Source organism: Phycisphaerales bacterium, from assembly GCA_016699835.1.
Taxonomy (GTDB): domain Bacteria; phylum Planctomycetota; class Phycisphaerae; order Phycisphaerales; family UBA1924.
Window position 1 is genome coordinate 345,456 of the sequence record CP064987.1, and the last position, 115,343, is coordinate 460,798.

At 65.4% G+C, this 115,343-nt stretch carries 84 protein-coding genes and 1 tRNA gene (2 of these 85 cut by a window edge); 44 read left to right on the forward strand and 41 right to left on the reverse strand.

What is annotated here, in order from left to right; all coding sequences use genetic code 11:
* From fliD to IPK69_01435, 5 genes are all read left to right on the forward strand, one after another.
* Window positions 1-438, forward strand: the 3' end of a protein-coding gene (gene fliD, locus IPK69_01415) for a flagellar filament capping protein FliD (GenBank protein ID QQS09313.1). The gene continues 2,448 nt to the left of window position 1, outside the view; only the last 438 of its 2,886 coding nucleotides appear in the window; its start codon lies off the left edge, out of view; it ends in the stop codon at window positions 436-438.
* A gap of 87 nt (window positions 439-525) precedes the next feature.
* On the forward strand, window positions 526-1,026 hold the full coding sequence (gene fliS / locus IPK69_01420) for a flagellar export chaperone FliS (GenBank protein ID QQS09314.1): 501 nt from the start codon (window positions 526-528) through the stop codon (window positions 1,024-1,026).
* A 100-nt stretch (window positions 1,027-1,126) separates the two neighbouring features.
* Window positions 1,127-2,548 (forward strand): Si-specific NAD(P)(+) transhydrogenase, encoded by a 1,422-nt coding sequence (gene sthA / locus IPK69_01425; GenBank protein QQS10387.1) that lies wholly within the window; start codon window positions 1,127-1,129, stop codon window positions 2,546-2,548.
* 57 nt (window positions 2,549-2,605) lie between these two features.
* Window positions 2,606-3,019, forward strand: coding sequence for a hypothetical protein (locus tag IPK69_01430; protein QQS09315.1), 414 nt, complete (start codon window positions 2,606-2,608; stop codon window positions 3,017-3,019).
* Between the two features lie 42 nt (window positions 3,020-3,061).
* A complete protein-coding gene (locus IPK69_01435; protein QQS09316.1) occupies window positions 3,062-4,324 on the forward strand; it encodes an AAA family ATPase in 1,263 nt (420 codons plus the stop codon).
* Between the two features lie 73 nt (window positions 4,325-4,397).
* On the opposite strand, the gene IPK69_01440 is transcribed toward IPK69_01435, so the two are convergent.
* From IPK69_01440 to IPK69_01515, 16 genes are all read right to left on the reverse strand, one after another.
* A complete protein-coding gene (locus IPK69_01440; protein ID QQS09317.1) occupies window positions 4,398-5,897 on the reverse strand; it encodes a hypothetical protein in 1,500 nt (499 codons plus the stop codon).
* A 154-nt stretch (window positions 5,898-6,051) separates the two neighbouring features.
* Complete coding sequence (locus IPK69_01445) at window positions 6,052-8,250, reverse strand: tetratricopeptide repeat protein (protein QQS09318.1); 2,199 nt, start codon at window positions 8,248-8,250, stop codon at window positions 6,052-6,054.
* Window positions 8,251-8,374: 124 nt separating this feature from the next.
* The gene (locus tag IPK69_01450; protein QQS09319.1) at window positions 8,375-9,283 is read right to left on the reverse strand and encodes an anti-sigma factor; all 909 of its coding nucleotides are present in this window, start codon (window positions 9,281-9,283) and stop codon (window positions 8,375-8,377) included.
* A complete protein-coding gene (locus IPK69_01455; GenBank protein ID QQS10388.1) occupies window positions 9,280-9,837 on the reverse strand; it encodes a sigma-70 family RNA polymerase sigma factor in 558 nt (185 codons plus the stop codon). Before IPK69_01455 ends, IPK69_01450 begins: the two co-directional genes overlap by 4 nt.
* Before the next feature lie 299 nt (window positions 9,838-10,136).
* Complete coding sequence (locus IPK69_01460) at window positions 10,137-10,985, reverse strand: fasciclin domain-containing protein (GenBank protein QQS10389.1); 849 nt, start codon at window positions 10,983-10,985, stop codon at window positions 10,137-10,139.
* A gap of 283 nt (window positions 10,986-11,268) precedes the next feature.
* Complete coding sequence (locus IPK69_01465; GenBank protein QQS09320.1) at window positions 11,269-11,940, reverse strand: OmpA family protein; 672 nt, start codon at window positions 11,938-11,940, stop codon at window positions 11,269-11,271.
* Between the two features lie 189 nt (window positions 11,941-12,129).
* On the reverse strand, window positions 12,130-13,584 hold the full coding sequence (locus IPK69_01470; GenBank protein ID QQS09321.1) for a prepilin peptidase: 1,455 nt from the start codon (window positions 13,582-13,584) through the stop codon (window positions 12,130-12,132).
* Window positions 13,585-13,628: 44 nt separating this feature from the next.
* Window positions 13,629-13,904 (reverse strand): exodeoxyribonuclease VII small subunit, encoded by a 276-nt coding sequence (xseB, locus tag IPK69_01475; GenBank protein ID QQS09322.1) that lies wholly within the window; start codon window positions 13,902-13,904, stop codon window positions 13,629-13,631.
* 128 nt (window positions 13,905-14,032) lie between these two features.
* Window positions 14,033-15,685, reverse strand: a complete 1,653-nt coding sequence (gene xseA / locus IPK69_01480) for an exodeoxyribonuclease VII large subunit (GenBank protein ID QQS09323.1) — start codon at window positions 15,683-15,685, stop codon at window positions 14,033-14,035.
* A 126-nt stretch (window positions 15,686-15,811) separates the two neighbouring features.
* Window positions 15,812-16,417 (reverse strand): hypothetical protein, encoded by a 606-nt coding sequence (locus tag IPK69_01485; protein ID QQS09324.1) that lies wholly within the window; start codon window positions 16,415-16,417, stop codon window positions 15,812-15,814.
* 169 nt (window positions 16,418-16,586) lie between these two features.
* Window positions 16,587-17,750: a glycosyltransferase gene (locus IPK69_01490; protein QQS09325.1), complete on the reverse strand. Its 1,164-nt coding sequence runs from the start codon at window positions 17,748-17,750 to the stop codon at window positions 16,587-16,589.
* Between the two features lie 38 nt (window positions 17,751-17,788).
* A complete protein-coding gene (locus IPK69_01495) occupies window positions 17,789-18,931 on the reverse strand; it encodes an ABC transporter ATP-binding protein (protein ID QQS10390.1) in 1,143 nt (380 codons plus the stop codon).
* Window positions 18,932-18,973: 42 nt separating this feature from the next.
* Entirely contained in the window at window positions 18,974-20,572 is a 1,599-nt protein-coding gene (locus tag IPK69_01500; protein QQS09326.1) for an ABC transporter permease, read from the reverse strand.
* 2 nt (window positions 20,573-20,574) lie between these two features.
* On the reverse strand, window positions 20,575-22,101 hold the full coding sequence (locus tag IPK69_01505) for an ABC transporter permease (protein QQS09327.1): 1,527 nt from the start codon (window positions 22,099-22,101) through the stop codon (window positions 20,575-20,577).
* A 52-nt stretch (window positions 22,102-22,153) separates the two neighbouring features.
* Complete coding sequence (locus IPK69_01510; GenBank protein ID QQS09328.1) at window positions 22,154-24,163, reverse strand: hypothetical protein; 2,010 nt, start codon at window positions 24,161-24,163, stop codon at window positions 22,154-22,156.
* 55 nt (window positions 24,164-24,218) lie between these two features.
* Window positions 24,219-25,412 (reverse strand): ABC transporter permease, encoded by a 1,194-nt coding sequence (locus IPK69_01515; GenBank protein QQS09329.1) that lies wholly within the window; start codon window positions 25,410-25,412, stop codon window positions 24,219-24,221.
* Between the two features lie 156 nt (window positions 25,413-25,568).
* Here IPK69_01515 and IPK69_01520 point away from each other — a divergent pair, with 156 nt between their 5' ends.
* Window positions 25,569-26,180, forward strand: coding sequence for an NUDIX hydrolase (locus tag IPK69_01520; protein QQS09330.1), 612 nt, complete (start codon window positions 25,569-25,571; stop codon window positions 26,178-26,180).
* A gap of 105 nt (window positions 26,181-26,285) precedes the next feature.
* Here IPK69_01520 and IPK69_01525 read toward each other — a convergent pair whose 3' ends face one another.
* The 11 genes from IPK69_01525 to tadA (IPK69_01575) form a co-directional block, all read right to left on the reverse strand.
* On the reverse strand, window positions 26,286-26,693 hold the full coding sequence (locus IPK69_01525; GenBank protein QQS09331.1) for a barstar family protein: 408 nt from the start codon (window positions 26,691-26,693) through the stop codon (window positions 26,286-26,288).
* A 21-nt stretch (window positions 26,694-26,714) separates the two neighbouring features.
* Window positions 26,715-26,788, reverse strand: a tRNA-Pro gene (locus IPK69_01530).
* Window positions 26,789-26,864: 76 nt separating this feature from the next.
* Entirely contained in the window at window positions 26,865-32,075 is a 5,211-nt protein-coding gene (locus IPK69_01535) for a hypothetical protein (GenBank protein QQS09332.1), read from the reverse strand.
* An 87-nt stretch (window positions 32,076-32,162) separates the two neighbouring features.
* The gene (locus tag IPK69_01540; protein QQS09333.1) at window positions 32,163-33,866 is read right to left on the reverse strand and encodes a hypothetical protein; all 1,704 of its coding nucleotides are present in this window, start codon (window positions 33,864-33,866) and stop codon (window positions 32,163-32,165) included.
* A 26-nt stretch (window positions 33,867-33,892) separates the two neighbouring features.
* Complete coding sequence (locus IPK69_01545; protein ID QQS09334.1) at window positions 33,893-35,080, reverse strand: prepilin-type N-terminal cleavage/methylation domain-containing protein; 1,188 nt, start codon at window positions 35,078-35,080, stop codon at window positions 33,893-33,895.
* Window positions 35,077-36,297, reverse strand: coding sequence for a prepilin-type N-terminal cleavage/methylation domain-containing protein (locus IPK69_01550; GenBank protein QQS09335.1), 1,221 nt, complete (start codon window positions 36,295-36,297; stop codon window positions 35,077-35,079). Before IPK69_01550 ends, IPK69_01545 begins: the two co-directional genes overlap by 4 nt.
* Window positions 36,294-37,247 (reverse strand): hypothetical protein, encoded by a 954-nt coding sequence (locus tag IPK69_01555; protein QQS09336.1) that lies wholly within the window; start codon window positions 37,245-37,247, stop codon window positions 36,294-36,296. The genes IPK69_01550 and IPK69_01555 overlap by 4 nt, the downstream gene beginning before the upstream one ends.
* A 141-nt stretch (window positions 37,248-37,388) precedes the next feature.
* A complete protein-coding gene (locus IPK69_01560) occupies window positions 37,389-38,690 on the reverse strand; it encodes a type II secretion system F family protein (protein ID QQS09337.1) in 1,302 nt (433 codons plus the stop codon).
* Between the two features lie 133 nt (window positions 38,691-38,823).
* The gene (gene tadA / locus IPK69_01565; GenBank protein ID QQS10391.1) at window positions 38,824-40,560 is read right to left on the reverse strand and encodes a Flp pilus assembly complex ATPase component TadA; all 1,737 of its coding nucleotides are present in this window, start codon (window positions 40,558-40,560) and stop codon (window positions 38,824-38,826) included.
* A 528-nt stretch (window positions 40,561-41,088) separates the two neighbouring features.
* The gene (locus IPK69_01570; protein ID QQS09338.1) at window positions 41,089-42,207 is read right to left on the reverse strand and encodes a type IV pilus twitching motility protein PilT; all 1,119 of its coding nucleotides are present in this window, start codon (window positions 42,205-42,207) and stop codon (window positions 41,089-41,091) included.
* Between the two features lie 143 nt (window positions 42,208-42,350).
* Complete coding sequence (gene tadA, locus IPK69_01575) at window positions 42,351-44,102, reverse strand: Flp pilus assembly complex ATPase component TadA (GenBank protein QQS09339.1); 1,752 nt, start codon at window positions 44,100-44,102, stop codon at window positions 42,351-42,353.
* A gap of 350 nt (window positions 44,103-44,452) precedes the next feature.
* On the opposite strand from tadA (IPK69_01575), the gene IPK69_01580 reads away from it, so the two are divergent.
* The 9 genes from IPK69_01580 to IPK69_01620 all read left to right on the forward strand — a co-directional run bounded on the left by IPK69_01580 (window position 44,453) and on the right by IPK69_01620 (window position 52,766).
* On the forward strand, window positions 44,453-45,127 hold the full coding sequence (locus IPK69_01580) for a phosphopantothenoylcysteine decarboxylase (GenBank protein ID QQS09340.1): 675 nt from the start codon (window positions 44,453-44,455) through the stop codon (window positions 45,125-45,127).
* A 288-nt stretch (window positions 45,128-45,415) separates the two neighbouring features.
* Window positions 45,416-46,954, forward strand: coding sequence for a methyltransferase domain-containing protein (locus IPK69_01585; protein QQS09341.1), 1,539 nt, complete (start codon window positions 45,416-45,418; stop codon window positions 46,952-46,954).
* 87 nt (window positions 46,955-47,041) lie between these two features.
* Window positions 47,042-47,248 (forward strand): 50S ribosomal protein L32, encoded by a 207-nt coding sequence (rpmF, locus tag IPK69_01590; GenBank protein QQS09342.1) that lies wholly within the window; start codon window positions 47,042-47,044, stop codon window positions 47,246-47,248.
* Window positions 47,249-47,492: 244 nt separating this feature from the next.
* Window positions 47,493-48,614: a phosphate acyltransferase PlsX gene (gene plsX / locus IPK69_01595; GenBank protein ID QQS09343.1), complete on the forward strand. Its 1,122-nt coding sequence runs from the start codon at window positions 47,493-47,495 to the stop codon at window positions 48,612-48,614.
* Window positions 48,611-49,648, forward strand: coding sequence for a ketoacyl-ACP synthase III (locus IPK69_01600; GenBank protein ID QQS09344.1), 1,038 nt, complete (start codon window positions 48,611-48,613; stop codon window positions 49,646-49,648). Before plsX ends, IPK69_01600 begins: the two co-directional genes overlap by 4 nt.
* A 63-nt stretch (window positions 49,649-49,711) precedes the next feature.
* The gene (locus IPK69_01605; GenBank protein ID QQS09345.1) at window positions 49,712-50,698 is read left to right on the forward strand and encodes an ACP S-malonyltransferase; all 987 of its coding nucleotides are present in this window, start codon (window positions 49,712-49,714) and stop codon (window positions 50,696-50,698) included.
* A gap of 96 nt (window positions 50,699-50,794) precedes the next feature.
* Entirely contained in the window at window positions 50,795-51,622 is an 828-nt protein-coding gene (locus tag IPK69_01610; GenBank protein ID QQS09346.1) for a hypothetical protein, read from the forward strand.
* Window positions 51,623-51,661: 39 nt separating this feature from the next.
* Entirely contained in the window at window positions 51,662-52,420 is a 759-nt protein-coding gene (fabG, locus tag IPK69_01615; GenBank protein ID QQS09347.1) for a 3-oxoacyl-[acyl-carrier-protein] reductase, read from the forward strand.
* A 55-nt stretch (window positions 52,421-52,475) separates the two neighbouring features.
* On the forward strand, window positions 52,476-52,766 hold the full coding sequence (locus IPK69_01620) for a hypothetical protein (GenBank protein ID QQS09348.1): 291 nt from the start codon (window positions 52,476-52,478) through the stop codon (window positions 52,764-52,766).
* Window positions 52,767-52,791: 25 nt separating this feature from the next.
* On the opposite strand, the gene IPK69_01625 is transcribed toward IPK69_01620, so the two are convergent.
* On the reverse strand, window positions 52,792-54,006 hold the full coding sequence (locus IPK69_01625; protein ID QQS09349.1) for a thiolase family protein: 1,215 nt from the start codon (window positions 54,004-54,006) through the stop codon (window positions 52,792-52,794).
* A gap of 365 nt (window positions 54,007-54,371) precedes the next feature.
* Here IPK69_01625 and IPK69_01630 point away from each other — a divergent pair, with 365 nt between their 5' ends.
* From IPK69_01630 to IPK69_01655, 6 genes are all read left to right on the forward strand, one after another.
* Complete coding sequence (locus tag IPK69_01630; GenBank protein ID QQS09350.1) at window positions 54,372-55,022, forward strand: CPBP family intramembrane metalloprotease; 651 nt, start codon at window positions 54,372-54,374, stop codon at window positions 55,020-55,022.
* Between the two features lie 38 nt (window positions 55,023-55,060).
* Window positions 55,061-55,540, forward strand: coding sequence for a zinc ribbon domain-containing protein (locus tag IPK69_01635; GenBank protein QQS09351.1), 480 nt, complete (start codon window positions 55,061-55,063; stop codon window positions 55,538-55,540).
* Window positions 55,541-55,702: 162 nt separating this feature from the next.
* Window positions 55,703-57,388, forward strand: a complete 1,686-nt coding sequence (locus IPK69_01640) for an MmgE/PrpD family protein (GenBank protein ID QQS09352.1) — start codon at window positions 55,703-55,705, stop codon at window positions 57,386-57,388.
* 39 nt (window positions 57,389-57,427) lie between these two features.
* Window positions 57,428-58,414 carry a tetratricopeptide repeat protein gene (locus IPK69_01645; GenBank protein ID QQS09353.1) on the forward strand — a complete coding sequence of 329 codons (987 nt, stop codon included), beginning with the start codon at window positions 57,428-57,430 and terminating at the stop codon, window positions 58,412-58,414.
* Window positions 58,415-58,500: 86 nt separating this feature from the next.
* On the forward strand, window positions 58,501-59,835 hold the full coding sequence (locus IPK69_01650; protein ID QQS10392.1) for an MFS transporter: 1,335 nt from the start codon (window positions 58,501-58,503) through the stop codon (window positions 59,833-59,835).
* 146 nt (window positions 59,836-59,981) lie between these two features.
* Entirely contained in the window at window positions 59,982-61,925 is a 1,944-nt protein-coding gene (locus IPK69_01655) for a hypothetical protein (GenBank protein QQS09354.1), read from the forward strand.
* Window positions 61,926-61,955: 30 nt separating this feature from the next.
* Here IPK69_01655 and IPK69_01660 read toward each other — a convergent pair whose 3' ends face one another.
* Window positions 61,956-62,876, reverse strand: a complete 921-nt coding sequence (locus IPK69_01660; protein QQS09355.1) for a hypothetical protein — start codon at window positions 62,874-62,876, stop codon at window positions 61,956-61,958.
* A 248-nt stretch (window positions 62,877-63,124) separates the two neighbouring features.
* Here IPK69_01660 and hppD point away from each other — a divergent pair, with 248 nt between their 5' ends.
* The gene (hppD, locus tag IPK69_01665; GenBank protein QQS09356.1) at window positions 63,125-64,327 is read left to right on the forward strand and encodes a 4-hydroxyphenylpyruvate dioxygenase; all 1,203 of its coding nucleotides are present in this window, start codon (window positions 63,125-63,127) and stop codon (window positions 64,325-64,327) included.
* A 52-nt stretch (window positions 64,328-64,379) separates the two neighbouring features.
* Window positions 64,380-65,006, forward strand: coding sequence for a cyclase family protein (locus IPK69_01670; protein ID QQS09357.1), 627 nt, complete (start codon window positions 64,380-64,382; stop codon window positions 65,004-65,006).
* A gap of 81 nt (window positions 65,007-65,087) precedes the next feature.
* Here the strand turns inward: IPK69_01670 and IPK69_01675 are convergent, their stop codons facing one another.
* From IPK69_01675 to IPK69_01685, 3 genes are all read right to left on the reverse strand, one after another.
* Window positions 65,088-66,245 carry a hypothetical protein gene (locus IPK69_01675; protein QQS09358.1) on the reverse strand — a complete coding sequence of 386 codons (1,158 nt, stop codon included), beginning with the start codon at window positions 66,243-66,245 and terminating at the stop codon, window positions 65,088-65,090.
* A 103-nt stretch (window positions 66,246-66,348) separates the two neighbouring features.
* On the reverse strand, window positions 66,349-67,809 hold the full coding sequence (locus tag IPK69_01680) for an aldehyde dehydrogenase (protein QQS09359.1): 1,461 nt from the start codon (window positions 67,807-67,809) through the stop codon (window positions 66,349-66,351).
* A gap of 45 nt (window positions 67,810-67,854) precedes the next feature.
* The gene (locus tag IPK69_01685) at window positions 67,855-69,642 is read right to left on the reverse strand and encodes a methylmalonyl-CoA mutase (protein ID QQS09360.1); all 1,788 of its coding nucleotides are present in this window, start codon (window positions 69,640-69,642) and stop codon (window positions 67,855-67,857) included.
* Window positions 69,643-69,762: 120 nt separating this feature from the next.
* Here IPK69_01685 and IPK69_01690 point away from each other — a divergent pair, with 120 nt between their 5' ends.
* Window positions 69,763-71,046, forward strand: a complete 1,284-nt coding sequence (locus IPK69_01690; GenBank protein QQS09361.1) for an MgtC/SapB family protein — start codon at window positions 69,763-69,765, stop codon at window positions 71,044-71,046.
* A gap of 50 nt (window positions 71,047-71,096) precedes the next feature.
* On the opposite strand, the gene IPK69_01695 is transcribed toward IPK69_01690, so the two are convergent.
* Both IPK69_01695 and IPK69_01700 read right to left on the reverse strand, forming a co-directional pair.
* Window positions 71,097-72,356, reverse strand: a complete 1,260-nt coding sequence (locus IPK69_01695; GenBank protein ID QQS09362.1) for a hypothetical protein — start codon at window positions 72,354-72,356, stop codon at window positions 71,097-71,099.
* Window positions 72,357-72,407: 51 nt separating this feature from the next.
* The gene (locus tag IPK69_01700) at window positions 72,408-73,232 is read right to left on the reverse strand and encodes a phosphoribosylformylglycinamidine synthase subunit PurQ (GenBank protein ID QQS09363.1); all 825 of its coding nucleotides are present in this window, start codon (window positions 73,230-73,232) and stop codon (window positions 72,408-72,410) included.
* 88 nt (window positions 73,233-73,320) lie between these two features.
* On the opposite strand from IPK69_01700, the gene IPK69_01705 reads away from it, so the two are divergent.
* Window positions 73,321-74,685, forward strand: a complete 1,365-nt coding sequence (locus tag IPK69_01705) for a DUF1015 domain-containing protein (GenBank protein QQS09364.1) — start codon at window positions 73,321-73,323, stop codon at window positions 74,683-74,685.
* Here the strand turns inward: IPK69_01705 and IPK69_01710 are convergent.
* Complete coding sequence (locus IPK69_01710) at window positions 74,669-75,220, reverse strand: thioredoxin family protein (GenBank protein QQS09365.1); 552 nt, start codon at window positions 75,218-75,220, stop codon at window positions 74,669-74,671. The genes IPK69_01705 and IPK69_01710 overlap by 17 nt on opposite strands.
* Before the next feature lie 116 nt (window positions 75,221-75,336).
* Complete coding sequence (locus IPK69_01715; GenBank protein ID QQS09366.1) at window positions 75,337-75,867, reverse strand: hypothetical protein; 531 nt, start codon at window positions 75,865-75,867, stop codon at window positions 75,337-75,339.
* Window positions 75,868-75,996: 129 nt separating this feature from the next.
* Here IPK69_01715 and IPK69_01720 point away from each other — a divergent pair, with 129 nt between their 5' ends.
* On the forward strand, window positions 75,997-76,704 hold the full coding sequence (locus IPK69_01720) for an amino acid racemase (GenBank protein QQS09367.1): 708 nt from the start codon (window positions 75,997-75,999) through the stop codon (window positions 76,702-76,704).
* A 362-nt stretch (window positions 76,705-77,066) separates the two neighbouring features.
* Window positions 77,067-84,917 (forward strand): hypothetical protein, encoded by a 7,851-nt coding sequence (locus IPK69_01725; protein QQS09368.1) that lies wholly within the window; start codon window positions 77,067-77,069, stop codon window positions 84,915-84,917.
* A gap of 86 nt (window positions 84,918-85,003) precedes the next feature.
* Here IPK69_01725 and IPK69_01730 read toward each other — a convergent pair whose 3' ends face one another.
* Window positions 85,004-85,366, reverse strand: coding sequence for a rhodanese-like domain-containing protein (locus tag IPK69_01730; GenBank protein QQS09369.1), 363 nt, complete (start codon window positions 85,364-85,366; stop codon window positions 85,004-85,006).
* A 336-nt stretch (window positions 85,367-85,702) separates the two neighbouring features.
* Here IPK69_01730 and IPK69_01735 point away from each other — a divergent pair, with 336 nt between their 5' ends.
* The 8 genes from IPK69_01735 to IPK69_01770 all read left to right on the forward strand — a co-directional run bounded on the left by IPK69_01735 (window position 85,703) and on the right by IPK69_01770 (window position 94,894).
* Window positions 85,703-86,653 (forward strand): protein-disulfide reductase DsbD N-terminal domain-containing protein, encoded by a 951-nt coding sequence (locus tag IPK69_01735; GenBank protein QQS09370.1) that lies wholly within the window; start codon window positions 85,703-85,705, stop codon window positions 86,651-86,653.
* A gap of 98 nt (window positions 86,654-86,751) precedes the next feature.
* Entirely contained in the window at window positions 86,752-87,435 is a 684-nt protein-coding gene (locus IPK69_01740; protein QQS09371.1) for a thioredoxin family protein, read from the forward strand.
* Between the two features lie 137 nt (window positions 87,436-87,572).
* Window positions 87,573-89,759: a site-2 protease family protein gene (locus IPK69_01745; protein QQS09372.1), complete on the forward strand. Its 2,187-nt coding sequence runs from the start codon at window positions 87,573-87,575 to the stop codon at window positions 89,757-89,759.
* Between the two features lie 56 nt (window positions 89,760-89,815).
* A complete protein-coding gene (locus tag IPK69_01750) occupies window positions 89,816-90,853 on the forward strand; it encodes an alpha/beta hydrolase (GenBank protein ID QQS09373.1) in 1,038 nt (345 codons plus the stop codon).
* Window positions 90,854-90,861: 8 nt separating this feature from the next.
* The gene (gene deoC, locus IPK69_01755) at window positions 90,862-91,860 is read left to right on the forward strand and encodes a deoxyribose-phosphate aldolase (protein ID QQS09374.1); all 999 of its coding nucleotides are present in this window, start codon (window positions 90,862-90,864) and stop codon (window positions 91,858-91,860) included.
* A 37-nt stretch (window positions 91,861-91,897) separates the two neighbouring features.
* Window positions 91,898-92,584, forward strand: coding sequence for a hypothetical protein (locus IPK69_01760; GenBank protein QQS09375.1), 687 nt, complete (start codon window positions 91,898-91,900; stop codon window positions 92,582-92,584).
* 3 nt (window positions 92,585-92,587) lie between these two features.
* Complete coding sequence (locus IPK69_01765) at window positions 92,588-93,295, forward strand: hypothetical protein (GenBank protein ID QQS09376.1); 708 nt, start codon at window positions 92,588-92,590, stop codon at window positions 93,293-93,295.
* A 33-nt stretch (window positions 93,296-93,328) separates the two neighbouring features.
* Window positions 93,329-94,894, forward strand: a complete 1,566-nt coding sequence (locus tag IPK69_01770) for an aldehyde dehydrogenase family protein (GenBank protein ID QQS09377.1) — start codon at window positions 93,329-93,331, stop codon at window positions 94,892-94,894.
* Window positions 94,895-95,004: 110 nt separating this feature from the next.
* Here the strand turns inward: IPK69_01770 and IPK69_01775 are convergent, their stop codons facing one another.
* Window positions 95,005-96,291, reverse strand: a complete 1,287-nt coding sequence (locus IPK69_01775; protein ID QQS09378.1) for a PEP-CTERM sorting domain-containing protein — start codon at window positions 96,289-96,291, stop codon at window positions 95,005-95,007.
* 505 nt (window positions 96,292-96,796) lie between these two features.
* Between IPK69_01775 and IPK69_01780 the strand changes: the two genes are divergently transcribed.
* From IPK69_01780 to IPK69_01800, 5 genes are all read left to right on the forward strand, one after another.
* Complete coding sequence (locus IPK69_01780; GenBank protein ID QQS09379.1) at window positions 96,797-99,109, forward strand: hypothetical protein; 2,313 nt, start codon at window positions 96,797-96,799, stop codon at window positions 99,107-99,109.
* A gap of 129 nt (window positions 99,110-99,238) precedes the next feature.
* Window positions 99,239-102,130, forward strand: coding sequence for a hypothetical protein (locus tag IPK69_01785; GenBank protein ID QQS09380.1), 2,892 nt, complete (start codon window positions 99,239-99,241; stop codon window positions 102,128-102,130).
* A gap of 898 nt (window positions 102,131-103,028) precedes the next feature.
* The gene (locus IPK69_01790) at window positions 103,029-103,727 is read left to right on the forward strand and encodes a hypothetical protein (GenBank protein ID QQS09381.1); all 699 of its coding nucleotides are present in this window, start codon (window positions 103,029-103,031) and stop codon (window positions 103,725-103,727) included.
* A gap of 477 nt (window positions 103,728-104,204) precedes the next feature.
* On the forward strand, window positions 104,205-106,283 hold the full coding sequence (locus IPK69_01795; protein ID QQS09382.1) for a 1-deoxy-D-xylulose-5-phosphate synthase: 2,079 nt from the start codon (window positions 104,205-104,207) through the stop codon (window positions 106,281-106,283).
* 132 nt (window positions 106,284-106,415) lie between these two features.
* On the forward strand, window positions 106,416-107,294 hold the full coding sequence (locus IPK69_01800) for an NAD(+)/NADH kinase (protein QQS09383.1): 879 nt from the start codon (window positions 106,416-106,418) through the stop codon (window positions 107,292-107,294).
* Between the two features lie 65 nt (window positions 107,295-107,359).
* On the opposite strand, the gene IPK69_01805 is transcribed toward IPK69_01800, so the two are convergent.
* Window positions 107,360-109,030 carry a class II fumarate hydratase gene (locus IPK69_01805; protein QQS09384.1) on the reverse strand — a complete coding sequence of 557 codons (1,671 nt, stop codon included), beginning with the start codon at window positions 109,028-109,030 and terminating at the stop codon, window positions 107,360-107,362.
* A gap of 280 nt (window positions 109,031-109,310) precedes the next feature.
* On the opposite strand from IPK69_01805, the gene IPK69_01810 reads away from it, so the two are divergent.
* Window positions 109,311-110,747 (forward strand): transglutaminase domain-containing protein, encoded by a 1,437-nt coding sequence (locus IPK69_01810; protein QQS09385.1) that lies wholly within the window; start codon window positions 109,311-109,313, stop codon window positions 110,745-110,747.
* 89 nt (window positions 110,748-110,836) lie between these two features.
* On the opposite strand, the gene IPK69_01815 is transcribed toward IPK69_01810, so the two are convergent.
* Both IPK69_01815 and IPK69_01820 read right to left on the reverse strand, forming a co-directional pair.
* The gene (locus IPK69_01815; protein ID QQS09386.1) at window positions 110,837-111,670 is read right to left on the reverse strand and encodes an alpha/beta fold hydrolase; all 834 of its coding nucleotides are present in this window, start codon (window positions 111,668-111,670) and stop codon (window positions 110,837-110,839) included.
* Window positions 111,671-111,687: 17 nt separating this feature from the next.
* Window positions 111,688-113,136 carry a UDPGP type 1 family protein gene (locus tag IPK69_01820; protein QQS09387.1) on the reverse strand — a complete coding sequence of 483 codons (1,449 nt, stop codon included), beginning with the start codon at window positions 113,134-113,136 and terminating at the stop codon, window positions 111,688-111,690.
* Between the two features lie 103 nt (window positions 113,137-113,239).
* On the opposite strand from IPK69_01820, the gene rpe reads away from it, so the two are divergent.
* The 3 genes from rpe to IPK69_01835 form a co-directional block, all read left to right on the forward strand.
* Entirely contained in the window at window positions 113,240-113,923 is a 684-nt protein-coding gene (rpe, locus tag IPK69_01825) for a ribulose-phosphate 3-epimerase (GenBank protein ID QQS09388.1), read from the forward strand.
* 147 nt (window positions 113,924-114,070) lie between these two features.
* Entirely contained in the window at window positions 114,071-114,694 is a 624-nt protein-coding gene (locus IPK69_01830) for a histidine phosphatase family protein (GenBank protein QQS09389.1), read from the forward strand.
* A 98-nt stretch (window positions 114,695-114,792) separates the two neighbouring features.
* On the forward strand, window positions 114,793-115,343 hold the 5' portion of the coding sequence (locus tag IPK69_01835; GenBank protein QQS09390.1) for an acetyl-CoA carboxylase carboxyltransferase subunit beta. 319 nt of this gene lie beyond the right edge of the window; 551 of the gene's 870 nt are visible here — the first part of the coding sequence; its start codon is at window positions 114,793-114,795; the stop codon falls past the right edge of the window.

Genomic DNA, 115,343 nt, shown 5'->3' on the forward strand with positions numbered 1-115,343 from the left:
GACATCGGCATCCGCATCGGCACCGGCGGCAAACTCGAGATCAACCAGGACCGCTTCGACGCCGCCATGGCCCAGGACGCCCAGGGTGTCGAATCGCTCTTCACCGCCCGCGAAATCGCCAGCGACCAGACCATCGAGATCTCCCCGGGGATCACGGCCCGCAACCCCAACTTCGGGTCCACCCTGACCACCCAGGGCGTCGCCGTCCAACTCGAGGAACTCGCCAAGAAATACGTCGATTCCACCTCGGGCACGCTGACTCTCCGCGTCCAGGGCGTGGACGCCCAGATCAAGATCCAGAACGACCAGATCGCCAGAGTCGATGCGAAACTCGTCTCACGCCGCCAGGTTCTGGAGGCCAAGTTCCTCGCCATGGAGAAGACCCTGGGCCAACTCCGCAATCAGCAGTCCGCCCTCGGGTCGCTCGGCCGAGGCTGATCAACCGCACCGTAACGTCGAATCCCCCGTTCGTGGCCCGCCCCACCCCTGAACTCTCGCCAACCCCGGCCCGATAGCACCTAGGTCATGAACAACGCCATACCAAAGAACGCTTCCCTCACCGATCAACTCGCCGCCGTTGGCACGCCCGCACGGAACGCCAACGCGTATCTGCGCACGCGCGTGCTCACGGCCTCGCCAGAGGAACTACGACTCATGCTCCTCGACGGCGCGATCAAGTTCGCCCGCCAGGGGCGCGACGGCATGGCCGCCCACAACCACGAGGCGACCTACCTCGGCATCTCCCAGTGCCGCAACATCGTTTTCGAGTTGCTCACCACGATCCGCGAGGATGTCGCGCCGGAACTCGCCCAGAACGTCAAGGCCCTCTACACCTTCCTCTACTCGCAACTCATCGACGCCCACCACGACCGTGACCTCGAGAAACTCGACAAGGTCATCGAACTCCTCGAGTACGAGCGCGAGACCTGGGTCCTTCTCATGCAAAAACTCGCCGAAGAGCGCGGCACGGGGGTCGCCTCATCCCAGGACCAGGCCGCGACCACGCTCGGCGTGACCACCGCCTGATCCATCCCCGCCGCTCTCGGCTACCATGCGTTCCACGCGATCCTTGGGCGAGACGCCTTCCGATCCGTGATTCGAAAGCCCCACGCCGAGGAGTCCCAGAATCGCTACAAAACGCTATGACCTCTGCGTGATCGGCTCCGGCCCCGCGGGCCAGCGTTGTGCCATCCAGGCCGCCAAACTCGGCAAGCGTGTCTGCATCGTCGAGCAGCGCGAGGTCGTCGGCGGCGTCGCCGTCAACACCGGCACCATCCCCTCCAAGGCCCTCCGTGAGGCCATCCTCCGCGCCCTGGGCCGGGGCAGCGTCGCCGTCCGAACCGACGACTTCACCAACGGCAAGGGCGTCACATTCGCGAAACTCCTCGACTCCTCCAACGAGGTCGTCAAGAGTGAGATCGACCTTTGCCGGCGTCACCTCGACAGCAACGGCATCGAGATCATCACCGGCGTCGCCCAGTTCCGCGACGCCAACACCGTCGATGCCGTCGGCGTCCACGCCACCACCACCATCGCCGCCGATCACTTCCTGATCGCCGTCGGCACCACGCCCTCGCGCCCCAAGTCCATCCCCTTCGACAACGTCAACGTCGTCACCTCCGACGAGGTCCTCCACATGCCCCACCTCCCGCGATCCATGATCGTGGTCGGAGGCGGCGTCATCGGCACCGAATACGCCAGCATGCTCCAGTCCCTCGGCGTGCGCGTCACCCTCGTCGAGGGACGCCCCAGACTCCTCGACTTCGTCGACGCCGAAATCACCGAGGCCCTCCAGTACCACCTCCGCCAGTCCGGCATGACCCTTCGTATGGGCGAGAAAGTCGTCTCCATTCGCTACGAAAAAGGCGACAGAAACCCGCTGACCCGAGGCGACGAGTTCGCCGAAGCCTTCCTCGAATCCGGAAAGACCCTTCGTGCCGACAGCCTGCTCTACGCCGTCGGTCGCCAGGGCGCAACCGCCGAACTCAACCTCGGTGCCGCGGGCCTCTCCGCAGACGATCGTGGCCGCGTGCGCGTCGATGAGTCCTTCCGCACAACCGTCAAGCACATCTTCGCCGCAGGCGATGTCATTGGCTTCCCCGCCCTCGCCTCCACCAGCATGGAGCAGGGCCGCCTCGCCGCCTGTGCCATGTTCGGCGAGCGTTGCGACACCAACCCCGCCCCGCTTCCCTATGGCATCTACTCCATCCCCGAGATCTCCATGGTCGGCTGGACCGAGGAACGCCTCACCGCCGAGGGCATCCCCTACGAGGCCGGCATCGCCCAATACAAGGAAATCGCCCGCGGGCAACTCGTTGGCGACGAGATCGGCATCCTCAAACTCCTCATCCATCAGGAGACACGAACCATCCTCGGCGTCCACGCCCTGGGCACCGGCGCCACCGAACTCATCCACATCGGCCAGACCGCCATGGCTTTCAACGCCACCGTCGACTACTTCGTCAACACCGTCTTCAACTACCCAACCCTCGCCGAGTGCTACAAAGTCGCGGCCTTCAACGCGGTCAACAAACTCCGAAACATGTAGATCTCCCCGGAACTCCACGGTCTCGGGGCGTTTCGCACGACCAGCGTACAATCCCCCATGCCGAACGATTCGGACATGCGGCTGGCCGGCATCATCATCTTTGCCGTTCTCGCCCTGGTCTTTCTCGCCGCGTATCTGAGAGAGCGTTCTCGACGCCAGGCGATGGCCCTGCGGGAGATGCGAATGGAATCCACCGCCCCCCCACCCGTCCCCAACGACCGCGACGCCAAGGCCTTCGAGCAGCACCTCCAACTCAACGATCTCGCCGCCCAGAAGATGCGCCAGGAGATCGAGATGCTGGGCCTGCAACTGCAACTCGCCAAGCAGGAGGTCAACGCCCGCCTCGAGCGCCACGACTACCACGACGCCGTCATGGAAAAGACCCGCCTCGAGATCGAGAGCCTGAAACTCCACATCAAGGAGCAGAAGAAGCGCCTCGACGAGTTCGGCGAGTTCCGCGAAGAGTTCTGATCCATCCCCCCTTCCCCACCGCGTACGACGGAGCACGCCGCGATGGCGAAACGACCCGCGACAAAGACCTCGTCCAAATCGGCATCTGCGCCAAAGACCTCTGCCCGCAAGTCCGCGCCCAAGACCATCGATTCGCCCGCTCCGCCCGAGACCAACTCTTCTGGCACACAGCGCGTCGCCGCCGTCACCTTCAGCGAAATCCTCGGCCAGGATCGAGCCCTCGACACTCTCCGAGCCTCCATCCGCTCCAAACGCATCCACCACGCCTGGATCTTCCACGGACCCAACGGCGTCGGAAAACTCACCGCCGCCCTCGCCTTCGCCGCCGCCATCCTCGATCCGACCACCGGCACCTCGCTCACCGGCGACATCGAGCCGGACCCGGACAGCCCCGTCCAGTCGCTCCTCCGCGCCGGCACCCACCCCGACCTCCACGTCATCACCAAAGAACTCGCCCGCTTCTCCGCCGATCGCAAGACCCGCGACGCCAAACTCATCACCATCCCCAAGGACGTGATCGAGACCCACCTCATCACCCCCGCCTACCTCGCGCCCTCGGTCCGCAACGACGCCCCCATCGGCAAGGTCTTCATCGTGGACGAGGCCGAACTCCTCGACCGCTCACCCACCAACGCCCCGACCCAGAACGCCCTCCTCAAGACCATCGAGGAACCCCCCGAGCGCACGGCATTCATCCTTGTCACCAGCGCCGAAGACCTGCTCCTCCCCACCATCCGTAGCCGCTGCCAGCGCGTCGCCTTCCGCCCGCTCGATGCCGACGCCATGCGCACCTGGCTGAAGACCCACGCCGACATCGCCGAGCGCCTCTCCCCCAAGGACCAGCAGTGGGCCTTCGCCTTCGCCGATGGTTCGCCGGGCGTCCTCGACCTCGCCCTCAAGACGGGCATCCTCGGCTCCAGCGGCAGCCCCGGCTGGGTCGCTACCCTCGACCCCTCGCTCTCCGCGCTCGAACGAGGCACCTTCGACCCCGCGCTCGGCCCGGTGATGGCCAAACTCGCCGACGAGTGGGCCGAAGCCTGGGTCAAGTCCCATGACAACGCGAGCAAGGAGGCCGCCAATCGCGCCGCCGCCGACTGGATGCTCCGCCTCCTCGCCACGCGCTTCCGCACGCTCCTGCGAGGCTCGGTGCGTGACCCCATCATCGCCGAGCGGGCCGCCGGTGCGATCGAACTCCTCCGCACCGCCGAGCGTCGCCTCGACGCCAACCTCCAAGGCGTCTTCGTCTTTGATGCCCTCGCCGCCGACCTCGCGGCCCACTTCGCGGGCGCGCTCGTCTCCCCGTAATCGATGCTCCATCAACACAAAGCCCCGAGGCAATCGCCCCGGGGCTCATATTCAATGAGGTTTCCAACCGCGATCAGCAGCCGGCGTTGAAGCGATTGATGAAGTAGAGCAAATCATCGATCGTCACGCCGCCATCGGGCGTGCCCGTCCCGCTCCCGTCGTCGACATCGGCCTGGATCGAGCCGCCGCCGAAGATCCCGATGTAGTAGAGCAGGTCATCGATCGTCACGCCGCCGTCAGGTGTGCCCGTTCCGGTCCCATCGTCCATGTCAGCAACGCACACCGTGCCGGTGCACACGTCGGGCACCTTTGCCGCGATCGTGATGCTCGGCGTCGCGCCAGGCTTAAACAGACCGAGCGTCACGTTTCCATCGACTGGGGCGTGATTCGAGATAAAGCGGAAGTTGTAGAGCGTCCCCCAGCGAATGGCGTTCGCGTTGGCGTTCGTCGCGAACGACTGTGTCGCCCACGTCAGTTCCGTCGCGGTCTTCGTGTCGGTCCAGTCGGACGTGGAATACGCCTCGCCGCTGTGGTGGAACGTGTCGTGGAACCCGATCGACGTCGCCTGGGCGCAGTCGCCCATCGGCACGCTGAACGAGCCGATCGAGCGGTCCGACGTCATATTCTGCAGGGCGTACTCGTACTGCCACTGCCCGCCGCCGAGGTCCGTGACCTTGTAGGCCAGCGCGACGTACCCATCGCCGGGGATCTTCGTGTAGCCGTCGGTCGCGTTCGCCGGAGCGCTGTTCATGTCGCCGGCCGTCGTGAACGGCGAGCCGACCACCGTCACCGTCGGGTCCATCTGACGCCACGCCTCGACCGCCGGCATCCGCCGACGCGTCGTGCTCGAGAGAGCATAGGTGAAGTTGTCCGTGCCGCTCGAAACCGAGTGGGTCACGTTGACCGGGCGATACGAGTTGTTGTTCCACGAGTTGAGCGACGCCGTGTCATCGGCGGCAATGTATTGCCCCTCGACAAAGTACGACGCCCCGACATTCGTCGCCGGAAAGAGGTCCGACTTCTGCACCTGCAGGCGCCGATTGAGCGAGCCGGACGCCGGCCACGACGCCGACGGCAGATTCGCCGCGCTGTTCCAGTCCGTCGGGAAGAATCCTGTCGCCGCGTTCACCTGGCTCCGCGGGCCAAGCCCGGACTGCTGCCCGTTCAACGAGGACGAGTACGGATCTGAACATCCCACGCCCAACGCCGTCCCATCGGTCGGATCGTTGCACGGCAGGCACAACGACTGCGAGAGGGCGAAGAAGCCGTGCTTCACGAAACTCAGGCCCAGTTGTTCGAAGCGACCCGCGCCGCCCACCACCGAATACCGGAACAAGTTCTGCCCAATCGTCGGGTGCCGGTTGTCCGGATCCTGGAACCAGTTCAGGCGCGCGTTCCCGATGTTGCACGACGTCGTGCCCACCGCCAGAGCCGTCAGAGGTTCCGATGTCGCCGTGTTGTACCGTGAGATATTCGGCAGATCACCCACGATCACGTCCGGGCCATCCGTCGCCAGCGCCACGCCGCACATCGCCGACCCTGCCAACAGACACACAAGCCACGCCTTTTTCATGCCATGAACTCCTTCGTGGGCGAATGCCCCAGAGACCCTCGCGGCACCATCCATGTCGACACATACAGCACCACGGCGTGCCGCTCGGTCTTCGATTCGACACCAACGAACCCCCGGATCCGAATTCTCCTCAACATCGACCCCTAACACAATCCTATTTTGGTGCGATTCCAAGGTACTTCCTGACCCGGTCGTGACGTGCCTGCTGCGCACTCTGCAACTCCTCGGCCTTGTCCGCCCAAATCTGGGCATCCGCCGACTTCCCCATCGCCTGAAAGACCTGCGAGGCCTGGAATGCAAAATACGGATTCCGCCTTTCGAGCCGGGCGGCCTCGAGGGTCTCCGCCAGCCCCTCGTCCATCCTGCCCAGAGTCGCGAGGACCATCCCGTAGTTGGCCCGCAAGGCCGCCACCTTGGGCTGGGCCTCCACCGCCGCCTTGGCCGCCGAAAGCGCCTCGTCGCTCTTTCCAAGCGAAAGCAGCATCGGTGCCGCCCGGGTCGCCGTAAGCCCTGCCCCGCCCTTGGGCCCCGTGTCGGTCTCCAGCCCCTTGTCGATCGCGATAATCGCCGCCGCCGCGTCCTGCCGCTGCATCGCGCTCTGCGCCAGATCCATCCACAGCGTCCCCATCCCCGGCTCACGCTCGGCCCACGCCCGCACGAACTCCTCGATCTGCGCCGGCGTGTGCCCCTGCATCACCCGTAACTTCACCGCGTCATAAATGAGCGACGCCAGCAACTGACGCTGCTCGCGGCGCGGCCCCAGCGATGACGCGTCACGCACGCCATCCAGCCTTAACTCGATCGCGCGATCGATCGCCGCCTCGGCCTCCTTGGGCCGACCCGCCACCGCGTGCAGCCACGCCACCCGCTGCTCCGTCGCGACATCAAGCGTCCACCCATACCCGCCACGAGCAAACGACGCCGACCGCAAATAGTGCTTCAACGACCGATCGGCTAACGCCACCTGGTCCGGGTCGGGCGTGTACGACGCCGAGAAGACCTGCGCCTCGTTGGGCTTGATGTCCCACTCAAGGTACCCCGCGAAGTACCGCTCCCAGCGAACCCACGCACCCCAGAACCCAAGCAACGCCAGCCCGATCGCGCATGGCACAAACACCATCCCAGTCGGCGTCAACCTCCCGCGAAGCCGCAACTGCCTCGTCGACAGCCGGACATTCGGCGTCGTCAAGACCCGCCACAACTTCCACACGCCAAACGTCGCGATCGACCCAAGCCCCGCCGACATGAGCAGTGGCACCTGCGCCCAAAGCCCGCGGAACCCGAAGAACGTGAAGATCACAAACACGAACGCAAGCACGGCCTCTTCGCCCAGGGTCGCGTCGTACAGCCCCGAACGATCCGCACGCCGACGCTGTTTCGCCGCCCCCGTTCTCGGCTTCGTGAACACACTCGGCTTGCCAAACTTGAACGACAACGCCTCATTCGGGCACACGCTCACGCAGTCCAGGCACTTCATGCACCCGGGATCGACAACCTGCCCGAAATCCCGAACCTCCTCGTGAACTCGAACATTCGACGTGCACACCGCCGTGCAATGCCCGCACCCCTCGCACCGCTCATTCACCACGATCTTCCCGACCGACACCAGATCCGCCGGCCCGAACAGCCCGCCATACGGACACCCATACGTGCAGAACCCCTTGTTCCCCAGGAAGTACACCACGGCAAAGCCGCAGATCGCCAGAAACGGAATCCCGATATACCACGGCGCGAACGTCGCCCAGAAATCCTCGACCATGAAGTGCGGGATGAACTCGGGCCGCGGAACGGGATAGCCAAGGTATCGAATCGCCCAGGTCACGAGTTTCGTGCCGCCGATCGCATGCAGCAGCGGCCACACCGCCTCTCGCTTCAGCGTCGGCCACACAAACATGTACAACCCCATCGCCAGCGGCATGAACAACAGCAGCCGAGTGCGGAACGGCTTCGGATGAATCCCGATCTTCTTCAGGAACGCCCCAAAGAAGTCCTGCATCGCGATGATGTGGCATCCCCACCCACAGAAGAACCGCCCGAAGAGCAGCGTCGACAGAATCGCCAGCGCAAAGAGCACGAACCCCGCGTTGATGAGCCCCGACTCGAGCGTGAACATCGACTCCGACGGCTCGATCGGGCTGAGCGTCTCGCGGACGTCATCACCCATCCCCGACATCCACCACTGCACCAGGTGCACCACAAAGACCACGTGCACCAGCACGAGCACGAGGAACCGCCACCGCGTCATCTTGGAGCGTGCAACGCGCGGGCGATGCCCATCCGTCTGCACCGGAAGCGAGACCGTGCGACCACCCGTGGCCTCCTTCGATACCTTCGTGCACGCGGCTCGACCCATCGCCAGTGACCACTCCTCGCACGACCGCGGACCGCACCATCGCGATCACTCCGGCCCGCAAGAGCCTAGGCCAATTCCGCGAAGAACCTCACCAACAGGCACAGGCAGCGACTGACACACGGTCTCAACCCGGGTTCGTCGGCCTCGCCGCGATGACCACGCGACGCTTCATGTCCGAGACCCACGTCCCGCCCTTCTTCTCGATGGTGATCGCGAACGCCGCCGCCTTGTTGACCTTCAATCCAGGCTTAATGGGCACAACCTGCGACTTTGACCCGTCCCCAGAGAAGATCGCCCCGCTGATCCGCTGCTCCATCCCACGCTCGGCGTCGATGATCCACAACTGATACTGCTCGTCGGCATTGGACCGCGGAAGACCGCCAAACTCCAGATACCCGCTCTGACGCAGATCCGACCACACCAGGTCGCCCGTCACCCCGGCCACCTCGGGCGCCTGCCCGTCCACCGCCCAATCGCCCCACGACAGGATCGTCGCGTCGGGCTGCGACTCCTCGAACCGCTCCTTCAAGACAGCCAGCGAAGGCCCGGGCTTGGGAGGCAGCAGCATGTACACCCCGACGCCGACAATGAGGGCCACCACCGCCGCCATCGACAGCCGCTTCAATCGCTCCAAATTCGACGTCGTGTCCGCTGGGCCAACACCCCTCGCGATCGGAATGGGCGAGTCCGCGACCGCACCGTGCCCCGCCGCCCGACCGGCACAGAACGACGCTCCCGCACGATCGAGCCGCGCGACCAGCGACGCCGAAGGCCCATCAGCCGCGCCCCCCATCGTGCCGCTCGTCGACTCGTCATTCATCATCGCCAGATACGCCTCCGCGGCGGCGAGTTCCATCGCCTCCCCCGCTGCTTCGGCCTCGTCACGCGATCCGGATTCACGAAGCAGCCGATCGAGTTCCTGCGCCTCCTCGCGCGTGAGATCCCCGGCCGCGCGCCCCGCGAGTAGTTCAAGGAGCCGCTCATCGAGCCCGGAATGGCCTCCATCACGACGATTCGGAGGTTGCACGCTCATGTCGCGACCTCCCTTCGCTCGGAGAGCAAGTCACGCAGCCGAATCAGCCCACGCCGTGCGTGCGTCTTCACTGTGCCCAGGGGCATATCCAATGACCGCGCGATCAACTCGTGCGAGAGCCCGCGGAAGAGCGACAGCCTCAGCACACGCTGCTGATCCGGGCTGAGCCGATCCAACGCCTCGACCGCACGCTCCGTCGTCGCGGGAAACTCGCTCACGCTCGAGCTCTCTCCGCGACCCGCCGCCGAGCCGCGCCATCCTCCCACCCGAGCCTCCGCCTCGATCGCCTCGGAGAGCGCCACACCATCCGCCTGCCTCGACACACGCCGGATCCGATCGATCGCCCGCCGCCTCGCGATCATGGCGACAAACGCGGGCTCCGACGCGATCGACGCGTCGAACCGATCCGCCGAACGCCACAACTCCACGAAAATGTCCTGCACCGCATCCTCGGCTTCCACGCTCGGCACCCCGAGACGCCGCACAATCGACCACACGAGTCCCGCGTATCTCGCATTGAACTCGCGCACGCCGGCCTCTTCGCCACGCGCCACCGCCGGGAGAAGCGGCTCCTGGAGTTGATTCGGTTCGGGGACCACGTTCGAGCCAACGCCCTCCTTCACTCGTGTCCATCGTACCCGTCGGGCGGGGCAAGATCCCACCACCAACTGCACAAGGTCCACGACTCCAACTCGCGCCAACGCCAACACCGCACACCCTCCCCAACACGCTCCATCGCTTCAACGCTTCGACACGCCCCACGTTCCGGATTCAGGCAGCATGGTCCAGAAATGGCGAGGGCCCGGGATTCCGCCCCGGGCCTCGCCGCACAACACAAGGCTCGGCCTTGAACCTACTTCTTCTCGGGCATGATCACCGTGTCGATCACATGGATCACGCCGTTCTTCGCGTCGAGGTCCGCCGCGACGACCTTCGCCTTCCCGACCATCACGCTCCCGCCCTGGCTCTTGGTCGTCACCGTGGAGCCCTCGAGCGTCTTGACCGTCGCCCCCTTCGCCGCCGCATCGCTAAAGACACGACCCGGCACCACGTGGTACTTGAGGATCGAGGCGAGCGTCTCCCGATTCTCGGGCTTCAGCAGGCTCTCCACCGTCTCCTTCGGCAACTTCGCGAAGGCCTCATCCGTCGGCGCAAAGACCGTGAACGGCCCCTCGCCCTCAAGCGCGCCCACCAGGCTCGCCTTCTCCAAGAGCATCGCGAGCGTCTTGAACTGGCCCGCGTCGAGAGCCGTCTGAACGATCGTCTTGGACGACGGCATCACCACCGAGTCGATCACATGGATCACGCCGTTGCTCGCCATCACGTCCGTCGCGATGACCTTCGCCCCGTCCACCATCACACTCCCCGACGCAGCCTTGATATCCAGCCGCTGACCATTCAGCGTCGCAACTCCACCCGTGGCGACGTCCTTCGCCAGCACTCGCCCAGAGACGACGTGATACGTCAGGATGCTCGCGAGCATCGCCTTGTTCTCGGGCTTGAGGAGATTCTCCACGGTCCCCTTGGGGAGTTTGGCGAACGCCTCGTCATTCGGGGCGAAGACCGTCAACGGGCCATCACCCTGCAGCGCCTCCACCAGCCCCGCCGCCTTCGCCGCAGCCAGGAGCGTCGAGAACGTCCCAGCCTTCGAAGCCACCTCGACGATGTTCCCCGTCGCGTGCGGCGATTCGACCTTCGCCATCGCCTTGTGATCGCCCGACGATCCGCTGCATCCGCCGGCCAGCGTCGTTCCCGCGAGAGTTAGCGCACCAACAGCCGTGCCCAAAAGGGTTGTCCACTTCATATCCATCTCCATGTCCAGGTTTCGAGTCTCGTATGGCCGAGTCGCACCGCACACCGCGGTGGGGCCTCACCCAAACGTTCGAGGGTCATCCGCGAGTGGATTCACCCGCATGCACCACAAAAACAAAGCGGCCCGGATCGCTCCGGGCCGCCAGAATGATTTCTCAACCGATCAACCGGCGTCACGCCCCGGCGATCACGATCTCCACGCGACGGCTCGCCGCCTTTGAGCCCTTGGGCTGCGTCGAGCCAAACCCGATCGCCGACATCCGATTGTTCGACAACTTCTGCGAGAGATACGTCCGCACGGCCTCGGCCCTTGCCTGGCTCAACGCGTCATTCGAGGCCCACTTGCTCTTGCGGATCGGATCCGAATCGGTGTGACCCTCGATGCGGATGGTCGAGCCGTTGTACTGCGAGCGAATCTGCCCCGCGATCCGATCCAGCGTGCGCTTTGCCGTGGACTTCAGCGTCGCCGAGCCGGAGTCGAAGAGCACCTCGCCGGCGATCTCGGCGACCATCTCACCATTGGTGTTTCGGTGGAAGTCGCCGCCGTCGTTCGCGTACCCGCCGTTGCTCCAGCCGCCCGAGTTGCCCTGAGGCTGCTGCTGAATCACCACCGGCGCTTGCGCGACGGGTTGGCTCCGCAACTGGTTCTCAAGGTCGGCCAGACGGATATCACGCTCGCGATTCTCGCTCTCGAGTTTCGCGTTGCGCTCCCGCAACTCCGCTGCCTCCTGCAGCGCCAAGTCATACTGCTGCTTCTTGCTCTTCGAGCATCCGGTCAGCGTTGCCGCGACCATGAGCGCCACCAGGAAAAGTCCTCCGACTCGTGTAATGCGACCGCGATCCATCGTCAGCCCCTATCCAAAGGTTGTTCACAAACACGCCGATGGGCGACCCATGCCGCTGCGGCGCACACGCATGATATCGGCCCGCACGCCAATTGTGCCCCAAAACGCAGACCTTGCGCACAATCACGCAACCAACAGACAATCAACACCAACCGACAGACACCCCATCTCCGCCAACTCTCCGCACGCTCAAGGAATCGAATACACCTCCCACGCTCCAAGGTGCGGCACCAACCACCGTATCAGCAAGGGTTTACAGACCACCACCAGCACCGTCGCCACCGCCAGGAACGGTCCGAGCGGCATCGACCGCTTGAGCCGCCCCCCAAGCACCAGCCCGAAGATCGCCCACAAGATTCCCACAAACGCCGACCCGAGGAACCCCAGAGTCGCGTCGATCCACCCCAGGCACGCCCCCACCGCCGCCATCATGTGCACATCGCCTAGCCCCATCGCTTCCTTCCCGAATGCCAGTGAACCCGCGATCCGAACGAACCACACCGCCCCGCCCCCGATCAGCATCCCCAGGAGTGCCCCGGCCAGCGCGTCGAGCCACAAGGGTGCCGAGTGCTCGCACACCAGCCCAAACCCACTCGGCGACGGCCCACACCCCGCCACCTTTAGCGCCACCCAACCGCCAAGAAGCCCAAGCCCGATGACCGGCGCAAGGAAAATCACCTCACGCAAAACCTCACGCCTCGCGTGCGGATATCCACGCCAGACCTCGGGGTTGAACACGAACGCCTCTTCATCCGCCGAGAGTTCGTCTTCCTCGGCCTTTTCGAGTGACAAACCCACGACCGCGGCTGTGGCCGGCTCGATCGTTCCCGCGTCGCCCGGCGTCTCCGTTGTTCCCTCGACGTGCTTCTCGCGATGCAGCGCGCGCAATCTTGCCACCTCGCCCCGCTCCCACTCCTCGGCATCAAGAAAACTCCGCCGAATCAGCCCCGTCGCCATCAGCACGTTCGCCAAGACCAGCCCCGCCGCCCCGCCCAGTGCCAGCCCGATCCACCACACGCCCCACCCCTGCCCCCCGGGCGAAGGGATCACCCACGTCCACCCCGCGGAAGGCACGAACTTCAGTCCCTCCCATGACGAGACCCACGCCGCATACGCCGGATGCACCACCAAGCCCAACACCAACGGCACGGTCGTCAACGGCGCCGGAATCGTGAACGTCTTCGCGTCCACGATCGTCATCGCCACAAGGCACCCCAGCAGGATCAGCCACATCACAAAGATCGGCCACGTCCACTTCACACCGATCCCCGCCCACGCCGGAGCCATCGCGTGCGGCGCCCCCATATGTCCCACGGCATCGGGCAACCCATAACACAGCAGGTACGTCGCGACAAAGAGAAAACCCACGATCGCCTCGACGATCGGATACTCCGCCGAGACCCTCGCCGAGCAGAACCGGCATCGTCCGCGGAGCATGATCCACCCGATCACCGGGATGTTCTCACGCCACGTCAGCCGCGTCCCGCACGACGGACACGCCGACGCCGGCGTCACCACGCCCAGCCCCCTCGGCAGCCGCCACACCAGCACATTGATCAGCGAACCCACGCACGCCCCAAAGGCGAACATGAACCCGAGCATCACCACCCGGTGCATGAACTGAAGAAACTCCAGATCTCCCATGCGTTCCCGCCTCCATGCGGGGAGCCGACGCCAACTCGCGGCCCTTAGTCCGCCTCGGCCTCGTCGTGCTTCGACAGTTCGGCGTTCAACTCCTCAACCCGCTGCTCCACACGCTTCAAAATGTCCTTGCACCGCTTGAGCAGCCGCACCCCGCGCTCATACTCGCTCAGCGATTCCTCCAGCCCGATCTCGCCCGACTCGATTCTTTCGATGATCGACTCAACCCCCTCCAAAGCCGTCTCAAACGGCATGGAGTCGCCCTCGTCCCCACCCTTGCCCTGACGTGATCGCGGTGCTGCCACGCGGGAAGTTAGGTCCATTTTCGCCCAAGGTCCAACGAAGATTGCCGCCAGCCCAGAGCAGCGCAGCCGATTTCCTACCCCAACTCGTGGCACAGGCGTCTCGCCTGTGTCTACTCCCTCTACTCCACTGAGTAAAAACCGCTTTCCTACGCGAACAGCCCAGGCTCCCCATCCTGCGGTCGCTCCGGCTTTTTCGCCGAGGCTCGTCTTGGTGTAGGCCCCTTCGCCGACCCGTCAACCACCGACTCCACCCGCCCATCCGCAACCACCGTCGTCAAACGATCGCCCGGCGTGACCGCGCCCACGCTCCGGATCGCCCGCCCATCCGCCCCCAGCGTCACGCTGAACCCACGCCGGAGCACCTCCGCCGGCCCCACCGCCTCCAGCGTCCGCTCGGCACTCTCCACATCCTTCCGCTGCCCCACGACCCGCGATTGCACGACCTGCCGCAGCCGATCCATCGCGCTCTCCAATCGCGCACGCAACGGCACACCATCCCACGCTCCCTCAAGTCTTAGACGTGACCGCTCGACCGACGACGCCAGCATTGCCAGCCTCGCGCTCGGCCGATTCAACCGAAGCCGAGTCGCCATTCCCTCCGCGTTCCGCCCCGCCTCGGTCATGGCCTCTTGGACCGCATCGCCCAACGAATCCACCGCCGTCAGCATCCGCTCGCGCGCCATCGCCAGGGACGTCTCCGGGCGCGCGATCCCCGGACGCCGCTCCAGCCCGCGCAATCGCTCGGCATAGATCCGCGTCGCGCGCGCACACGCGCCATGCAGCCGTCGACGCATCGAATCGGCCTGACGCGCCAGATCCTCTCGATCGGGCGTCAACCGCATCGCGGCCTGCGTCGGCGTCGCCGCCCGCACGTCCGCCACCAGTTCCGCGATCGTCGTGTCGGTCTCGTGCCCGATCGCCGCGACCACGGGAATGGGCGACCTCACGATCGCCTCGGCCACAACCTTCTCGTTGAAGGCCCAGAGGTCCTCCATCGACCCGCCGCCCCGTGTGACGAGGATCGCGTCCACGCCGAGCGCCCGGTGTCGCGCGCCCAGCGTCGCGATCGCGCGTGCGACCTCACCCGCCGACCCTTCGCCTTGGACGCGCACATCCGCCAACACCACGCCAACAGCCGGGCACCGTCGTCGCATCGTGTCGAGCACGTCCTGGAGCGCCGCCCCCGTCCGGCTCGTCACGACGCCGATCTTCCTCGGAAACGCCGGAAGAGCCCGCTTGCGCTCGTCGGCAAACCACCCGAGCGCCCGGATCTCCTCGCACAACTTCCGAAACGCCAGTTCGAGCGCCCCCACGCCCACCGGCTCGATCGAATCGACGATGAACGACACACGCCCGCTCTTGGCATAGAACTCGACCCGCCCGCGGGCCACAATCGATTGACCGTCGCCGGGGCGTATCTTCGCCTTCCGGGCCGCCGACTGGAACATCACGCACGACACTACAGCATCAGCGTCCTTCAGCCCGAAATACCAATGGGTGCGGTCCGTGAAGTTCGAGACCTCGCCCACGACGCTGATCGTTCCGGGGATGCCCGTTGATAAAGCCGTATCGATCCGTGCCGCGAGTTGCGAGACACTCAGCGGCGAGCCCTTGCCCTCGCGCGACAGAGCACTGCCCACATCCCCCGGCGGCGTCGAGCCCGCACCAGCGCCCCCAGCACCCGCGGCGGTGTCCCGACCCCGCATCCGCACGGGCATCGACCTGGCATCAAAGAGTGATCGCTCCACATCCCAGCATACGCCAACACCGAACCCCGGCTTCATCGGCGAGAGACTCATCCAAAAAGCAAGGACGCCGGCCCAAAGGACCGACGCCGTTGCCGCGCCCGCATGAGAGAGTTACGGGCAGCCACCCACGAGATTGACGCGCGTCTCACACACCCCGTCGACGCGCACCCAAGTCTCTTACTTCCGCGCGTCCGCGACCTTTGTGCCCTCGGTCAGCGGCCCATGGTACACGATCACGCTCGACGCCTTCATCGGCGTGGCGCGGACCTGCATCTTCGACCGATACCCCGTGACCTCCGGATTCAGACGGAAGATCGCCCGCGGCTGGATCGGGCCCTTCTTCTGCACGATCATGTCCCGCTCGACGATCGGCGCCGCGCTCGACTGACGCGACGGCGCATACGCCGGGTTCCGGAACGTCCGCACGCGGTTCACATAGCCACGCTCTTCCAGCCAGCGGTTGCGAGCCGTCTCGAGGTGCCGATCGTCCTGCCGACCCCACGCCGGGATGGAGACCACAACCTGGCCCACGCGGACGTGCACCGACTGGTGAGCGTGCGAGGCACCATACGCCCCAGGACCCTCGCACCCACACGACGTGTTGTCGCGGCGAGAGTGCCACTCGTTCCCCGACCGATTCGTCACCGTGTAGACGCTCGGCTCACAGTGCCGAGTCGCGATCGCACGCCCGAAGTTGTTGTACCCCGCGAGATGCCCCGGATCCTCGCCCCCACACCCGCCGAGCGCCGACATCGCCAGCGCCGCCATCCCTGCCAGAATCATGCTCCGCCTCTCTTTCGATGTTCACACCACGACCATGCCCGCACTCCGGCGAGCGTCACCATTCAATGTGCATCAATTCTGCCGAGTTTGCAACCTTATCCGCCGGCAACGCCCGCACAATCGTGTGATTCGCCCGATCGGGCGGTGCTATCGGACGCTGCGAAGCCAACTACGCCCGAGATCTCGCCGGAAACGGGATGGGGTCCGCCGCCCGGATCGCGTCGTAGGCGTCAAGGACCGCGCGAAGATAGGCGCTCGCGCGTCTCGACGACGCCGCGAAGGATCGGGCCGAGTCCGCCTGCTTTCTCGCGACGCCCGGCTCACGGACAACACGCGTGATCGCGGAGGACCACGCCTCCACTGTCGCCGATTCCACGATCGATGCCGTTTGCCCGTCGATGAGCACCGAGTTCATCGGGTCCTTCGAGGCGATCACCGGGATCCCGGTCGCGAAGGCATCAAGAACCATCGTCCGCTGCTCGCCGTTGGCCTCGGGCAGAAGGATCAGATCGCCCTCAAGAACCAGATCCCGTCGGTTCTCCAGTTCCGCGACCATCGACAGATTCGCGATGAGACCGGCCCGCCTCGCCGCCGCCTGCACGCCCGCGCGCTGCCCCGTGTCGGCGTCGCAGAAGACCATGAACTCCACGCCTGACGCGCGAAGGGCGCCGAGCGCCGCCACCGCCGCCGTGTATCCCCTTGGATCCCTTCCCGCGCCCACGATCATGATCGACGCCAAACGCCCCGGTTCGAAGATCGGCGTGGCAATCGTCGGCGTGATCACGCCCCACAACGCCTCACGCAACTGGATCGGACGCGACGACGCCCCGGCCCTGGAGAACGGATTCACCGACGTCGAGGTCAGCTCGCCCAGCACCTTCGTGATGCACGAGTCAGGCGACAGAAACGTCGTCGAGACGCCCGCCCGCGTCGCGAACGTCCGAACGCGCGGCGCCAGCCCCGATCGCCAAACCTCGATCAGGAGCGTCGAGCCGATCTCCCGCGCGATCGCCTCGCCCAACTGCCACGCATTCCCGCCGAAGACATGCACCGCATCGATCAAGGGCCCCGCAGGGCTCACGGACGGAAGATCCAGGATCTCGTCGATCTCACGCTCCACGCGACGGGCCGCGGCCTCAAGCCCCGCCTGCCACAACCCGACGTGATAGGGAATAGTCCTCGCCACGATCGGCGATGGGGCGTACGACATCGACGTCTCGGGCATCGCGCGAAAGACCCGAACTCCTTCCGCAGCCAGACCGATCTCGAGGCGCGCAAGGAAGCTCTGCTCCCGCACCGCGAAGATCTCATCCGTGAGCGTCAGCACTCGCATCAGGCAATGGTAGTGCCGCCGCAGCAGTCAACCAGAACTCACGCCGTCGCCATCTCGCGACGGAATGCCAGATCGGGGACGTGATCCATGTGCCCCGCCGCCCCCTCGGTCCGCCACACCCCGACCCAGTGCGTCTCGGTGACCTGACGAAGGACATACTCGCCCCCAGGTCCCGAGAGCGGCACGAGGTCCTTCGGCGGCTCGTGCCAGGGCCACCACGGCCTCACGCCCTCACTCGCCCCGGGTAACTTCGTGAACTCCTCGGGATTGTCCACGATCTCGCGGATGGTCACGAGCCTGTCACGACGCGCCCCCAATCGAGGGATCGAGTTCAAGAGCCCCCGCGTGTACGGGTGCATCGGGCGGTCGAAGAGTTCCGTCACCGGCGCATACTCCACCACGCGCCCCGCGTACATCACGCACACGACGTCGGCGTTCTCCGCCACCACGCCCAGGTCGTGCGTGATCAGCATCACCGCCATGTCCCGCGTCCGCTTGAGTTCCGTCAGGAGATCCAGAATCTGCGCCTGGATCGTCACGTCGAGCGCCGTCGTTGGCTCATCAGCCAACAGCAGCCGTGGGCGGCACGCCAGCGCCATCGCGATCATCACGCGCTGACGCATGCCCCCCGAGAACTGGTGCGGATATTGCCCGATGCGACGCTCGGCCTCGGGGATCCCCACCGCCTTCATCGACTCCAGCGCGATCGAGTACGCCTCATCACCCCCCACCGCCTGATGCAGCAGCACGGCCTCAGCGATCTGGTCGCCCACCGTATATACAGGGTTCAGGCTCGTCATCGGTTCCTGGAAGATCATCGCGATCTCGTTCCCACGAATCGCACGGATCTGACGCTGATCCAGCCGCAATAGATCGATCATCCCGTCCTGCCCCGCGACACCCAGCGACGCCAACTGGCGCGAGCGAAACCAGATGCTCCCGCGATCAAACCTGCCCGGCGGCATGGGAATCAGTTGCAGCATGCTCATCGCCGAGACGCTCTTGCCACACCCCGACTCGCCGACCACCGCGACCGTCTGACGCGGATAGATCGTCAGCGAGTTGCCATCCACGGCCTGGATCCTCGGGCCGCCGCGATTGTCGAACGAGACGCCCAGATCACGGATCTTGACGAGCGGCTGCTCGGCGCGGCGCTTGGGCGCGGGCGACCCGGGCCCCATGTTGAACGTCTCGATGATGGTGGGATCGTCCTGCATGGCGCGTCACACCCTCGCCTTCTTGAGTTTCGGGTCGATCGCGTCGCGGAGCGCCTCGCCCATCAGGTTGTACGAGAGCACCGTGAGGAAGATCGCCGCCCCGGGGAAGACGCCCAGCCACCACATGAACGCCCCGACGTTGTTCGTGGTGTCCGTCAGGAGGCGTCCCCAACTCGACTGCTCCTCGGGCCCAAGCCCCAGGAAACTCAGCGTCACCTCCGCTGAGATCGCCACCGCAATCCCGAACGACGCATCGACCAGCACCGGCGTCACGCCATTGGGCAGCATGTGCTTGAACAGGATCGACCGCAGCGGCAATCCCAGCGCTTGCGCCGCCTGCACGAAGTCCTGATGCCGAAGCCGCATGAACTCCGCCCGGATGAACCGCGCCGCCCCCGTCCACGTCACGCACCCGATGAGCGCCATCGTCACGTATAAGTTCCGAGGCAGCACCGCCGCCGCGATGATCAGCAGGAAGAGCACCGGCATCGCCATGAACGCCTCGACGACGCGCAGGAGGACCATGTCCACCCAACCGCCGAAATAGCCCATGAGCGCCCCGATCGTCACTCCGATCGCCACCGCGATCCCCGTGCTCACCAGCCCCAGCGAGATCGCCACCCGGCAGGCGTGCATCAACTGCGACACCACGTCCTGCCCGAACGAGTCTGTCCCGAGCCAGTAGACCGACCGCCCCGGAGTTCGCACCGCGCGCCCCGAGTTCAACTCGTCCAGACTCGCCTGCGTCATGTCGCTGGAAGTCAATGGCGGGAGCAGGTCCGCCGAAATCGAACGCTGATTCGGCGAGAACGGCACGAGCGTAAAGACCGCCTCCGCCCGCCGCGACTCCACCGCCGCCTGATAGGGAAACGTCTGCAAAGGCTTACGCCACCACACCGACCCCAGCAGCACGATCACAACCGCCGCGAGAACCGCCCCCAAGAACTTGCCCTTTCGACGAAACGGCAGCACCAGCCCGAGCACGATCGCCGGAATCAACGCGACTCCCAGCATGACCAGCGGTCGTGCCGCGTTCAACGTCAATCGCCCCCACATCAGCGGACGCGACTCGATCATCTCGCGCTTCGTCCCCCCCATGTCCGCGATAAACCTCAGCACGAACGACCCGGCGATCAGCCCCGCGCCGCACGCCAGGAGGAACCCAGTGAGAACCCCAAGCCGTTCCGATCGTGAGAGACGCTTCGCGAGAAACATCCACGCCCCGCCGGCAAACCCGATGAGCAAGAGCAGCACATCGACCGAACTCATGTTCTCCAGAATCGGCGACGTCCACCCGCCCCACTCCCCCGTAGGCATCTTCACGCGATACAGGATCGGGTGCCCATTGGCAATGATCGGTGAGAAGAGCGCAAAGAAGAGCACGATCCCCAGCCACACGATCGCGAACCGAGCCCCGCCTCGCTTCGCCACGTGGTCCCACGCGTCGGCCCAGAATCCCTTCGCCGGCTGCACGCCAAGGCCCTGCATCAACTGCACGCCCGTCACCGTGGCCATCGGCCCCGGCGCCTGCATCGCCTTGATCTGTGGTCCCTCGCTCGTCATCGACTCGTGTGCGCCTTCCTGTTTCAGAGTGGCTCTCGCCACGACTACTTGTAACTGATCCTCGGGTCCGCGATCGCATACAGCACGTCCGCGATCAGCAGACCCACCATGCTCACGATCGCGATCATCATCGCGTTCCCCAAGAGCAACTCCCGGTCGCGCAACTCGATCGCCTGGATCACCAGCGTCCCCATCCCGGGAATCCCGAAGATCCGCTCGACAACCACACTCCCCGCGAGCATCGCCGGGAAGACATTCGCGAACATCGTGATGAGCGGGAGCAGGCTGTTGCGGAAGACGTGGGCGTACACGATCGTCCTGTTCTCCACGCCCTTCGCCTTCGCCGTCCGCACATAGTCAGAGTTGAAGTTGTCCAGCATCGCCGCCCGAGTTTGCTTGCTCAGCACCGCGAACCCCGTGTACACCAGGCACGCCACCGGCAGGCCCAGATGCCACAGCATGTCGAAGAGATACCCCCTCGTCCACCCGCCCTCGCCCATCGAGGGCAGAAACGTCATCCCCTCGGCGGCCCGATCATGCAGGCCCGTCGACGGAAAGAGCATCAGGTTGTTCTGCGACGCCAGATAGCCGCGGAGCAGAATCCCCCCCAGCACCACCGGGATCGACCACATCGCAATGAACTTCATCCCAAGCAGCACGTCGATCCACCGCCCGCGGTGGTTCGCCGCCAGAATCCCGCTCGGAATCGCGATCGCGTAGATCAGCGGGATCGCCAGCAGATTCAGCCCCAGCGTCACCGGCAAGGCACGAGCGATCTCGCTCGAGACCGTCTGGCCCCGGGAGAATACGGTCCCCAAATCGGGCTTCGCGATCGACACCGACCCCGGCACGATCGACACTCCCGACGCCTCGAACACGGGCACGTCGAACATCCCCAGCAGGGCCGCACGAGCCGAGATCGCCTCACGATAGATCCCGATGATCCGATCGCCCGCAACCTTCACGGGCCTCCACGACTCGCTCGTCCGATCCGGCGTCACACGCCCCAGAACGCTCGACGACAGATCCTCGCCGGGCTCCGTCGTCACCTCGATGTCCAGTCCGCGAAGATACTCCGCGATCGCCACGTTCAATGCCGCCCGAGCGCCGATGAAGTCCGAGCGACCCTTCGCATACGCCTCCTTCGCTCGCGTGAATGCCAGCGTGCGACTCTCGTCCGTCGTCAATACCGATTCATCCGGCTTGATCGGCGAAGGCTCCACGGGGAGAGAATCCACGAACCACTCCCACGCCGGCGGCACAGGAATCTGCCGAGGGCGAGCCTCAACCTCTCCCGAAGGCCGCACCATGTCTCGCGGCCCAAACTTCAGCGGGCTGATCCGCCTCAGCCATCGGACGTACTGCGAATGCACAGGGTCATTCAACCCATATCGATCGTCGAGGTACGCCTTCTGGACCCACGACGCCTCTTGTCCGCCGCTCCCACCCGACTGCCGAAGCGCCGCCCCCACGCCGCCCGGTGCGAGAGCCACGAGCATAAACAGCAGGTACGAGACGCACAGCAGCGTCGGCACCATCAGCAGCACGCGTCGTGTCAGATAACTCAGCACGCTCGCGGTCCCCTGCGCCTCGCGCCCATCGACAAATCAGAGCACACCACAATCACGGCTCGACCGCCGACGCCGAGCCACCGCTCTTCACAAACAACTCTTCATACTGGAAGCCGTTGCGATACTCCGTGAAGTTCCCGATCCGCTTGCTCACGAATCGGTTCCACGGACGCTCCACAAGGAACGTATACGGCTGCTCCTCGTGCAGGATCGTGTGCAACCGGTGCCAGATCTTCAGACGCTTCTCAGGGTCGAGTTCCTGACGCCCCTCCTCGATCAGACGATCCGCCTCGGGGTTATTCCACTGCGCAAAGTTGTCGCCCTGATTCTGGATGTACCGGCTATGCCAGATCTGCTGCGGGTCGCTCTCCGCCCGCGAGGGGGACCAGCCCATCGTGATCGCGTCGAAGTTCCGCCGATCCATCTCCTGCATCAAGACCGACCAGTCCATCGTCCGCAGCGTGCACTCGATCCCCATGATCGCGCACTGGTCCTTGAGATACTTCGCGAGTTTGTCCGTCAACTCGCTCCCCTTGGCGAACGAGAACTCGAACCGGAACGGATCGCCCGCCTCGTTCCGCAGAATCCCCGATCCATCTCGATCCACCCACCCCGCCTCCGCGAGCAGACGGCGCGACGCCTCGAGGTCATACGGCCAAGGCTTGATCTCCGGGTTCGCCTGGGGAGTCGAACTCGGGAACGAACCCGTCGCCGTCCGGGCCAACCCCTCATATAGATCGTGCACCACCACCTTGTCGCGGTCCAGCATCATCGTCATCGCACGACGAACGCGCCGATCCGCGAACGGCGTCGACTTCCCGTCACGCTTGTCGCAGTTCCATCCAATGAAACTGTACCCCGAGCGGATGTTGTACCACGAGTGTGCCTCGCTGCGCTCCAGCCAGGCCTTGTCCTTGATCTTCGTCACGTACTGCAGCGAACTCGGCTGCGTGACGTCGCCGCTCGCGTTGTCGAACGCGATCATCCGACCCTGATCGTCGCTGATCACCACAAACCGCAGCCGCTCATACGCCGGCTTGGGCCCCCAGTACGCCTCGTTCCGCTCGAGCACGATCGGCTCAGGAGGCGCCCACTGCGTCTCCTTCGAAACCGACCGGAAACGAAAAGGCCCCGACCCGACGACGCGACCCGTCGAGCGGTTGTACTCCTCCGCCGTGAAGTCCTTGTACACGTGCTTCGGCAAAATCGGGAACGTGTTCATCGCCGCGTCAAGGTTGGTGAAGATCACCTCCTTGAACGTGAACTCCACAGTCTTGTCGTCCACCCGCGTGATCGAGTCGATGACATCCGTGATCGATCGCGGCCTCTCCGCCTCCACCTGCGGGTTCCGCATCCACTCGAACGTCCACAGCACATCGTCCGACTTCACCGGCTCGCCATCGCTGAACCGCGCCCGCGGGTGGATATGCACGCGGAGCCACGTCCCGTCCGGAGAATACTGCCACGCGTCCGCCAGCACCCCCTCCAGCACCAGTGACTGAGGATTCAACTTCGCGAGATACTCCACCACACGCTCAAAGACCCACGCCCCATACACGTCCTTATAGACGAGGGGCATCACCGTGCTCGGCTGGGCATTGATCAGTTCCGTCACCTCGCCTCCGCGAGAGAACCCGGGCTGCCCGGTCGGATCCGTCACATGCTCGAACGCCGGCTGCCATGAGATGGCCACCCCTGGCCTCGCCCACGCCGGGTGCCCCCGATCCGCGGGATCCGGCTTCGCCTCGTTCGTGTCACCCGAGTTGTTTGCGCTCGTCGTGGGCGCGATCGTGACCACCGGTTTCCACGCCGCCAACTTCTCGTCGATCGACCGTTCAAGGTCGCGGATCTCCCGACCGACCTGGTCGACCTTCACGCTCTGGTCCTCATTCGAGGATTGCAGACGCCCGAGCGTGGACTTCATCTCGCCAATGTCGGCCTTCGTCTGCTGCAGTTCCTTCCACTTCCGGTCGTCCTGCATCATCCCCAGGAAGACCAGAACACCCACGCCCAGAACGAGCAGCACCAGCACGAGGTCCTTGAGTCCAAACTTGCTTTGCATGGCTCTCCAATCGCCAGTTCTCAGCGGGCATTCCCAACCAGGGCCGATGCAGACCTTAGCGCCCACGCCGCTTCGGATCGAACCCCTCCCGCAACGCCTCCCCCACAAAGTTCAACGATAACAGCGTCACCCCCAGCAGCACACACGGCGAGACCAGCAGCCACCAGTGCGACCGATACGGGTTCAACTCGTCCCGACCCTCCGCCGCCAGGTTCCCCCAACTCGGCAGCGGCGGCTTGATCCCGATCCCCAGGAAACTCAGGAACGATTCCTGCAAAATCGCCTGCGGCACCGTCAGCGTCGCGTACACCACGATCGGCCCGATCAGATTCGGTAGCAGATGCCGCACAAACACTCGCGACCGCGACATCCCGATCGCCCGCGCACTCTCCACAAATGGCAGCGCCTTGAGCGACAGCACCTGCCCACGCACCACCCGCGCCAGCGTCAACCAACTCATCGATCCGATCGCCACCAGCAGGATCCCCACATCCAGCATCGATCGCGTGGACCCCGACATCACCCGAGGCGGATACTTCGCCACAGCCTCACTCCGCATCGCCTCCGCACGCTCCGGATTCGCCAGCAGCCACCCTCGCACCGCGCGATCCGAAACGCTTGCCGATGCCGACTCGCGCATCACCTCTCGCACTTCCGCAGACACATACGCCTCCTGCGCCCGCGTTCGCGACTGGTACTCATCCACAACCGCATCCCCCGCGACCGCCAAGAGCACCACCAGCAGCACGTACGGCAATCCATACAACACATCCACCGTCCGCATCAGCGCACTATCCACAACACCCCCGGCATATCCCGCGATCGCCCCCACCATCGTCCCAATCGACACCGACACCAACGCCGCCAAGAGCCCCACCGCCAGCGAGATCCCGCCCCCCGCCAGACACCGGATCAGTACGCTCCGCCCCAGCGCATCGCTCCCCAACCAGAACCGCGACGAGGCTCGCCCATCGTCCTCAGAATCGCCATTCGCAGTACTCGGCGCACGCCCACCCGCCCACCACGGCCCAACCCGAGCCTCCGAAGTCTCCCCGGCGTTGTACCTCGCGACGCCGTCCGCCCCACTCCCAAACGTGAACGGCAGCGTCGCCACGCACGCCACCACCATCACCACCAAGGTCACCACACCAAACCTCCCACCCCCGCCCAATCGCAGACGCGGCCTCACCCGAGGCCGATCCAGCGTCACCTCACCACCACCCGCCGAACCGACACCATCTCGTGGCACAGGCGTCCCGCCTATGCCTACACCCCCTCCAACTCCCATCGGCATGTGGTCAGGCTCCATTCCACCAGCATTCTTCGGTGCATCCGCCATCAACCCACAGCGTAGCGTCGCGCGAACTCATCCCGGCCCACACAACCATCCAATACAATCGCCGCCATGACCCAACCGCCAGAGCCATCACGCCCTACACCCAACCCGCGCGCCGTCCTCCCCTGGACCATCGAGGCCGAGCGCCACCTCGTTACCTCGCGCGTCTTCGACATCAACGAGCGCACCATGCGCTCCCGCCAGGACCCCACTCGCGTCGGCGACTTCGTCGTCATCGATTCTCGCGACTGGGCCAACGTCATCGCCATTACCGACGATCACCACGTCGTCATGATCGAGCAGTTCCGCCACGGCCTCAACGCCATAACCCTCGAACTCCCCGGCGGCATCGTCGACCACGCCGAGGACCCCGCCGAGACCTGCCGCCGCGAACTCCTCGAAGAGACCGGCTACACCCCGACATCAGGCACGCCGATCGAGATCATCTCCCGAGTCTCAGCCAACCCCGCCATCCTCACCAACCATGTCCACACAGGCCTCGTCCGCGGCGTCACCAAGGCCCACGCCCAATCCCTCGACGAGCACGAAGAAATCGCCATCCACCTCGTCCCCCTCGCCAGGATCCCCGAACTCATCAACTCAGGCCGAATCCACCACAGCCTCATCGTCGCGGGCCTCGGCGCGCTCGCATTCCGTCTGGGAGCGAAAATGAATGTGTGAATCGTGTACGAAATGCGATGTGAATCAGGGTGACAGTACGCCAATAGAACTTTTTGTGGCCGGAGTTCGGTCTTGGAATGGGCCTCTCAGGATCGCACTTCGGACTCAATCCAGCAACAACTGCACCCCGTCTTCAGCCTCCTGACCTTCCGGACCATGCTCCCGGATGATCTCCACGAGCCAGTCGAAGACGGTGGACCCGGTGCCCTCCTTGGCGAGCTCCAGTTGTTCAGCAACTGCGGCACAGTTCGAAGGATGGCAACGAATCAATCGACTCTGAAGTTGGCGCACGGTCTCCCGATAGCCCAAATGCTCCCTCGACCGATCGCTTTGCACCCACCGCAGCACAAATCCACCTTCAGGCGTCCCGAAACCGCCGCGGAGAATGTCATTGAACGCATTGAGGTTCCGTCCCCATGCAGCGCCGGGGATCAACACTCGCTCCACCTCGTCGTAGAACCCTTCAAGCGTCGAGAACTTGTCGCCATCAATGACGAACACAGGCTTCTGCACAGCCTCTCCTAAAAGCACGAATCAGGGTGACAGGATTTGAACCTGCGGCCTTCTGGACCCAAACCAGACGCTCTACCAAGCTGAGCTACACCCTGGACCGCACAGTGTATGGCCACGCCGACGGGCGCATGCCGGGACACGCCTGGCCGCCCGCTTTCCTGATCGTGGCGACTACAGCGGCACCTCGCGGAGCATCAGGATCCTCGGCTTGTCGCCGCGCCGGACGACGTTGCTGCGGTCGACGACCATGAAGAACCGCTTCTGGAGGCTGGGGACCATCGGCGCGTCGCTCCCCGACGCCGCGGGCTGGCCGGGCGTGCGGAGGCCGTCGACGTCCTCGCGGGTGTAGCCGTTGATGATGAACCACACGCCGTAGACGTCGCTTCGCGTCGAGAGCGACCCGAGCGCCCCGCCGGCGACGGCGAGTTTCTGCTCGTAGTCGTCGCGGATCGCGTTGGGGATCAGGTTGGAGGAGTTGTTGGGATCTTCGTAGAGGCCGAAGGAAACGCCCTTGCGGCTTGAATCGCCCGGGAGGTACCCGAGGAAGTCGATGTTGTGCGTGGCTCGTGCCGTGTTGGTTGGGTTGGTCAGATCGCGAGCCCTGGCGAGCATGATCTCGCCCGGCGTGCGGAAGCCAGCGTCCTCGCGAATCCCGGGCACGCCCGTGAGAACAGATCGCGCCGTTAGTTGGTTGTACTGATCCAGGGGCACGCCCGCGGCCTCGGCGAACGAGACGAGTTCGGGAACGCCGGTCACCGGCACATTCCCACTCGACACACTCGACTGGCGGAATCGCTCGGTCGTCTTGTCGCGGAAGGCGACAAGCGTCGTGGCGAGATCGGAACTCGACGTGAGTTCGGTCGATCCGGCGCCGCCGGAAGACACCCACCACCACCGCTTCTGCCCCTGCGTTCCACCCATGTCCGGCAGCGACGGGTCGGTCGGCGTGGCCGCGGTATCGAGATCCGGGCTGAGCATCGGCACGGCCCGCGCTACGGGCGTGGGCATCGTGTTCATATTCACCACCCCCGACCGCGACCGCGTCAGCGAGGGCGGACGGACCGTGAACAAGTCGAGCACGTTGAGCGCCAGCGGCGTCGCGGGCGCGCGCTGGGCGTCCGTCCCGGGTGTGTAGTTGGCATCCGCATCCACATCGAGGAAGGGGACGTAATCATCGAGCACCAGCCGCCCGCGATCGAGGGGACGGATCACGTCGGTCTGGGGAACAAGACTCGGATCCACCACCGTCGTCGCGCCGAACATGTCGCACGCCACGGCGCTGGTGTCCGCGCCCAGAGTTCCCAACTCGCGCTCGTATCCATAACTCAGGGCGAGCGCCTCGGAGAGCGTCGTCCACTGCACATCGGTGTCCGTGAGCCCAACACTCGCCCACTCCGCCGGCACCAGCGCGTCGGGCTGGTGCATCGGCCCGATCGCCAGGGGCATGAGCATGTCCACGACGCGCAGTCGTGTGGAGTCCGTGGGCTTCCCCGGAGGCGGGTTTGATTCACCAACACCAGGTGTGCGCGTGAATCGATCCGCCGAGAAGTAGTTGTTGTCGATCGGGATCTCGGTATAGATCGCGTTGAACGGGACACCCGCGACGGACGGTTTGCCGTTGACCGGGTTGGAGGTGTTGCTCTGGTTTCGCGGGGCGTTGGCCACTTCCGGGACGAGGGTGTTACCGATTTGGCTTGCCCGCCAGGCCTGGAACGAGGGAGCGCCCGCCACGCCGGCGAAATCGCTCCGCGGAATCGTTGCTCCCACGTTGTTCTCGCCGCCGTGACTGTTCCACGAGTTCCCCGAGGCCTCGACCTGCTTGCGTTCGAGGCAGTACGCGGGGATGGCGCCGAGGGGGATCGTGCCACCGCCGGTGCCCGCGTTGGGGTCGGACGGGCGACGAACCCACTCGAAGAGCGACATCGCGAACCCAGACTCGCTCCCCGCATCGGTGCCCTGGATCGTGACGTCGCCATCGGCAAAGCGCACGTCCATGTTCGACGCCGTCGGCGCGCGGAGACGATCCACCAGGAGGTCCGTCGATTCGAGATTCACGCCGAGTGGGTCGCCGTCGATCGTGGCCTCGGGCGTACCCGGCACGCGCATGGTGCGCCACAACTGGGCCGTCTTGTTCTCCAACTCCACCGGGGCGGCCTGCGTGTCCTTGTAGATCAGTTGCCCGAAGGTGTTGAACCCCGTGTTGCTCGAGCCGCCCACGCCGCTCTTGAACGTGTTGGCGATCAGGCGGGGCGAGGGGCGACCGGAGTTCTCGGCGATGCCGAGTTCGCCCGGCGCGGTCGTCGTGTCGGGCATCATCTCGGGGATCCAGTAGGCGTTGCTGACACCCTCGCTGGTGCTCGCGATCATCCGGCGGATGATGGTGTTCTCAAACCACAGCGGGTCGTTGTATTGTGCTGGTGTGATGTTCGAGTCGGCCGGATGCAGCCGGTCGCGGAGGATCACGCTGGGGATCTGGCTGAGGGCATAGACCACCACGGTCTCGCCCGCGGGGATCTTGATGGGGTTCATGGTGATCCCGAGGTTGCCGCCGCCGGCCGCGCTCGGTTCTTCCTTCAACCTGACCAGCGGGAACGTCCGCCCGCCGAACTTGATGTAGTGGTAGTCCTTGAAGGTGTCGAAGGTTGGGAACCGTGGATCGGCCACGTCCACGCCGTCGGGCCAACTCCCCACGCCCGTCGTTCGGTCGACCGTGGTATACCCGCCAAGATCGATGTCCACGTTGAACGGGTTCGTCAACTGGAACGCGAGCACGCGGAAGAGAAACTCGTCGTTGGCCTTGGTCACGTCGCCACGGATCTTGACCTCGTTGCCGGGGCCGGGCGTGCCCGTGTCGTCCGTCCCTGAGTCGGCATAGACCGTGATCATGGTCATCGCGGTCAGGAACGGCTCGGCCTCCACACCGATCAGGTCCACGGCCTTGGCCCGGGTCTGATCGCTCCGGCTTCGCTGGGCCAGACGCGACTGCGTCGGATCGCGATACCGACCGGCGTTGTCGACCGCGCTCGACACATAGTCGAGATCCAGATCGTGCCCCGCGTGCCACCACGGATACTCCAACGGATCAAGCCCGTTCTGCCGGGCCGAGCCGTCCAGGAGGAGTGTGTACACGCTCGGCTCGCCGTTCCTGTCGTAGGAGTCGAAGAGGTTGAGCGTCATCCACGCGGCGTGGTAGATCGCCTGCTCGGCGCCGCGCCCGCCATAAGTCAGCGTCGCCTCCGCCGCCCCGCTCCCCGTCGGGTCCTGCCACGACCCGGCCTCGTTCGAATACGGCAGCAGCGCGTTGGCGTAGCCTGTGAAGATCCGGTTGAGCGTGTGGTTCTCCGCGCGCTGGTCCGCGGTGCCGAAGATCGGCTGCCGCGCGGGCTGCTGAGTCACATAGTCCTGCGTGGGCTGCGTGGGATTCTTCGCCTGGCTGAAGCGCAGCAGCGTCGCCGCATCCACGCGAAGATCATCCGACGTCAGCACGTCGGGCGAGGCCCCGGCCGCCGCGCGGATCTCTCGAGCGCCGCTCACCGTCGTGAGCAGGCGGCGGATGTCGCTGTACGCCAACTGCAGCGCCTGCTCCGACGCGTCACCCGTGGGCGAGGCGGTCGTCATCGTGAACTCGGCCCGGTGCGAGCGGTTGTCGCGCAGGGGCGAGTAGTCGGGAAGGGTGTCGAGCCTGCCCGAGACCGCGAGTTCGAGGTCCGACCGGACGTTGTCGTTGTTCACGCCACGCCGCGTCATGAGTTCGAGGAGATCGGTCGAGCCGAACTGCCCCAGCCAGAGCACGTCGACAGGATTCCCCGAGGTGTCGCGCCGATAGACCGCGCCCTGGTTGTCGGCCTCGAGCGCGTTGTAATACGCCTCGCGACGGGCCGCCTGGCTCATCGCCCCGGTTGTGCCCGAGGGCGTGAGGAAATCCCAGAACGGCCATTGGGTGACCGGGTCGTCGATCGTGTGGAAGAGTTTGAAATCGTCGAGCGGGTCGGGAGTCGTGCCGTCGCCGTCGCCGCGATAGATCGGCCTGGTCTCCCAGGGCGACTCGCCGACGAGCGGCGCCGAAACGCCAGCGCGCCGCGACATCGTCAGCACGCGATACGCCTCGCCGCCGATGAGGAGCGCGGCCTGCGGGTCATAGTTCGAGTAATCGTCAAGCGTCGCGGGCAGGCCGAAGATCCCGTCATACCCGCCGCTGGCGCCGTTGAACGCCGTCTCGTCCCAGGTGCTGCCGCCCTGCAGGAGTGTGCGCACGCTGACCTCGGTCGGCGAGGACCCCACCGGGTGCCCAATTTCGGGCGGCGCGACGAAGTCCCCCGCGGTGTTCACGTTCACCAGGCCCGAGAGGTCCACGACCTTGGTCGCGATGAAGAGGCGATACTGCGGATCCTCGCTGATCGCGTTGAGCACACCCAGCGGGTTGCTCGCGTCGCGGAGTTCCTGCCAGATCGCGTCGAGGTACCCATCGCCATCGGCATCGGCGTACATGTTCAACAGGTTCCGCGGGTCCGACGCCGGATAGTTCGCGTCCATCGCCGGGCGGAAGAGCCACCGCTGGCCCGTCGCGACGTCCCATGGCCTGGGCGTCGGCCCGAGCGACACTCGTGCCACGCCCGCCGCGTCGCCGATCTTGTACAGATTCGCACTGATCCGTGGCAACCCGTTCGCGCCCGTGCCAAACCCCGACTCGGCGTCGAAGTTGCCGCGAAGGTTTGCGAGATTCACCGCGCGACCATCGGGCGAGACGAGCGAGAGCGTCGCCCAGTCGCGGTTCCTTCGGTGCGCCGGCTCGTTGTACATCGGATCCGAAGCGTCCCCCAGGAACGACGGCGCGTTCGGCGAGAGGTACGGATCGGTGTCCCGCCAGAGCGTGGGGATCACGACCGTGGCCGACGTCGAATCACGCCAGAACGAACCCGTCGGCGTGAATCGAGCCTGGTTCGCGCCCGTCACGACCGAGACGACCTGCGGATTCACGCTCGGATAATCGAACGCCGCTCGGGTGGTGACAAACGGCGGCGTGCCGCTTGTCGGCGAGATCTCGACGTCCAACGCGTCGTCACCAATCACCCCCGCGATGTAGTTCGCGACATTCTCCGGGATGTTCTCGACCCGATCGGCCTTGGCGATCGCGCCGCCCTTCTGCCGGTCCGAGAGCCCGATCCCCGCATAGATCAGCGTCAGCACGCCGATCACCGCGAGCATCCCCACGACCATGAGCAGGAACGTTCCCCTGCGACGCCCCGGCCACGCGTGCCCGCCCGTCGAGCCCGAGAGCAGGCGCAGCACGCCCGCGCCCTTCGAAGCGAGGCGAACGATCACGCGAGCCGGCAAAGTCCGCGACTCGTTCGAGGTTGCGCCCGTGTTCATGTTCCGGCCCATGTCCGCTCCTTCCGATACACCATCAACCCCACCCAACCATCTCCCAGCACACGCCGACTCTTGGTCCGAGGCTCGACGCGGCTCGAATTATCTCGGATCCGCCGCGGGAACCTCGAGCACGAACTGCAGAGTCTCCTCGACGTTCGGCTTCTTCACGTCGGGGACATATGACAGCGTGATGCGCACCAGTTTCGGCCAGGCCCACGCCGGCGGCGCCTTCGCCAACGGATCGCCCGGAACCTGCGTGTCCACCCAGCCGAAGTGCGACGTCAGAATCCGCGAGGCACGCGGCTCGGCCGTGTGCGAGCCGTTCGCGTCGGTGTAGTCCCGGGCCGTGAAGCCGTAGATCAGCCGGTCGGTCGTGATATAACCAACTCCGTTGTCACCGCGAACGATGTGATACACCGCTTCACCCGCCGTTGTCAGCGGCGGATATGGCCTTGCGACGAACTCGTTCGCCGCCGCGACCCCGTCGCCGTTCACGTCGCCGACACGATCCAGTCCGTGCCACACAATGTTCCCGCCCAGGTCCACGTCGCCGAACGACCACTCCACGATGAACTCCGAGCAGCGAGGCACGAAGTTCGACGAGGTCAGGATCATCTGGTCCGCGCGGGCCAGCGCGTCCTGCATCACGTCCCCCGTGCTCGACGCCCCCAGCAGGTCCGGCGGGAGCGGCTCGTACCGCATCCGCGAGCCCGGCACGTCATCGCCACGAGGCGTGACCTGCGGCATCGTGTCCGATTCGGTCGGGAGCGCGTTGTCCATCCACTCGTGCGTCACGTCCAGCCTCGGCCCAAGGCCCAGCGGCGTCTGCCCGATGGGGATGTAGTTCGACCCGTTGTTGTTCGGGAGGAACGCCGACGGCGCCTCCACGATCGTCATCACCCACGGGCGAACTTCGCCCAGGTCCATCGAGGCGATGTCCACCAGGCCCGAAGCGTAATAGTGCGCCAGCGGGCTAGGGAGTGGCCTGAGATACTCGTCGTTGGGCATCTCAAACGGGAAGAGATTCGAGCAGCGGAAGATCCCGCCGATCGCGGGCTGCCCGCCGACCTGCCCGGACTTGTCCCGCAGGAGAAGCCGCGACGCCGGCGTCGTCGGATCCGCGATCGTCAGGAACGGCCTCGTGACCCTCGACGAGTCCGCCGACTCGGGCGGCACGAGCAGCAACTGATGCCGCAGCAGCATCCAGTCGCTCGCGTACCGATTCGGATTCCCCGCGGCGCGCTCGCCCAACTTGTACCCGGCCGTCGCGTTTCGATCATTCAGTTTCGGCACGCGGTACGCGTCGAGCGTGTTCGGATCGTTCGTGCGATCCGACTGGCGCTGCCCGTGCCCGATGTAGATCCGCGCCGCGTTCGAGGTCACGACCAGTTCATCCGAGAGCGGCAGGCGCGACGAGTGGAACGTCCCGCGATCGAAGAACAGAATCTCATCGACGCGTCGAGCACGCGGCGCCGGATCCGTCGGCGAGAGTTCCACCACGTCCTGGTTGGAGATCGTTCCGTTGGCGTCCACGTCCAGCACCTGCTGGCGGACCAGCATGAACCCCTCGCGCGTGATGTGCGAGAAATCCTCGCGCAGGCGCTGTTCGATCATCGCCGACATACCGACCTTGACGCTCACGCGGCGACCGCCCGAGACCGTCTTCCCGATCGCGCTGAAGATCGCCGCGATCCCCACGGTAAGGAGCGCAACCGCGCCGACCGCCACGAGCACCTCGAGCAGCGTGAACGCGCCCGTTCGGCGCCCCCGGCGTGTCCTCGATTGTCCTCGATTCATCCTCATGACTTTCCCTTCGTCTCTCTCTCGACTCATGGCCGCCACGGCGACACCGTCCGGACCTCCACCGCCGCCGGTACCTGCGGCGTGAAGACCACCGTCCCGCTGTACACCGCCTGCCCGTTGCGGAGTTTCGCCGGCATCGCCGGTGAAACCTGCACCAGCACCGCGTTCGTGGGCACCGCACGCACCCGGGCCGCGATCTCGTCGTCGATCTTCTCGACCGTGTACACGAACCCGTCGTCGTCGACGAGTTTCTGCCCGATCTGGCTCACATAGCGCTGCATCTCAGGCGTCGCCGTCGCGATCGCGAGCAGTCGCCGAGACGGATCGAAGCCCGTCTGCACCGCGTAGGCCGCCAGTTGAGGGACGGAGTAACTCGGGCGACCCTGCGGCGTCGACCGGTCCCCCAGCCCGTCGAACGACGGGATGCCCGTCGCCGGGTCCGCGCCGACCGGCACGGCCGCTCCGGAGAAGATGGTCTGCTTGATCGTCCCCACGCGCGCCCGGATCCCCGAGTCAAGCCGGCGCACAAAGACCGCGATCTGCACGGTATCGTCCGAATAGCGTGGGGCATCGTTCGGATCGAGCGAGGGCGTGACCGGGTTCGAGTATCCGCTCTGCACGCGCCGCGCGACAAAGTCCCACACATACACGGGATCGATCCCGTCCGGTTTCGCTTCGCCACTCACCGCGCCGATGTTGGCCACCCCGGGCCTCGGCCACAACCGCTCGGAGAGCGGCATCGAGAAGAAGCCCGTGTAGGTCAGGTCCGGATTCGCCGAGGGAGACGAGGGCCTCCCGCCGAACATGTTCCCCGTGCGAGGCTCGATCCCCAGCCCGCCGATCCCGTCGAGATCGCGGAACGACGACACGAACTGCGGGATCGTCCACTCGCCTAGAGGCGACCACGTCGCGTCTGCGGTCAGCGTCCGCCACCCGCGACGCTGTGCCGGCTCGGTGAGATCAACGCCGTAATCGGGCGAGGTCATCGACACATTGCCCGTCAACTGATCCGCGGCAGACCGCGCGACCGTCACGCCCTGCACCGAGTCCGTCGCCTTCTGCTGCTGCTTGAGCACGAACGGGAAGATCGCCGCCACGCCCAGGAGGCCCAGCGACAGCACCACGACCGAGATCAAGACCTCGATCAGCGTGAACGCCCGACGCCCGACCCCAAGACGCCCAATCAGGTGTTCATTCATCCTCATCACACTCATGGCGTCACCTCCCGCGGCACCCCCGAGTACGGATCGATCGTGAAGATCCGGGCCGACGACTCGACCCGACGACCACTCCGCACCAGCCGACCCTCCATCCACGCGTTGATGTCGCTCTGCGCCCCCGCCGGCGTGAACCCCACGAACGCCCGGGGATCCAGATTCGGAGCCTTCGGAGCACGCTCCGGCTGACTTCCTATCGGCGGCTCCGCGTACACGCACCCCGTCGCCGCGCTCAGCCGTCCCGTCCCGATCGACGACGCCATCCGACGCTCGTTGTAGAGCGCCAGCATCGGCACCGGGCGAACCAGGATCGTGTCCGTCGAAGTGTTCCCAATCAGCGCCCGCAGCAGCGTCTGATCCTGCGCGTCAATCGTCCCGCTCGCGTCGAGATCACGCGTTGCGATCAAGCGACGCACAAACTGCCGAACATCCTTCGCCTTGTCGATGCGGTACGACGCGAAGGGCGCGACCGCCGGCCGCCAATCCTCGACGCCAACCAACGTCGGATACGCGCTCTTCACCGGATCGATGACAATCGCCAGGCGGGAATCGCCCGTCACGACCTCGCCCGTTCCTGCGCGGAAGCGGACCATGAAACTCTGTCGCTGGTTCCCCTCAGAGGCGTACTTCGCCGCCGAGGCCGCCGCGTCGTTCTCTTTCGTGCTGTAAAACTCCGTCTCGGGGAAGACCCAGTTGGCGACATTCGGATCGAGCACGCGCTGCGCCGTCGCCTCGTACCACCCGTTCGCGAGCGTCCCGCCGCCGTCGATCGTTCCCGCGAAGGCGTGCCCGCGCACCATCCACCCCAGGGGCAACTGTGCCGGCTTCATCTCGCCGTTCACCACAAAGATGGGCCGGGTCTCCGCGTTCGTCGCGCCCACCGGCCGGGCCGGGTCGCGCGTGTCCTCGATCTCACCTACTTGCACACAGGAAAGAATCGTGAGCCGCCCGTTGACCTGATATGTGAACACCGCCGCGGTGTCGCCATCGAGCGAGCGGATCGCCGCGGCCCGCGCCGACGCCAGCCCCGCATTCAACTGCGTCTCGGCGAGAGTCTCCTCCGACCCTTGGATCGCCGAGCGGAACGCCCCGATCCCGATAGCCGCGAGCAGCGCCAACAGCGCCATCACCACAACCAGTTCAAGAAGCGTGAAGCCACGGACGAAGGCCGTGCCGCTGGTTATTCCTTGAAATCGTCCGTGCCGGGTGCTCATGGACCCACCTCCACCACGTTGTCACGTGCGGCCTTGAGCCGCGCCGTCGCCTCGACGCTCGCGTTGTCGCCAAGAGCCGCACGCAGCACCCCGATCGGCTCATCCCCAAAGACCCCGTCGGCCCCCGCGCCCACCATCGCGTACCGCGGCTTGCCACCGATCCCAGAGTTCAGCCGCACATCCACCCGCGGATCCCCCACCATCGCCGGCACGTTCATCTCCCCAGCGTTCCGCGGGTCCGCGAACTGCCGAGGATTCCCCGAGACCGCGCGCCCCGGATTCCAGCGGTAATACCGATACGCCGCGCCCTTCAGGTCGCGATACTCGGGCCACGCCACCACGTTCGTCGCGCTGCCTACGCCCGGCATGACCAGCCGTGGATCCTGCCGCCCCGCATCGAGAAACGACGCGTATGTCCTACCGCTGCGCTTCCACCCCTGACCGTCCCAATCCGCATACGCCGGCAGCGCAAAGCCCGCCAAACCATTCAACTCATCAACCTCGGGCGCGAGATATCCACCGCCTGGCACGCCATCAAACGGCGGCACCCCAGGCCCCACAGGCCGACCCGACGCCACGCTCTCATTCAGCGCCCCGCCGAGGAACACCGCCAGCGACGCCGTGCTGAACCGGTTGTCCAGGTACGGATTCGTCGCAGTAGGCTGCCAGCCCGTCGCCGGAGCCAAAAGTTCCGACTTTGCGTACACCTTCACGCGCGAGAGCCCGTTCACGTTCACCACCTCGATGCCCATCGTCGCCGGCTGGGCCTGCTCGCGGAGCAGCGGCGGCGTGAACCCGAAGTCCTGCTCGAACTGCGACAGTCCCTGCATGAACGTCCCAACCGTCACGCGCTGCTGCACCATCCGACCCGTCTTCCGCACCCGCGTGAAACCCACCAGTAACAGGCCCATGAGCAGCCCGAGGATGATGATGACAAAGAGCAGTTCCACGATCGAGAACCCGCGACGACACCCAAAGCGACTCCGCTCCTGGTGGCACCGCTCTCCAGAGCGGTGTGCAGTCTGGTGGCACCGCTCTCCAGCGAGGTCTCCAGCTCGTTCGTGACTCACGTTCTTCTGGCCGGCTCGCATTTAGCCACCTCCCGCCTGCGCCGTCAGGCTCTCGATCATCGCGACCAGAGGCAGGAACATCGCCACCACGATCGTCCCGATCGTCCCGCCCAGGAACACGATCATCAGAGGCTGGAGCAGGGACACCAAGGACCCCACCGCGACGTCCACCTCCTCGTCGTAGTTGTCCGCGATTTTCAATAGCATCGCGTCCAACTCGCCCGTCTCCTCGCCGACGTCGATCATGTTCACCACGATCGAGTCGCACGTCTTGCTCTCGCGCAAAGGCCCCGCGAACCCCTCGCCCTCGCGGATCGAGTCGTGCACCCGCTGCAGCGCCTTCTCGTACACATAGTTCCCGCTCGTCTCCTTCGCGATCTTCACCGCCTCCAGGATCGGAACGCCCGCCGAAATCAGCGTCCCCAAGGTCCGCGTGAACCGCGCGATCACCGTCTTGCGGATGATCTTCCCGAAGATCGGCGTCCACAGCAGCATCGTGTCCGTCACGGCGCGCCCCGGCTCGAGCATCCGGATCACCTTCCAGAACACCCACGCCAGAATCGGAGCCGGGAGCACGAACAGAACGCCGGGCAGCTTCTGACCCGTCGCCGTCCCCGCGAACCATCGGCTCGTCCCGATCAGCCACCGCGTCAGACCGGGGAGGTTCACGCCGAAGTCCGTGAAGATCTCCTCGAACTTCGGGATGATGAAGAACATGATGAAGCTGAGAATCAGGATCGCGATCACTATGACCACGATCGGGTACACCAGCGCGCCCTTGATCTTCCGCTTCAGTCGCTCGCTCTTCTCCATGAACTCCGCGAGGCGCTGCAGGATCACGTCCAGCACGCCGCCGATCTCCCCCGCGTTGATCATCCTCGTGTAGAGCAGGTCGAACGCCTTGGGGAACTTCGCCATCGCCTCCGACAACGCCGTCCCACCCTCGACCTCGTCGCACACGCCCAGCAGCACGTTCTTCATCTTCCCGGGCTTCTGCTGCTCCTCGAGGATCTGCAGCGAGCGAAGCAACGGCAGCCCGGCGTCCTGCAGCGTTGACAACTGCCTCGTGAACTGCGTCAACACCTTCTGGCTCACGCGCCCGATCGAGATCGTGACCGCGCCCTTTTTCTTCTTCTTCGACGCCGCCGCCCCACCGGCGCCGCCGTCCGCGTCCTTGGGCTTCCCCTTTTGCTCTCGCACCGACGTCGGGAAGTATCCCTGCGCCTTGATGCGCGAGATCGCCTCCTCGGTGCTCCCCGCCTCGATCGTCCCCCGCTGGGGCTTCCCCGCCGCGTTCAGCGCTTCATACGCAAAGGTCGCCATACGTCTTCCCTATTCCCAATGTGAAGCCCGCGCTTCGGTCCCGATTCCCAGATGCCCCAATACCAGATGCCTGATGCCTAATGCCTGATGCCTGATGCCTGATGCCTGATGCCTGATGCCTGATGCCTGATCCCTATTCCTCATTCAACGTCTCACGCACGACCTCGTCGATCGTCGTCAATCCCTCATAGATCGCCAGCAAGCCCGACTCGCGCAGCGTCCGCATCCCGCGCCGACGCGAGTGCGCCCGCAGCACGTTCGTGCTCGCGCTCTTCATCACCAACTCCCGCATCTCGTCGTCCATCGTCATGATCTCGAACAACGCCATCCGACCCTTGTACCCGGAGCCATGGCACTTGTCGCACCCGCGACCCCGCGCAAACTCCCGACCCTTCACGTCCTCCGGAGTCAGAGCCAGTTCCATCAACTCCTCCTCCTTCGGCGTGTAGAACTCCTTGCACCCCGCGCACACCGTCCGTACCAGACGCTGCGCCACCACCCCCTCGATCGTCGCCGTCAGGAGGAACGGCTCCATCCCGAGGTCCACAAGTCGAATGATCGAACTCGGCGCGTCATTCGTGTGCAGCGTGCTCAGCACCAAGTGCCCAGTCAGCGACGCCTGCACCGCGATCTGGGCCGTCTCCAGGTCGCGGATCTCGCCCACCAGGATGATGTCCGGGTCCTGTCGCAAGAAACTCCGGAGCAACTTCCCGAACGTCACGCCCGCGTCCGTGTTCACCTGGCACTGGCACAATCCGTCGATGTCGTACTCGACCGGGTCCTCCGCCGTCAGGATCTTCGTCTCGATGTCGTTCAACTCCGACAACGCGGCATACAGCGTCGTCGTCTTCCCGGAGCCCGTCGGGCCCGTCACGATCACGATCCCGTTGGGCTTCCCCACGATCCGCCGGAACGTGTCCATATCGTCCGGCCGCAACCCCACGCGGTCGATCGACAACTCCACGTTCCCGCGATCCAGGATTCGCATCACGCAACTCTCGCCCCAGATCGTCGGCAGGATTGCCACGCGAAGATCCACCGGGTTCCCGCCCACCGTCAACTCGATGCGGCCGTCCTGAGGCAGGCGACGCTCCGCGATATCCAGATTCGCCATGACCTTCACGCGGCTCGTGATCGCCGGGCCCAACTGCTTCGGCGGCGGCACCATCTCGTACAGCACACCGTCGATCCGGTACCGCATCTTGAACTCGTTCTCGAACGGCTCAAAGTGGATATCGCTCGCCCGATCCTTGATCGCCTGCAAGAGCACGAGGTTCAGAAGTTTGATCACCTCGTTGCTGTTCGCCGCGTCGTTCAGCGAGTCCAGGTCGATCGACTGATCGCTCCGCCCGCTCAGCCCCTCGAACTTACGGTCCGCCGAGATCGACCCCACCACGTCCGAGATCGACTCGGTCTTCGAGAAGTTCTTCTTGATCAGGTGGTCGATCACCTCGGGATCGGACACCACCGCCGTCACGTTGAACCCCATGAGAAGGCGTAGATCGTCCACCGCACGGAAGTTGTCCGGCGACTTCATCGCGATCTTCAGCCGCCTCGCCGTCGGGTTGTACTCGAGCGGCACGACCTCATACTGCTTCACGTTCTCCGACGGGATCGCGTTCTTCGCCTCGTCGGGAATCGAGAAATCCATCCCCAGCGTCTCGTACGACATCCCCGCCTGCCCCGCCAGCCCCTCGGCGATGTCGGTCTTCGAGCAATATCCCAACTCGATCAGCAGCTCGCCGATCCGTGACTTCGAGCGCGTCTTCTGCACCTCGAGCGCCTCGTGCACCTGCTCGCGCGTGACCTTCCCCAACTTGGTGAGCACCCGCCCGAGCTTGCGCCCTTTCAGTTCCGCGGGATCGACCATCGTCTTTGCCATGCCAGATGCCTCTTCCAACGCCCGTCATGGAGCGTTCCAGTTCGAGCAGCCCAGCCGGTCAGCATTCCGCCGACCCCGCTTTGGACAACCCTCTCGGCAACACGTCGTGAGACGCCGCCCTGTTTTCGGACGATCGCCCGCACGACTCCGACCGCACATCCGACCATCCAGCGATAGGCCGATGTGCCCAAGTCGAGCGTTTCATGTGACCCAAAGGTCACACAAACGCCATCCGACCGCCCCGCCCCGAGCACTCCCACCCCGCCCCAAACCCCCACCACCATTCCCCACCCGAAGGACCAACAGGCTCAACCAAGCACACCAACTCGCCGTCCCACCTTGAATCCCCACATCATGCTATTGGGTGGATTCCGGTGGAAAACTCCGGCGTGTCAATGAAATACCGGTCGCTCCATGCCATCCTTGTTCGGGCACGATAACCGACCGGTCGCACAATTCCAATCAGATTTTCGCCTACAGAGACGTTGCGACATGTTGTCCGTGTCGCATTCAGCCTCAGTCCGGCTCCTCCATCTCCTCGTCCCACTCCATCCGGCCCACCGTCCGACCCAGCTTGTGGATCTTGTTGGTCAAGTCTTGCGGGTTCTTCGACACATCGATCATCTCGTCTGCGGCAATCACGCCCTTCATATACAGCGACCACAGATGGTCGTCCAGCAACTGCATCCCGAACTTCTTGCCGGTCTGGATCATCGAGTCGATTCGGAATGTCTTGTTGTCGCGGATCAGGTTCGCGATGGCCGGCGTCATCACCAGGAACTCGTACCCGGCCACCATGCCGGTGGTGTCAATCCGGGAGAGGAGAACTTGGCTCAGGATACAGATCAGGGCGGTCGACAACTGCACTCTGATCTGGTTCTGTTGGGTGACCGGGAAGGCATCCACCACACGGTCAATCGTCTTGGCGGCACCCGTGGTGTGGAGGGTGCCGAAGACCAAGTGGCCTGTCTCGGCTGCTCGAATCGCCGCCTCGATGGTCTCCAGGTCTCGCATTTCGCCGACGAGGATCACGTCGGGGTCCTGGCGGAGCACGCGGCGGAGGGATTCGGAAAAACTGGGCACGTCCGCCCCCACCTCTCGCTGATTCACGATCGATTTCTTGTGGACGTGGTAGTACTCGATCGGGTCTTCCATCGTCACGATGTGGCGGTCCATGTTCGTGTTGATGTAGTCGATCATGGTCGCGAGTGAGGTGGTCTTTCCCGAACCGGTCGGTCCGGTGACGAGGAACATCCCGCGCGGTCGCCGGATGAGATCTCTCACGACCTCGGGCAGACCGATTTGCTCGAACGTGAGCAGGCGACTGGGAATCTGGCGGCAGACGATCGCGAGATCGCCGCGCTGGCGGAAGACCGAGACGCGGAACCGTGCCGCGTCGCCGTACGCGAACCCGAAGTCGCTCCCGCCCTCTTCCTGGAGTTCCTGCTGGTTCCGCTCGGGGGTGATGGCCTTCATGAGCGAGACCATGTCCTCGGAGTCGAGGACCTTGGTGTCAAGGTTTTTGAGGTGCCCGTGGAGGCGGATGGTCGGCTTGCGGCCCACGGTGAGGTGGAGGTCGGAGGCGCCGAAGCGGACCACGGTGTCGAGGAGTCGGTCGATCTGGATGCCGGACATGCTGTGCTCACTCGCTAGAAAAAGGTCAATGGGTCGGGATCGAAAGGCCCGGAAGTCTCTGTCGTGCGCTCACGCCTTGGCGTGCTGAAGACTGTATCTCGTGTGATCGGTCGTGAATCGGCGTGCTCCGTGCACGGTGCGGCTCATCCCGCCACCGCGATGTTGTCGAGATCGATCTGTGTGGACCGGGCGATCTCGTCGGGCGTGGTCACGCCGTTGAGGATCTTGATCTTCCCGTCGCCCACGAGGCTCCGCATGCCGTTCGCGATGGCGGCCTTGCGAATATCCGCGATCGGCGCCAGGTTGAACGCGAGTTCGCGGATCCTCGTGTTCATCACCATCATCTCGAAGATCGCCTTGCGTCCCTTGTACCCCGTGCTGTTGCAGACCGGGCAGCCGACGGCCTTCAACACCTTTCCGCGCGCCTCGTCGGGCGTCACGCCGACCAGCCGCATGATCTTCGGGTCGAACTCCTCGTCGCCCGCGACGGCCTTGCACTCCTTGCAGAGGATCCGGATGAGTCGCTGGGCCATGACGGCCTGGATCGAACTCGCGACGAGGAACGGCTTGACGCCGATGTCGATGAGTCGAGTGATCGCGCTCGGCGCGTCGTTGGTGTGGAGCGTGCTGAAGACCAGGTGCCCTGTCAGCGCGGCCTGGATGGCGATCTCGGCGACTTCCTTGTCACGGATTTCACCGACGAGGATGATGTTCGGCGCCTGACGCAGCATCGATCGCAGGATCGCTGTGAACGTCAGCCCGATGTGCTCGCGCACCTGGCACTGGTTGATCCCCTCGAAGTTGTACTCGACCGGGTCCTCGGCGGTGATGATCTTCTTATCCGGGCGGTTGAGGACGTCGAGCGCCGAGTAGAGCGTTGTGGTCTTGCCCGAGCCGGTCGGGCCGGTGACGAGGAAGATGCCGTTGGGGCGGCGGATAATTCGGTTGAAGATCGCGAGGTTGTCGGCCTCGAAGCCCAGATTTTCAAGGCCGATTCGAACGGAATCCGGCCTCAGAATACGGCAGACCACGCTCTCGCCGTGGTACGCCGGGCACGCCGACACGCGATAGTCGATCATCACGTTGTCGACGTCGAGTTTGATGCGCCCGTCCTGGGGCACGCGCCTCTCGGAGATGTTCACGCCCGCCATCAGTTTGAAGCGAGACAGGAGCGCGTTCTGCATGCGCTTGGGCAGGTTGTCGCGCTCCATGCACACGCCGTCGATGCGATACCGCAGGCGCACGCGGTCGGCCATCGGCTCGACGTGCACGTCGCTCGCCCGCATGCGCACCGCCTCGGTCAGTATTCGGTTGCACAACTTGACGATCGGCGCCTCTTCCGCCGCCACGTCGATCGAGCGGTCCACCGACCGATCGACCGAGCGGTCCACCGACCGATCGACGGACTTGTCGATCGACTCGGTCATGAGCGACTGCTCGGAGGTGAATCGCCGGGCCGTCCCCGCGCTCGCCTGCTCGATGAACTTCTTGATCCCGCTCCTGGACGCGAGCCTCGTGTCGATCTCGGCGTTCAATCGGAACCGCAGCATCCCCTGCAGATCCAGATCCATCGGATCGTGGATGATCAGTTGCAGGCGGCCGTTCGCCTTCGACATCGGGATGATCTGGTGCTTCTTGATCAGATCGTCCGAAACCAACTTCATGTCGATCTTTTCGGCGATCCCCGGGGCCGTCAGATCGACGTACTCCATCCCGAACTGGTTCGCGAGCGCCTTGGTGACTTGCTCCTCGGTGGCGAACCCGGCCTCGACGAGGGCCTCGCCGATGCGCTTGCCGGTCGATTGGGCGTTCCCCATCGCCTTCTCGACCTGGGCGGCGTTCACGACGCCCCAGCCCACCAGGATCTCGCCCAACTTCTTTCGTGATCGAGCCATCGTGCCCCTTACGTCGTCATCACGGCGTTCCTCGCCGCGTCATTGCCTTCCAGTTCGACCTCGTCGGCTGGGCACTCCGATCGCCAGGCGGCCGCGTCGCCACCCAACGTCCGTTCCCCGGACACCAACGGTTCCCAACCGCCAACCCGAGCGATTCCCCCAAGTCGGACCTCGGGGCGGGATTATGCGGCACACTCGCCCTGCTATCAATTGTTCAGCCTTGGTTTGCTCCAAGGTTCATCGAACTCGCCCGCGGCACCCCGCCGCGATCCCGGAAAGGTATCTGTTTGTCTCCACTCTCGCAACCCGCCCCCCCAAAGGCTGCCACGCCAAACGCCCGCGCTCGGGCCATGCTTATCACCGCCGGCCCGACGCACGAGCCGATCGATGCCGTTCGATTCCTGGGGAATCGCTCCTCGGGCCGCCTGGGCGTCCACCTCGCCGATGCCGCCGCGGCCTACGGCTGGGAGGTCACGCTGCTCCTAGGACCCGTCGCCCTGCGGGCCACCCACAAGGGCGTGCGGACCATCGCCTTCCGCACCTGCGCCGACCTCCAGGCCCTGCTCGCCGAGCACGCGAGCAAGGCCGACGTGATCGTGATGGCCGCCGCGGTCGCCGACTATCGCCCCAAGGTCGATCCCAACTTCTTCGGCGGCAAGTTCCGGCGCAAGAACGAGCCGCTCACACTCACGCTCGAACCCACGCCCGACCTGATCGCCGGCGTGAGCGCCACGCGCCGCCCTGGCCAGACCATCATCGGCTTCGCCCTCGAGCCGCGCGATGAACTCCACGCCTCCGCCAAGGCCAAACTCGAGCGCAAGGGCCTCGACATGGTCGTCGGCAACCCCCTCGAGACCATGGACAGCGACGAGATCGAGGCCTTCGTCCTCCATAAGGATGGGACGATCGTCCACTCTCCGGGAGCCGAGCAGGGCCGGCGCATGCCCAAGTCAAAGTTCGTCGATTGGCTCATCACGACGGTCGAGCCGGCGATCACGAGCATTGCCGCCGGGAAGGGGAAGTAACGCGTGCCCAACTCCGACCGTCCCCGCCGGCCCAACTCCAGACCGAACTCGAGACCCAACTCCGGATCTGGCCCGCGAACGAATGGCCCGCCAAACTCGCGAGGCCCGCGAAAACCCTTTGGAAATCGACCCGAATCGGGCGGCCCGCCCTTCGCCCGTCCACGAAAACCCTTCGGGCCGCGCCCCGATGGGCCTCCACCATCGCGAGCCGGACATCCGCCGCGTCCGCCCAAAGGCTCGTACCTCGCGCGCGATGTCCGCGTCATCCATGAGGACGACGACCTCATCGTGCTCGATAAGCCCTCGGGCCTCCTCACCGCCCGTCCGCCCGGCGTGGGCCAACGCGCCGATGCCCTCTTTGAGATGGTGAAGGAACGCATCAAGGCCGCCGCACGATCCGCGTCGAAACGAAAAGTCTGGATCGTCCATCGACTCGATAAAGAAGTGTCGGGCCTCATCGTCTTCGCCCGCAGCGAGCGCGCCTTCGCGTGGCTGAAAGAAGACTTTCGATCCAAGCGCGTCCGTCGCTTTTACACGGCCGTCGTCGAGGGAAAGCTGGGCACGCCCGGCGAGACCAACTCCATCCAGAGTTACCTCGTTGAGGACGCCGAGGGCATCGTGAAGAGCGTGACATCCGCCTCGGAAGCACGCCGCCTCGAGGCCCACCCGCAACGCGGCGAGGACGCCAGCCCACGCCCGCCACGCATGGCCGTCACCCACTACCAGGTGATCGACCAGACGCCTTCGGCCACGATCCTCCGCGTGAAACTCGATACCGGCAAGAAGAATCAGATCCGCGCGCATCTCGCATCGATTGGGCATCCGATCGTCGGTGATCGCCGGTACGGCTCAATGGTGGACCCCGTCGGGCGAGTCTGTCTGCATGCCGCCGAACTCGCTTTCACGCACGCCGGCACGGGAAAGACGCTGGCGTTCAAGGCTCCTGATCCGCCCGAGTTCACCAAGGCCGCACGCGCAACGGCGATCACTCCCGCCGCGCCGCCGGTGACGCCCGCCTCCGCCGAGCCAACCACCGACTGGGACCACGTCGCCGACTGGTACGACGACCTGATCGACGAGCGCAAGAGCGATCACCACGAGAACGTCATCGTCCCGGGCGTGATGCGTCTGATCGCCCCGAGTGCCGGGAGGCGTGTGCTCGATGTCGCGTGCGGGCAGGGCATTCTGGGACGGGCGCTCGCGGTCGCAGGATGCGAGGTTGTGGGCGTCGATGCCTCGCCGCGCCTGATTTCGAGCGCGCAACGCCACGCCACACCACGCGAGTCATATCTTGTCGCCGACGCACGCGCATTGGGCACGCTCGAACATCCGCATTTCGATGCCGCGGCGTGCGTGATGGCCCTGATGAACATCAACCCGTTGGAACCAGTCTTTGCCGGGATCGCCAGTCGCCTCAAACCCGGCGGCACGCTCGTGGGCGTGATCCTGCATCCGGCGTTCCGGGCCCCTGGTCAAACGTCCTGGGCGTGGGATGAATCTCGCGACCGCGCGCGTGGCGTGACTCAATACCGGCGTGTGGACGGCTACCTCTCGCCCGGCGAGCGCGAGATCGTGATGAATCCGGGGAGGGCCGCCCACGGGCAAGCTCCGGTCGCCACGGTCACGTTCCATCGCCCGATTCAGACGTACATCCGGACGCTGGTGGATGCCGGGTTTGTGATCGAGGCGATCGAGGAATGGCCGAGCCTGCGGTCGAGCCAACCCGGGCCCCGGGCGGCCGAGGAGAACCGAGCCAGGCGGGAGATCCCGATGTTCCTGGCTTTTCGGGCGAGGCTGACCGACCAAACGCCTTCCGAATCGCATTGACGCTGGGGTGGTCGGTCGCCTATTGTCCCGACCTGTATTCGCACCATGCGCTGTGGCGTGTAGGCCATCGCGTGAGGAGTCCGCTCCATGCTCCCTCCACAGAGAGTCAGCCACGGCCGCACCCGTCGTCGGCGTTCCCACCACGCGATGACCGAGTTCGCCGTGACCTTGTGCCCGCTCACGGGCATGCCTAAGGCCCACCACCGCGCGTGCAAGGAGTCCGGGTACGTTCGTCCGGGCCTGCGCATCAAGGTCCCCAAGTTGGGGATCGGCGTGGCGAAGGAACAGGCCTGAGTTCACGCGCTCCGATCGGAGTGCCTGCCTGACGACGAGTGAGGCCAAGCGGCTCCTCCTCGTCCACACGGCGCATGGATGCATCTCGCTCAATCTCGTTCCGATGCAGGAGACCGGCCCCCCGCGCGACCCTCGCGCGGTTGGTTCGCGTACACTCGGTGATGCCGACCCGGGGCGGGACGCCGACGATTCGCGTCGCGCACCCCGTCGTGATTGCGGCGACTCGTGAAGAGAGGACCCACTGATGCGTGTCGCGGTTGATGTCATGGGGGGCGATCACGCGCCCGACGCCGTCCTCAAGGGCTGCGTCATGGCTCTGCCGGATCTCGCGAGCGATGACACGCTGGTCCTCGTGGGCGCTCGCGCCATCATCCAGGATTTCCTCGACGAGCGTGGGATCAACGACCCGCGTCTGGAGATCGTTCACGCGGATGAGGTCATCCACATGGACGACTCGCCCGCCAAGGCGGTCCGGTCCAAGCCCGACTCGTCGATCGTGAAGATGGCGCAACTCGGCTCCAAGGGGCACGAGCAGCGTTGCGACGTGGTGCTCTCGGCCGGGAACACCGGCGCGTGCGTGGCGGCGGCGATGCTGCACATGCGGCGCCTCCCCAACGTGATCCGCCCGGGAATCGCCGTCACCGTTCCCTCGTTCCACGGGCCCGTCGTCCTGACTGATGCGGGCGCGAACCCCGAGCCCAAGCCCGAGCACCTCTGGCAGTACGCGGTGATGGCCGATGTCATCGCCCGCCAACTCCTGAAGATCGAGAATCCGCGTCTGGCCCTGATGAACATCGGGGCTGAGGAAGCCAAGGGCACCGATCTCATCAAGGAGACGCGCGACCTGCTCCGCGCGACGCCAGGGATCAACTACATCGGGTACGTCGAGGGGCGCGATTTCTTCGACGGCGTCGCCGACGTCGTCGTCACCGATGGTCTCGTGGGCAACACGATGCTCAAGTCCGCAGAAGGGATGGCCAAGAGCCTCTTCAAGGCGATCGCCCAGGAGATCGTGGCCCAGGACCCCGAACTCCTCCAGCGATTCGAGCCGATCGTTAAGGCGATCTACGCCAAGAACGACTACCACGAGCACGGCGGAGCGCCCCTGATGGGCGTGAACGGCGCGTGCTTCATCGCGCACGGCTCCTCGGAGGCCCGCACCATCCGGGCGGCGATCAAGAACTGCCGGGACTTTGTCCTTTCGGGCGTGAACGACACCGTCGTCCGCCGACTCGCGGAGGTCGCGCCCGTGCTCGAGATCGCGGGGGCGTCCACCACCAACGGCAACAGCAACGGCAACACCAACGGCGGACCGGTTCCGGCGGCCGCGGCCTCTCAACCCACGTCCGTTCGAGGGCCCGCATGAGCGCGAATCGTCCGCTTGCCGCCCCTCCTGCGCCGCCCAAGATCGGGGTGCGCCTCGCCGGCACGGGCTCCGCGGTCCCTCAGCAGGTCCTCTCGAACTCGGACCTCGAAAAGATGATGGAGACGTCGGACGAGTGGATCGTGCAGCGCACGGGGATCCACCAACGGCGGATCATCAGCCGCGAGCGGGGCGAGTCCACCGCGTCGCTCTCCGCCGCTGCACTCTCCATGGCGCTCAAGCAGGCCTCGCTTGCGCCGAGCGATCTCGACCTCATCGTCATCGCCACGATGACCCCGGAGATGGGCGCCCCGCCGACGTCGTGCCTGGTCAGCAAGTTGCTGGGCGTGCACGGCATCGGCGCGTTCGATGTCTCGGCCGCGTGCACAGGGTTTGTCGCCGCGATGAACATCGCCCACGACCTCATTCGCATGGGGAGTTATCGAAACGTCGGCGTCGTCGGTGCCGACACGCTGTCGCAGTTGATCGATTACTCCACGCGTGGCCGTGGCACGGCGATCCTCTTCGGCGATGGTGCCGGGGCGGTAGTTCTCCGTGCGACCGACGACCCCACCAAGGGGATCCTCGCCCAGGCGTTGCACGCCGAGGGCGACGGGTGGAAGGACATCTACATCCCCCACTGCCCCCAGGATTTCCCCGAAGGCGACGAGTTCGACTCGGCGAAACTCGGGAAGGTCCAGATGAACGGGCAGAGCGTCTTCCGCTTTGCCGTGAGCACGTTCCCCGAACTCATCCAGGAGACGCTCGACAAGGCGGGGCTCAAGGCCGACGACGTGTCGCAGTACATCTGCCATCAGTCCAACGGCCGGATCCTGGAGGCGGCCCGTAAGAAGTTCAACCTCAGCCCCGACAAACTCCTCGTCAACATCGATCGCTACGGGAACACCGTGGCGGCGTCGGTCCCGCTCTGCCTCGACGAACTCACCCGCTCGGGCAAGATCAAGGAGGGCGAGAAGATCATGTTCCTCGCCTTCGGCGCCGGGCTGACATGGGCGAGCAGCCTCTGGCAGGTCTGACGACTTCCCCGTGATTGTGCGACGGGCCAAGCCCCGCACGTGATTTCTCGATATCATCCGAGGATGTCCGCCCCCCCCACCATCATCCTTTGTCCCGGACAGGGTGCCCAGGTCGTCGGCATGGCCCGCGCCTGGCACGACGCCTCCCCCGAGGCACGGACCGTCTTCGACCAGGCCGAGAAGGTCCTCGGCAACCGCCTGGGAAGCCCGCTCCGCGCTCTCTGCTTCGAGGGGCCGGCCGAGACGCTCAACCGGACCGACATCTCCCAGCCCGCGATCTTCGTCGCCTCGGTCGCGGCGTGGCGCGGGGTGCTGGCGAAACTCGGCATGGGCAACGGCGAACTCCCCCTCGCCGCCACCGCGGGATTGAGTCTGGGTGAGTACACCGCGCTCCACCTCGCGGGCGCGATGGCGTTCGACGCGGCCCTCGAACTCGTCACCCTTCGCGGGCGCGCCATGCAGGACGCCGCCGAGGCTCCGACGGCGACCTCGGGCGGCGGCGGCGGGATGGTCGCGATCATCGGCGCCGACGAGGGTCAGGCCCAGCGCGTCTGCGACGAGGCCCGCGCGGGCGACGTGCTCGTGTGCGCCAACTTCAACGCCCCGGGACAGATCGTGTTGAGCGGGCATCGTGCCGCGTGCGAGCGTGCGGCGGAAGTCGCCGCCGCGCAAGGGTGCAAGGCCACGGTGCTCCAGGTCGCGGGGGCGTTCCACTCGCCGCTCATGCGTCCCGCCGCGATGCGGCTTGAAGAGGCCCTCGCAAGGACGTCGATCGCTGAGCCGCGCTGCCCGGTGATGTCGAACGTGACGGCCGAACCGCACACCGCGCAGGGCGGCCTGAGCCTCTCCGATTCCATCCGCCGCCGGCTGGTCGAGCAGTTGACGAGCCCGGTGCGCTGGGCGCAGTGCTGCCAGTGGCTCGCCTCGAGGCACGCGTCGGCACAGTGGCGCGAGCCGGCCCCTGGACGCACACTGGCCGGGCTAATGCGGCGCATCGACAAGTCCATCAAGATCCACAGCGACGACGCCCCGCCGGACGCCGCGGCGTGACGACCAAACCACTCGTGTGCCACATCGTGTGCACGCTCTCTTCTTCCGTATGTTCCTGAGTTCTCGATTCACGACACACCCACAGGTCTGACACCGATGCCCACCCACCCGCGTCGCGGCCGAAACCGAACTCTCCACACGCTCCTGGCGTCGAGCACGATGCGCTCGTGCGCCACGCTCGTCACATCGGCATCGCTCCTGGGCGTCCTCGCGCTCGGCGCGGGATTGCCGCTGGTCACGCTGACGGGATGCAAGAAGAAGGCCCCGCCGCCGCCGCCGCCCCCACCACCACCGCCGCCGCCGATTCCCGATCCGGTGAAGATCGAGCCGCTCTCGCAGGAGATGAACGCGGATCGCCGGATCGCCTTCGAGCAACCGCTCGCCCCGCGCGACCCCGCGCTGGCCCGAGGCATCCTGACCCTGAGCGACGCGATCGCCAAGGGCAACTCCGACAAACTCCGCGCCGTGCTCGATCCGTCGGCGAAGGACGACCTCGAACGCCTCCTCTCCGAGGGAGTCTGGGAGACCGCGACCGCGAAGATCGAGAAGGTCCGCGTCGTTTACCTTGAGCAATCGCCTCCGGACACCGACTCGGCGTATACCTGCGTCCTTTTCATCGCGGTCCAGGAGATCGGCACGTCATACCTCACCGGCTGGTCCGGGGCCCGCGTCGGCGACGCGTGGTTCTTCAAGGGCGCGCCGTCGTCCCGCGAGACCAAGCGTCGGGCCGAGGAATGGGACGGCCTCGCGATCGCCGACCTCGAAGGCAAGCCCAAGGAGCGAGCCAAGGGTGCCGCGGGCATCGACACCGGGAACACTCCCACCGACCCCAACGCGCCCTCGAGCACGCCCGAGAGTGAACCAAGCCCGGGCACCGGCGAGGCTCCAATCGCACCCGCGCCGATGGCACCAGGCGGTGGTTGAGCCCCGATTCCCCATTCCTGCAATCGATCTGCGACATCCATGACACCATCAAACACCAACGCTGAGATCCGCGTCGCCTTTGTGTCAGGAGCCTCCCGAGGCATCGGCAAGGCCATCGCCCTCGAACTGGCTTTGAAGGGGCGCCACGTCGTTCTCTGCTCGCGCTCCGCCGCGCCGCTGAACGACCTCAAGGCCCAGATCGAGGCCAACGGCGGGAAGGCCAGCGTCGCCGCGTGCGATGTCGCCGATTCGACGGCCCTCGCCGCCGCCATTGATGGCGCCGCCTCCGCCCACGGGCGACTCGACATCCTCGTGAACAACGCCGGCATCACCAAGGACGGGCTGGCGCTCCGCATGAGCGACGAGGACTGGGACCTCGTCCTCGATACCAACCTCAAATCGGCCTTTGTCGCGATCCGGGCGGCGGCCCGCCACATGATGAAGGGCAAGTTCGGCCGCATCATCAACATCAGTTCCACCTCGGGCGTCGTGGGGAACGCGGGGCAGGCGAACTATGCCGCGGCCAAGTCGGGGATGCTGGGCCTCACCAAGACCATCGCCCGTGAACTGGGCGGGAAGAACATCACCTGCAACGCGATCGCTCCGGGGTTCATCACGACCGACATGACCGACAATCTGCCCCAGCAGGTCAAGGACCACGTCACGAGCCTCATGGCCATCAAACGCCTCGGCACCCCCGAGGACATCGCCCACGCCACCGCCTTCCTCACGAGCGACGACGCCGGATTCATCACCGGCCAGACCCTCTGCGTCGACGGCGGCATGACGATGTGCTGAGCGTTCCGTGGGTGGTGAATCAGCGGAGGTGTGACGCGATCGTGGAGTCCCTCGCATGAGCCGCAAGACACCGCCGCCGCTTCCGAATCAGGAACTGGACAACTACCAGAAAATCGCCGACAAGGTGGGCTTCGTCCCCTCGCTCCGCGTCAAGGACAACGTGATCCAGGGGATCACCGCTGTCATAGGTGCCGGCATCGGCGTCCTCGTTGGCTATCTGATCGCCGCACACATACAAAGCGGTGCCACCGGCATCGCCATGATGGTCGGCGGACTACTCGGGTTCATCACCGGCGCCCTGCTCGTCGGCTTTGTCCTCATGATCCTCGGCTGGTTCCGGAAGTAGTCCGGATTCCGACCGAATCGAGAACTCACACCTCGACGATCATCGCCACGGCGTTCCCGCCACCCAGGCACAGCGCCGCCACGCCGCGCTTCCCGCCCGTGCGCTTGAGTTGGTGGATCAGCGTCGTGAGGACGCGCGCCCCGGAGCAGCCGATCGGGTGCCCCAGCGCGATCGCTCCGCCACAGATGTTCACCTTCTCCTCGGGGATGCCGCCCTCCTTCATGTTCTGGAGGACCTGCGCGGCGAAGGCCTCGTTGAGTTCGAAGAGGTCAACATCCTTGATCGAGAGGTTCGCCTTCTTGAGCACCGCGGGCACGGCCAGCGCGGGGGCACGGAAGATGTCCTTGGGCGCCAGTCCCGATGTTTGGTACGCGACGATCCGCGCGAGCGGCTTGATCCCCAGTTGCTCGGCCTTGCTCATGCTCGCGACCACGACCGCCGCGCCGCCATCGGAGATCTGGCTCGCGTTGCCGGCGGTCACCGTCCCCTCCTTCGCGTCGAAGACGGGGCGGAGTTTGGCGAGCCCATCCGCGGTCGATTCGGCACGGATGCCCTCGTCCGCCGCCACGCCCGACGACTTCTTGTCGAGGCACTGCTCCCCCGTCACCGCGACGATCTCGCTCTTGTACCAGCCGTTCTTGGTCGCCTCGGCCGCCAGTTGGTGCGAGCGGGCGGAGAATCGATCCTGCTCAGCGCGCGAGACCTCGAACTTCTTCGCGATGTGGTCGGCGGCGTTGCCCATCGCCCAGCACTCAAAGGCGCAGCGGAGGCCGTCGTACTGCATGTGGTCCTCGAGCGTCGTGGGCCCGAACTTGGGAGCGCCCGCGCCGTCACGGAGCGAGGCGAAGTACGGCGCCCGCGTCATGCTCTCGAACCCGCCGGCCGCGACGAGTTGGTTGTCCCCCGCCTTGATCGACATGGCCGCCTGCATCACCGCCTGCAGCCCACTCCCGCAGACCTTGTTGATCGTGACGCACGAGGTCGTGTCCGGAAGGCCCGCCTTGAGCGCCGCCTGGCGTGCCGGGTTCTGCCCCAGCCCCGCCTGCAGCACGCACCCGAACATCGCCTCATCGAAGTGCCCGGCCTCGGCTTCCTTCTTGAGCGCGGCATGTTCGGCAAAGATGCCCTGCAGCGCGTAACTCGCCAGCAGCGGGCTGGGCACGCGCGACAGGCCGCCAAAGAACTTGCCGATCGGCGTCCGCTTCGCAGCCAGAATCACCGGGACATTCGCGCTTGACATGCCATGCTCCTTTGCTCGTGCATTGGTCCGTTCTCGCCGGCGGGCCATGATGGTGATGCCCGCCGCGCCGAAATGCCGAACCAGGAAGTTGTTCGGGTGTGGACACGATCACACAGACTCGTGGCCACTCTTGATCCAGAGTAGAGCATAGTTCGCGTCACGAACCGAATCCGTCTGGCCTGCGTCCAAGAACCACACGCATGAGCGAAACTCCCCCCGAAATCCCCGGCCTGGATCCTTCCTCGCGGGGAGGAGGGAGGGCCGGCCCCACGGACCCGCAATCGACTCGACCGATCTCCGAACAACCGGGCGTGCAGGCCGCCTCACTTGCCACCGTCGATCGACCATCCCTTCGTGCTCGCGCCATGGGTCTATGGGATTCCCTGGGGATCTCGTGGCGATTCGTCGAGTATGTTCTGCTCTTCTTCGCGATTCCCGCGGCCGCCGCACTGCGATTCGAGAAGCCGCCGGTTTGGATCCTGATCTGGACGTCGTCGTTGACGTGCCTGGTGCTCCTCCTGCTCGACAAGACGTTTGATCGCGATCGGCTCTTCAACTCAAAGGAAATCGCGCCCGCAGTTCCAAGAATCGTTGGCGTGTGGGTCGTGGCCGCGGCCGCACTCACGTGGCTCGTCTCCGAGTTCCACCGCCAGCACCTCTTCAACTTCCCGACCAGCAAGCCCTGGCTCTGGATGCTCGTGATGGTCGCGTATCCGATCCTCAGCGTTTATCCACAATCGATCGTCTATCGGACATTCATCTTCCACCGGTACCAGTCCGTTTTCCCGTCACGTTGGGGCATGATCTGGGCGAGCGCCATCTCGTTCTCCTTCGCCCACGTCATCTTCCACAACTGGATCGCCCTGGGGCTCACGGCGATCGGCGGCATCCTCTTCGCGCACACCTACACACGAACGCGCTCGACCCTTGCGAGCGCGATCGAGCATGCCCTGTACGGCTGCTGGGTCTTCACTGTCGGCCTCGGCAGCGCGCTCTACCACGGCACGGTCCAATAAACCAATGAAGTATCTAGCCCGACCTCGAAGGATGGCCTGTGAGTCACTCGTGTCCGGAGCTCTCCCTCACGGTCGGGCAGCATGGCGATTCGCTCTGCTTTGGAGGAATCGCCAAACGACGCGTGAACACGCGTGCAAGTTTCGCCGATCTCACAGTCATGTGGCACCCAGACCCCACCGGCCCCACACCCGGCGAGATGAAGAACGCCCGCTCCACCTCGATCGGCGACCTCTCGCGCATCGAGTCCCTCGAGTCCCTCGAGTCCCGAGTCGAACGCCTCCAACTCGCGTGCATGGCCCTCTGGGAGTTCCTCCAGGAGCACCACAAGATCACCAACGAGGAACTCAACCTCCGCATCCGCGAGATCGACGCGCGTGATGGCGAGGAAGATGGCCGCGCTTCGCCCCGCGCCCGCGCGTGCCCATCCTGCCAACGCCCCGTCTCGGTCCGTCACCAGAAATGCCTCTACTGCGGCACCGAAGACCTCGAGGCCTCACCCTTCGGCATGGCGGGGTGATCGAGTGTTCTTGCCATAGGTCCTCGGTGGCACCGCTCTCCAGTGGAGCGGACAATCTAGTCTCTCCGACATCGCGCATCGAGACACAGAATCAACGCGTGTTTTCTCGCCGAAACGCCACCACGGTCGTGACGAAAATCGTGCGGCCTACGCTTTCGCCCTATGCCAATCTCACCCGAAACCCACGTCACCCTCCCCGCCGACACCAACCAGGCTTTGGGCCTTGCCCGATACGCCATCGAGTTCATGGGCGACGCGCCGAAAACGCGTGGCGAGCCATCGAAGAGCGTCCTCGAACGCACCAACCAGTTCTTCACCGACGCCTGCCTCTGCGGCCTCTCGGCCCTCGCCCTCAACACCAACGCCCCGACGATTCTCCGCGAGGAGGCGCAGCAGTATCGCGTCCCCGTCTCCGGGATCGGCACGCTCGCGGGCGTCTCGTGGGCGAAGGGGTGCGTGCGTGGCGGCGTGCCGGCCTTTGGCAGCACGACCGATGTCGCCGTCGAGAAGGCGATCGTCGCGAACTGTGCCGCCGTCCGCGAGTGGGATAGCAATGGCACCAACTTCGGCTTCAACCCGGAACTCGGGCACACCGCGGGCGAGTTCGGGCACAATGACTTTTACTCGGTTGCCCTCGCCGCCGCCCAGATGCGTGGCAAGGGCGGCGCGTACGCCCTCCGCGGCATGGTCCTTCTCGACGAGATCCGCGGGCGCCTCGCCGAGGTCTTCAGCCTCAAGAGTTACAAGATTGACCACGTCGTCCACGGCGCAATCGCCTCCGCCGCGACCTTCGGCGCGATGATGGGCGCCACCGACGAGCAGATCGAGAGCGCTATAGGCATGGTCGTGGCTCACTACATCCCCTTCCGGGCCATCCGCGCGGGGAAGCAACTCTCCGACAGCAAGGGCGCGAGCGCCGCGATCAGCACCGAGGCCGCGATCCTCTCGGTGAAGCGCAGCATGGCCGGGTTCATGGGCCCGCGCGACATCTTCCGCAACCCCGAGGCGATCTTCCGCCTGTTCGAAGGCCCCGGGCAACTCTTCAAGAAGACCCAGTCCGCCGGGACGGGCATCCCCGACGCCACGACCAAAACCGGCTACGCCTCGCCCTTTGATCTCGTCCTGGGGCGAAAGGGCGATGACTTTGCCGTTATGGGTATGCACTTCAAACTGGGGCTGTACGAGCACCAATCCGCCGGCGCACTCCAGGGGCTTATCAACATCATCGCCCGCCGCCCCGAACTCCTCGACGACCAGACCGGCGACTGCATCGCCGCGATCAAGGTCCGCGCGTACGAACCCGCCTTCGGCATCATCGGCGACCCCGCCAAGCGCGATCCCAAGACGAGGCAGTCCGCCGACCACTCCATGCTCTACCTCGTCTGCACCATGCTCAAGAAGGCCCTCGAACTCCGCACGGCCTCGAAGAAGACCCTGGGCTGGAAGGAACTCATGCTCCTCCCCTACGACTTCGACGCCAAGAGCCTGAAGGACCCGCTCACGCGCGAACTCATGGGCAAGATGACCTTCGAGCACGGCGGCACCGACTACGACGCGAAGTATCCCGACGGCATCCCCACCTCCATCATCGTCACCGACGACCAGGGCGCCACACACGACAGCGGCCTGGTCATGTACCCCGGCGGGCACGCCCGAAACCACCTCGGCACCGACCGCGTGGACCTCAACGACGTCCTCAAGCACAAGTTCGAGATGCTCGGGCGACTCGCGAGCGAGAACCCCAAGGAACTCGTGAAGCGATTCAGCGGGCTGGATCGAGCGACCGCCAGGGACGTCGCGGGCATCATGGACTTCCAAATCATGCACGCCCAGGGCAAGTTCGACTGAGGCGGTTCGGCGACGCAGGTCACCTGTGTACAGTCCCGTATGACGCCACGCTCCATCGTGATCGTGCTGGGCCTCTTCGCCGCCGCAACTATCACCGCCTCGTGCCATTCCTCGTCAGCGCCCCGACCTTCATCTCGTTCCGACGCCGCCGCCACCCTCGCCCTCGGCTCCGACGACGAGGCCCTCTCGCTCCTTGGCCAGCCCCTGAAGCGCCCCGGCGTCGACCCGATCAAACGAATCGATCTCGAGAAGTCGCTCGTCGAGGCAAAGAAGGCCCACACCGCCGCGCCCAACGACGAGCGCGCCGCGATCGAGCACGCGCGGTGCCTGTGTGCGCTCGGCCGATATCGCGAGGCCATCGGCGTCTACTCCGTTGCGCTCGAATCCCACCACGACAACCCCTGGCTCCTGCGGTATCGCGGGCATCGATACATCACCACTCGACAACTCGACCTCGCCGAGCGTGATCTCAGAAAGGCCGAGTCGCTCATCAATGGTCAGCCCGATCAACTCGACCCCGAAGACGAGCCAGCCGACGGGGCCCGGAGTTCCCTCCACACCAGCGTCTACTACCACCTCGGCATCGCCCTCTATCTCCGCGGCAAGTTCGACGACGCCGAGCGGGCCTTCGACCAGCGCAACCGTCTCAAGATCACCAACGACGACCTCCGCGTCGCAACGGCGTACTGGCGCTGGCTCTGCCTCAAACGCCTCGCCCGCGATGCCGACGCGAAACACGTGATCGCTCCCATCACGCCCGGACTCGACGTTCGCGAGAACAAGACCTACTACCGCCTCGGCCTTCTCATCAACGGATACATCCCCGAATCCGACCTCGTGAACGAGCAGGACACAACCACACCCCTCAATCAGGGCGCGGCGTACGGCGTCGCGATGCTCCGCAAGTTCAACGGTGACGATCCGGGCTATCACCGCCTGCTCCTGCGGATCGTCGAAGAGCCGTCGTGGATCAACTTCGGGCGCATTGCCGCCGAGGCCGAGATCGCCCGCGAGGAAGCGCCCTAACCACACCACGATTCCCGACTTGTCATTCCGTGGCACACGCGTTCGGTCCCGCCGGTACGATCCGCGGCATGAGCCAGCCCCCCACGATGCCCGCATCCCCACGCCCGACCTTCCCCGGTGCGGGCCGCGCGCTCACGCTCCTGCTCGCGATCAACCTCTTCAACTACATCGATCGCTACATCCTCGCCGCTGCCGAGCCAGAGATCAGCAAGGAGTTCTTCCCCAACCCTTCCGATTCCTCGATCGCCGACGCCAAGATGGGCCTCCTCGCGACGGCGTTCATGGTCTCGTACATGGTCCTCTCCCCAGTCTTCGGCCTGCTCGCCGACAAGACCCGCCGCTGGGTGATCATCGGCGCGGGCGTCATCATCTGGAGCCTTGCCTCGGGTGCCTCTGGATTGGCGGCGACCTTCGCCATCCTCTTTCTCACCCGCATCCTCGTCGGAGTGGGTGAGGCCGCCTATGGCCCCGTCGCCCCCACCATCATCGCCGACATGTACCCGATCGAGAAACGCGGGCGGAAACTCGCGTGGTTCTATCTCGCCCTCCCCGTCGGCAGCGCCATCGGCTATGGACTTGGCGGGATCATGACCAAGCACTTCGGCTGGCGATCCGCGTTCTACAGCGTCGTCATCCCCGGCATCCTCCTGGGCCTCCTCTCCTTCGTCATGAAGGACCCGCCCCGGGGCGCCGGCGCCAAGAAGTTCAAGTGGAGCGACCTCACCCAACTCCGAATGAACCCGTCGTACATCCTCAACACCCTCGGCATGACCGCGATGACCTTCGCCGTGGGAGGGATGTCCTTCTGGATGCCCCGCTACGTCGCGCGGTTCCGCTTCGATGATCCCTCCAAGGAGAAACTCGCCGCCGTCAGCCTGACCTTTGGCGCCATCACCGCCGTCGCCGGCCTCCTCGCCACACTCTCCGGCGGGCTTCTGGGCGATTACCTCCGCCCCAGGCTCAAGGGTGCCTACTTCATCGTCTCCGGCGTCGGCATGCTCATCGCCTTTCCCCTCTTTGTCGCCACGCTCTATGTCCCTTTCCCTGCTGCCTGGTTCCTGATGGCCGGCGCGATCTTCTTTATCTTCCTCAACACGGGTCCCTCGAACACCATCACCGCCAACGTCACCGCCCCGGGGATCCGCGCCTCGGCCTACGCCTTCACCATCTTCACCATCCACGCCCTGGGCGACGCCATCAGCCCGCCCATCATCGGGTTCATTACCGACCTCACCCGCACCGATGCCAGACCCAATGGCAACATGAACACCTCGTTCATGGTCGTCGGCGTCATGATCCTGGTCTCGGGAATCCTCTGGATGCTCGGAGCCCGATACCTTGCTCGAGACGAAGCCAACGCCGAGGCCGTGGCCTCCGATTCCGCGAGATCAGATCTCCCCTCCGAAGCCCCGAATTCGTGACGCCTTTGGTCTCGACCAGGATCCAAGTGTTATGGACGGTGTAGCATGAAGTGCCAACGGGCCTCGTGCCGATACAACCTGTTCACAGCGTCGGACGCGGCACGGTCGGATCAATGGGGAGTGTGCGTGTGCGGATCGGTCGTGGAATGATCGTGATCGTGGTGGCGACCACCCTTGGCATGTCCTGGGGTGGAGCCAAAACCGCGTTTGCGTCTCCCGATTTCCAGCCCCGCATCCCCAGCGAGTCCCGCCTGCCCCAGCGTGCCAAGGAGAGTCTGGCGACCTTGCGTGACGCCTCTGCCGATCGGTCCTTGCGTCTCGCCGCCGCCTCGCAACTGCTGCTCGATGCGCGAGAAGAAGGCGTCGCGAGTGCCCTGGCGAATATTCTCACCGAGCAAGCCTCGACAGATTCCGCGGGCGCGGTCCTGCTCGGCACCCTGGCGTTCTCGTCCAATCCTCCACCGGAGTTGCTCACTCCATTGCAGCAACGACTCAACTCCACCGGCGAGGCCGAACTCCCTCAACTCATCGCCGCCCTCGCTTCCTACCGCCTCCGCTCGGTGGCGGAATCCATTCTTCAGTTCGCGGCCCCGGCGCGCTCCCCCGCCGTGAGATCCGCCACCTATGCCGCCCTCGAGCGTCTCTCGGGTCGCACCGACATGCCCCGCGACGTGCAGGCGTGGACCGAGTGGCTCGATCGCGTGAAGGCGCTCAACGAGACGCGTTGGCTCGCCGAACTCGCCGCCGCCCAGGGCGCCCGCGCCGACGCCCTGTCGAACGAGGCCGCCCAGGCCAAGGACCGCCTCATCACCGTGCTGCGCTCGAACTATCTCGACACACCCCCCGAGGATCGCACGCCCGCGCTTGTGGCGCTCCTGAATGACCCCGAGATCAGCGTCGCGTCCCTGGGCATCGAACTCGCCGTGCGAGAACTCGCCGATGGCACCCCCCTCGACCCGGCCGTCGGCGTCGCCTCGCTTTCCCTTCTCGAAAGCAGGAGTCCCTCGCTTCGCGCCAGGGCGGCCACACTCGCGAACCAGCTCGTCCCCGAGGGCGGCTCCGACGTGCTCATCCGCGCCCTGAGCGCCGAGTCCGATCCCCCCGCCGCCGCCGCGATGCTCGCCCTGGTCGCCCGTTGGCCGAGCGCCGACACCGTCGCCCCCGCGATCCGATGGCTCGCCAAACCCGGCGAGGCCCGCCCCGCCGCCGCCGCCGCCCTCTGGGACCTCGAGCGCGCGGGACGACTCACAAACGCCGAGCGCGATCAGATTCTTTCCATAATCCGCTCCATCCCACTCGACCAACGCGGCGAGTCAATGGCCAATCTCCTTGCCTCCATTGGCAACGACGACGACCGCGCCTCGCTCGTGTCCCTGCTCGACGCCCCAGTTCCGGGCCTTCGTGTCGCCGTGGCCTCCATCCTCGCGCGCGAACCGATGCACGTGGATGCCATCCTCGATGCCACGCGCCGCCACCCTTCGCTCTACCCCATCGCCGCCCGGGCCCTCGTCTGGCACAAGCCCAGCGTCGAGTCCTACACCCTCCTCCGGTCCATCAATCCGCCATCCCCCGAGGTCGGCCGCGACGCCCGACTCCTCCTCGCCCAAGGCCTCAACGTCCCGGGCCTCTTGAGCGCCGCCAAGATGGCCACCACCTCACGCGAACGCATCGATCTCCTCTCCATGCTCACCGCCGAGCCTCGCCTCATGTCCGAAGGCCTCATCCCCGGCAACGCCCGCATTATCGTCGAGGGCGGCCTCATGCTCGCGAGCGAACGCCTCAGCACACACGAGTTCGACGCCGCCCTCCGCGCCCTCGATCGCATCAGCCCCCTCGCCCGCGCGACCGATGTCGACGTGATGGACGACCTCCAGGTCCGGGCCCTTGTCGGCGCGGGACGCCTCGATCTCGCCGCCATGCTCCCCTCAACGCTCAACGCCTGGATCGAGGGCCTCCGCCTCGTCGCGGGCACGCCCCTCGCCGCCGATGTCGCCAGCGAGATCCTCGTCCGGTTTGGCTCCGAACTCAACCAGGAGCAATCCATCGAGGTCGCCGCGGCCCAGAACCAGACGGTAACTCCCGCCGATTGAGCGTCGCAACCCGACAAAGTGGAGTTTGATCTACGCCGCACGCCCACTGCGTCCCGCAGGCAGGCCGCGGAGACCATCGAGCCACTGTCGCAGCACGCTCTTCTTGACGCTCGCCTCGCTCGTCCCCTCGCCGAAGTTCCCGCCATTCTCGGGCGACGACGTGGACGCCGAACGCTCGATCACGCGCCCGCCGCTCCCCCCGCGCTCGCTCGGCAAAGCCGCCATCGCCTCTCCCGCCGACTCAAACCCATGGCCCAGAAGTCCCGCCGCAAACCACGCGTCCCACTCAGGCCGTGTCCGATGCCCCGCCGCCCCGCTGGAGAACGCTCCCCGATCAAACTCGCGCCCGGCCAGCATCGAGTATGCCATCGCCACGGCGTCCCGAACCTCTCGCCGAGCAAACGCCGCCACACTCGATTGCTCGATCCACCCCAACGACGCCGGCAGCCCATGCAACTCCAGCGTCACCTTCCCATACCGATCCAAGAGGCACCGCTCCGCCCGCAACGCCCCCTCAACCAACCCCCCAGCGTGCGCGACCCCAAGCCCGCCAAGCACATGCCGCATCGCCCACGCCACCTCCGAAGGAAGGATCCGACCCAACTTCGCCTCAAGGTGATCCCGGAGCGTCCGCAACCCCGACGAATCACCAAGATACGGAGTGATCACCACCACCGCTCTCCCACCACCCTCACTCGAAAGCGTCAGCCCCTCGATCGCCAGCAGATGCGACTCACGTACACCAGCCATGGATTCCAGCGCCCCCAGCAGCCGACGCATCGAGCCGCGCGTCCCGCACCCATCGAACCGGTACAACGTGTGGCTCGTCTGCCGATCCGCGTGCACGCCCCCAAACCGCCGCGCCACAAGGCCCCTCCCGCCACGCCCCGCCCCCGCGTCCACAACCCACCGCACCTCGCCCAGCCCACGAGTCTGACGGATCAATCCCAACGTCCGCCCCTTGTGCGGGTCGGTGTTCGCATCCCTCGACTCTCTGGAGACACTCGTCCCCTTCTGAGAATCAGTCGCAATCTCGTTTCGAACAGCGTTCATCACTCGGGTTCCCTCCCGGCCCAACTTTATCGGCTCTTCCCGCTCCGCCGCGCCATTCCCCACCACGCCCCACTCCCGACGCCACCGCGTAGGATTCTCAAGCAATCTCGGCGCGACTCGCGCGCCACCCCACCGGAGGACCCACCATGACCACCGCCACCACCAAGCCCACCACCGCCGGCAGCAAACCCGCCGATCCTCTCGCCCTTATCGACGTCGATCACGTCCGCTTCTACGCCGGCAACGCCAAGCAGGCCGCCTTCTTCTACGCCATGGCCTTCGGTTTCAACATCACCGAGGTCAGCGACCTCACCACCGGCAACCGAAACGCCGCCGAATACCTCCTCACCCAGGGGAACATCCGCTTCCTCATCACGACCGGCCTCACCAAGGACCACCCCGCCTCGCGCCACGTCATGCACTATGGCGACGCCGTCAAGGATGTCGCCTTCACCGTGCACGACGCCGTCGCCGCGTATGAGAAGGCCCTCAAGAACGGCGCCACCTCCGCCGCCGCGCCCACCGAGGCGACCGACGCCAACGGCAGCGTCATCTCCGCATCCATCAAAACCTTCGGCGAGGTCATCCACACCTTCGTCGAACGCCGCGGTGCCTACGCCCTCCCCAACGTCAAGCAGGGCGGCCTCTTCGCCCCCACCTTCCGGAAGTTTGACGCGAACAACATCAACGAGCACAACAAGGCCCACCCCTGTGGCCTCAAATACGTCGACCACCTCGTCGGCAACGTCGAACTCGGACGCATGAACCACTGGGTCGCCTTCTACGAGAACGTCCTCGAGTTCTCCATGTTCAAGCACTTCGACGACAAGGACATCTCCACCGAATACTCCGCACTCATGTCCAAGGTCATGGCCAGCGGCAACAACCTCATCAAGATCCCCATCAACGAGCCAGCCCCCGGCAAGAAGAAATCCCAGATCCAGGAATACCTCGACTGGCACGACAACATGCCCGGCGTCCAGCACCTCGCCCTCCGCACCGACGACGAACTCCACTCCATCACCGAACTCCGCCGCCGCGGCGTCGACTTCCTCAGTATCCCCGACGCCTACTACGAGCAGGTCTGGAAGCGCGTCGACGCCATGCTCACCAGCCACGGGCACACGCCCGTGAAGGAAGACCACACCCGCGTCAAGAATCTGGGCATCCTCGTCGATGCCGACGACGAGGGCTACCTCCTCCAACTCTTCACCAAGCCTCTGCAAGACCGCCCGACGCTCTTCTTCGAGATCATCTGCCGCCGAGGCAGCCAGTCCTTCGGCAAGGGCAACTTCAAGGCCCTCTTCGAGAGCCTGGAGATCGAGCAGGGTCGCCGAGGCAACCTCTAGTCTCCATGAGTTTGACATTACCTGAACGCTGACCGACGTGGAGGCTCCGCGGATGTCCAAGATCTACGACGTCAGCCCCCTCATCTCCCCCCGCCTCGCCGTCTGGCCCGGCGACACCGCACCCTCGCGAGATGTCCTCTGCGACCTCGCTAGAGGCGACACCGTCACCCTCTCCACCCTCCGCGCCACCGTCCACCTGGGCACTCACGCCGACGCTCCCAGCCACTACGCCCTCCAAGGCCGAACCATCGAGCACCAGCCCCTCGATCGATACCTCGGCCCCGCCCAACTCATCGACTGCCCCGTCTCGAAAAACTCCCGCGTCACCCCCACCGACCTTCGCGACACGCCCAACCGCCCGCGCGTCATCCTGCGCACTGGCACCTACCCCGATCCCACCAACTTCAATCAGGACTTTGCCGGCCTCAGCGTCGAACTCATCGATTATCTCGCCAGCAGCGGCGTCATCACCATCGCCGTCGACACGCCCAGCATTGATCTCTTCTCGTCCAAGGACCTGCCCGCACACCACGCCTGCTATCGCCACGACCTCGCCATCATCGAGGGCCTCGTGCTCGAGGGCGTCCCCAGCGGTCACTACGAACTCATCGCCCTCCCACTCAAACTCGAGGGCTTCGACGCCAGCCCCGTCCGCGCCATCCTCCGCCGCGAAGATTAATGTCCTTGGTGGCCCGCCTCTCCGAGGCAGGTCTCTTTCTTGGTGGCACCGCTCTCCAGAGCGGTGTCCGAGATCAATATCTCACACCATCCGCCGTGGCGAACTCATATCGCTCGGCCCCACCGTCGCGATCACCTTCACCTCAAACGCGATCGGTGTCGGCAGACAGTTGATCTCCACCGTCGTCCGTGCCGGCGGATTCTCAGAGAAGTAATCCGCCCACAGCCGGTTGAAGATCGCAAAGTCGTTCTTCATGTCCGTCAGGAAGACCGTGACATCGACGATGTTCGCCCAACTGCTCCCGCACTCCTCCAGCACGATCCGCACGTTCTCAAAGCACGAGCGCACCTGCGCCTCGATGTCGTGTCCGATCACGTTCCCGCGATCGTCGAGCATCACGCCGGGGATCACCTTGCTCCCGCGCTTGCGCGGGCCTAGCCCCGAGAGGAACAGCAGATTCCCCACGCGCCTCGCGTGCGGATAGTTCCCCACAGGCTCCGCCGCCGAGTGCGACACCACCGCCGAGGGGTCCGCCTTCGCCGCGGGCTTGGTCACTCCCGACGCGGCCTTCGAGACGGGCCTCGTCGAGCCTTGCGTCGCGCTTGATCGTGGCACACTCGTGACCTTCGCCTCGGGACGCGAGGATCCGGTCCCCGACTCACTCGACGAGCCGCGGTCGCCCGCGCCGCCTTTCCCCTGCCCGGACGCAACGACCGTCACCGTAGCGCTCGGCCCGGCGGGTGCCGATGGCTCGGGCTTCTTCCCTTTTCGCGCCTCGGTGATCCCGCGGTGCACCGCCATCGATGTGATCCCATGCTTCGCGAGCAGCAGCCCGAACGAGCCTTGCCCCTCGTCGGCGAGCGCGAGAAGCAAGTGCTCTGTCCCCACGTGCTCGTCGCCCATGCTCTCGGCGTGCTTCGCCGCCGTCTGCAGCGTCCACTTTCCCGCGCACGCCGAGTCGGCCTCCTTCATCACCGCATCGACCTCGGCCTGCAGCGATTCCAGATCCACCGACATCGACGACAACGCCGCCCCCGCCTCGCTGATCGGCACCCGCGAGATCGCGTGCAGCATCTGAAAATGCGACAGATCCTCGGGCCCGCGCACCCCCGACAACGAGAACGTGTCGGTCGCGATGCTCAGCACCTGCTTCAGACTTCGAGAAAAGTTGTCCTGACCGCGCATCGTCACTCCCCTTGCCGTGGGACCACCCGCCTCGCCTCCATCGACAACCTTCATCGAACGCTCGAATCCATACGGCGTCGAGCGACATTATCAGACTTCCCCACATCACGCGCCCGGCACACGCCCCCCACTCCATCCTGCCGCACGCGTGCAACACTCACACCTTTACACACACGTTCTTCGTCTCGGTAAAGAACCGCAGCGCCTCCTGTCCGCCCTCGCGACCCACACCGCTCTGCCCCATGCCCCCGAACGGCGTGCGAAGATCTCGCACCATCCAACAGTTCACCCACACGATCCCAGCCTCAATCGCCTCCGCCACACGATGCGCGCGCGACACGTCACGCGTCCACAGCGACGCCGCCAACCCGAACGGCGTCCCGTTCGCCAGCCGGATCGCCTCGTCCTCACTCGAAAACGCCGACACGCTCACCACTGGACCAAAGATCTCCTCTTGCTCCACGCGGCACGTCGGTTCCAGCCCCGACACCACCGTCGGCTCGAAGAAGAACCCGTCCGTGCAGCGCTCACCGATCGCGGGGTGCCGCGCGCGCGTCGCGCGCTGCCCGCCGCAGTGGACCGTGCCGCCGAGTTCGCGGGCGAGGGCGACGTACCCCTCGACCTTCTCCAGATGCGCGCGCGACACGAGCGCCCCCTGCTCGGTCTTCGATTCCAGCGGATCACCAATCACGAGCGCCGACGCGCGCGCCACAAGCCGCGACACGAACCGCTCGTACACCGAGTGTTCCACGTGAAACCTCGACGCGCACAGGCAAATTTCGCCCTGATTCCGGAACGCCGCCTGCACGCACGCGTCGGCCGCGGCGTCGACATCGGCGTCGGCGAAGATCACCGCCGGGTTCTTGCCGCCGAGTTCAAGCGAGAGCCGCTTGAACATGGGTCCGGCGGAGCCCTCGATGGCTCGGCCTGTGGCGGTGCCGCCGGTGAATGAGATCGCCGGGACGTTGGGATGGATGACCAGCGGCACGCCCGCGCCGGGGCCTGAGCCGTGCACGATGTTCAGGACGCCCGGCGGGAGACCGGCCTCGATGGCGAGTTCGCTCAGGAGGAATGCGGTCATCGGCGTGAGTTCGGAGGGCTTGGCGACGGTGGTGTTGCCGGTGGCGAGGGCCGGCGCGATCTTCCAGGTGAGGAGGTACAGCGGCAGATTCCAGGGCGAGATGAGGGCGGCGACGCCACGCGGGCGGCGGAGGGTGTAGTTGAGCGTGTGCCCCGGGGTCTCGTGGAGTTGGGATTCGGTGTGGAGGATGGCGGTCGCGAAGAAGCGGAAGTTGGCGGCGGCGCGCGGGATGTCGAGCGACCGGGCGAGAGAGAGCGGCTTGCCGTTGTCTATGGATTCGGCCCGCGCGAGCCGGTCGGCGTCGCGCTCGATCAGATCGGCGAGACGGAGGAGCACGCGTGATCGCTCCTCGGGATGCGTGCGACTCCACGTCGGGAAGGCCGCGGCGGCCGCGTCCACGGCGGCGTCGATGTCCTCGCTGCGTGAGTCGGGCACGCGTGAGTAGACGGTCCCCGTCGAGGGATCGGTGTTGTCGAGATACTTCCCGGCCTTGGGCGGGACGAGTCGGCCGTGGATGAGATTGGCGATGGTCTGCACGAGGGGAGTGTACGCGAAGCCCGACACCTCCCTACGCGTGAGTGCTCACCACTCCGGCCCGCCGCTGTAGCGGCCGTAGATGTCGGCCATCGCCTGGACCATCTCTCCGAGGGTGCAGTTGGCGAGGGCGCCCTCGACGAGCGTGGGCATGACGTTCTCGGCATTCTTGGCGGCGGCGCGGATGGCGTCGAGGGCTCGCTTCACGGCTTCCTTGTCGCGGCGTTTCTTGAAGTCGGCGAGGCGGCTGGCCTGCGTGGTCTCGACGTCGTGGGAGATCTGGAGGATCTCGATGGGGCGCTTCTCGTCGGGGTCGGTGTAGGCGTTCACGCCGACGATGAGGCGGTCGCCGGCCTCGCACTCCTCGCTGAATCGGTACGACGCCTCGGCGATGCTGCGCCGGAAGTAGCCGCGGTTGATGCCGTGGACGACGCTTCGGCCATAGGTCTTGCGCGGGGCGTAGGCGATGTGGTTCTCGAGCGACGGCGGCGCGGGCGGCGGCGTGCTCGGCGACTTCCAGTCTCCGTACTCGCCCATCGAGTCGATCTCGTGGATGAGGTTGAGGGCCTCGCGCTCCATGGTGTCGGTGAGTTGCTCGACGAACCACGAGCCGCCGAGCGGGTCGGTGACGCGGGTGACGCCGGTCTCGTGGGCGAGGATCTGCTGCGTGCGGAGGGCGACGGTGACGGCCTGTTCCGTCGGCAAGCCGAGCGTCTCGTCCATGCTGTCGGTGTGGAGGCTCTGGCACCCGCCGAGGACTGCGGCCATCGCCTGGTAGGCGACGCGGACGATGTTGTTCATGGGCTGCTGCTCGGTGAGTGAGCAACCCGCGGTCTGGACGTGTGTCTTCATGTACCACGAGCGATCGCTCTTGGCGCCGTAGCGTTCTCGCATGACGCGGGCCCAGATGCGTCGGGCGGCGCGGAGTTTGCAGATCTCCTCGAAGAACTCGTTGTGGCTATTGAAGAAGAAGGAGAGCCGCGGGGCGAAGGAGTCGATGTCCAGCCCGCGCTCGAGGCAGGCCTCGACGTATTCCATGCCATCGCGGAGGGTGAAGGCGAGTTCCTGGTGGGCGCTGCTGCCGGCTTCGCGGATGTGGTAGCCCGAGATGGAGACGCTGTTCCACTTGGGGACGTGCTTGCTCTGGAACTCGATGGTGTCGACGACGAGTTTGACGCTGGCCTCGGGGGGATAGATGAACTCGTTCTGGGAGTGGAACTCCTTGAGGATGTCGTTCTGGAGCGTGCCGCCGAGTGTGTCCCAGGAGATACCTCGCTGCTTGGCCATGGCGAGGTACATGGCCCAGATGACGGCGGCGGGGCCGTTGATGGTCTGGCTGACGGTGACCTTGTCGACGGGGATGTCGGCGTAGAGGCGGTGCATGTCCTCGATGGTGTCGATGGCGACGCCGCAGCGACCGACCTCGCCGATGCTGAGTTCGTCGTCGCTGTCGCGCCCCATGAGCGTGGGGAGATCGAAGGCGGTGGAGAGACCGGTGTTGGCGTGGGTGCCTTTGGCTTGTTCCAGGAGATACTTGAATCGGCGGTTGGTGTCGTCGGCGGAGCCGAAGCCTGCGAACTGGCGCATGGTCCAGAGGCGGGTGCGATAGCCGCTGGGGAAGAGCCCGCGCGCGAAGGGGTAGGCGCCCGGCTGGGGGATGTCGCGCTTCCAGTTCTTGAGACCTTCGGCGATGTCGGCGCCGGCGTTGGGCGTGCCGGGGCCATAGGACGGCTCGAGGACGAGTCCGGAGATGGTGACGGCGTGCGGATCGATGGAGGACGGCGCGCCGTGGGGCAGGGCGGTGTGTAAAGTCGGTCGGGAGTGAGACGTGGTCATGCGTATCTCCGGGATCGATCGATGGCGACGAGCGTCTTGAGCACAGACGGGTTGGCGTCCAAAGCGACAGGTTTGTCGCCTGTCCGGATCACATTCTAAGCGAACTCCTACGCTGAATTGATGCAGATGGGATCGGAAAGCGGGATCGGGTCGATGTTCGCGGACCTTGCCGTCTCGGTGGGGCTGGGGCTATTGATCGGGATCCAGCGGGAGCAGGCGGGGAGCCGGATCGCCGGTGTGCGGACGTTTCCTCTTTTGACGATGCTGGGGACGCTGTGCGCGTGGGCGCCCGAGCCTGGGCGATGGTGGATGGTCGGGGCGGGGATGGTGGGCGTGTCGCTTCTGACGCTGGTGGGGAACCTGTCGTCGTCGCCCGACCGGCATGACGGGGCGACGCCTGAATCCAAGGCCGGCGGCGTCACGACCGAGGCGGCGATGGTGCTGATGTATGTCGTCGGCGTGACGGTGGCGCTGGGGCATCGCGAGATCGGCGTGGCTGTGGGCGTGGCGGTGGCGGTGCTGCTGCACGCGCGCGAGTATCTGCACGGGCTGGTGGCGCGGCTGGGCAAGGAGGACCTCTGGGCGATGCTGCAGTTCGGGGTGGTGACGCTGATCGTGCTGCCGGTGGTGCCGGATCGCGTGATGGGGCCGTTCGGCGCGCTCAACCCGCGTCAGGTGTGGCTGATGGTGACGCTGGTGGTCGGGTTGAATCTCGTGGCGTATGTGGCGCACCGACTGGTGGGGAGACGGCACGGGGCGCTCCTGGCGGGGGCGTTGGGCGGGTTGATCTCGAGCACGGCGACGACGGCGAGTTTCTCGAGGCGGGCGCGGGAGTCGGCGGGGCTGGTGCCGGTGGCCGGGGCGGCGATCATGCTGGCGACGACGATCCTGTATGCGCGGATTCTGTTCCTGATCTTGATCGCGTCGAGGCCGCTCTTTGAGTGGGCGTGGAAGCCGTTCGGCGCGATGCTTGGCGTGAGCGTGCTGGCGTCGGTGGTGCTGGCGGTGCGGGCGCGCCGGAGCGAGGCGGTGGTGCCGACGCAGAAGAACCCGGCGGAGTTGGGTTCGGCGCTCCTGTTTGCGGGGTTGTATGCGGTGGTGGTGGTGGCGGTGGGCGCGGCGATGCGATATGTCGGGCATGCCGGGGTGTATCTGGTGTCGGCGCTCTCGGGGGTTGTGGATCTGGACGCGATCACGCTGTCGAACTCGCGGCTGGTGCAAGCGGAGACGCTTAATGCGCGTCACGCGCTCGGCGGGATTATTCTGGCGTCGGGAGTGAACCTGATCTTCAAGGCCGGGCTTTCGGCGGGGCTTGGAGGGTGGCGGTTGGTCCGGACGCTGATCGTGCCGTTTGGGATGGTGCTGGTGGCGTCGGGTGTGGTGCTGTGGTTGTGGGTGCTGTAGTTTGGACGCGGGATGTGTGCGGCGTTGAACAAATCGTTACAAAGGCGTGCTCACTCGGAGATGTCGTTGCCACACTCCGGGCAGCGGGCGGTTCGTCGCAGGCCGATGAGGTTGTAGCCGCAGTTCGTGCAGGGCGCGTCCTTGCTGATCGTGAGCGGGTCGTTCTTGAGGGACTTGCTGGCCTCGTGGGAACGGCGTTCGCGTTCGGCGCGCTCTCGGAGTTGGCGGTCGCGTTCGTTGCGGACGTCCTTGTTCTGGACGGCCCAGGTGGCCATTTTGGCGAACTGGAGCATGGACCAGGCGAAGACGAAGACGCTCGAGAAGAACCCGAGGAGGCAAGCAGAACCGATGAGGGCGAGGAATCCGATGACCTCGGGTGGAGAGACGGGGATAAGAAGCATGGAGAGGATGAAGACGAGGAGGCAACCACCGATGCCGAATGAGGTGAGGCGGAGTTTGTAGCCAAGCCCGGAGTCCTGAGCCCATTCGGCGATCTGGCCGACGACGAGGCCGAGGCTGAAGATGCCGAGGAGGCCGACCATGGAGAGCGCGGCCGAGATCCAGCTTACGACACTGAGATGAACGAAGTCGAGGAGCATCGCGGCGAGGAAGGTCCATTGCGACCAGCGCGCGATCGTTGCGTATGTCTCGTTGATGGGGTCCTTGGCGGAGGTCGCGACCTGTGTCCGTCGCACGCAGACCATCCACGCGCCGAGCCCCCAGCACGCGAAAGCGACGAGTCGCGTGAGGACTCCGGCGGCGACGACCGCGTCTGAGGGGCCGCTGGAGAAGCCTGTTCCTTTGATTGCGTAAAAGACCGCGGTCAGCGGGCCGCCCGCGGAGACGACGGCGCTCACGAGCGGAGCGCCAATGAGGATCGCGTTGAGGACGATGGCCGTCGCCATGAGCAGTCCGCCGAGGCGGAGGCGACGGAGGTAGGAATCGGTCGCGGACATGAGGCTGTCGCGGACGAGGCCACCGGCGGTGCTTGGTGGCGGGGCCCCGCACTCGGGGCAGGGCTTGCCGATGGGGAGTCCGAAGAGGTCGTAGCCGCAGGACGAGCAGCCGCGGTGGTTCTGGTTCGTCGCGCCGTGCTTAGCGGCATGCGATGCGGCGAGGGCGCTGGTGGCGCGGGCGTTCTCGGCCTGGCGTGAAGGCTCGCGACGGGGCGCGTGCGTCGGCGTGTGATGTGCTGGAATTGCGTGGGATGTGGGCGCTGTGTCGCTGTCTTCTTCCAGCCCGATGATGTCCTTGTCGGGCTGGGGATTTGGCGGTTGGCCGTTTGGGGGCGTGTGCGGTTGGTCACCCATGCTGCAGCACTGTACCGGAAACGGGTGGGGTGGTTGCGGGTGAGTCCGGCGTCAGTGACTGGAGGCGAGGGGGGCCGTTTGTGATTCTTTAATCGCGTCCACGGCGTTCAAGAAGAACCGCTGGCCCGGCGTGGGGCCCGAGCGGGCGGACTCGTCGAGGCGCGTCCAGAAGGGGTGGCGGGTCCAATCGAGGAAGCGGTCGGGATGGGGCATCAGGCCGAAGATCCGACCCGTGGCGTCACAGAGGCCGGCGATGGCGCGCTGGGAGCCGTTGAAGTTGTCGATGTATCGAACGGCGACCTGGCGGTTCTTCTCGAGGTCCTCTGTCGTCTGGTCGGTGAGGCCAACGAGGCGGCCTTCGCCGTGGCCCACGGGGAGCATGGACTCGTGCCCGTGGAGGTTGGAGAGGCCGCGGGTCCAGACGCAGGGGGAGTCGTCGACGTATTCGACGCGGACCCATCGGCAGGCGTATCGCGCGTCCTTGTTCCTGGTGAGCGCGACGCGGCGCTCGGGGGCGTGGTCGGCGGGCCAGTCTTGATCCGCCGAGTGCGGGCCGGGGAGGAGGCCGACCTGGACGAGGACCTGGAAGCCGTTGCAGATGCCGATCATGGGGCAGCCGCGCTGGGCGGCCTCTCGGAGCGCGGGGTAGAGGCGCTCGCGGACACGCATGGCGAAGATGCGCCCTGAGGCGATGTCGTCGCCGTAACTAAACCCGCCGGGGAAGGCGATGAGGTCGGCGTCGTGGATCATCGCGGGGGAGCGGATGACCTCGTCGAGATGGACAAGCCTCGGCGTGGCGCCGGCCTGGGAAAACCCCCGGCAGACTTCCTCGTCACAGTTCGTTCCCGCCGCTCGGAGCACCAGCGCTGTGGGCATGGGCGATGGTAGTCGCGGGAAGAATGAATCACGTCGTATACTGATCTCCAATTCGCATAGTTGTCACGGTTTTCAGGAGCATTCGCCCATGCCTCAGGTTTTTCCGTTCCGTGCCGCGCAGTACAAGGGTGGGAAGGGTGACGTGAGCGATCTCGTGGCCCCGCCGTATGACGTGCTCGACGCGTCGGGGAAGGGCAAGTTGCTGGCGAAGGACCCTCACAACATCGTGGCGATCGATCTGCCGCACACGCCGGCGAAGGAACTGGGGCCGCCCGAGGCGTATGAGGGCGCGGCAAAGGTGTATCGCAACTGGCTCGCGTCGGGAACGCTCACGCGACGCGCGACGCCCGCGATGTTCGCGTATCGGCAGACGTTCACGGCCGGGAGCAAGACCTTTCAACGGTCGGGGATGGCGTGCGCGGTGGAGACGGTTCCCTTTGGGCCACGCGAGGGCGGCGGGATTTTGCCGCATGAGGAGACGTTCTCGGGGCCGAAGGAAGATCGCATGGCGCTCATGAAGGCGACCAAGTCCCAGTTGTCGCCGATCTTCGGGCTGCACGCGGACGAGGACGCCAAGGCGACGAAACTGCTCCAGAGCGTGATGGCGTCACGCCCGGCGGACCTGACGGCGAACATGAACTCGAGCCTGGGCGAGAACATTCCGCACGAGATCTGGACGATCGAGGACGAGCAGACGATCGCGGCGTACCAGGACGCGCTGCGCGGCGAGGACGTCTTCATCGCCGACGGGCACCATCGGTACACGACGGGGCTCAACTATTTGAAAGGGCTGGAACAGCAGGGCGGCGTCGCGGCGGATCATCCCGCGCGCCGGTGCATGATCGTGCTGGTGAGCATGTCGGACCCTGGGCTGGTGATCTGGCCGACGCATCGCGTGCTGGGCGGGATGAAGAACTACTCGTTCGACTCGTTCCTGGAGCACTCGCGCGAGACGATCCGATTCGAGCCGGTGGCGGGCGACCTGCACGCGATCGACCGGGCGCTGCAGAGCCTTGGCGGGATGGGGCCGATGCGATTTGCGCTCTATGACGTGAAGACCGGTCGCGGCGGCGTCGCGGCGCCGGCGACGGGCGATCCACTGAACGCGCGATTCCCCGATAAGCCCAAGGCGTGGCGAGAACTCGTCGTCGCGTTCATCCAGTATGGCATCGTGGAGCAAGTCTGCACGCCGAAACTCAACGCGGGCGAGGCGGTGAAGTGGGCCTTCCCGCACACGATCGACGAGGTCCTGCAGATCACACGCGGGCTAGAGACGGGCGCGGGCGGCGGCAAGGTCTTCGGAAGCACGGGCGCGCAACTCGCGGTGATCGTGCGCCCCACGCCGCTCGACGCGGTGAAGGATGTCAGCCGCGCGAACCAGTTGATGCCTCAGAAATCGACGTTCTTCTACCCGAAGATCGCGACGGGGCTGTTCGTCAATCCATTGGAGTAGCGTCGGCGGCGGGCTGGCCGACGGTTCCTTCCGAGCCGCGTTGGAACTCGCGCTCGTCGGGCATGCGTCCGTGGCGATGGACGAAGTCGGCGACGGGGCCGGAGTGCTCACCGAGCCAGGCGAGCATGGCGTCCTTCTTGGCGAATCCCGAGAGTCGCGCGACCTCGCGGAACTCGCCGTCGCGTTCGCGCAGGATCACAAAGGTGGGGACGGACTGGATCTTGAGTGCCGTCGCGTCCTTGTTGGTTTTCGTGGAATCGACGAGGACGGGGTGGGTGTTCTCGCGGATCCACTGGGCGACCTCTTTGTCGGCGAGGGTGTCACGCTTCATCTGCTGGCACGGCTCGCACCAGTCGGCGGTGACGAAGGCCAGGACGGGCTTGTCGGAATCGCGTGCCTCGACGTACGCGGCAAAGAGCGTGGAGAGCCCCTTGAACTCCTCGGGCGTCTCGGCCTTGGAGTTGCCCATGAGCAGGCGCGCGACGACGAGGACGGCGACGAACCCAAGGAGGACCTTGATGCCGGTGCTCTTCATCTTCATCGCTTGAGAGTCCCCCAACGGGCGATCGGTTTCTGGTGGATGGACGCGACTCGTCCCGATCCCCCTTGCACCGCATCCAATCTTCGGTATCGGCTGATAGGAGGGGCAACTCAAGTCCGAAAATCGGCACGATTGGGGTCGTAGGCGGGGTCGAGTTGCTCGAGGAGGCGCTCGATGTACCGCCAGGCGTTGAGTTCCTTGCGCACGCCGGCGAGATCCGGCGGCGATTTCGCGAAGAACTCGGCGACGCGGGCGGCGTGCTCGTGGCGACGTGTCGTCGCCCACGCCCCCCACTTCGCGCGTGCGGCGACGGCGTCATCGGCGAGATCTGCCTCGATCGACTCGCGGATCTCCATCACCTCGATGAGGAATGCCGGTGGAAGCCCCTTGTCGTCTCCCTTGGCCGGGCCACCCATGAGCATGAGGAGCGACTCGGCCCGCGACTCGGGGTTGGCGATTTGGTCCCTGGCAGCGTTGAGTTCGGCGGCAAGTTGTTCGGAATCCGCGCCGGCCACGTCGGGATGGGCGAGCGCGATGGCGCGGAGGTGGGCGCGGGCGATGTCGGCCTCGGCGAGGTCGAATCGACGCGGAAGCCCTAGGGTCGCGAAGGGATCGTGAGAGAGATGCCCGGACTCGGTCATGCCCGACTCTACACCGATCCGCCGGGGCGGGTGTTGAGGCGATAAACTGGTTCGACGGCGATCGGGCGTGTGGCGCGGGCCATGGACTGATCGCCGGGGCGCGGTTGGTCGGAGCGCACAGGAGCACGCATGAGCCGTCACATCGGCATCGTGGGAGTGAGTCCCGAGGGCGCGACGCTCTTTTATCGGGAGATCGCGCGTCAGGCGAGCGACATGCTGTCTCCGACGGAGCAGCCGCGGATCACGCTGCACAACGAGCCGCTGGCGCTGTATATCGACGCGATCCGCAAGAACGACTGGGTCCGTGTGGGGGACCTGCTGCGGCGGAGCGCCGACATCGTGCAGCGTGCGGGTGCGGAGTTGTGCGTGACGCCCGACAATGCCGTGCAGCATGCGATCCCCTTGGCCGAGGCCAACTCGACGATTCCGTGGATTGCCATGACCGACCTCGTCGCGTCGGCGATCGCCCGCGACTCTCGGAAGCAGGTCGGCGTGATCGGGACCAAACTCGTGACACGGTCGTCCACCTACCAGACGCCGCTGGGCCTCAAGGGCATCCAGGTCGTCCTCCCCGAGGACCGCGAGGTGGATCAACTCGAGGAGATCATCTATGGCGAACTCATCTACGGTGACTGCCGCCCCGAGTCTCGGCTGGCGATTTATGGCATCATCGAGAGCCTGGCTCGACGCGGGTGCGACGGCGTGATCCTCGGGTGCAGCGAGGCGCCCATGGTGGTCACGGCGGAGACCTCGATGATTCCGATCTATGACCCTGGAATGATTTTGGCGGCAGCGGCGGTGCGGCGGGCGGCGGGCTTGCCGGCGGTGATCTCATGACCCACGGAAACAAAGACGGGTCTAGCAGAAGGGATCTGTTTGGTTTCGGGTGTTGAAAGTGCCACTGGACACGCCGGGCCGAACTTTGTTATGCTGTGTCGCACGGGAAGTGTTCACCCTCACGGGAGAACGCCCCAGAGCGCTCTGGACGCGACGCGTCCCTGGGCGCTGGATGCCGCTACGCGTCGCGATACGGGAGTTCGGCCATCGATCCCGAGTCTGCGAGAGGCATTGCGTCGTCGCCAGTGCAGATCTCGAGTGGGTGGGACGAAGGCGGGCGCCGCGACGGCGGCGTTTGCCGGAGCACAAGCCGCGAGCGAGCATGACGCTTCTCTCGCGCAGTTGAGTGATTGGAGATCGCTATGAAGTACGTCCATCGCGCCGTTCGTTTCCGCACCGAAGCCGAGCAGTCGATGACCGACCGCGTGACGCCGTGGGGGTTGATGCGGCGTGTGGGTCGAGCGCTGGGCGTATCTCGAACGGGCGCCGGGTCACGCCAGACGCCGCGATTCATGCTGGAAGGACTCGAGCAGAGGACCCTCCTCGAAGGGTCGTTCGCGACGGCGGTGCCTGTGCTCTTGACCAACGGCGAGGGAAGCCAGGGCGGAGCGATCACACCCGCGACGCCGACGACGGACAATGATTTCTTCCAGTTCGTGATGCCCGGGAACCCTGGCGACACGAACTTTGTGAGCATCCTGGCGGACACGGCGAACGAGACGCCGACGAGTTCCCTGAATACGAAGGTTTCGGTCTTCCGCGCCAGCGACCTGACGACGCCACTGGCGACCGGGAACACGAACGGGATCCTCTCCACGGGCACGGCCCGTGACGGATGGGCGGGGTTCATCGGCGAGGCCGGTCAGACGTACTTCGTCGTCGTGTCGAGCGACACGACGGGCGCGCCGGTGGGGACGGGGACGTACACGCTGCGCGTGCGGACGAACTCGACGTTTGTGGAATCGAACCCGGACACGGGGATCTTGCGTGATCCCGCGTTGTTCGATCCGGCGGCCCCGGACTTGACGGCCGCCCCCACCGCGATCATCGACATCCTGCAGGACGAGGCGGTCTTCAAGTGGACCGTGCCGAACGATCCGGAGTTCAATGGGCTGGCCACGTTCAATCTCCAGAGCACGGTCGCGAATCTCGCGCAGCGTTTGGACACGCGATTGGACATCTATCGCCAGACCTCGAGCAACGGCGCGATCACGCGCGTGGCGTTCGACAGCGACGCCGGTCGTTTGAACGACTCGTTCACGACGTTGGTGACGGTCCCGGGTGAGGTGCTGTGGATTCGTGTGCGGAGCGACGAGGTGAGGCCGAATCTCCCGACGTCGCCCAACGGCGTGGGGCGCCTCTTCCTCGTGGCGGATGGTTCGTCGAACGAACTCCCCGACGCCATGAGCCCGATCACGCGTCGGGGGAGCGATCAGGGTGCAGCGTTCTCGGGCTTCGATGATCCAGACCCTGCGCTCGATCCGGCGGCGACCACGCCCGGGTTCCAGAGCAACGTGTATCGATTCGTGGCGCAAGGCTCGGGCCTGACGATCATCACGGCGACGCCCGCGGGCCTGGCCCCGGTGACCGATCCCGCGCTGCGCCTGTATGACTCCGCGGGGAATCTCCTCGCGTTCAACGACAACTTCTCGGGGCTCTCGCCGCAGCTCGAGGTGCAACTCGATGGCGGGAAGACGTACTTTGTCGTGGTCGACGGGTTCCAGGTCAACAACGGCGTCCAGTACAACCTGTTCATCGAGTCGAACCACACGTTCGATCCGTCGCTCGGGATCGACGACCAGATCGACACGCCCGCGGGGAACACCGAGTCGGACCTGCTCCAGGCGAGCCTGGCGACGGCGCTTCGGTTCAACGCGCCGTTCCAGACGTTCGACGCGAACGGGAACCTCGTTCGCGACGTCACCTGGCAGCAGACCGCGTTCGCGACCGGGCGTATTCACGACGCGGGCGACGTGGACCTCTTCCAGTTCGTGCCCCCTGTGGACATGCTGGGCGATTACCAGGGCGACAACGACGACGCGGGCACATCGCTCTTTGTCGGTGGTCGATTGACGCGCGCCGGCGGCAACGCGGCGCTGCCCACGGTCTCACGCGGGCTGACGGTGTGGGACGGCGGCGACTGGTGGTTCACGGGCGATCAGCGATTCGATCCGAACAACGGTCAACTTGGATTTGTGGATAATCCGGCGACGGCGACGACGACGAATCCCGAGTTGTACACCCTCCTCGACTTTGATCCAACACCAGGCGTGGACACTGCGCCCGAGGGGATGACGGACCACATTCTAATTGTCGGCGGCGATTTCAATCTTGTGATTCCGACGCCGCAAGGCCCGGTCACGTTGACCAACATCGCCCTTTGGCTGCAGGACTTCAACACTGGCGAGTTCGGCTGGGCCGGACTGAACCCGGCGATCACGGCCGGAATCACGGGGCCCGTTCGCGCACTCTCGTCGTTTACTCCAAGTGCGGAAACCATCGATCACGACCTGACCCAGCGCCTGGCCATCGGCGGTGGCATCGGAAACCAGGGCTTCCTCGTCATGTTCGGCGACGGGATCGACAACTTCACCTTCAATGGCCCGGTGAACGCCTTGGACGAGTACGACCCGCCGGATCCCGGAGCGGGCGATTCGGGCGGCACGCCCCCGATTCCCGATCCGTCCGACCCGCCCAACATGTTGTTCATCGGGGGTCGGTTCAACACGGTGAGCGCCAACGGCGGCCCGGTGCAGAACACGCTCCCCTTCTTCCAAGAGTTGGACGACGAGGATGCCGTGGCTCCTTTCGGTCCCAACATTCCCTTCCAGAACATCGCGGCGTACGCCAACGAGGGTGACGTGATGCGCCCCGTGAAGTTCGGGCCATTTGCAAACGCAGGCCCTGCCGCCACAGTCAACGGTGGCCCCAATCCCGAGATCTTCTCGCTTACCACATGGGACGATCCGGGCGACGGCGTGCGCCCCGCCGGCGAGGTGCTCGCGATCGGTGGACTCTTCACAACCGCGGGCACGCCCAACTTCGGCGGCACGAACACCTCTCCCAATATCGTGACGTTCGGCTCAGTGACCCCGGAAGGCACGCCACCCAACGAGCAGTATCTCACGTGGAACCCCGTCGGCACCGGCACCAACGGAGCCGTCCGTGCGCTCACCACGTGGAACCCGCCCGAGATCAATGGGGCGCCTGCTGATGCCTTCCGATTCCTTGTCGCCGGTGGCGACTTCACGGACCACGACGGCTTCATCGGGATCTGGAACGGCGGCGCCTGGCAGGACGGCTTCCTTGCGGGCTTGGGAGCGCTCGACGCGCCCGTCCGCACGCTCACGACGTTCGTCGACACGCAGGAGCCGGGCGTCGAGTCCGCTCTCATCAGCGGCAACCCGCAAGAGGCCCTGTGGCTCGGCGGCGACTTTGTCGACATCACGCTTCCCGACGGCAGTGTTCTCCCCGTCAACCATGTCGCCCAAGTCTCCGCGGATACAGGGCCCTTCGGCGACTTCTTCACCTACTCGGCGATGTTCGGTGGCGTGACGAACAGCACGGCGGAGGACTACGGCCCGACGGATCAGGCCGACGTCGGCGATCCCGCCGAGCAAGACGCGACCGTCTTCGTGCTCGCGCCGTTCGACGATGGCAACCCGTTGCGATGGGATAGGCACGATCGTCCGGCGTCTCGCCTCGGCGTAGTCGTCAACCCGACCTTCGGCGGGTTCGAGAACGTGCGTATTCGAATCCTCGACTCGAACCTCGACGAGGTCTTCGCGTTCGATCAGACGGGCTCAAACTCCATCGCGCTGCCCAACCCCGATCCCGCGGGCATGATCAACCCGCTCACCACCGCGGGTGTCCTTCCCGCGGACGGCTTGGGCGGCATCAAACTCTGGGGCGGCGAGGTCTATTACCTCGAGGTGACCGATCTCAACAACTCCGGGACCGGGCGATACAACATCTCGCTCACGGTGGACGCATTCGTGCCTGACATCTCCGTCCCGCCCGATGGCGTGCGCGACGACTCCGCGAGCACCACCCTCGTCGAGGAGCCTAACGAGCGGGCTTTCGACACTTCGCTCCATATCACGACGAATCTCAACACCGGCGACGGCTCGGCCAATCAGGGAACCGATGCCCAGCCCGCGGGCAGCACCATCCGCACTCTCTTCACCAATCCCTTTGACCCGAGCAGCCACACCTACTTCGGCGACCTCGGCAGCATCCAGACCATCGACGACACCGACCTCTGGAACTTCCGTGCCGAGTTCACGGGAACCGTTGAGGTTCGCATCGCCACACGCAATCTGACGGACTTCTTTGGCGAACTCGACGTAGACCTCGCCGAGGGCACCCAAGACTACACCGTCCAGACCAAGACCTACAACAGCCCGCTCGACTCGGCGGTGCGCATCTTCGACAACGACTTCTCGCAGATCGTCTACAACAACGACAACAACGCCGTCTCCACTGCGTATGTCGCGCCCGAGACGGTCGGTGGTGTCGGCCCGGTGACGTTCACGCGTCGTGACGCGCGGGCCGTCTTCCATGTTGTCGCCGGCAACACGTACTTCATCCAGGTCGAGTCGGGGCAGGCGTGGATCGACGGCTCTCCCTCGCCGACCGATGAGAATGCAGCGGCTCGTGAGCGGATCCTCGATCGCGAGATCGACTGGCGCCGCGCTATCGGCTCGTACCAGATCCTGATCCACCAGATGACGGCGATCCCGTCGGACCTGGAGAACGGGCAGACTGTCCAGGACGATCACGTCAACCGAGCCGCCAACAACGCGCTTGCTCGCGCCACCGTGATTCCCATCGACGATGTCTTCGGATCGTCCACCATCGGCACGGGAAGCGTCGACGGCGTCATCAACAACACGCCGAACAACCTCGCCGACACGGACACGTACACCCTCATCGCTCCCGGAAACGGCACGCTCAGCATCACCGCCACCAGGACCAGCGGCACGCTCGTCCCCGACGTCACCATCCAGGACGCCAACGGGAACACCATCGCGAACGGGATCATCGTCGCGCCAGGTTCCACACGGGCCACCGTCCCTGCGACGACCGGACAGCGGTTCTATGTTGTCGTGGGTGGCAACGGCACGGCCGAGGGCGCGTACACGCTCTCCGTCGCCGGTGTTCCGCCTGTTGATGACCACGCCGACGAGGGCAAGTGGTGGCAGGCGACGGATCTCGACGTCCAGGACTTCCAGGGCCTCGGCTCCGGCTCGGGGACGATCGAAGCACCCGGCGATTCCGACGTCTTCCGTTTCACCTCGACCACCTTCGGGTTCCACACCGTCACGGTCTCCGCGACCAGCCCGGGGTTCAACCCGGCCGTGCAGGTCTGGGAGGTCTCGGAGGATCCCGCGGGCAACGCGATCTACCAACTCATCGCCGCCAACAACGACGATATCGCGGGCGGGACGCTCAACGCCCGGGCCCGCTTCTCGGCGACTCCGGATCGCCAGATCCTCCCGCCGCAGGCCGACCCGGCGCGCCTCTATCCGTACTACTACATCGTCGTCACCGACGCCGACCTCGCCGCGGGCATCGGCTCGTACAACGTGAACCTCGTCTTTACGCCCAGCGACGACCACCCCGACGCGCCGCTCAATGGCGCCGATCGCGACACGAGCCAGTTCGCCGTCGCATCGATCGTGCCTCTCGATCCCTTCACCGGCTTGGGCAATCTCGCCGGCAACGTCGAGACCGCGACCGACACCGACCTCTTCACCTTCACGGGGACGGCCACGGGCGATGGCACGGTCACACTCACGCGGAACGCGGGGAGCCTCCTTCGCGCTCGGGTCACGGTCTACTCCGATCCGGCGCTCGGTCCGGTGACGGAGATCGTCTCCGCCACGATGCCCGACGACGCCGGCGCGAACACCATCACATTGGATCTCACGATCGTTCGAGGAAGGAACTACTTCGTCGTGGTCGAGCCGATCGAGGAAGTTGGCGGGAACGTGAACACTGCGGTGACGGGCGCCTACACGCTCGACATCGCCACGCCGCCGATTGATGACCACGCGAACGCGACCGAGTGGAACATCGCCACGCAGATCCCGATCAATCCGACATCAGGGGTCGGGCAGATCGGTGCGGCGGACTTCGGCGATGCGGGCAACCCGCAGATCAACTACGCGGGCGACACCGATCTCTACAGGTTCACGGCGATCCGCGACGGGACGTGGTCGATCACGGTCACGCCGCTCTCCGACACGGCCCAGGGCCTCGCCCCCACCGTCACCATCTTCAACTCTACCTTCACCCAGGTGACCCAGTTCGTCGCCACCAGCGCCCTCCAGCCCGCGTCATTCTCCTTCACGGGATTGACCCAGGGCACGACCTACTACATCCTCGTCGCGGCGACCACCGGCGTCTCTGGTGGCACGACCACCGGGCAGTACAACGTCAACGTCGCCGGGCCCACCACGGGCGGCGGCGGCGGGTCCGACCCGTCGGTCATCGACTTCAACCAGCCCGCTGTTCTCAGCGTCAATCCGCGCAACGGATATGCCGAGGCCTCCGACAGCATCGACGTCGCCAATGACCGTGACCTCTTCCGCTTCACCACCGGGAACTACTCGGGGCTTCAGCAGGTCTTCGTCCAGGTCATTGCCCCCAACGGCTCGCTCCTCGACGCCAACGTTCGCGTCGTGAACGCGGCGACCGAGGCGCCGACGGCCACCGTCGGCTTCGACGACTCGGGCCTCCCCGGCGTCCAGGCCAACCTCGCCTTCCTCGCCCCGGGGAACACAACCTACTGGATCATCGTTGATGGCGTCGGCGACTCGGTCGGGTCGTACACCATCCGCGTCAGCACCCAACCCGCGGTGCACCGCCTCTTTTATCCCGAGGGCTACACCACCGACAGCACGCGAGAGTTCATCGGGATCTCCAATCCCAATGCCGTCGCCTCGACGTACACGATCAACATCTGGTACGAGACGGGCACGCTGCTCACCTCGATCCCGGGCGGCACTGTCGCGGCCAACTCGACCACGCGGGTCACGCTCGCCGACGCGCTCAACGGGCGTGTCGCGGGCCTCCGCACGGACACCCCCTATGCCATCGAGATCGTCTCCGATCAGCCGCTCTCGGCCACGCTCTCTCACTACGACTTCAACGGCTCGGTCGGCGATCCCTTCACCTCCGAACTCGACTCGACCTGGAACTTCGCCCGCGTCGAGCGAAGCCCCGGCGGCAACCTCGACTTCATCGTCTTCTACAACCCCGCCACCTTCCCCATCAACGTCACGCTGACGGCCTACCAGGCCGGGCAGGCGCCCGTCTCCATCTCCCAGGTCTGGGACGCCCAGCGTCGCGGCGGTTGGGCGATCAACGACATCGCCAACTTCCCCGTCGGGACGTTCAGCGTCACGCTCACGGCGACGCCGGTCGATATCGCGAACGCCGCGATTTTCGAGGGCGTCGTGGCCTCGCTCAGTCACTACTCGCTCGCCGGCAACGGCGCGGCGTTCGGCGCTCTGGGCGATCAGTCCGCGACCATCCAGGCGGTCACCAACCTCACGCAGGGCACCGACAGCCAGGCCGAAGTCGTTATCTTCAACCCGACCTCGGTCACGGCCCAGGTCCAGATCACGGGCAACTACATGCTCGCGCCGCTGACACCACTCTCTCGACTTGTCTCGGTTCCGGCCCACTCTCAGGTCGTTCTCACGGGCACGCAACTGGGCCTGGTCAACAACCAGCCGATCGGCCTGCGGTTCGTTTCTTCACAACCCGTCTCGGTGTTGGGAAGCGACTCACGCCGGGGCGATGCCGATGCGGCCGCCGCCCTCATGACTGCCGGCACACGCTTCCTCTTCGCCGACGGCTTCCTCAACGCGGCCAACGCGGGGACCTCCACCTTCGACACCCTCACTTTCCACAACCCCGCGGGTGTCAACGTCACCGTCAACGTGAAACTCCTCTTCTCCGACGGCGGCACGTCGCTCATCCCCATCACCGTGAACGCTCGCGGCTTTGCCCAACTCCGCCTCGACCAGCGCCCGGAACTCGTCAGCTCGGGTCGAACCGGCGCCTTCTCCTACGGCATCGACGCCACAGCCAGCACGCAGTTTGCCATGGCCTTCTCCCACTACGACCTGCTCCTGGGTGGCGGCTGGACCACCACGGGAACCCCCTTCGGCCTCGTCAACACCCTCGCCCAGATCGGGTAATCAGTCTTCGCGAACTCCAACATTTAGACGCCCGCGAGTCACACTCGCGGGCGTTTTTCTTTATTCGAACACTCGCCAAATGTGGATCAGTCGGGCAGCAGCCGCGTCGACGTATCGTCGATCGTGTCGGCGAGCGGGTCGGGCCCGGTCTCCAGTTGCCCGCCGTTCTTGGTCCACTCCTCGACGCCCCCCGCGAAGAGCACGGCCGTCTTCTTCCCCGCGATCAGCCGCTTCACCATGGCCCGCGCCACGGCGTCGCCCGGATTCGTGCCATAGACCAGGATCGAGTTGTACCCGTTGAAGACCGGGTCCACGTCGCGTTCGGGAAGGGCGAGCGTCGTCCGCAGATTGCGGGCCATGGGCAGGTGCCCGGCCTCGTAATCGTCTTTGGTCCGGGGGTCGACGACAAGCACGTTCTGCGCCCGCTCGCGTTCGGTTTGGGGATCCACGACGCTGCGAACCTGATCCACTCGGACGTACCTGATATCCGTGTCTCGGACGCCACTCCCGCGACACCCGCCCCCAGAGATCACCACGGCACCCAGCGTCAGCACAAGGAGTCCGCGAAAAATGAGACGGCGGAGCCCTGTGTGCCCGGCACCAAACAACGATAGAACAAATCGCGGGAATCCGGCAATCATGACGGCATGGGTTCGTTGGATCATCATGAGGAGCGTAGCAATCCTCTCGTTTGGGGTCCGATGAAGTGCATGCCGGACCGGGAGTGTGCCGGGTCGTAGTTGATTGAAACTCCACGGTCCCGTCGACATCGAAACTAGCACGTCATGCAGCATTCACACATCATCGCCCTGGCTCTCGCACCGATCGCCATGATCCATCCCTCGTTCGCCCACGCTGACACCCCCGCGGAGGCTCACGTCTCGGCCCGGCTCATCTCGGAGACGACGGCCCTCCGTGCCGGCTCCGATTCCACCATTGGCGTCTCGCTCACGATTGCCAAGGACTGGCACATCTATGGCGACACCTTCAACGACACTGGCATGACGCCGCGATTCTCGTGGACCGTTCCCCAGGGCGTGAAGGTCGGCGAGCCGATCTTCCCCGCGCCGCATCGCCATGTTTCGCCGGGCGACATCCTCGACCATATCTACGAGGGGACCGTCACGATTCTTTTCCCCGTGCACGTGAACGCGTCGGCGACAATCCCCAAGGACGCAACGCTCGGCGTGAGCGTGGACCTGCTCGTCTGCTCTGATGCGTGCATTCCCGAGACAGCGACCGCGAGCATGCCCCTCGCTGCTTTGCACGACGCGGCGTCCGCCGAGGCCTCCAAGGACGCGCCGCTCATCGTCGCGTCGCGCGAACGCCTTCCCGCGCGAGTGCCCTCTCACAAGGCGGTCACCAAGTCCACTCCCACGACGCTCACGCTCAGTGTTCCACGCGCGACATCCCTCACCTTCTACCCCGCCACCGACATTCCCACGCCGATCAACCTGATTGCTGATGGCATCGCGGCCAAGGACGCCCTGACGATTCGTTTCGAAGCCCCTGAATCTGAAACAGAAATCCGGCGCGTGCGAGGACTCCTCGAGTTCACGCTTCCCGACTCTAAGAAGCCGGTGTTTGTCAGCATTGATGAGGTCCTGCCGCCCGTCAAGGCCGTTCCGGTCTCGCCGTCGACGCCATCTTCATCGAATCCGGCATCGTCAAAATCGACACCCGCCTCTTCCGCTCCTTCCCAGCCTGCCCAGACACCCAAGACCACATCACCCTAATACCATTGCGTGATGGAGTGTGCAGTTCTCCTCGCGTCGACGCGGCCCCGGCTTGTCGCCCAAGGCCCGCACGCGAGAACCTTGAAAGGATGCATCGCATGAATCGCCTGTTCAACTCTCGTCGGATGTTCACCGGCCTCATCGCCGCGGCGTCGCTCGCCGTCGTCGGTGCCTCCGCCTTCGCGCTCGCCGAACCGGGCGACAAGGCTCAGGACAAGTCCGCCGAGAAAGCCAAAGCGAAAGGACTGAGCGTGGGAGACAAGGCCGCCGAGTTCAAACTCACCTCCACCGATGGCAAAGAGGTCACCCTCGCCGACCTCTCCAAGGACGGCAAGGTCGTTGTCATCGAGTGGTTCAACCCCGACTGCCCCTTCGTCAAGAAGCACCACGAGCACGCCAAGACGATGAAGGAGACCTACGACAAGTACAAGGACAAGAAGATCTCGTGGGTCGCGATTAACTCCGGCGCGCCCGGCGAGCAGGGCTATGGCCAGGACCGCAACGTCAAGGCCCGCAAGGACTATGGCATCGACTACCCCGTCCTCCTCGATGAGTCGGGCACCGTCGGGCAGACCTATGGCGCCAAGCGCACGCCCGAGTTCTTCATCATCGGGACCGATGGCGTCATCGCCTACCACGGCGCCATCGACGACAACAACGACGCGAAGACCGTCGGCAAGATGAACTACGTCTCCGCCGCCCTCGATGCGATTCTCGCCGGCAAGAAGGTCGAGAAGGCCGAGACCAAGGCCTATGGCTGCTCGGTGAAGTACGCCAAGTAATCGCCGGTCACGCGGCGGACACGTTACTCGGCACGTCCAACACCTCCGACCCGCGGCCTCAAGCGCCGCGGGTTATTCTTTTCAACAATCCCAACTCCCCGTCACCATTCCCTGCCCACGTGCCGATAATTGATCCGATGCACCACGCGCCCACACTTGCCGTCTTGAGCACGCTCACCAGCCTCGCCCAGATCGTCATCGGGTTTGGGCTGATCATCTTCATTCACGAACTGGGGCACTTCCTCGCCGCTCGCTGGGCGGGGATCCGCGTCCTGGCCTTCGCCATCGGCTTTGGGCCCGCGACGCTCTCGTATCGCAAGGGCATGGGTCTGCGCCGAGGCACCTCCGAGCCTGAATACCTCGCTCGCGCCCGCACGTCCGGCGGCCTGATCCCCGGCGTCAGCCCGACCGAGTATCGACTCAACTTTCTTCCCCTCGGCGGCTACGTGAAGATGCTCGGGCAGGAGGACCTCAACCCCGAGGCGACCAGCAGCGCGCCGGACAGTTACCAGAACGCTCCGGTGTGGAAACGCATGGTCGTGATCTGCGCCGGCGTCGTGATGAACCTGATCAGTGCCGCGGCGTTGTTCGTGGTCATCTTCATGATCGGGTTGCCGGTTGAGCCGGCACGCGTGGGTGTGGTGGACCCTACAGCGCCCGCCGCGATGGCGGTGCCTCTCAACGCCGAGGCGTTGAACATTTCGGAGCGAGGTCTGCAACCGGGAGACGAGATCATTGAGATCAACGGCGTGAAGCCCAACAAGTTCGGCGACATCATGGTCGAGACCGCGATGGCCGAGCCAGGCACACCGGTTGAACTCGTCGTGAAACGCGAGGGCGTGGCGTCGGAGGTGCGGTTCGCTATCAAGCCCGAAACGGGCGTGATTTCTGATCTCCAGGAACTCGGGATCGCGCCACCGCACAGCGTCTCGCTCGCGACGACGACGGATCGGGCACTCCTGGAGCGGCTCAAGGTCGAGTACGACCAGTCGGGGATTCATGATGTGCCGCCGGGGTCGGTGCTTGTTTCCATCGACGGAGTTCCCGCGACTTCGCCCCGAGAACTCGAGGCCTCGGCAAAGGCCCATCCCGAGTCGCCCATCGAGGTCGTCTTTGAGCACCCGGTCACGCACGCCAAGCAGGCGAGGAGCCTCCTGCCCCAGCCCGAACTGGAGTTGGACCGCGTCGGCCCGGGGCTTGACGATTGGAGCGCCAAGTCCGACGCCGAGAAGCGTCTGGCCGAGGGGACCGTCGTGATCGAGCACCTGCTCGGGCTTTCGCCGGTTCTGTGCATCTCGAGCATGGACGAGGAAGGTCAGGCACGCACCGGTCTTCGGCCAGGCGACATCTTCGCTCGCATCGGCCCGATCGAGTATCCGCGCCTGGATCAGGGGATCCGCGAGATCAACGCGAACGCCGGGCGGATGCTCGATGTGGTGGTGCTCCGGGCGAGCACTCCGGCAGTCCCCGGCACGCCATACACGTCGCACGCCTTGGCGGTCAAGGTGTCGTCCGAGGGAAGGATCGGCTTCCACGCCTCGACGACGGCAGAGACCTCCACGCTTCTGGCGCGAACTCCTGCGCAAGCTCTCGATCCACGGGCCAAGAACGCCGAGCCTCGTGCTCTCCCGGCATACGACGTCCTCCCACCTGGCTCGACGATTCTTGCGGTCAACGAGATCTCCGTCATGAACTTCGGCACGCTTCGGAGCGCTCTCATCGAAGCGACGGCATCCGCGACGGGCGACGCGAGCGTGTCGCTCCGGGTTCTTCCCGTGGGCACAGCGATCGATCCGGATCCGGCGCCAACCTCAGTCACGCTCATGATTCCGCAGGCCGACGTGCTACGCCTCCGCGCGTTGTCGTACGCCTCGCCGATCCCCATGCACCTCTTCGCAATGGAGCAGGACCTGCTCAAGGGCAAGACGCCCTTCGAAGCGATCGCCATTGGCATGAAAGAGACACGCTCGGCGATGCGCTCCACCTACCTCACGTTCGTCCGCCTCTTCCAGAACTCGGTGAAGGTGAAGCACCTCAAAGGGCCCATCGGGATCGCCCAGATCGGGACCATCGTCGCCGACCAGGGATTCATGCACCTCCTTCGGTTCCTCGCGCTCATCTCCATCAACCTGGCGGTGATCAACTTCCTCCCTATCCCCATCGTCGATGGGGGGCAGTTCCTCCTCCTCTGTGCCGAGAAGGTGCGTGGCAAGCCCGTGCCCGCGTCGGTGCAGAACGCGCTGACCATGGCCGGACTCGTCCTCATCGGCGCGGTCTTCATCGTCGTGACGTACAACGACGTGCGGAACCTCTTCGGGATGTAGACTTCGCGACGATTTGCACGCCGCGCTCGATCTCGCCGCCCTATTACTCACACGGCATGCACCTCGACGCCCTCGACCTCGCGCTCTTCCTGCTCCTGGGCCTGGTCCTCGTCGTGGGCGCCACGATCCTCGCCACGGCATGGCGTCTCGCGCACCCGCCGCGTCGAACCTACGCCTCGGCCCTCGCCCGCAATCGCCCGGGCACGCCCGACGAGATCACCCTCGCCTCGGGCCGGGCGGTCGTGTTCACCGAGCACACGTTTCGGCACGATTCGCTCGACATGTCCTACTGGGACGTGCCCGGGCACGCCGCGACCACCGAGACCAGCGCGCCCGTCATTATCATGACACACGGCTGGGGCGACTCCCGTGTCGGCGCGCTCGCGAGACTCCCACACCTGGTCGAGCACGCCTCACGCCTCATTCTTTGGGACTCACCCGGGCACGGCGAAGCGCCCGGCGTCTGCACGCAAGGCCTTCGCGAGCCGGCAGCCCTCCACTCTCTTCTTGAGCACCTGCAACTCCCGCCGACGACGCCGATCGTGCTCTATGGCTGGTCGATGGGCGCGGGGGTCTCCATCGTTGTCGCCGCGTCAAAGTTGGTCCCGAATCTGTGTGGCATGATTGCCGAGAGTCCGTACAGGCTCGCCCTCACGCCCGCGCGAAACGTGCTGCGCGCACAGGCTCTGCCTCACGGCGTGACGCTCAGTGCCGCTTTGGCGATGACCAGCTCGCGATACGCCACCAGGTTCAACGCCACATGCCTTACGCTCAACCCAATGTCCTTCGATCGAGCCACCTGGGCGGCACGTGTGGAAGTTCCAATGCTGGTACTGCAGGGCGACGCCGACACCATCACGCCGCCTCAGGAGGCCCGGGAAATCGCGGCCGCCACGCCCAAATCGACGCTCGCCCTCGTTGTGAACGCCGGGCACAACGACCTGTGGACAGAACCCGTCCACGCGGTTGCCGCGGCCCGGGCCGTCGCTCAGTTTCTCGCGTCACTCCAGTGTCACACGACCCCCCGCGGATCGATTTCGACCCCGCTCCCAACCCACGTGCCGCACCCCGGGCCGAAGTCACCGACTCCCTAGCATTCGGCATGCCCCGCCACGCGAGTTCCTCACCGTCCGTTGACGCCGTCATGGTGGCCGAGCGTGCCGCCTCGTTCACCAAACGCTCGATCAAGACGACGACGAAACGCGAGTTGCTGCTCCGCGCGATGTCGATGATGGACCTCACGACGCTGGAGGGGAAGGACTCCCCCGAGAAGGCCCGCGCCCTCTGCCGCAAGGCCGTCACGCCGCACATCGATCCCGCCCACTTCCCCGAAGGCTTCCCGAGCGCCGCCGCCGTGTGCGTGTATCCCTCGCTCGTGAAGACGTGCAAGGACGCCCTGCGTGGCACGCGCGTCAACGTCGCCTCGGTCGCCACGGGGTTTCCCAGCGGGCAGTATCCGCTCGATGTACGCCTCGATGATGTCCGCCGTGCCGTCGCCGATGGGGCCGATGAGATCGACATGGTGATCAACCGCGGCGCGTTCCTTGCCGGGCGATACGACGAGGTTGCTGACGAGATCGTGCAGACCAAGGCCGCCTGTCTCCGTGATGATGGCTCGTCGGCGGGCCTCAAGGTCATCCTCGAGACGGGCGAACTCGAGACCCTCGACCATGTCCGTCGCGCGAGCGACCTCGCGATCGATGCACTGCGCCACGCGCCCGTGCCGACCAAGGATGCTGGCGCCCACGCGGACTTCATCAAGACGAGCACGGGCAAGGTCTCGCCAGCGGCCACTATGCCTGTCACGCTCGTCATGCTCGAGGCGATCCGCGACGCGTACCTCCGCGATGGTGTGCTCATCGGCATGAAACCCGCCGGCGGGATTCGCACGGCGAAGCAGGCCGTCCACTATCTCATCATGGTCCACGAGACGATGGGCCCCTTGCGCGTCCCCGGCTTTGACGATGCGCACGAGAACCCCTGGCTCACGCCCCACTACTTCCGCTTCGGCGCGAGCAGCCTGTGCAACGACCTTCTCCGCCAACTCACGCGCCTCGCCACCGGCAAGTACACCGCGAACTTTGACTTTGCGGAGGCGTGATCGGGACTTCGTCGAGACCCGTATCGAGGATCCCCCGATGCCCACACGACCGCGACGACACCTCGCCCTCCTCGTCGCGTTCTACTTTTCGCTCGGCATCCTCACCACTCTGCTCACCTGCTGGACGCTCGGCCTCACGGGACGGTTTACTGACGGCGAGCTCAACGCTGGGTACGACGAGCCGAATCACAGCATTCCACAGTGCCTCATTCCCAAGGGATGGGAGCCGCGCACCCACCAGAACTGGACCGGATTCGGCATCCGCCACGACCTCGTCAGCGAGGCCGAGTGGCACGGCTCCGCACTCATCATGACCACCGACGACCGCCCGCAGCGCACGCTCCAGACCGCCCGCGTCGGCTGGCCGTTCCTCAGCATGCGCTGGGAGCGCTACAACAGCGAGACCGCCCTCGACACATCCTCGCCACTCCGCCGGCGATACCTCCAAGGCCTTGAGATCCCCGGGATGGCCAATGTCTGGCCGACGCCAACGATTGGCTCGTGGGGTGTCGAGCCGCGACTCCCGCTGCAGCCGGCCTGGCCGCAGTTCTTGTTCTCATCACTCACCTACGCGGCACTCTTCTTCGCGATCCTCAACACGATCGCCTTCACCCGCCGCGCGCGCCGACGCCGACGCAACCTGTGTCTCACCTGCGGCTACTCCCTCAACGCCCTCACCACCTGTCCCGAATGCGGCACAGTCGCGCCTCCACAATGTCCCTGACCCATGCCCCGCACGAGCACACGAATCCTCTTCGTCCTCCTCGCGTTCCTCCTCACGCTCGCGAGCGCCGTCGCCGGCGCGATCTACCACTGCTGGCGTGATCGAGCCGTGACCAACCAGACGTACGTCGAGTCTTGGGATACCCAGATCCGATGGATGTGGCCGGCGCCCCACTGGCCCGAGCCCGCTGCCTCGATGACGTATCGAACCTTTGGCTACGCCCTCGAAAACCGATATGCCGAGTCGATCGTGCGCAGTCGCCTCTCGCACTGGCAGACCCGCTACCGCGCCGGCTGGCCCTTCCACGCGTTCGAGCGCCGCGACTATGAGGGACAACCCTGGTTCAACACGCCCCGACATCTCGGCCCCTTCACGTGGAACGGCTTCCGAGGCGGGCTCCAGATCGACCTCGGCTTCACCACACCCGGCTGGCGCGGCGTCGCCCTCATCCCCGCGCTCCCCGTCTGGCATGGCCTCCTCGCCGACATCATCTTCTACTGGCTCCTGACCGGCGGCGTCTACGAACTCCGCGCCCGCGCCATCCGCCGCCGCCGCCTCGCCCGCAACCAATGCCTCCGCTGCGGCTACACCCTCGACACCCTCACCACATGCCCCGAATGCGGGACGCCATCTTCTCGTCGGGCAGGCGGCTCGTCTGCCCCTCCATCCTCACCGCCGGCCACAGAACCACCATCCCCTACCATTCCCTGATCGCCAGCCGCGTCGAAAGCAGGACCACCGACCATGACCACCTCCTCCAGCACCCACACCAACGGCACCTCCACCGCCAAGAAGCCCTCGCGGATTGCCAGCGAGCCCCTCGACCTCGCCTATGCCCCCGCGCCCGAGACGGCCAAGGTCAAGATCCACGACCGCTACGACCTCTTCATCAACAACACCTGGGTCGCGCCCCGCGGATCCAAATCCGGCTCAAAGTCTGCGGGCAAGTCCTCCGACCACTATTTCCCGACGCTCAACCCCGCAAACGAGGCCACGCTCGCGCAGATCGCCCAGGCCGGCGACGCCGACGTGGACGCCGCGGTCAAGGCCGCCCGGGCCGCGTTCCCCAAGTGGGCCGCCCTCGCGCCGATCGAGCGGGCCAAGTACATCTTCCGCCTCGCTCGGCGCATCCAGGAGCGCTCGCGTGAACTCGCCGTGCTCGAGTCCATCGACTCGGGCAAGCCCATCAAGGAATCGCGCGACGTCGATGTCCCCCTCGTCGCGGCCCACTTCTTCTACCACGCCGGCTGGGCCGACAAACTCGAGTACGCCTTCCCGGGTTCAACGGCCGCGCCCAAACCCCTCGGCGTCTGCGCCCAGATCATCCCGTGGAACTTCCCGCTCCTCATGGCGGCGTGGAAACTCGCGCCGGCCCTCTGCTGCGGCAACACCGTCGTCCTCAAGCCCGCCGAGACGACGCCCCTTACCGCGCTCATGCTCGCCGAACTCATCGAGGAGATCAGCCTCCCACCGGGCGTCGTCAACATCGTCACCGGCGACGGGCGCACCGGCGCCGCGCTCGTGAACCATCCCGACGTGGACAAGATCGCCTTCACCGGCTCGACGGAAGTCGGCAAAAGAATCGCCCTCGCCGCCGCCAAGCCTCGCGCGAGCGGCTCCTTCCCCAGCCTCACCCTCGAACTCGGCGGGAAATCGCCCCATATCATCTTCGAGGACGCCAGCCTCGACCAGGCCATCGAGGGCATCGTACAGGGGATCTACTTCAACCAGGGCGAGGTCTGCTGCGCCGGTTCGCGGCTCTTCGTGCAGGAGCCGATCCTCGACGAGGTCACCCGCAAACTCTCCCTGCGCCTCGCGAGCCTGCGCGTGGGCGATCCGCTCGACAAGAACACCGACGTCGGCGCGATCAACAGCAAGGCGCAACTCACCACGATCCGCAAGTACCTCGACCTCGGCCCCAAGGAGGGCGCCACGCTCGTCGAGCCGAATCGTTCGACCTTGCCGAGCAAGGGCTACTGGTGCCGCCCGTGCTTCTTCACCGGCGTGCAGCCCAGCCACACCGTCGCCCGCGAGGAGATCTTCGGGCCCGTGCTCAGCGTGCTCTCCTTCCGCACGCCCGAGGAGGCGATCACCCGCGCCAACAACACGCCCTATGGCCTCGCCGCGGGGATCTGGACCGACAAGGGGAGCAAGATGTTCGAGATCGCGCGGCAACTCAAGGCCGGCGTGATCTGGTGCAACACGTACAACAAGTTCGACCCGACCAGCCCCTTCGGCGGCTACAAGGAATCCGGCTTCGGCCGCGAGGGCGGCGTGCACGGGCTGCGGGCGTATGTGAAGGCGGAGTGATACTCACTCGCTCGTTTCTGATGGCACCACTCTCGTTGAGCGGTGTCCGGATCACACGCCTCGCACCAAGTGCCTAGTGCCTAGTGCCCAATGCCTAGTGCCTTCTTCCCTCAACACCCCGCGTTGAAGCGGTCGAGGAAGAAGAGCAGGTCGTCGATGGTGACCGCGCCGTCGGGCGTGCCCGTGCCACTGCCGTCATCAAGGTCGGCGGTCGCGTTGCCGGACTGGAAGACGCCAAGGAGGTAGAGCAAGTCGTCGATGGTGATGGCACCGTCGGTAGTGCCGGTGCCGGATCCATCGTCAAGGTCGGCCGCACAGGCGGGTGCTCGAAGGCGGGCGGCCCACGCCTCGGCTTGGCCTTGCGGGTTCGTTCCTTGCCCGACGATTGTCGAACCATCGGCCGAGATGGACTCGGCGTTGAGCAGATTCCATCCGGTCAGGTTGGTGACGCCAAGCGCGATGAGATGGTCCTTCAGATTCACCATGCCCAGTGTCGGCGTCCATAGGAACGCGCGGCCGCCGACGTTCGCGGCGCCCACTCCTACGACGGCGTTCCCATCCGCGCTGACGCCCGTTGCCCCGCTGGAGAAGACTCCTCCCGGCAGATCGCCAAGGCCGACCATGCCCCCCGCAGCGGTCCAGCGGAACGCTTGCAAACCCGAGGCGGAACTGGCGGTCCCGACGATGACCGTGCCGTCGGCGCTCACGCCATACGCGTAACTCGCGAACGACCCTCCCGGTAGATCACCGAGCGCGACCATGCCGGTCGCGGCGGTCCAACGGAAGGCCTCGCGCCCACCATTGCCACCCAGGCTGTCACCGACGATCACCGAGCCGTCGGCATTCACGGCCCACGCCACACTGAAGAAACTGCCGCCGGGGAGATCGCCGAGGCTGACCATCCCTTCCCCGGCGGTCCATCGGTACGCGTTTGAGGCGCCGGAAGAGGATGAACTATCGCCCACAATCACCAATCCATCCGCGCTGACGGCGGTCGCCTGGCTTTGAAACGACCCGCCCGGAAGGTCGCCCAGACCAACCAAGCCTTCCGTGGCTGTCCAACGGAAAGCTTGCAAGCCCGCAGCGGAGGACGCTCGTCCGACAACAATCGAGCCATCGTCGCTCACGCCGAACGCCGTGCTGTCCACCGAGCCTCCGGGCAAGTCTCCCAAACCGACCATGCCTCCCCCCACGGTCCAACGGAACGCCTCAACGGTTGGGTTCAACCCCTGGCCGATCACGACAGAGCCATCCCGGCTGACGGCGAATGCCTGACTGTTGAAACTCCCGCCCGGCAGATCGCCCAGGGGAATGAACGATGCCTGGGCACATGCCGAATCGTGCAATAGAACAGCAACGGCCAGGGCTGCTGTGGCGAGGATCTTGGTTGTTGGCATGCGTTGGCTCCTGTCTTTCGTGCCAGAGTTGACCGAACTGGTTTCGGGCGGGTGGTGTGGGACAGGCGCTTCGCCCGACCCACGTTTGGGCGTTTGATCTCAGGGGTCCGAGGTGATGGCATCGTGCCGCAGTCGTCTCCGGGCACCCGGCGTTTTCCCATTCCCTCGCGCCGAGTGTACCAGCCCCAAAGCCGTCCTCCTTCAACACCCCGCGTTGAATCTCGTGCGATAGTAGAGGAGATCGTCGATGGTGACGGCGCCGTCTGGCGTGCCGGGTGCCCCGAGACGATGACTGCTTTGAGCCATCGCCTCGGGCGGATCGATGCATCGTGGAGCGGGCGGTCCTGCGGACGGCGGACCCGTCCCTCGCCGCCCGTCCAACGCCTGTTTCCCCTGGGGAAGTCCCCAGGCAGACGCAGATTCCCAAGAAAATCTCTCCACTTTGGTTGGCATTCTGGAAAACCTGATGCACATTCTCCGTAGTGGGACGATCGGAGGCGGCCAGATGCGAAGCGATCATCCGAATCGGACGGGCCTGTCTGCGAACCGGGCGAAGACCTCCGCCAGGGTTCGTGCGGCGCTTGGTGGTTTAGGCGGACTGGCTCTGCTCTGTGTCCCCGCCCTCGCCCAGACACCCGCGTTCGAGTTGATCGAGCCGTCGGTAGGGTTCGCGAAGACGCAGGTCTACGACATCGCCGACGATGGCACGATTGTGGCCATGTCGTACAACGGCTCGGCACCAAGCAATAGTCCAATCATCCGGTATTCACCGGGTGGTGTTCGTGATGAGTTCCCTCTCGGTCGAGCGCCTCGCATCTCGGGCGATGGCCTTGTGGTTGGATATCTCCCAGAGTCCAACGGGTTCTCGCCGACGTTGTTCTACCCCGATGGCTCGCAGCACCTTGTGCCCGGCGTGGTCTACCAGGGCCAATCAAGGCTGGGAACGATCACGTACATGAATCGAGACGGCTCGGTTGCGATGCTGAGCACCTCCGCGAGCAACGGTGCGTCTGAGCGAACCGCCTTTCGCTGGACGTCCGAAGGAGACGCGACGAGTCTCCCCCCCTTCCCCGGCGGGAGCACGTGGAACAGCACGACCGGCCTTTCGAGCGACGGGCGCATCGCCGTGGGGAACTGGGCACCGAGTTCCGCATCAACCGACCGACCCTGGGTCTGGGGGGATGGCGCGCCGTCGCTCACACCATTTGCGCTTCCTGATGGCACGACAGCCAATCTTGGCGTGATCTCGACGTTGACTGGCGATGGTCGAACCATGTTCTTTCGTCACGATGTCGCGCCAGGCAACCTCTACACGATCACCGACGGTGTGGCGAACCTGTACTCGATTGAGAGCCCGCTCGGCGGGCAGTTGTATCTGCCGACGGATGCCTCGTTTGATGGAAGTGTCCTGGTCGGCGAACTCTCTGGCGGCTCGTGGATCTGGACGCAAGCGACCGGCGCGATGCGAGCCGAGGACTTTCTTTCGATGCACGGCGTGAACATCGCCGCTCCCTACGGCATCAGCCGACTGATGGTCTCGAACGACGGCCTGCACTTCGCGGGGCTTGCCTCCGCCGCGGGCGTGGACGCGATGGGGTTTGTGGCCACCATTCCTTCGCCCGGGATCGTGTCTTCGCTGATTCTTGTCGGAATCGGTGCAACCGCGCGGCGGCGTCGGTGGCGGCGAAACGCGGCGAGTACGCGTCGATCGGGGTTCTGTTTCGCGGCACTCGCGGGGACGGCACTCCTCGGATGCCCGGCCCTCGCCCAGACGCCCGCGTTCGAGTTGATCGAGCCGTCGGCGGGCTACACCGCGACGTGGGTCTCGGACATCGCCGACAATGGGACGGTCGTCGGTTGGAGTTTCACGGGGACTGTGCCCGGGTTCGGACAGACGTATCGCTATGCGCCGGGGGGCGCGAGGACCGAGTACGGGATCGGCGACTTCCCGAGAATCTCGGGTGACGGCCATGTGGTCAGCGTGGACAGCGTTGGCTCTAACTTCGACGTGGTGCTCTACCGCGACGACGGCACCCAGCACACCATTCCGCCGGTCATCATCAATGGCCAGTCTCGGCGAGGACGCATGACCCATCTCAATCGCGATGGCAGCATCGCGATGTTGTATTACCGTTCGACGGGGAACGAGTTTGAGTCCTTCCGCTGGACACTCGACGGCAACACGGCCACCCTCCCCCCCTTTCCCGGCGGGAGCACGTTCAACAGCGTGACGGGCCTGTCGAGCGACGGGCGCATCGCCGTGGGGAACTGGGCGCCGAACTTCACGCAGACCGATCGTCCGTGGGTCTGGGAGGATGGTGGTCCGGCGATCATACCATTTACGCTGCCAGATGGCACGTCGGCCAATCTTGGTGTGATCTCGACGCTGACTGGCGATGGTCGAACCATGTTCTTTCGTCACGATGTCGCGCCAGGCAACCTCTACACGATCACCGACGGTGTGGCGAACCTGTACTCGATTGAGAGCCCGCTCGGCGGGCAGTTGTATCTGCCGACGGATGCCTCGTTTGATGGAAGTGTCCTGGTCGGCGAACTCTCTGGCGGCTCGTGGATCTGGACGCAAGCGACCGGCGCGATGCGGGCCGAGGACTTTCTTTCGATGCACGGCGTGAGCATCATCGCACCGTATCAGATCAGCCGTCTCATGGTTTCGAATGATGGCCTGCACTTCGCGGGGCTTGCCTCCGCCGCGGGCGTCGACGCGAGGGGGTTTGTGGCCACCATTCCTTCGCCCGGAATCGTGTCTTCGCTGATTCTTGTCGGAATCGGTGCAACCGCGATACGGCGTCGCCGGTAATAGGTATCGACATCCTGAACCGTGCCCGTGTGTTGTCCGGGCGTTGGACTCGTTTCTTTCTTTGAAGGGAGTTGGACGATGGGAGCACACAGATGTTGGCGTGGTCTCCGGGTGTGTAGCCTTGTGGCGATGGCGGGGCTCGTTTCGATGGCCTCCGCCCAGAGCGCGGTCTACCCGCGCGTGAACTTCACAGGATGGCCGCAGAATCCGGGCGCGGGGGGATACCCGTGCAACCCGAACTACTACACGGACTTCTTCCCCAATGAGACGCGCATGGGCGTCGTCGTGCAGTTCAAGGTGTACTACTCCACGCCCACCGACGCGGCGGACAACATCTTCTGCCAGATGAAGGCGTACTCCCAGCACGGCCTCCTCGGCCCCGATCCCGATGGCTCCGGCCCACTCACGGGTGGGTGTACCGTCTGGATCCAGGACTTCCTCGAAGGGACCTCCGCTGTCTTTGTGGATGAGGACATGGTGTCGAACGAAGCACTGGACAATGATGTTCCACCGAACGGACCGGATTGGCCAGATACGTCACCACCCAGTGGGACGAACCTCCCTGACTTTCTCCACTCATTTCAAGTACGCCAGCCGTGGATGACCAAGGGCCGCCAACTAGCGAAGGCGTGGATGGAAGACTTTGCCGAGCGTCTCCGCCAGCAGATCGAGAACAACAATCAGACACTCGGACTCCCCGACCTCCCTTTCCCCGATCGATTCCATTTCGACTGGGAGAACACGATCACGGGGTCCTCGGGATCCACGAACGAGCCCTTCATGCTCCGCGCCATGAGCCGCGAGCCGGCCCGCCTCATGCCCGACGGGCAGACGCGGGTCCGCTGGGACACCGAGCCGGTCCCGGGATACAACGGCCTGACCATGTCGCAGTTGTGGCTCCAGGCCGTCAATGACTACGGCGATGTGAATGACGCAAATAACCCTTTCTTCGGCGCGAAGCCCGATCCTATCGATAACTACAGCAACCTCGGTGATGGAATTGGCGGTGGCTGGCAAACTAGACCACTTGGAAACTCACGAAACCAGGCCCTCGCCGTCTGGTTCTTCGAGGTCTGCCACAACGCCAAGGCGGCGGTCCTCAAGGAGTGCGCCTACGACCCGCTCAAGCAGTGGTTCCCCGAGGCCAAGTGCGACAACTACTTCATGCTCGACGTCTCCGAGGCGCTGCAGTTCTATCCGGGGTGGTGGCACAACAAGGAGACCATCGCCGACAGTTGCCAGTGGGCGAACTATCCGGGCAATCCGCTCTTCTATCAGGACCAGTACAAGCGATACTGGTGGGGCGCGCTCACCGATGTCGGACAGCACGGCTGGCGCCTGCCGAGCGTTGCCGGTCGCGGCTACGCACCCGGGGCGCCCTCGTTCTCGCGCTGGCTGGCCCTCACGAACCTGAAGAGTTCGGCCGACTTCGCGAGCCCCGTCCTCTGGGCCGTGGGTCAAGACAACGAGACCGCTCTCGGCGGCCAGGGGCATTGCCACCCAGGTGATACGAATCCCGAGTGCGATGATGGCGGGTCCGGCGGGAGCCATTGCAACTACACGCAGGGCATTCCCTATTTCAGGCCCGGCATCGAGACTGGAAGTGGACTTCGCTATTACAAGGCATACGAGGATTGGTGGGAGGCCTCCGACCGCGTGCATCGCTCGTGGTTCGAGACCATCATCGGGACCAACATGCAGGACATCAACCGGCGCACCCACCCCCAGGACTTCATCGTGCCATGGACACCCTCGGTGAACCTGAGCCAGATCTATGGCCCGTCGGGCGGCCCGCTGACCACGGGCTTCTATCCCGACCCCGAGTCGCTGCACGCCACGCTCGCCCTGTATCGATCCAAGCAGATCCCGGAGATGACCGTCTTCACCAGCGAGACCAACAACCAACTCCGGGCCGAGCAGGCCGCGGGATGGCGTGACGTCTACCAGCGCGTGTACACGCCCTATATGACCTGGTGGGGAATCGAATGGGGGGCGGACGGCTCACCGGTTCCTAAGAGCACCGCGGATCCCGAGGGCGAGATCGTCAGCCTGGAGCGTCTGACCGACACCAATCCCCGCTTCGTGAGCCCCCTGACCGACCACGTGCGGATCAACGCCGAGCAGGTCGCCGATGATCCCTGTGTGCCGGGCGATCCCTGCCGCGAATGGAAGGCCTCCATCGTGACGGACTGGTTCAACGTGGGTATCGATGATCCCACGAACGGATTCTCTATTCCCGACGACGAGGACCTGCTGCGAATCAACATCGAGGCCGAGGCCCTTCGCCTGGGGATCGACGCCGAGCAATCCCTCGTGACCGAAGTCCCGAACGTAAGCAACGCGGATCCCGTGGACTTCAGCGTCCGCTGCCGCATGGAACTCTTCGACTTCGATCAGGAACTCTGGAGACCAGTGAAGTTCGGCGACTTCTATTATGAATCGGGCAATCCGGCCCAGTACGGCTTCTGGGCGCCGATCTGGCCCGACGTCGGAACCCTCCCCGATCCCGACACGCTGCTCGAAAAGAAGAGCATCATGTCCCGCCGGACCTTCTACCTCCGAACCGAGGACGTGGCGGAGAGCACTCGATGGAGTCCGTTCATCACTTCGAGCGGCATGATGCATGTGAAAATCGTCTTCGAGTCCTCGAAGGTCTTCTCGGTGGATCTCGACCTCGTGCAGGTCCACGCGATGCGTGATCCAAGGCTCCCACCGGCGATTCCCAATGGTGGCTGGGCTCCCCCGCCGCAACTCGACCCCGTGGACGATCCGCACTATGCCTTCATCGGCGAGGAGCCCAAGGCCCTGGCCGACCTCGATTACAACAACGAGGTCAATGTGAACGACTTTGGCGTCTTCATGGAGAAGTACGGCGAGGAGAACGTGCTCGCCGACATCAACATGGACGGCGTCGTCGACATGCAGGACGTGGTCGAGTTCACCAATGGGTACGCGGGGGGTGGGGGGTACGGGGGGGGCGAGCCCGGAGTAGCACCACGGACGGGAGGGGGAGATTTGTGATTCGTGGTTCGTGATTCGTGATTCGTCACTCATGGTTCTGATCTTCGACGGCCGCCACGGGGGATTTCTCCGTGGCGGCTTTTCTTATGGGATGGTGCGGGCGAGGGCGCGTCGGGCCGGGAGAAGGAGTGCGGCCCGATGGCCGAGCGCTCCGCGCTGGTGGAGACATGGTTTCCTGGACGTCCGCAGCGCTCCACGGGGCGTCTAGAGCGGAGCGCCACACGGCTGGAGTGTTCCGCTCCACGGCTGGAATGGAACGCTGGACGGCTGGGACGGAGCGCCACACGGCTGGAATGGAACGCTGGACGGCTGGAGCGGAGCGCTCGACGGCACGAGCGGAGCGCCACACGGCTGGAGCGCTCCGCTCGACAAGGAAAATTGTTTCTTTTTCAGGGTTCTCCGGGCGGTCGGGCCGCCCGTCCGCCGAACACAGGCCGCTCGGAACGCCGTCATGACGCCCTCGGCACCGCCCATGGCCGAGAATCCATGGACGCACGGCCCGTCGAGGCGGGTGGGCCGCCCTTGGAACTTCGTCTCGCCGTCTCTTCGGCGCCTCGTCTCCTTCACCCCCCTTCCATCATCATCCCCCTCCTCTTTCCTTTGTGTCCTCGGCGTTCGCGTTCGGGATCGCCCCGACTGGGTCGTCATGATGGGACTCGTGGCGGGGGGCGGCCCTCCATCCGGCCCCTCTTGCCCGATCCTTGCATTCCGCCCATCCGTCCCGCGCACGATCGACTTCTTTCATTGGCACTGGATCGTCGCGCGGCTCGGCCCGATCGGAAGGTCCGGCGGCACGGACCCTGGGTTCGTCCGGCTCGTTCTTCGAGATCGGCGTCTCGCGTGGGACGCACGACGAGCCGGGCGAGGACGCGCATGGCCGCCGGAAGGATGGGACCTCATGGCCACGTATCCGCTCTCGCCGCGTCTGGACTTCCTCCAGTGGTGCAAGACGCACGCCGACGTCTTTGTGAACAATGCGGCCTCGATCGGGTTATCGCCCGCGACCGCCTCGTCGTTCGCCTCGGCGTACGACGCGGCCCGCGCCGCCGTCGACGACCAGGACGCGGCGAAGGAGGCCGCCAAGGCCGCGACCCAGGAGGCGCTCGAGAAGGTGCGCCTGCTCCAGGAGTCCGCGGCCCTCACCGTCGCGACCATCCGCCTCTTCGCCGAGAGCACCGACAACCCCACCGTCTATAACGTGGCCCAGATCACCCCGCCCCAGCCCCCCACCGCCGTCCCCGCGCCCAACGCGGCGACGGATCTCTCGGCGGCGCTCGACGCCAACACCGGGAACATTACGATCCGGTGGAAGGCCACGCAGCCCGAGGGGGCCAACGGCACGACCTACACCATCTTCCGCCGCGCCGCGGGAGAGGCCGACTTTGCCCCCCTCGGTTCGAGCGGGAGGAAGTCCTTCGTCGATGAGACCTTCTTCGCCGGGCCCGACAGCGTCGAATATAAGGTCCAGGCCGTCCGCAGCGGGATCCTGGGCCCCATGTCCGCGACGCTCCTCGTCTCGTTCGGCCGGACCAACGGTGAGGGCTTCACCATTGAGAGCACAACCAGCCGCGACGAGGAGTTCGGCCTCGCGGCGTGACCCCCCTCCCCGCCATGCGCTCAACGGGCCAAAGGGCCAAACAACCACATGGCCAAACTGAGAACCGAAGGCACGAGGCCCCGGAGGATTCCGGGGCCTCTTCATTTGGTCATTTGGCCATGTGGAAATTTGGCCATTTCCCCCTCGGCTCGTGATTCGTGATTCGGCCGTCGTGTGTGGACGCGGGACCCTCGCGCCCGCAGCGAACCCGGGCGGGCCTTGCGACGTAGTGGAGCGGACGGCCGGTCGGGCCGCGTTCCTGGCTCGTGAGACTCGCCTTGATTGCGGAAAGACCCCCGCCTTGGCCGGCCTCTGGACGGCCGTGGCCCGGTCTACACTTTCAAAGTTTCTTGAAAACTTGAGGATCGCCCTTTCCACGCCCCCCTCGCCACGCCCCCCCTCCCCACGCCCCCCCTCGCCACGCCCCAGGAATCCCCGTGGATCGAATCGCGGGGCACGTTCGCCCAACCAAGCCATATGTCCAAGCACCCAACCGATTCTCCTCCTTCGCACGCCCCCCACGCCTACCCCATCCTCGCCGGGCTTTCTTCGCCCAGGGATCTGCGGGCGATGTCGATGCCGCAACTCGAGGCACTGGCCACGGAGATCCGCCAGGCGATCTGCGACCAGGTGCAGAAGTCCGGCGGGCACCTCGCGCCCAACCTCGGCGTTGTCGAACTCACGATCGCGCTCCACTACGTCTTCGACTTCGCCCACGACCGCCTGCTCTTTGACGTCGGGCACCAGTGCTATCCGCACAAGTTGCTCACGGGGCGATTGCCGCTCCTTGGGAAGTTGCGGACGCGAGAGGGGATGGCCGGGTTCCCCGAGCCGCGCGAGTCGTCGTTCGATCTCTTCGCCGTGGGGCACGCGGGGACGGGGATCTCGACGGCCGTCGGCATGGCGCGCGGCGACACGCTGAACAAAGAGGCCTTCGACGGGAAGGACACGCCCGACGGGCGGCGCGTGGTCACGCTCATCGGCGACGCCTCGGTGGTGAATGGCGTGGCGATGGAGGGGCTCAACAACGCGGGGACGCTCAAGCGGCAGTTCCTCGTCATCCTCAACGACAACGGGATGTCGATCAGCAAGCCCCAGGGCGCCATCGCCGCCCGCTTCGATCGACTGCGCATCAGCCACTTCTACAGCGACCTCAAGCAGTCGGCCAAGAGTGTCCTCAAGCAGATGCCCGGCGGGTCGCTCCTCACCGAGGCCTACCACCGCGCGGGCGAGGCGGCGAAGGCGATGATCAACGAGGACGGGGCGACCGGCGCTGCGGGCGGAGGGAGCGTTGGCAGCGGGTGGTTCGAGCACTTCGGGCTCAAGGCCATCGGGCCGATCGACGGGCACGACCTGCCCACGCTCATCACGTTCCTGAAGGAAGCCCGCGACTTCGAGCGCCCGATGGTCCTGCACGTCAAGACGATCAAGGGCAAGGGCTTCGCGTTCAGCGAGCAGGACAGCAGCACCTTCCACTCGCCGCCGGCCTTCAAGATCGACCAGGAACTCAGCCCCGACTCGGCGAGTCTGGCGGGAGCGGGGGGATGCCGCGTGGAACTCAAGAGCGAGGGGCGGAGTTTCACGACCGCCTTCGCCGACGCGATGCAAAGCGTGATGGAGCGCGACGAGAAGGTCGTCGCGTGCACGGCGGCGATGCCCGATGGCACGGGACTCAACCACGTCATGCCGCGCTTCCCCGATCGCGTGTGGGACACGGGGATCTGCGAGTCGCACGCGCTGGACATGATGGCGGGCTTGGCGAAGACGGGGCACAAGCCGTTCATGGCGGTGTACTCGACGTTCTTCCAGCGGGCGTTCGATCAGGCCTTCCAGGAGGCGGCGCTGCAGGGATTGCCCGTGCGGCTGTGCCTCGATCGCGCGGGGCTCGTCGGCGGCGACGGCGCGGTGCACCATGGCTTCTGCGACGTCGCGCTCCTGCGTGTGCTGCCAAAGGCCGTGGTGATGGCGGCGATCGACGAGCCGAGCCTCATCGCGGCCCTGGAGTTCATGAGGGTGTATGACGCGGGGGTCTCGGCGGTGCGCTACCCGCGCGACAACGTGAGCGAGAAGTTGCTCAAGGCCGAGTGCCCGGCGTTCGTGATGGGGCGGGCGCGAAACCTGACGCCACATGTGACGAACCCGGACCTCGCCGTGCTGGCTTTCGGCACGCCGGCGATCGCGGCGCTCGAGGCGGCCCAATCGCTCTCGGATGATCACGCGGTCGCGGTCTACGACGCACGCTTCGCCAAGCCCGTGGACACGGCCCTCATCGCCGAACTCCTCGAAGCCCGCGTCCCGATCGTCACCATCGAGGACCACTCGACCATCGGCGGCTTCGGGAGCGCGGTCGTTGAGGCGGCGAGCGAGCTGCTCGCGGCAGGCGGGCACACACAGGAAGCCCCGATCATCACGCGTCTGGGCCTTCCGGATCGATTCATCCAGCAGGACTCGAGAGCCAAACAACTCGCGGAGGTCGGGCTGGATCGTGAAGGACTGGCCAAGGCGTTCAAGAGCGCGATCAAGCACACGCAGAGTTCGCCACACGCGGCGTCGTGACAAAGGCCGCTTTTTCTCCATCAAGCCCACCGGTTGGCCTGATTTGTATAAGAAAGTAGATACAGGCGGGCCGCCTGTCCCACGAGATCAGGTAGGCTGACGCCCCGCGTTCAACTGGCCGATAATTGAGACATGGCTCGTTCCGTCCTGCTCCTGGTGAACCCCCACAAGCCGGAGGTCGCCGTCGCGACCGAGGAGATCCGCGCGCTCATCGAGCAGCACGGCACCATCATCGCCGAGTTGCCCGCGGACAACGAGCCGCTCCCCGACAATCTGTCACGACCCGACCTCATCGTCGTGCTCGGCGGCGACGGGACGCTCCTCGCCCAGACGCGCCGATGTGTGGAACTCGATGCGCCGATGCTCGGCGTGAACCTCGGCAAGATCGGGTTCATGGCCGAGTTCGACATGCCCAGCGTGCGCCTCCAGGCTGAGAGCCTCTTTGGCGCCGGCCCGCTCGCGATCCGCAAGTTGGGTCTCATCCACGCCGAGGTCCATCGCGGCGAGCGCAACCCGATCCGCTTCGCCGGCTCGGCCCTCAACGACTGCGTCATCACCGCCGGGCCGCCCTATCGCCTCATCACGCTCGCCCTCACGATCGACGGCACGCTTGGTCCAACGGTCCACGGCGACGGGCTGGTCATCTCCACGCCCACCGGCTCGACCGCGTACAACCTCTCGACGGGCGGGCCCATCGTCGCGCCGACGGTCGAGGCGCTCTCCATCTCACCGATCGCGGCCCAGAGCCTCTCGTTCCGACCCATCGTCGTCGGGAGCAGCAGCATCATCGAGATCACCATGCTCCGTGTGAACCGCGCCAGCGGCGAGCATGGCACAACGCTCGTCCTTGACGGACAGGTCCACACGCCGCTCAACCTGGGAGATCGCGTGCTGGTCACCTCGCACGGGCGCCACGTCCGCTTCGTGCGGAATCCCGCGAGCGACTACTGGTCGCGCCTCATCAACAAACTGCACTGGGCGAGAGCGCCGCGGGGCCGACTCACGGACTGACCAAAGTTGGCCCGCTGCCCTTTCGGTGGCACCACTCTCCAGAGTGGTGTCCTCTGTGACTTTCCTTACCCCCCCGCGCTTCCTTCGCCGCCCGGCAGGGTCATGCTCCACGGGTCGAGGTACCCATCGATCGCGGCCCTGGTGATCGACTTGCCCGCGTTGTCCTTCGTCCCCACGAGTTGCTCGTACGCGAGTTGGCGGACGGTCTTGCCCACCTTGAACGCCTGCTTGGCAAGGGCGGCGGACTTGTCATAGCCGATCACGGGCACAAGGCTCGTGCACATCGCGAGCGACCCCTCGATCAGTTCCTTGCAGCGCTCGATGTTGGGCTCCAACCCCGTGAGGAGGTTGTCGTTGAGTACGGCGCACGCGCGAGAGAGCAGGTGGATCGAGTCGAGCAGGTTCGCCGCCATCATCGGCATGGCGACATTGAGGTCGAGGATGGAGCCAACGCCGCCGAAGTTGCCATAGGTGACCGCGGCGTCGTTGCCGACGACCTGACACGCGACCATGATCACGCTCTCGCAGATCACGGGATTCACCTTGCCGGGCATGATCGACGAGCCGGGCTGGACGGCCGGGACGTTGAGTTCGCCGATGCCGCAGCGCGGGCCGGAGCCGAGCCAGCGGATGTCGTTGGCGATCTTGCTGAGGCTCGTGGCAATGGTCTTGAGATGCCCTGAAGTCTCAACGTACGCGTCCTTGGCGTGCTGGGCCTCGAAGTGGTTCTGCGCCTCGCGGAAGTGGATCCCCGTGACGTGCGAGAGTTCCGCGGCGACCATCGCGCCGAACTTCTCGTGGGCGTTGATCCCCGTGCCGACGGCCGTGCCGCCGAGGGGCAACTCGCTGAGCGTGTGCGTCGCGCGGTGCAGGCGTTCCTGGGCGTGCCTGAGTTGCGCCGCGTAGCCGGAGAACTCCTGCCCGAGTCGGATCGGCGTCGCGTCCTGCAGGTGCGTGCGACCGATCTTCACGATCGTGTCCCAGGCCTTCGCCTGCTTCTCGAGTTGCTTCGCCGTCGTGTCGAGCGAGGGGAGGAGTTCCTCGTGAATAGCGATCGCGGCGGCAAGGTGCATCGCCGTGGGGAAGGTGTCGTTGGACGACTGCCCCATGTTGACGTGGTCGTTGGGGTGCACGCCGCCGGATTTGAGATACTCGGCGTCCTTGGAGAGCCCGATCGGCTTGTGCCTTCGCACGCACACGATGTTGGCGACAACCTCATTCGCGTTCATGTTCGTCGAGGTGCCCGAGCCGGTCTGGAAGATGTCGATGGGGAAGTGCCGCGCCAGCCCGCCAAAGCCGGGCAGCCCGTCGGCGATCTCGCCGCACGCTTCGAGGATCGACTGCGTGCGTTCCTGATCGAGGCGACCGAGTCGGTTGTTGACGAGGGCGCACGCCGCCTTGAGCATCGCGTACGCCTTGATGATCCGCGCCGGCACTGGGCGACCCGAGACCGGAAAGTTCAGGACTGCCCGCTGGGTCGAGGCGCCATAGAGCACGTCGGCCGGAACGACCATCTCGCCCATGGTGTCCTTCTCGACGCGCGTGGCACGAGACTCGTCATGGAATGGCGCGTGATGTGACGCCGAAGGGACCGGCTTGGACTTGGTCGAAGACGTGGATGCCGCTGGCTTCGTACCACCCCGAACCGAACCCGTCTTCTTTGTCGATTTGGGCTTCGATCCCGTTGTTCGAGCGGCTGGGCGGGCGGCAGACTTCGGCTTTGATTTAGGAGGCATGGAACAGTGTACCCGCACCGACGATGGAACCAACGGACTCCGCAGGCGTCCAAATGCGGAACGCCACTCGATGGGGACGGTGCGCGCGACAGGCATCCCTGGCCATACTCGCTGCCTGGGTGAGTAGACCAAGCGAACTAGAGTGTGCCACGCGGAAAGGACGGCGGCCGTCTCGCCATTTCGAGACGAATGACGCCGCGAGACGATGACCACGCGTCATCGACCCTTCGGCACACCCGACCCTGCCTCCCGCTCGCCATCGCAGCCAAGGAGAACACGCATGAGTAACACGAAGACCCGTTCGACCCGCGCCGGTTCACTCCTCGGTCTCGCGGCCATGTCGGCTCTCGTGGGCGTCGCCCTCGCGCCGACGCTCGCGTTCGCCCAGTCCTCGCGCTCGAAGGACAAAGCGCGCACCACGACACCCGCAGATCAAGCGACCACCCCCGACAACACCAACCAGCCCAGCGCCCCCTTGAAGCGTCCCGAGCCAACCTTCGGGCCCTACATCGAGCCGTATGGCGAGCGCGACTGGATCTTGAACGTCACCATCCGTATCAACTCGGAACTCGGCGGCGAGTCGACCGACCTGCAGGACGCCTCGGGCAAGCACGCCCGCGTCCCCAAGATCACGCCCTTCCCAATCAAATCGGTCACGATGGTCTGGCCCATCGTCCCGATGAGCGGCACGTCCATGTGCGACCCCGAATCGGTCACGGGCGAGGTCGCCTTTCAGGACCGTCTCCAGACGCGTGATGTCTCGATCATGAAATCGCTCTTCCACTCGGGCGTGAAACTCGCCCACTGGGATGTCACGCTCAACGAGATCGCCAACGTCCGCGAGGTCGATTTCAACGTCACGATCCCCGCACGCGCCTGGAACACCCGCTTCGATGAGGAGCACGCGCTCCTGGTCCCCTGGCCAAAGGGCGCCTGGCCGACCGACGCCGCCCTCACGTTTGGCTCGCAGGCGTTCGTGGACCTCGCGCCGACGAATGGCAAGCCGGATGAGTACAACAAGGTCGTCCTGCGGAAGTTCCTCGACGCCGCCCTCAAGAACGAGCGCATCGACAATATCAAAGACGTCTCGGTCACCCTCGTCGCGAAGGCGATCACCAAGGCCGTCTGGGAGCAGATCCAGCCCAGCGGCATCTCCACCATCAATCGGCGCGGACAGACGCGCGAACTCTCCGGCGTCTTCATGAACGGTCCCTCGCACACCATCCTCACCGAGCGCGGCACCAACGAGGACATCACCGTCCTCATGGCCGCCCTCTTCCGCGAGGCGGGAATCCCCACCCGCACCGTCATCGGCTGGGAGTTCGGCACGTCGCGCGATCGACGCTATGGCAAGTCCAGTGAGGGCCTGCGGAGTTGGGTCGAGTATTGCCTCTATGACGAGGCCGCCAACACCGTGAACTGGATCCCTGTCGATGTCGTCTCGCTCCGCGGCTCGTCTTCTCGCCCGATGAGCATCGACAAGCCCTGGAAGAAATATTTCGGCTCGCACGACGAACTCCAGGACGTCGTCCCCTTCGCGTTCCAGTTCTATCCGCCCACCGATGTCGTGAGTTACGGCTCCGCGGCGTTCTGGGGGTGGTACGTCCAGCCGAAGTTCCCGGGAACGGCGATCCAGGCCCTCCGCTTCAGCGGCGGGAGGGCGCCCAACTACGGCGATGAACGCGACGATAAGCCCAAGTCCAAGTCGGACAACTAGCCCTTTGCAAAGGTCGTCGCCTTCCATTCTTCTGTGGCCCTGGCGTCTCGCCTGGGTCTTTGACTACTACGCACCTGTCGGAGTTCGAACTAGAACTCCGCGATCGGCCTTGCACGCAGAGTCCGGCTCAGGAACTCCACCTGCACGTCCTTCGCCTCCGCCCCCACGCGCCCGAAGCCCGAGTGCTCCTCGGGCGCGCCGGTTGTCGTCCACGTCTTCATCTCGATCAGTTCCGCGCTCGAACCGCGCGCGGCATAGACCGAGCCGAGCCGCTCCACAAACGCCCGCATCCCCGCGAACGGCACGACGACATCGCTCTCGCTATGCAGCACGAGCAACGGAATTGGCCGGAACGAATCCAGCCGCTCCATGGGATCGACCTCGGCGATCCGCTCGGGCGCGTGCGTGCCACGCCAGCCATCCAAGCCGGCGGCCCGATACATCTCGGCAAGCCACCCCGTCGTCGATTCGACCGCGGCACACGAGAAGGGATGCGGATCGCACAATCGCCGCAGCGTTACCATGCCGCCCGCGGACATGCCGCCGAGCCCCACGCGATCGAGATCGAAGATGCCCGAGAATCGAGGGTCGGCAAGAGCCTCCACGACACGATCGATCTCTCCCACCGCCTGCTCGATGACATCGAGCGTTCGTGTCGGCGACTGCAAGTCTGCATCCGCTCGCTCGCCGTGCCCGGGAAGGTCTATGGCGCACGCCGCGATCCCCGCCCGTATCCATCGCAGGTACCGCCCCGGATCGAGTTCCTTCGAGACCGTCCGCCCATGCAGCCAGAGCATGACGGGCGCGGGCGTCTCCCAGTCGGGGTGCGCCAGAAGCACGGGCACGTCGCCGAATCGGTCGAGCCTCGCCCGCTCGGCCAGGGCGCGTGGGAACCCGCCGAATCGCCCTGAAACACCAGGCACTCGCGGCGTTCGTTCGCTCAAAGCACGAGCCTCGCCCCGCGCTCCAGCGTCGCCGGGAGTATCGCGTTCTTCAGTTCCTCGGCACACGTCGCCGTCGCCGGGGAGATCTCGATATCTCCATCGACGCTCCCGTCGTCCTTCCGCGGCACGCGCACGCCGCACGCCTCAAGCCATCGGGCGGCGCGTGTCGTCTGCATCGCCTTGCTGCTCTCGACGCTGTCCACACCCGTGGCGTTCTTGATCGGCGCGAACTCCTCGTCGCGATCGACCTCCATCACGACGCTCGCCTTGCACATCGGCAGCGCGTCGAAGACGAACCGCTCGAGTTTCACGCCGTTGTTCGTGGTCGGCGTCATCGGCCTCCCCGTCTCCATGTCCACGCACGGGATCTTCTTCTCCGCCCGGTGGTACGGCAGCGAGAACTTGGGATCATGCGCGAGCCGATCGATGAACTCCACGGCGATCATGTGGATCGCGATCGAGCCCGCGATGAAGCGCAGCGATCCGTCTCTCAGCCGCTCCTTCTGCAGCGTCATGGGCAGGTCGGAATACTCCACGACACAGACCTTGCCATCGATGCGGCAGAAGACGCCCATCTTTTCCTCGGGATACGCCTTGGGAATCATCTTCGACGACATCTCGCCTGAGGAAGCGCTCGACAACGTGTGCAAACCGACGAAGACAGGATCGAGCACACGCACGAGCGGGTTGTCCACCTGGAAGTAACTCACGTGCTCCACGCCGCGCTTCTTCATGTCGGCGAGCGCGCCAGACGCCGCGAGCGCCTTGATCGAGCCGCCGTGCCCGTCGGGATTCGTCGCGACGTGGCTCGTCGTCGCGAGGAGCATGCGCCCGGATTCGATATCCAATGACGGCATCACGCCCTGCGCAAAGAACATCACGCTCGATCGTGACAACCCAAAGAACGTGTGCTTCTCGAAGAACTCCAGCGTCTGCTCGTGGTTCTGGGGGCTCGTCATGATGTACCACGGCACATCAACGCCCAGCCGCTCCCGAGCCCCCACGAGATGCTCGGCAAAGACACGAAACAGGCTCTTGTTCGTCACCGGCGTCGCGGGATAGCACCCCTTGGGCCCTTCATACCCCAGTCGGCTTCCTTGCCCCCCCGCGACGACAAACGCCGCGACCTTCCCGCTCGCGATCAAATCCTGACCCTTTCGACGGATCGCGTCGCGATCCCAGGGCCGCGACTTCGAGCGGTGGTCGTGCGGGAAATACGGCGCGGGCTCGACGCTCGCCGGAAGCGTGACGGCGGGTTTGTTCTTCACATACTCATCCACCAGCCGTGGTAACGACTCGACATCCAGAGGCTCGATCTGTTCCAGAAGCCCCCGACGCTCTTCCGGATCGAGCGTCTCATAGAAGCGGAGCACGTGCTCCTGCCCCACGCCCTTGAGGCGTGTCAGCGTCGCGTCGTAACTCGGTCCACTCGAGATGGGATGCATGGACGACCTCCGTTCGTGACGGATGCTACACACCCCCCGATCGCGCGAACACCTGCCGACGGTCGTACCAGCAACACGTGCCGGCTCCCGTACACTGGAGCCGATGCCCTGGAAACTCTCCCATCCGCCGCGCCTGCCCTTGATCGCGCCCTCGGTCCTGTCGGGCGACTTTGCTCGCCTTGCTGATGACTGCAAGGACGTGCTCCGCGCCGGCGCCGACCTCCTGCACCTCGACGTGATGGACGGGCACTTTGTCCCGAACCTGACGATGGGTCCAGATCTCTGCCGAGATCTTCGCAAGGCGATGCCCGAAGTCTTCCTGGACGTCCACCTGATGGTGACCGACCCGGCAATGTTCTTTGCGCCCTTCGCCAAGGCTGGTGCGAACTGCATCACCTTCCACATCGAGGTTGTGGAGGCCTTCGATGTCCCGCGTCATGTTGACCGCCTGCACGCCCTGGGCGTCGAGGCGGGCCTGGCGATCAACCCGCCGACTCCGGTCGAGTGGATCCTGCCTGCCGTCTCCCATCCAGATCTCATCCTGGTCATGTCCGTCAACCCCGGCTTCAGCGGCCAGGCCTTCATCGAGTCCACCGTTGAGAAAACCCGGACGATCCGCCCGCTGCTTCACCCAATCCAGCGCCTGGAGATGGATGGCGGGCTCTCGGCCAAGAACGCAAACCTAGTCCGAGAAGCAGGTTGCGATATTCTCGTCGGCGGCAACTCGGTCATGGGCCAACGCCCCGCCGTCCGGGAAGAAGCCATCCGGGCAATGCGAGGCACCTAACACAATCCACACTCGACTCGAATGTCGCAACCGAATCCCGCCGATGACGGGATGGATATTGAGTACGATCCTCCCTGTCGGTCAGGGCAGGAAGCCCTCGACCCCCCCCACACAACGGAAGCACGCGCCTTCCACGGACGGAAACGCATGGCGGAGCCAATCCCCCTGATCCTGCAACTCATCCGAACCGGCAACTGTCTCTGGGAAACCCAAGGGCGATTTGCCGGCCTGAGCAATATTCCACTCTGTCCCTCGAGCGAACCGAATCTCCGTGAAATCGGAGCCGGATTGCGTGTCGACACCCGCGTGATCCTCTCGGCCGAGGACGACGCGAGCATCTCGGCGACCCGGATCGTGGGCGAATCTTGCCCCAACCGTGTGGACCAGAAGGCTATCGAAGAACTCCACGAGATCGGGCTGGGTCTTTGGGAAGGAATGCTGGAGGCCGATGCGCAGTCCAGGTTCCACTCCATGTATCGCCAGTGGAAGACCGACCCGGCCTCGGTGGCGCTCCCGGAAGCCGAAACACTCTCCGATGCTCGCGAGCGGCTGCTGGCGGCCATTGGGCGAGGCGCGGGTCGTGCGGGCTCAAAGGGCTCGGTCGCCGTGGTTCTTCGCCCCTTGGCCTGGGCAACCGCGGTATGTGCTTTGGGCGACATCCCGACCGTGCAGTTCTGGGACCTCCTCAAGGCTCCGGAATCGAATCTGATGATCTCCATCGATCCCGCGGTGCTCAAGGTCAAGCGGCGGACGGCCCGAACGGTTGCCTAATATACGGGTAAAGATTTGGTTATTGGTCCTGGGACAGATCAATGGCCGAAGACAACAATCCCGACTCGCCGCAACGCGATTCCCGAAGGACTCGACTGATGGCCCAAGCCCCAACTTCCAAACCCCCGGCCTCCGCCCCATCTCGTTCGTGGAACGAGGTCAGGCCGGCGCGGCGGTCGGCGATCCCCGAGGGGTTGTGGCTCCGCTGCCCATCGTGCTCCAAGATGGTCTACCGACGGCACCTGGAGGCCAACCTCCACGTCTGCCCGGAGTGCGACTTCCACTTTCGCATCTCCGCGACCGAGCGTGTCCGCCAACTGGCTGACCCCGATTCGTTCGTCGAACTCTTCGCCGGACTGGCGCCGTGCGACCCGCTGGGGTTCAAGGACCTCAAAGCGTACAAGGACCGACTGACCGCGGAGCAGATCAAGACCGGGACGATCGACGCCGTGAAAGCCGGTCGGCTCTTCATCAAGGGCCGCGAGGCTCTGGTCTGCTGCCTCGATCTCACGTTCATGATGGGCTCGATGGGCTCGGTCGTGGGCGAGACGGTCACACGCTCGATCGAGGAAGCGACGAAGACGGGCCTGCCCCTGATCGTCGTGTCGTGCTCGGGTGGCGCACGCATGCAGGAATCCGGCTTGTCGCT

Bases quoted from the DNA above. Each gene is read 5' to 3' on its own strand.
- IPK69_01630 (QQS09350.1), top strand. From the start codon at position 54,372: ATGGGTCTATGGGATTCCCTGGGGATCTCGTGGCGATTCGTCGAGTAT.
- IPK69_01450 (QQS09319.1), bottom strand. From the start codon at position 9,283: ATGAGCGTGCAACCTCCGAATCGTCGTGATGGAGGCCATTCCGGGCTC.
- IPK69_01645 (QQS09353.1), top strand. From the start codon at position 57,428: ATGACGCCACGCTCCATCGTGATCGTGCTGGGCCTCTTCGCCGCCGCA.
- IPK69_01550 (QQS09335.1), bottom strand. From the start codon at position 36,297: ATGAGCACCCGGCACGGACGATTTCAAGGAATAACCAGCGGCACGGCC.
- IPK69_01670 (QQS09357.1), top strand. From the start codon at position 64,380: ATGTCCAAGATCTACGACGTCAGCCCCCTCATCTCCCCCCGCCTCGCC.
- IPK69_01640 (QQS09352.1), top strand. From the start codon at position 55,703: ATGCCAATCTCACCCGAAACCCACGTCACCCTCCCCGCCGACACCAAC.
- IPK69_01625 (QQS09349.1), bottom strand. From the start codon at position 54,006: ATGTCAAGCGCGAATGTCCCGGTGATTCTGGCTGCGAAGCGGACGCCG.
- IPK69_01795 (QQS09382.1), top strand. From the start codon at position 104,205: ATGTCCAAGCACCCAACCGATTCTCCTCCTTCGCACGCCCCCCACGCC.
- IPK69_01535 (QQS09332.1), bottom strand. From the start codon at position 32,075: ATGGGCCGGAACATGAACACGGGCGCAACCTCGAACGAGTCGCGGACT.
- IPK69_01710 (QQS09365.1), bottom strand. From the start codon at position 75,220: ATGAAGAGCACCGGCATCAAGGTCCTCCTTGGGTTCGTCGCCGTCCTC.
- hppD (QQS09356.1), top strand. From the start codon at position 63,125: ATGACCACCGCCACCACCAAGCCCACCACCGCCGGCAGCAAACCCGCC.
- fabG (QQS09347.1), top strand. From the start codon at position 51,662: ATGACACCATCAAACACCAACGCTGAGATCCGCGTCGCCTTTGTGTCA.
- IPK69_01785 (QQS09380.1), top strand. From the start codon at position 99,239: ATGGCGGGGCTCGTTTCGATGGCCTCCGCCCAGAGCGCGGTCTACCCG.
- IPK69_01690 (QQS09361.1), top strand. From the start codon at position 69,763: ATGCAGATGGGATCGGAAAGCGGGATCGGGTCGATGTTCGCGGACCTT.
- IPK69_01745 (QQS09372.1), top strand. From the start codon at position 87,573: ATGCACCACGCGCCCACACTTGCCGTCTTGAGCACGCTCACCAGCCTC.
- IPK69_01775 (QQS09378.1), bottom strand. From the start codon at position 96,291: ATGCCAACAACCAAGATCCTCGCCACAGCAGCCCTGGCCGTTGCTGTT.
- deoC (QQS09374.1), top strand. From the start codon at position 90,862: ATGCCCCGCCACGCGAGTTCCTCACCGTCCGTTGACGCCGTCATGGTG.
- IPK69_01765 (QQS09376.1), top strand. From the start codon at position 92,588: ATGCCCCGCACGAGCACACGAATCCTCTTCGTCCTCCTCGCGTTCCTC.
- IPK69_01740 (QQS09371.1), top strand. From the start codon at position 86,752: ATGAATCGCCTGTTCAACTCTCGTCGGATGTTCACCGGCCTCATCGCC.
- xseB (QQS09322.1), bottom strand. From the start codon at position 13,904: ATGGACCTAACTTCCCGCGTGGCAGCACCGCGATCACGTCAGGGCAAG.
- IPK69_01600 (QQS09344.1), top strand. From the start codon at position 48,611: ATGAGCGCGAATCGTCCGCTTGCCGCCCCTCCTGCGCCGCCCAAGATC.
- fliS (QQS09314.1), top strand. From the start codon at position 526: ATGAACAACGCCATACCAAAGAACGCTTCCCTCACCGATCAACTCGCC.
- IPK69_01650 (QQS10392.1), top strand. From the start codon at position 58,501: ATGCCCGCATCCCCACGCCCGACCTTCCCCGGTGCGGGCCGCGCGCTC.
- IPK69_01750 (QQS09373.1), top strand. From the start codon at position 89,816: ATGCACCTCGACGCCCTCGACCTCGCGCTCTTCCTGCTCCTGGGCCTG.
- rpe (QQS09388.1), top strand. From the start codon at position 113,240: ATGCCCTGGAAACTCTCCCATCCGCCGCGCCTGCCCTTGATCGCGCCC.
- IPK69_01685 (QQS09360.1), bottom strand. From the start codon at position 69,642: ATGACCACGTCTCACTCCCGACCGACTTTACACACCGCCCTGCCCCAC.
- IPK69_01465 (QQS09320.1), bottom strand. From the start codon at position 11,940: ATGGATCGCGGTCGCATTACACGAGTCGGAGGACTTTTCCTGGTGGCG.
- IPK69_01445 (QQS09318.1), bottom strand. From the start codon at position 8,250: ATGGGTCGAGCCGCGTGCACGAAGGTATCGAAGGAGGCCACGGGTGGT.
- tadA (QQS09339.1), bottom strand. From the start codon at position 44,102: ATGGCTCGATCACGAAAGAAGTTGGGCGAGATCCTGGTGGGCTGGGGC.
- IPK69_01700 (QQS09363.1), bottom strand. From the start codon at position 73,232: ATGCCCACAGCGCTGGTGCTCCGAGCGGCGGGAACGAACTGTGACGAG.
- IPK69_01715 (QQS09366.1), bottom strand. From the start codon at position 75,867: ATGACCGAGTCCGGGCATCTCTCTCACGATCCCTTCGCGACCCTAGGG.
- IPK69_01720 (QQS09367.1), top strand. From the start codon at position 75,997: ATGAGCCGTCACATCGGCATCGTGGGAGTGAGTCCCGAGGGCGCGACG.
- IPK69_01620 (QQS09348.1), top strand. From the start codon at position 52,476: ATGAGCCGCAAGACACCGCCGCCGCTTCCGAATCAGGAACTGGACAAC.
- IPK69_01735 (QQS09370.1), top strand. From the start codon at position 85,703: ATGCAGCATTCACACATCATCGCCCTGGCTCTCGCACCGATCGCCATG.
- IPK69_01540 (QQS09333.1), bottom strand. From the start codon at position 33,866: ATGAGGATGAATCGAGGACAATCGAGGACACGCCGGGGGCGCCGAACG.
- IPK69_01560 (QQS09337.1), bottom strand. From the start codon at position 38,690: ATGGCGACCTTTGCGTATGAAGCGCTGAACGCGGCGGGGAAGCCCCAG.
- IPK69_01435 (QQS09316.1), top strand. From the start codon at position 3,062: ATGGCGAAACGACCCGCGACAAAGACCTCGTCCAAATCGGCATCTGCG.
- IPK69_01675 (QQS09358.1), bottom strand. From the start codon at position 66,245: ATGAAGGTTGTCGATGGAGGCGAGGCGGGTGGTCCCACGGCAAGGGGA.
- rpmF (QQS09342.1), top strand. From the start codon at position 47,042: ATGCTCCCTCCACAGAGAGTCAGCCACGGCCGCACCCGTCGTCGGCGT.
- IPK69_01460 (QQS10389.1), bottom strand. From the start codon at position 10,985: ATGGCGAAGGTCGAATCGCCGCACGCGACGGGGAACATCGTCGAGGTG.
- IPK69_01810 (QQS09385.1), top strand. From the start codon at position 109,311: ATGAGTAACACGAAGACCCGTTCGACCCGCGCCGGTTCACTCCTCGGT.
- IPK69_01495 (QQS10390.1), bottom strand. From the start codon at position 18,931: ATGGGGCCCGGGTCGCCCGCGCCCAAGCGCCGCGCCGAGCAGCCGCTC.
- IPK69_01520 (QQS09330.1), top strand. From the start codon at position 25,569: ATGACCCAACCGCCAGAGCCATCACGCCCTACACCCAACCCGCGCGCC.
- IPK69_01805 (QQS09384.1), bottom strand. From the start codon at position 109,030: ATGCCTCCTAAATCAAAGCCGAAGTCTGCCGCCCGCCCAGCCGCTCGA.
- IPK69_01440 (QQS09317.1), bottom strand. From the start codon at position 5,897: ATGAAAAAGGCGTGGCTTGTGTGTCTGTTGGCAGGGTCGGCGATGTGC.
- plsX (QQS09343.1), top strand. From the start codon at position 47,493: ATGCGTGTCGCGGTTGATGTCATGGGGGGCGATCACGCGCCCGACGCC.
- IPK69_01655 (QQS09354.1), top strand. From the start codon at position 59,982: ATGATCGTGATCGTGGTGGCGACCACCCTTGGCATGTCCTGGGGTGGA.
- tadA (QQS10391.1), bottom strand. From the start codon at position 40,560: ATGGTCGATCCCGCGGAACTGAAAGGGCGCAAGCTCGGGCGGGTGCTC.
- IPK69_01470 (QQS09321.1), bottom strand. From the start codon at position 13,584: ATGGGAGATCTGGAGTTTCTTCAGTTCATGCACCGGGTGGTGATGCTC.
- IPK69_01695 (QQS09362.1), bottom strand. From the start codon at position 72,356: ATGGGTGACCAACCGCACACGCCCCCAAACGGCCAACCGCCAAATCCC.
- IPK69_01820 (QQS09387.1), bottom strand. From the start codon at position 113,136: ATGCATCCCATCTCGAGTGGACCGAGTTACGACGCGACGCTGACACGC.
- IPK69_01490 (QQS09325.1), bottom strand. From the start codon at position 17,750: ATGCGAGTGCTGACGCTCACGGATGAGATCTTCGCGGTGCGGGAGCAG.
- IPK69_01510 (QQS09328.1), bottom strand. From the start codon at position 24,163: ATGCAAAGCAAGTTTGGACTCAAGGACCTCGTGCTGGTGCTGCTCGTT.
- IPK69_01570 (QQS09338.1), bottom strand. From the start codon at position 42,207: ATGTCCGGCATCCAGATCGACCGACTCCTCGACACCGTGGTCCGCTTC.
- IPK69_01760 (QQS09375.1), top strand. From the start codon at position 91,898: ATGCCCACACGACCGCGACGACACCTCGCCCTCCTCGTCGCGTTCTAC.
- IPK69_01580 (QQS09340.1), top strand. From the start codon at position 44,453: ATGCTTATCACCGCCGGCCCGACGCACGAGCCGATCGATGCCGTTCGA.
- IPK69_01790 (QQS09381.1), top strand. From the start codon at position 103,029: ATGGCCACGTATCCGCTCTCGCCGCGTCTGGACTTCCTCCAGTGGTGC.
- IPK69_01545 (QQS09334.1), bottom strand. From the start codon at position 35,080: ATGAGTGTGATGAGGATGAATGAACACCTGATTGGGCGTCTTGGGGTC.
- IPK69_01705 (QQS09364.1), top strand. From the start codon at position 73,321: ATGCCTCAGGTTTTTCCGTTCCGTGCCGCGCAGTACAAGGGTGGGAAG.
- IPK69_01610 (QQS09346.1), top strand. From the start codon at position 50,795: ATGCCCACCCACCCGCGTCGCGGCCGAAACCGAACTCTCCACACGCTC.
- IPK69_01430 (QQS09315.1), top strand. From the start codon at position 2,606: ATGCCGAACGATTCGGACATGCGGCTGGCCGGCATCATCATCTTTGCC.
- IPK69_01780 (QQS09379.1), top strand. From the start codon at position 96,797: ATGCGAAGCGATCATCCGAATCGGACGGGCCTGTCTGCGAACCGGGCG.
- IPK69_01725 (QQS09368.1), top strand. From the start codon at position 77,067: ATGAAGTACGTCCATCGCGCCGTTCGTTTCCGCACCGAAGCCGAGCAG.
- IPK69_01605 (QQS09345.1), top strand. From the start codon at position 49,712: ATGTCCGCCCCCCCCACCATCATCCTTTGTCCCGGACAGGGTGCCCAG.
- xseA (QQS09323.1), bottom strand. From the start codon at position 15,685: ATGAGTCTCTCGCCGATGAAGCCGGGGTTCGGTGTTGGCGTATGCTGG.
- IPK69_01830 (QQS09389.1), top strand. From the start codon at position 114,071: ATGGCGGAGCCAATCCCCCTGATCCTGCAACTCATCCGAACCGGCAAC.
- IPK69_01485 (QQS09324.1), bottom strand. From the start codon at position 16,417: ATGATTCTGGCAGGGATGGCGGCGCTGGCGATGTCGGCGCTCGGCGGG.
- IPK69_01800 (QQS09383.1), top strand. From the start codon at position 106,416: ATGGCTCGTTCCGTCCTGCTCCTGGTGAACCCCCACAAGCCGGAGGTC.
- IPK69_01770 (QQS09377.1), top strand. From the start codon at position 93,329: ATGACCACCTCCTCCAGCACCCACACCAACGGCACCTCCACCGCCAAG.